Source organism: Flavobacterium sp. YJ01 (assembly GCF_029320955.1).
Classification (GTDB): domain Bacteria; phylum Bacteroidota; class Bacteroidia; order Flavobacteriales; family Flavobacteriaceae; genus Flavobacterium.
The window spans coordinates 4,671,390-4,786,732 of record NZ_CP119757.1 but is presented as its reverse complement, the minus strand read 5'-3'; the positions used below and the strand labels follow the sequence as shown (position 1 = coordinate 4,786,732).

Below are 115,343 nucleotides of genomic sequence, written 5' to 3'. Positions count from 1 at the left end.
CCAGAGTTGTAAGCAGCTTCGTTCCTTAACATTGCATTTTCGTAACCGTGAACAGGACGTGTAAAGAATTTAGGCGTATTATAACCTGCCAAACTGCTATATTGAATAGTCATCGGGTTTCCTTTACTACCTTTTCTAGTTGTAATAAGCACAACTCCGTTACTTGCTCTAGATCCGTAGATGGCAGCACTACCAGCATCTTTTAAAACCGAAACACTTTCTATGTCTGCTGGATTTAAAGCATTAATATCTCCTCCAACAATTCCGTCAATTACGATTAACGGACTATTATTTCCTAATGTACTGATACCTCTAATATTAAGATTCAGTCCAGCACCAGGTTCAGAGTTTGTCTGCTGAATAGTTAAACTAGGAGCTTTTCCTTGCAAAGCCAAAGTAGTATTTACATTTGGTCTACCGTTAAAAGCATCATTATTAACTTGATCTATCGCTCCTACGACTTTCTTTCTTTTCTGTGTACCATAACCTACAACTACAACCTCATCTAAAGCTGATACATCTAAGTCCATGGCTACATTAATAACACTTTTATTATTCACTTTAATATCGACTGGTTTGTAACCGATCATAGTGAATCTTAAAGTTGTACTACCATTTTGTAATGAAATTGTGTAGTGTCCGTCAAAATCTGCGTTAACCGCATTTCTAGGATCACTAACATCCATCACAGTTGCACCTGGGAGAGACAGGTTGTCTGAAAGAGAAGTTATAACCCCGGAAACCTGAGTTTTTTGGTTCTGCGCGGCAAGATGGTTATACCCGCAGCAAAGCAAAGCAATTGTGAGAAAAAAATGCACACGGAGCATTTTTTTCATTCTGCAATTCGAATGTTTCATCATGAAATATTTTGGTTAGTTAGCAATAATTGAGTCAATAATAAAAACAAAAGAAGGTTTGGAGAGGAACCTGCTGAAGTAGTAAAACAGCAAATAAAGTTTTTAGATTGATTAAAAGTTCCGGCAATTTTTAATCGTTAAAAAACTAAAGCGGCTATAATAACTTATTAACTCATAGCAAACATACTAAAACGTTTTAGTAAAAAAAATTTTTTTTTACTAAATATAATTTTAATGTTAATTTTTAAAGATATTCACTTATTTAAGAGATTGTATTGAATATAATTCAAATAAAAACAACGAAAACGTTATAAAACAGCTTTAAAATCAACAGACTTAAATTAAAGTTAAAATCAATTTGCAAGGAATATCAAGATTTTAACACTTAAAAAAGACAAAAGACATTGCTAAAAAGATGAAAGACGATATACAGCCGACGAAAGGAAAAAATAAAGAAGAAAGAAGCAAGATTTAAGACTTATAAAAATTAAGAAAAACAAGCTAGATTGAAGGTAAAAGTCAAACGAATTTTTATTGTCATCAGAAAGAAAAATTCGAGAATTAAAAACTTATTTATATAAAAAAACTAACCTGAAATCAATCTAAAAGATGAAATCAGGTTAGTTTTTAAATTTTAAAAATCTCTTTATTATTTCTGCTTCGCTAATGAAGACTCACGAATAATCAGTTCTGTCTTTAAAACGATTTTCTGATGCGTTTCAGAAACGTCTTTTTTCTTTAAAAGCGGCAACATTACTTCCATCAATTTTGTACAGATTTCTACCAAAGGTTGCGCAACAGATGTTATGGTTGGATCGTAAATTTTAAACATATCATTGTCGTCAAAAGCGATCAATCCTAAATCTTTAATCAAGTTTTGATTGGTTTCTTTCAAAACCTCTAATCCGCTTTGTGCAAGATAGTTGGTAGAAAAGAAAACGGCATCTAAATCTTTATTTTCTTCGAAGAACTTTTTAATGTACTCTTTAGCCTTTCCTTTTATAATTTCATTAAAAGGAATTTGAAGAACATGCGGCTCTAAACCATTTGCTTCCACCGCTTTTTCATATCCGTGCAAACGTCCATACATCTGACTTTGATCAGAAGCCGTACTTACAAAACAAATATTTTTAAACTTGTTATCCACTAAATGTTGTGTTGCATCATAAGAAGCTTGTTCATTATCAATTACAACACTGTTGCAATCTAATCCTTCATAAAATCTATCTAATAAAATGACAGGAATATTGTCTTTAATAAGATTTTCAATAGTATCCTTTATTCCTGGAGACGGAACGATAATAAATCCGTCAACTTGGCGAAAATTAAATAATGTAATAAGTTCATTGGCTTTTTCGTCATCATTTTCGTTGCTGCAGAAAATAACTTTATAGCCTTTTTCATAAGCAATATCTTCAAAAATGCGGGCAAGCTGAGAGAAGAAATTATTCGATATATCTTCAACCATAAAAACCAACAACTTTGACTTTCCTGTTCTAAGACTTTGTGCTATTTGATTTGGCCTGTAATTAATTAGCTTGGCATAATCTAAAACCTTTTTTGTCAATTCTTTAGAAATGTGTTTTTCTTTTGCCTTACCATTTAACACAAAAGATACCGTTGTTACAGATATCTTCAATTCCTCGGCAATATTTCTAATAGAAACAGGTTTTTTCTTCATTTTTAGATTCTTTTTATTTTAAATCCACAATTTTGTTCAAATATAGTAAAGTATTGTTTATTAGAAATAAGGAAGCTCAGTCTTAATTCGTTCCCAGAAAACTTCATTATATAAATAACTAGAACCTAAAATACTCGTCTGCTCAGTGTTTTCAACAATTGAAATATTCAATTCTATATTTTTCTTTTTGAGATTTTCCTGCACTTTTGTTAAAAACAAACGATGCGATTTAGCAATATTTCCGCCAATAATAAGCAGATCAGCTTCAAAATCTATTATAAACGGAGCTAAAAATTCGCTTAAATTATTTGCAAAATCATCAAAAATTTTAGCAGTTGAGAAGTTCTCAATTCCAGCAATTTCTTTTACTCCATCTGTCAATTTATTCCCAGTATTTTTCTCGTATTCTTTTAAAAACCATCTTGTTGAAAAATAACTGTCCGCAATATTATCCTTAAAAGGTTTATCCCACAAACAACCATTATGAGGCACATTATTTCCTTGCGTAAGCGGTAATTTATTATCTAAAAAAGCAGCTCCAAAACCAGTTCCTAAAGTGATTGCAATAACTTTATTTTCAGTAGATGAATTCTCTCTAAGAGATCCTCCAACTCCGAAACAACTCGCATCGTTAAGAAATCTAAAACTAACATTTTTAGTATTCAAATATTTTATAAGTTCTTGAGAAACAGAAACATTATACAACGATTCGTATTTATCATTTCCTTCAAACATGGCAATTCCGCTTTCATATTGAAAAGGTCCCGGCATAGAAAATGCAATTCCAATTTTATCATTTGAGAAATAACCAGAAGTTTTCTCCACAGCTTCAATTGTCTGATTAATTACTTCTGCCCATTTTTTTATGATAGCTTCTTTAGAAGCTTTACTATCTACGGCACCACTAAAATATGTTTGAGGAATTATTACAAAGTCATTACCATCTACGGCGGCACTGCTTATATGGCTTCCGCCAATATCTACACCTATTGTTATTGACATTTCTACTATTTTTTAAATTATTTCTATAATTAATCGCTTAATTATTTTTAATTGTTTAATCTATTCAATTGCAAACGTGGCGTCTTTTTAAAGCTTTATAAATAACATTTCAAACCTAAAAAGAAAGTTTTTTAGCATTTGATACTTTATTGTCAAAAAACAATACTATTTCCATGAACTCATTCGGTTGAACTAAAGAAAAACTCTCCTTTTTAATTTAAAACAAGAGAATGAAGTCATTTACTTTTTAAGCGCTTTTGCAATTATTTTTTCTAAAATTGGCTCCATAACAGCGTATCCAGCTTCATTTGGATGAACACCGTCTGTACACAATTCTGCTTTTAAACCCATTTCATCATTGACCATAGCCGAATAATAATCTACATAAAAGAGTTTATTTTTTTCTGCGTATGATTTAATGATTTTGTTTAATGCAATTACTTTTGGAGCAGGCTGCATTCCTTTTCTCCATTGAAAATCTAATGCTGGTAAAATCGAACAAACAATAACTTTTATACCGTTTTGTTTTGCCAATTCGCACATCGAAAATATATTGCCAGAAGTAGCGTCAACGGAATATGGACCTGTGTTTTCTGCAATATCATTTATTCCTGCCAAAATAACAACAACAGCTGGTTTTAGCGCAATTACATCTTGCCTGAAACGAAGAAGCATTTGCGGTGTAGTCTGCCCGCTGATTCCTCTATTGATATATTTTTTAGAATTGAAAAAATCTGGTCTTTTGTTTATCCAACCTTCAGTTATAGAATTCCCCATAAAAACCACACGGCTATGATCTTTAGAACTTAAAATAGGAACTTTGGCATTTTCTTCTTTATATCGAGTAAGATTTGGCCAATCTTGACTGTAAGTTATCTGCAAAGCGAAAAAAAATAGTAAAGAGTAATAAAGTAAAGTTTTGGTTTTCATGCGCAATTACAACTTGGTTAAATTGAAAATTATCTTTTACTAATTATTCTATTTTATCTTAATTAAATCCGAATGTCATTAAATATTTAGTTATTATTTTTTTGATTAATAATTATGTATTTAAATTTATTTGATTTATTCAAAATAGAAAGAAAGAATCGCAAATATACTAAAACGTTTTAGTATACCAAATAAAGTGTATTTTTTTTTCAACTTTAATTTGAGATAAATTAAAAACCAAAAAGCCTTAAACAATAAACTGTTTAAGGCTTTCCACAAAAGAAATATAAGTTTTACACTTTTATTTCACCATTAAATTTTCGATTTTAGAATTCGAAATATCCGGATTTGCTCCTGGAGATTCTGCTACCAAAGCTCCTACTGCGCAAGCAAAATCGATGGCATTTTGAGGTTCGTTCCCATTTAATAAAGAAGTAATTAAAGCCGCTAAAAAAGAATCTCCCGCCCCCACGGTATCAGCGACTTTAATTGGATATCCTTCATTTTCATAGATTTTACCTTTCCAAAGTAATAATGCTCCATGCTTTCCTTTAGTAACGCACATAGCCTCGGCATTGCTTTGTTTTAGAATGAAATGCATATTTTCTTCCAGACTTTCAAAAGGTGAATTTAGAGCAGAGGCAATTTCTAATAACTCTTCATCATTAAACTTAATAAAATTGGCAGACTGCATTAACCGATTCAGAATTTCATAAGAATAATGAGGTTTTCTTAAATTGACGTCAAAAACTTTGTAAACATTTGTCTGCAACAATTCTTCTAAAGCATTTCGAGAAATAGCATCACGGCAAACCAAGCTTCCATAAATTAAAACCTCTGCTTCTTCGACAAGTTTTCTTGCTGTGTTATTAAGCACAATTTTATCCCAAGCTGATGGATAATTAATTTCGTAACTCGCAGATCCACGTTCATTTAGTGTAACTTGAACCAATCCAGTCGGAAAATCTTCTGCTATAACAATACTGTCTGTTTTAAGTCCTAAACTTTTTACCTGATTGATAATTGCTTTTCCGTCTTCATCATTTCCTACACAACTAATCATGGCAACTTCGCATCCAAATGTTTTCATTCGAAGCGCCACATTCAGTGGAGCTCCGCCAATCTTCTTTTCGTTTTCAAAAACATCCCAAAGCACCTCTCCATAAGCTACTGCTTTAAGGCTTTTTCCGTTATTCATTCTAAAATTATTTAATATATTGTTTTTTATTTTTTGCCTTTAATAGCCTGGATTTTGTTTGTAAAGTCCTTGGCTGAAATTAATTTGTTTTAAAGGAATTGGACAATATTCCTCTTTCTGTGCATCAAAATTAGCATCTTGATAATAAGTGCGTTTTGATTTTTCTCCTGCGTAAAAAGTGTTTAAAACTTGGTCTGTAACGCCCCAACGAACCAAATCAAAGAATCGGCTGCCTTCCATTGCCAATTCTAATCTTCGTTCCCATCGCATTGCTTTGCGGGCAAAATCTTGTGTCCAATTGCAATTAACTCCGTCAACATAAGTGCTTATTTTAAAGTTGTTTGCGTACGGAAGTCTGCCTGTACTTTGCGCCGCTCTTTGACGAATTTCATTAATTAAAGGCAAAGCTTCTGCTTGTCTTCCTGCTTCAATCAAAGCTTCGGCACGCATTAAAATCACGTCGGCATAGCGAATTTGAATTCTGTTTTTTGAATTTCCGTAAAACGGATCAATATTGACAAAACAACTACAGCTTGGTGCCACATTTTCTTTTAAAGAAGCAAAATAACCGTATGTTCCCGGAGAACGAACCCAAGATTCAACATAAACATATTCTGGATCGTATTTATAAGGCAAGCCTGGCATGGCAACCGTATGATACAATCTTGGATCTACCGTGTTTGCATTTCTGTTCTTATAATCAAAATCTTGATTGTTGTAAGTATCAAATTGAGGCAAACCATCTGCTCCAGTTTTAAAAGCATTAACTAAGTTCTGACTTGGTTTATGAAAATCGCAACATCCTAAACCTTGAGGAGTTGAAAGCACATCTGAAAAATTCAATCTTCCGTATAAAGTGCCATCATTATCAGAAAACTGAATAGAGAAAATCGATTCTGGTCCATTTTCATAAGTTCCAGGCAAAAAGTTATTGGCAAAATCAGGTTCTAAAGTTGCTTTTCCGATTACTTTTTCTGTAGCCGCAATTACTTCCTGCAAATGCTGTTGATTGATTCCTGTAACTTTAAAATTATCATCTTGCGTATACGCTTGATACAAACGTGTTTTGGCTAAATAAGCGTATGCCGCTTTTTGTGTCGCGCGACCAACTTGCGGTTGAGTTTCTGGCAAAGCATCGGCAGCAGCCTGAAAATCTTCTGCAATTCTATTCCAAAGTTCTTCGTTTGTAAGTGCTACGTTTGAGATAGTTTTGTATTCTTCAACTGGAATATCCTCAGTTATGTAAGGCACATTTCTAAACATAATTTTCAGCATAAAATAAAAATGTGCTCTTAAAAAACGCATTTCCGCAATACGTGTTTTTTTCAACGGAAAATCAGCTTCTGAGATTTGTTCCAAAGCTTTTAAAGCTTTATTGGCTCTCCCAACTCCAACGTAACTGTTGTACCAAAAAGTGTCTAATTCTCCAAAATCAGGTCTGATGTTATTCGAAACTTCAAAAAAGTGAAAAACCTGAATATCATTTGTACCACTTCCGCCTTTGTACGCATCATCAGAACGAACGTTTCCAAAAGGCCACAAACTATAAGGCGAATCGTAATGATCGTTTCCTAATTGCGCATAAGCTGCATTCATAAATCCTTCGATTGTTTCTGGCGTTACAATATCATCTTCTGATAAAACTCCTCGCGGATTATTTTCTAAAAAATCGGAACAGGAAGCGAATAAAACCATCACTAAAAATCCTGATATATATAGTATTTTTTTCATTTTCAATATTTTATTATAAAGTAAAATTAAGACCAGCAGTAAAAGTGGTAGGCTGAGGATAACCAAATCCTGCATTTTCTGGATCAACTCCTGTAAAATTTTTCGAATCTAAAATCAGTAAATTTTGTCCGCTGATGTACACTCTAAAACTTTCCATATTTATTTTCTTTAGAAAATCTTTTGGAAGGTTGTAACCTAATTGCAGAACTCTTAATTTTAGATAACTTCCGTTTTCTACATAATAAGTTGAAAATCTGTTTTCTGCATTTCTATCAACAGTTGTCAAAGCTGGAATTGTAGAATTCGGATTGTCTACAGACCAAGCATTTAACAATCGAGTTCCTTTATTCGATCCTACATCATCAACACTCCAAAAATCCGTTTGATATTTAGTATTATTGATTACGTCGACATTTCCTGTTCCTTCCCAGAAAGTAGTAAAATCGAAGTTTTTATAAGACAGATTTAAATTGATTCCGTATTGAAAACCAGGATTTGGGTTTCCAATCCAAGTACGATCTTTATCTGTAATTTGCCCGTCTCCGTTAAGATCAACGTAACGAATTCTTCCTAAACCTTTTCCTTCCTGAATTGGCGAATTATTAACCTGATCTTGCGTTGTAAACAAACCATCCGTTACATATCCGTACATAGAATTAATCGGTCTTCCTAAAATATTATCATTTAATCCGTCGCCGCCGTAATTGTTTTTAACCTCGTCTGGCAATTGCGTAATCTTGTTTTTATTGGCTGCAATATTTCCTGAAATCTCATATTTCAATCCAAACGATGTTTCATCTTGATATCCTAAAGAAACCTCCCAACCTTTATTTTCCATTGAAGCTCCATTTACCCAACGGTTTCCACCTTCTCCAATAACTCCTAAATAAGCTGGAAGAACCAAAATATCTTCTGTTTTTTTGATGTAATAATCAATCGATCCGCTTAATTTTTGTTTGAAAAAACCAAAGTCTAAACCAACGTTTGTCTGCGTTGTAGTTTCCCATTTTAAATCATCGTTTCCTGATTGCGTTGCGATAAATCCAGATGGAAGCAAGCCGTTTCCATTTCCTGCAATATCATAAGCTGTTCCGTAAGAAGTTGCCCAAGTCGGACTTCCGCCTGCGTAAGTTGCTAAGTAAAGAGAATAAACTGCCGTATTACTGATTTCCTGATTACCCGTTTGTCCCCAACCTGCTCTTAATTTTAAATCAGAAATTGCTGTGATATTGTTTTTAATAAAATTCTCGTTGCTGATTCTCCAACCTCCAGAAACTGCTGGAAAAGTACCAAACTGATTGTTTTTACCAAATCGAGAAGAACCGTCACGGCGAATAGTTGCCGAAAGCAAATAGCGATTATCAAATTCGTAATCTGCTTTTCCGAAATAAGAAAGCAAAGAATATACTGTTGAAGTTCCACTTGTAAAAGATTCTCCAGTTCCTGCATCAGGATACATATAATCTGGCGTTTCGATCAAGAAATCGTTTTTACGTAAAGTCGTTGTGTCGTAAGTGTCTTTATACATTTCGGTTCCAGCCATCAAATTCAAATTGCTTTTTCCAAAATTTAAACTGTAAATTGCTGTGTTTGTCCAAGTCCATTTATCGCTTACAGATTGGTCAATGGTAACAGAAGTTTGATCATTTTGTAAATAACCTGATTTATAGCTTCTTTGTAAAGTGCGTTTTTTGTAAGAGCCGTAATCAATACCGAAACTACTTTTTAGATGTAGATTTTTAACGATTTCTAAATCGGCATAAACATTCCCGAAAAGACGTAAATAATCGTATTTATTATCTTTATTATATTCTAAAAGACGAACAGGATTTTGTCTGTCGTTCATTCCGCCAACTGGTCCTCCCCATCCTATTCCATCAACCGTTCTAATCGGAATAATTGGCAATGCGCGCAACGCAGGATCTAAAACTCCTGGATCTGTAACTTCATTAGTTCTGTTTAAAGTAAAGTTTTCGCCAATTACCAATTTCCCATCAAAGTATTTGTATGAACCATTCATTCTTGCAGAAATTCTTTCAAAATCAGTTGTTTTTACGACACCTTCATTTCCATAATAACCCAATGAGAAAACATAACTTCCTTTGTCTGAAGCATTCGAAACCGATAAATCATAAGAATTGGCAACTCCAGTTTGCGAAACCGCATCATACCAATTGGTATCTGCTGATTTCAACGTTTGTTCTGCATCTAAATATTCTGGAATAATCACTCTATTTAATTGCGCTTTTCCGTTAACATTCGCCCAATCAAACTGATAACGAACATTATTAGTATTTGGATCTAAACCGTCATTAATATTAGCTTGCCATAATGCTTGCCCAAATTGGTTGGCATTCATAACACTCAATTTATTAGAATAGCTTGAAAGCGAAGTGTAAGTGCTGAAATTGATTCGCATTTTACCTTCTTTCCCTTTTTTTGTAGTCACAATAATAACTCCGTTTGAAGCTCTTGAACCATAAATACTCGCAGACGAAGCATCTTTTAAGACCTGAATCGATTCAATATCATTCGGATTTAATTCGTGTAATCCTGATTTAGTTGGCATTCCATCAATTACATAAAGCGGATCTGTATTGTTTAATGTTCCAACTCCACGAATTACAACTTTTGTATTCGCACCACTTGGAGAACCGTCAGAAGAAACTTTTACACCCGCAATTCTTCCTTGCAAAGCTTTAATTGGGTTGGGTTCTGGCTGTTTCATAAGTTCTTTTACACTCACAACGGCTACAGCTCCTGTAATATCGGTTTTCTTTTGTTTAGAATATCCCGTAACAACCACTTCATTCAATTGATTATTATCGACTTTTAAAGTCACGTTGATAGTTGTCTGTCCGTTTACCGCAATAGATTGTGGAGCATATCCTATAAAAGAAACTACAATTGTAGCATTTGAAGCAATGTTTTGGAAAGAAAAATTTCCATCAAAATCGGTAGCTGTACTTATATTTGTTCCCGAAATAGTTACAGTCGCGCCAGGCAACGGCATTCCGTCATCTGACGCAATTACCGTTCCTTTAACTTGATTTTCCTGAGCTGAAAGAATCAAGACTGGAAAAAAGAAAAATAGAAAATAAATGATTTTACTTTTCATAAATTACTGGTTTTGGTTTATATTTAATTGGTTAATTACGAGGTTAGAAATTTCAAATCCTTGGCCTGAAGAAGCTGAAATAGAGTTAAATGGCTGGTTTAGGAAAAAGATTTCGGTCATTACTTTTTCGCCATTGTTGTAAAATATTTCTATTGAAGTTTTATCGAGAACAATTTTAAAATTTGCCTCTTTCTGATTTTTGTCCAATTTTGCTTTATGAACTATCGAAGCAAATTTGTCTGAAAAGTCAATTTTTCCAGCTTTTGTTCGATCAACAAATAAGTAGTTTTCTGTATTATTCAATCCGAAAGTTAGAGACTCTCCAATTGCATTTGAAAGTGTAAAAGTGTAGTTATCTTGTTTTAAATTCTTTAAATCGAAACTGATAACTGCTTGTCTTAAATCTATTTTTCCAGATTCAAAAAGAGCTGTTTTACTTTTTACTTTCAGGCTTTTTTTCTCAATAGATTTAGAAACATATTTTTCTAATTCTTTAACTGGATTACTAATCAGGCTATATTCATTTCCTTTTTTAATTAATTGCATTTCACGCGGCGTTGTCATACTGCTTCTCCATGCGTTTGTTGGCACACTTCCGCCATAATCTAAACTTACCATCCAGCCAATAAACAATCGTCTTCCGTCTGAAGTTGGAATATTATTCCACGTTACACCCGCATAATTATCTTTTCCGTAATCAATCCAAACGGCTTTTTCTCTTTTAATTCTTTGTTCAAAATTGGCATCAACAATAAAATTCGTTCCATCAAAATCACCAACAAAATATTGCGTTCCAGAACCTCCGTTTGCTGCTCCTTGCCCTAAACTTTGCAATAAAACCCATTTCTTTTCATTAGTTCCTTCAACTTTTATTTGAAAGAAATCTGGGCATTCCCACACGCTTTCGTGCGCGCCTAAATCTTTGCCGAAATCCGATAAAAATTTCCAGTTTTTTAAATCTTTAGAACCATAAAAATGATCTCTATCTGAAGCTGCCACAACCATTATCCATTGCTTATGAACTTCATCCCAAGAAACTTTCGGATCGCGAAAATCTCGAATTCCAGGATTTTTTACGACTGGATTTCCTTCATCAAATTTTTTATACGTAAATCCGCCATCAGTAGAATACGCAATGTCTTGCTGCTCTGTATCAAGCTTTCCATCTTTGCCTTTTTCCATATCATGCAAAGTGTAAATGGCCACAATTGGCGCTTTTCCATCTTTTCCAAAACCAGAAGTGTTTTGCGTGTCGACAACGGCGCTTCCAGAAAAAATATATTTTTCTTTATCTGGAAAAATGGCAATTGGCTGTTCTTTCCAAACAATCATATCTTTGCTAATCGCGTGTCCCCAATGCATTGGCCCCCAAACATTTTTTTCTGGATAATGCTGAAAGTACAAATGGTAATAACCATCGGCATAAAACATTCCGTTGGGGTCATTCATCCAGCCTTTTTTGGGCGTAAAATGAAAATTAGGACGGTACATTTCTGCTTCTGAAATAGTTGTAGAGGCGACTGATTTAGTTTGCGCCCTTACAGCAGAAAATTCGAAACTTGCTACAAAAAACAATGCAGTAGTATAAAGAGCAAGCGACTGTAATTGAGTTACTTTCATTTGATTTTTTATTGGTTGATAATTAGAAGTTGTTGTAAAAATTATATTCTTTTTTACTTTTCAGAAAAGAGCATAAAAGGTCGGAAAGCATTACACTTTCAAGTGGTTATTGCGACTTGTTTATGATTTTCTAACGAAAAGAAATTAATTTAATCCTGTGGGTGTAATATTTGAACACATAGAAACATAGATCTATTTTTACATCTTTTAAAAAGATTCTAAAAAGAAACTAGTTTCTAACACATAGCTATGTTTGTTAATGCAAGTGAAACGCCTTTTTAATACTTGAAAACTATGTTTCTATGTGTTTAAAATTCACCCAATTAATTTAGATGTTTGTTTTAATTCCTTTTCAAAACATCTAATTTTTGAATTACTAAATTATTTAATTCGATTTTTTCTTTAGAAGAAACTGAAAGCGATGTAAATGGTTTTTCTAAGAAAAAGATTTCCGTCATTACTTTTTCGCCATTATTATAGAATATTTCAATTGAAGTTTTATCTAAAATAATTTTGAAAGTGGCTTCTCTTTGATTTCCGTTTAAAAAAGCTTTACTAATGGTTGCGGCAAATTTATCTGAGAAATCATTTTTTCCTGCTTTTGAACGATCAACGAATAAGTAATTTTCTTTGTTGTTTAAACCAAATTTTAAAGATTCTCCATCTGAATTGGAAAGCTCAAACGTATAATTTTCGGTTTTTAAATTTTTCAACTCTAAACTTACAATGGCTTGCGTTAAATCTGCTTTTCCATTTTCGACTAAAGTATAATTCTCTTTCCCTTTTAAAGTTTTTGTTCGGATAGTTTCCGTAATATAATAATCAAGTTCTTTTACTGGATTGCTAACCAAATTGTAATAAGTTCCTTTTTTAACTAATTTCAATTCGCGGGCAATTGTCGTACTGCTTCGCCAACTTGTTGTTGGAACTTGCTGTGCGTATTCCCAATTTGACATCCAACCGATAAACAATCTTCTTCCGTCTGCACTTGGAACATTATTCCACGTAACTCCAGCATAATTATCTTTTCCATAATCTGCCCAAACTGCTTTTTCATTTTCTAGTCTTTTAGCAAAATCAGGATCAAGTTTGAATGTTTTTCCGTCAAAATCTCCCACAAAATATTGCACTCCAGAACCTCCGTTTGGTCCGCCCGGATTTAAGTTTTGAATTAAAACCCATTTGGTTTCTTTAGTTCCTTCCACTTTGATTGGAAAGAAATCCGGACATTCCCAAACACCGCCGTGTGCTCCTATCTCTTTTCCAAATTCAGATAAAAATTCCCAGTTTTTTAGATTAGATGATTTGTAAAACTGCGCTCGGTCCTGCGCTGCCAAAACCATAATCCACTGTTTGTGTGTTTCATCCCAAGTTACTTTTGGATCACGAAAATCTCTAATTCCTGGATTTTTTACGACAGGATTTCCTTCCTCAAATTTCTGCCATGTAAAACCGTTATCGTTAGAATAAGCAATATCTTGTTGCTCGACATCTATTTTGCCTTCTTTTTCCTTTGTCATATCGTGCAAAGTATAAATTGCGATAATTGGTGCATTGTTACCAATTTTTAAACCCGATGTATTATTGACATCTACAACAGCACTTCCAGAAAAAATATATTTGTCTTTATCCGGATAAATGGCAATTGGCTGTTCATCCCATTTAATCAAATCTCTACTTGTTGCGTGTCCCCAATGCATTGGTCCCCAAACACTTTTATCTGGATAATATTGATAAAACAAATGATAATATCCGTTGGCGTAAAACATTCCGTTCGGATCATTCATCCATCCTTTTTTTGGTGTAAAATGAAAATTAGGACGGTACATTTTTTCTTCATTTGCATTTGATGGCAAAACCTTGGTTTGTGCCGAAGCTGAAAATGTTGTGCAGCCAGCAATCGACAATACTAAAGCACTATAAAGAGCGAGCGGCAGCTGTTTCGTTGATTTCATTTTTTTTGATATTTTTTTTAGTTAATGTTTCACTTAAAACTTCCAAAGAAATTCCTTTTGTTTCTGGCATTAGAAAAATTACGAATAATAATTGCAAAACCATCATCAAAGTAAAAATCAGGAATACGACTTCTGGACCAATTTCCGAAAATAACATCGGAATTAAGGACGGAATAATCGCCGCCAAAACCCAATGCACCGAGCTTCCAAATGCTTGTCCTGAAGCGCGAATATGATTCGGGAAAATTTCTGAAATGAAAACCCAAATTACAGCTCCCTGACCAATGGCATGAGAAGCAATGAACAAGAAAAGGAAAATAGGAACCGATAATCCGCCCCAATTGTAATAAAAAGCAGCCGAAACTAAACCTAACGAAATAATATATCCAATTGAACCAATGTACATTAACAACTTCCTTCCTAATTTGTCAATTAATGTTACACCGATTAAAGTGAAAATAAGATTTGTAACTCCAATTCCGATACTGCTCAATAAAGCGGTATTTTGTCCTAAACCTGCTTCTTCAAAAATTCTTGGCGCATAATAAAGAAACGCATTAATTCCTGAAAACTGATTGAAAAAAGCAATTAAAAAAGCTAAGATTAAAGGAAAACGGTATTTTTTCATGAAGATATTTTCATGTTTAACCACACCGTTTTCGCGAGAATCGTCCATAAGATCTTCGATATTTGCTGAAGGATCGATTTTGTATAAAACTTTACGAGCTTCTTCGTCTCGGTTTTTAGATAATAGCCATCTCGGACTTTCTGGTATGCTTAGAATAAAAAGTATGTAAATAAAAGACGGAATTGCCTGAACGCCAACCATCCATCTCCAAGCGTTTTCTCCGATATCTTTTAAAAAGTAGTTTGAAATAAAGGCAATTAAAATTCCTAAAACAATATTAAACTGGTATAAAGCCACTAACCTTCCGCGTTTATCAGCAGGAGCAATTTCTGAAACATAAGCGGGAGCCGCAATCGTAGAAGCACCAACTCCTAAACCTCCAATAAATCTAAAAGCAGCAAATACAAAAGGATCATTTGCAAAAGCAGCTCCAATTGCAGAAACAAAATATAAGATACCAATCCAGAATAAGGTCTTTTTACGTCCTATTTTATTGGTTGGAATTCCTCCAAAAATAGCCCCAACAACAGTTCCCCATAATGCCATTGCCATTACGACTGAACCATGAAAAGCATCTGAAGAATGCCAAAGAAGCTGCAATTGTTTATCAGCTCCAGAAATTACTACGGTATCAAAACCGAAAAGAAAACCTGCCAGTGCAGCAGTAATAGACCAAATCAATATCTTATTCATTGTACATGTATTAAAACTTGTTGCTAAGATATCTGCAAAAAAAACAACTTATTTTTAATGATGTTACAATTTATTTCTATAAATATTGATACATTAATATTTCAAACTCAAAACCTTTGTTTACAAGGTTTTACATAACATTAAAAATATTTACGAAAACCTTGTAGTTTCAATTTTGTTACATAAGTTTCAAAAATGTTACCTAAAAAGAAGCCGTTTTAAAAGTCTCTAAAGCGATGCTTTGTATTCTTTTGGAGAAACTCCGAATTTATTCTTAAAAGCTGTCGAAAAATAGTTTGGAGTTGAGAACCCAAGCGAGTACGCAATCTCTGAAATATTCATTTCATTTGACTTTAAAAGTTCTGCTGCTTTTTCTAATTTGACGTTATTAATATGATCGCTGATATTAATTCCGATAATGGCTTTAACTTTTCTGTATAATTGTACTCTAGAAACCCCTAATTTCTCTGCTAATTCTTCAACAGAAAACTTCGGATTTTCGACATTATTCATAATAACGCTATTCATCTTGGTAATAAAAGTCTGTTCTTGATTTCCGAATTTAGATTCTGGTTCTACGCGATAAATATTGTTGGTGTAATAATAACGTAGTTTTTCGCGATTAAATAATAAACTTAAAATAGATTGTTTTAAAATCGAAAGACTGAAAGGTTTTGTTAAATATTGATCTACACCACTTTGCAATCCCTTCAAAACAGATTCTTTATTGCTTTGAGCTGTTAAAATAATAATCGGAATGTGCGAAGAACGAAGGTCTTTTTTAAGTTCTTTGGTAATTTCGTAACCGTCTTTATCTACGAGATTGATGTCGCAAATAATAATATCCGGAATAATTTCTAATGCTTTTTCTACGGCATCACTTCCATCTGAAATATTGACAATGTATTCGTTAGATAATTTTGCTTTTAAAAATGTGACTAAATCAATATTGTCTTCTATAATTAAAAGCGAATGTTTTTCTGAATCTGAAATTGCATTTAAGTCTTTCAATTCAGATTCCAGATCTAAATTATCGGTTATTAAACTCGGAATATTATTTTGATTTTCAACTTTTTGAATAATTTCTTCAGGCTTAAGATGTTCTTTTCCTTTCCATAAAGTAATCACAAATTCGCTTCCTTGTTTCGATTTTAATTCGATATTACCTTTATGCAAAAGCACAAATTCTTTCGATAAATGCAAACCAATTCCAGAACTGTTTTTATTATTGTTTGAAGCTCTAAAAAACGGATTAAAAACATTAGATTGTTCATTTTCAGGAATTCCGATTCCAGAATCTTTAAAGTGAATTTTAACCGAATTGTCTGGAGATTCAACAATCGAAATGGTAATTTTACCATTGTCTGGCGTAAATTTAAAAGCGTTGGATAACAGATTGAAATACACTTTATCCATTAATCCGCTGTCTATAAAAAGTTCCAGATTTTTATTTTTGCCAACTAATTGAAAATCGATATTTCTTCGGATTGCTTCTCCTTTAAAATTAGCCATAACTTCATTCGTGAAATCGTATATCTTTACATTTGAAGCTCTTAAAGTAAATTTCTGCTCTTCAATTTTTCTAAAATCTAATAATTGATTTATAAGTCTCAATAAACGATTCGAGTTTTTATGAATTAGTTTAACCTCATCAATCAGAGCAGTTCCTTTTATTTTATCATTTTCAATTAGAGATTCCACATAACTCATAATCAAAGTTATAGGCGTTTTAAATTCATGCGAAAGTCCCGTAAAAAAACTCAGCTTTGCTTCATTGCTTTTGGATGCAATTGCTGCCATTTCTTGAATTTCGCTGTTTTGATCAATAACCGTTTGATTAATTCTTTCTAATTGTTTTTTCTTTCGAGAAATCGAAATCGTAGAATAAATACTGTAAATCGTTAAACTTAAAATAATTACCAAAAAGAAACTCAGCAAACGAACTAAGTTATTCTGAGAAGCATATTCTTTTTCTTGCACTTTTATAGCGCCTTGCTGCGATTCAATTACCAATTGCTGCTGATCGACTTTATCCATTTGGTTTTCGATAATTTCAGCATTATTATTATCTATAACAATGGTATTCAGAATGTTATTTTTAGAAACAGATTCTTTATTGTAAATTTTCAATGCTAATTTTAATGCTTCATTTCCTCCTGTCGGATACAAAATCGTACCATCCAAAACACCGCTTTTTACCAATTCGATTCCGCCATTTACACTATTTAAAGCATCAACACCAATAAATTTAATTTTATTTTCAAGTCCTAAAGTTTTGGCTGTTTCCCAAGCGCTTAAAGCCATTCTATCATTGTGCGCAAAAACATATTCGATATCAGGATTTTGCTGAAGCACTGCTTTCAAAGGCGCTTTTACAGATTCTTTTTCCCAATCGCCTTGAATGGTTTTGACAATAGTAAATCGCTTATTTTCATTAATAACTTGATTAAAACCAAGTGTTCTTTCGTAAGCAGGCGAAGATCCAGCAGCGCCAGTAATTTCTATAATTTTACCAGAACCTTTGCTATGCGAAATAATATAACGCGCTCCAATTCGTCCAATTTCAATATTATCTGCGCCGAGGTATGCGGTGTAATTTTCACCCTCAATTTTTCTGTCAACAACTAAAACGGGAATTCCTGCTTTTATCGATTTTTCGACAACTGCCGTTAATGGTTTAGATTGAATGGGAGAAACAATAATAACATCAACTTTGTTAGAAATAAATCGTTCTATATCTTCTATTTGTCTATTAACATTATTGTTGGCGTCTTTAATCGTTAAATCGACTTCTGGCCTTAAAGAAGCTTCAATTTTTATGGAATTGTTCATTTGTTTTCGCCAATCGTCGGTGGTCATTGCTTGCGAAAAACCAACTTTAATTTTGTCTCCCTGTTTTTGTTTGCAAGAAACTAAACTTAATGATACTGCAAAAAACAGTACAATATATTTTATAAATTGATACATGAAGTAATGAGGTTTGGTAAATAGTATAAGTTATGAAAATAGCCTTCTGAACCAACAGCTTGTCTTTATAATTAGGAAGGAATTATATTTGGTTCGACAAACTATAAGGATATTATAAAAAGTAAAATTAAACTTTTATTTCATTTACAGAGAATTGAACTTAAATAAAAATTTAAAAACGTTCTGTTTACAAAAAATGATGTTTTATTAACGCAACAATGTTTCATTAAATGGATTTTTTGAATTAAATTGCTTGAAATTTAAATTCCCTAAAAATGAATAGACGTAGATTTCTTAAAGGCTCAACTTTATTAAGCGGACTGGCAGTAATGAGCCCTACAGTCATTTTTTCTAATGATTTGGAATCCATTTCAAAAAAAAGCAAAAAAGCCAAAAATATCATATTTCTTATTAGCGACGGGATGAGTACCGGAACTTTGCAAATGGCCAACTTATACTCGCAAAATATATTGAACAAAAATGGCAATTGGATGGATCTGTATGCTCAAAATAAAGTTTCCAGAGCGCTTATGGATACGGCTTCGGCAAGTTCGGCAGTTACCGATTCGGCGGCTGCCAGTTCATCTTTTGGAGGCGGATATCGTGTTAAAAATGGTGTTTTAAATGTTGGTCCAAACGGAGAAAAATACCTTCCGATTTGGCAGAAATTTAAAAATGCAGGTAAAAAAGCGGGCTGCGTTACAACCGTAACGATCACGCATGCAACTCCCGCGGGATTTTGCGTAAACTCGGATAGTAGAAATGCAGAAAACGAAATTGCAGAAACCTATGCACAATTAGGATTAGACGTTTTGATGGGCGGCGGAGATGAATTTTTCAATCCAGAAAAAAGAAAAGATAAAAAAGATGTTTATAAAATCTATGAAGAAAAAGGGTATCAAATTTTAAAAGATAAATCTGGACTTGAAAACTTAAAGAAAGATACTAAAACTCTTGGTGTATTTTCGACTGGAGCTTTGCCGTATTCTATTGACAGAGCTAATATTGCAGAATTACAGCATACTCCAACTCTTGCCGAAATGAGCAAAGCCGCAATTAATCAGATGAAAGATCATAAAGATGGTTTTGTTCTTTTAATTGAAGGTGGAAAAGTGGATTGGGCTGCGCATGCAAATGATATTGCGGCTTTAATTCACGATCAATTGGCATTTGACGAAGCGGTAAAAACGGCTATTGATTTTGCTGAAAATGATAAAGAAACGCTTGTTATTATTACAACAGATCACGGAAATGCAAATCCGGGACTGATTTACGGTGCAGAAGCGACACAAAAATTTAATAGCATTGCTGATTATAAATACACAAATGAATATATTCTGAATTCGATTCATAGCGATTTTAATCTACAGCAAATTAAAGATTGGATTTTTAAAACCAACAAAATAAGTTTGAGCGATCAAGAAGCGCAGCATTTACTAGATTTTTATTCTGGTTTAGAAAAATTGGAAGACGGTTTATACAATTATAAAAAACTGCCTTTTAAAGCCTATTCTGAAATACAGAAAAAGCATAATAATGTCGGATGGATCAGCATGGATCATTCTGGAGATTATGTAGAATTGGCTGCTTTTGGTCCTGGAAGCGAACTTTTAAAACCTTTCGTAAAAAACACAGATATGCATTATTTAATGCTCGAAGCGGCAATGGCAGTTTAATTTTATTCCATAAAATTAATATTAATCGATTGGGCGCAATCATTTTAAACACATAGAGACATAGTTTTTTTGAAGCTTAAAAAAAGGCGTTTCACTAATTTAAATGCACATAGTAAGCTATGTGTGGAAACTTGTTTCTTTTGATCTCTTTTTTTGACAATAAATTCTATGTTTCTATGTGTTAAATTGTATTTCTTAATTTCACTCAACAGGATAATATTAAACTATAGCATTATTTTCATCAGGATTAAAACTTCCATCATCTGGATATTTGATACTGTTCTTTAATTCTTCTACTCGTTTAGGATCAAATTTAGGAACTTGTAATTCATTGTTTTCTTTCCATTTTTTAACTGTTTCTGAAACCTCAGCCGTTTTTTCGCTTGACGGAGAAATATTTCTTGCTACATAAAGTGTCTGAGATGGATAGGCTAAAGATGTTCCGCTTTTTTCTATAATGTCCATCATTCTTAAAAGAAGATCTTCTTGAACTTCTTGCGAAATTTCAAAAGTAGAAGATTCGATATAAGCTGTAATTTCGACCTTTAAAGCATCATTTGTAATTCCCGTAAAACGCACTATCGGATTTAAATTTAGCACAGAAGGATGCGCATACAATAAAGATCGAAGTTCTACCAACAAATAACGCATTTGATCTGGAGTAGTTTCCATTCTAAAATTAAAAATCGGATTAAAGATAAAACGATCACGATGCGCAAAATTTTCTATTTTACTGGCAGACAATTGACCATTTGGAATTGTTACAATGGTTCGTGCAGAAGTACGAAGCATTGTAGAACGCATTCCGATAGATTCTACTGTTCCTTTTATGTCATCAACTCGGCAATAATCTCCCACTCGCAATGGCTGGTCTGCAATAAGACTTACACTTCCAACAAAGTTTTCTATTGTTTTTTGTGCTCCCAATGCTAATGCGATACCTCCGATTCCAAGTGCTGCAAGTCCAGCCGTAACATCTACTCCAATGATTCCGAGTATGGCAATAATTCCAATAAAAACGATGGCGACTTTTGTGGTACGACTCAAAAACAATATTGCAGAAACCGCCGAAATACGTCCACGTCTGTTCATTCTGCTGCGCGTAAACATAGTTACAAAATCGGTCAATCTCCAAAGCAGAATTAAAAATGCGACAATACTAATAGTAATAATGATAATGCTAAAACGCTGGCGAACTACGATTGAAATTCCCATTCGCTGGGTAAATGCAACAAATAAAAGAACCGTCATATACATTTGAACAGGCAATGAAAATGCTTCTATTACTGCTTCTCCTTTTTCGGTTGCCGCTTTCTTCCATATTTTTTGAAGAAGAAAAACAAGTACAAAAATTAGCAATCTTGAAAGCAAATAAGATGCAACGGTCATAATAACTACGACCAGCCAATGTCCGATTGGAACATTTCCTAATTTTTTTTGTATTAAAACATTAGGCAAAACCCTGTCTAAAAAAGTTTTTTCTCCTTTTAAATCAGCATCCATAATAGACTCGACTGTTTCTGCAGAAAAAAGCCATAAAGCTGGCTGACTGTCATCTGACTGATTTTCCACATAAAGGTGTATCGCAGTTTTATTGGTAGAAATATTTCCAACATGGTCAACTCCAGTCGCTAAATCATCATCTGTTCGGCCCGTTTCTTTATTGCTAATAATTGAAGATGGAGATAGATTTCCTCCTTGATCTAATAACTGCTGAAACGTTTTTACGATTCTGATTCTTTCTGCTGTTTTACGGTACGAACGTTTACTTAAAACCAAATACTGACTTGCACGCAAATAGTTTTGATCGCCAATTGCCTTAATAAATCCGTTGACTGTTCCTTGAGGCGTTCTTCTGCCAAGAGAATCTTCTGGAGTTTTGGCAGGTTCTTCTGCGGTAGTTTTTGCCGAGCCTAATAATTGGGCTTCTGCTGTATTTGAATTTAAGATTAAAATCAGCAACAGCAATAAAGAAGACAGCAAACGCTTAAGACCTAAAATCATGGTTTTATCTATTTTAGTAATTAAACTACTAAAAATAAGAAATCTCGAAGAGAAATAAAAGCTTCGGAGAAGCTAAATATTTATAGTGTAGAATAATATTTGCTCAATATAAAGCTCCAGCGGAGCGAAATACACACTTTGTTAAACTCCATATTTCGCTCCGCTAGAGCTCTTTTGTGCTTGATCATAGAATTTCTATAAATATTCCGCCCCGTTGGGGCTTCTTGAAAATGGATATTATTTTAAATTAGAAGCCCGTCATTACCTAAGTAAATAACGGGCTTCATAAACAGATGGGGGCTGTTTTTAAATTTGATTTATTTCAGCAATGAAAGTATTTTTGCAAACACTTCATTATTCTCGTAAACACCTTGAAAATCTTGCGAATGTGGTCCGTAAGAAAAAATAGGAACCATTGTCGCTGTGTGGTCATTTGTTATAAAATCACCTTCGATTTTACGTTTTTTCACATTTCCCTGCGGAATTGCAAATCCAGAAGTTTCATGGTCTGCGGTTACAATTACCAATGTTCCTTCGTTTTTATCTGCAAATTGTAAAGCTTGCGTAATTGCTGTATCAAAATCTATTGTTTCAGAAACGATTCCGCCAACGTTATTAACGTGTCCGAAACTATCAATTTGTGCGCCTTCTACCATTAAGAAAAAAGGCTTTTTCTTTTTGTTTAAAAACTCTAAACTGTATTTTGTTGCATCGGCTAATAATTCTCCTCTTCCTTCTAAAACCGACGGAACTCTTCCATCAGAAATAAAAACGCCAACTGTATCGCTGTTTGCTTTTTCTAGTTCTTTAATTGAGCTCAATAATTTGAATTTAGAACTTAATGCTGTATTTTTAAAAGTATTCGCTCCGCCTCCAACAAATAGGTTTAATTTGCTCTTCAACAAATCATTAGCAATTATTTCAGTACTTGATCTTTCTTCTGTGTGTGCGTAAAAAGCCGCCGGAGTTGCGCCAGTGATTTCATCTGTTGTAATTACACCAGTTGCATATTTTCTTTTTTGCAAAACCTCCATAATATTCGCAATCGGTTTTCTTAAACTATCTGTTCCGATTGCTCTATTATTTGTTTTCTGACCTGTTGCCAAAGCCGTTCCTGCAGCCGCAGAATCTGTTGTAAAATCATCTGCAGATTGTGTTTTTATAAAACCAATGCTTTTTAATTGTGTTACAGATAAAGCTCCGTTATTAGCCAAAACAGCAGAAGATATTTGCGACAAACCATTTCCATCTCCAATTAAAAGAATAACATTTTTTACAGGAGCTTCTTTCTGATCTGTCTTATAAGTCGGTTTATAGACTTTAGAAGAATTATTCGCCGTTATTAATCTTTTTGGTAAAGCTTGAATATATTGAACACAGTTATAAGGTGAATCTGTATTGATAATATCTACTCCTAATTCTAAAAAGGCTTTCCACGCGCTTTTTGTATCTGGAGCAGCCCAAAAACGAAACGGTTTATTCGTTTCTTTTGCTTTAGAAATAACAGCGCTAACTTTATTATAATCTTCATGCGTTAATCTTCCTAAACCATTCCAAACAGAATATTTTTTAAAATCTGCACTTACCATGGCAACTTTTGACCAATTTTCTTTTGAGATTGATTTACCTAATTCTTGAAAATCAAAGAAAATAAAATCTGGATATTTCACATAAGTTTCGGGATCAGGTCTATTTCCTGATACAATAATTTTAATGTTCTTGTTTTTTGTAATGGATTCGTATTTATTTAAAACAGAAACTAATTTAGTGAGCGTTGAAACTGCTTCGGTTTTAATATCAATCAATAAAAATAATTGGTGTTCTTTTTTGAAGTTCATTTTTAAAGCCGTTTCTAAAGGCTTTAAATACAAATCTTCTAGAGTTCTTGAAGCTAAAATACCTTGCGGATCATGAGAAACGTATAAATTATTATCTTTTAGAAAAATGTCTGCTTCAATAGAATTCGCACCATTTGCATAAGCATTCCAAAAAGGAATAGTTTGATTGTAATCGTTATGAGAATGTATTTTAACCTGTTCTTGAGAAAATAATCGATTTACTGCGCCAATTAAGGACAGGAAAAGACTAATGAACAAAACTGATGTTTTCATTTTGAAAAAATTAATGACTATTTGGGTAAAAAAAAAGGTAGGTTTGAGGCAAAAAAGGTGAATGATCTAAAGAAATAATTCGTTTATTCTGAACGGCAAATCAGATTTGAAAACGAAATACTTATTAGACGAACGTGAATTTTTGGAGAAAAAAATTAAAAAACAGGGGATTTTAAATGTTCTAAAACCTCCCTGTTTTTAACAACTAAGCATAAGAAAACTGCTTAAGCAATAGCAGTTTTCAAACTAACACAATAAAACAACTTACTAATATCCTTTATTCTGAACTAAATATCCTGGTGTATTAGATGCTCCGTCAATTGCAACTTGAGGAATTGGAAACAATCTTTTATTTACATCAGTATCTGATTTTTCAGTCCATTTATCTTCGAAATGGCTAAAACGAATTTGAGTATTTCTTCTTAAACCTTCCCAGTAAAACTCAAAACCATATTCTCTATACAAAATATTTAAATTGATTGCTGGAAGCGCCGCCGGAATTGGAGCACGAGCTGTTCTAGAAGTTCTAACCGTGTTCATGTCTGCCAATGCACCAGCTGTATCTCCTTTTCTTAATTTAGCTTCAGCACGCATCATGAAAATTTCAGCATATCTCAACAAAACCATATCTACGCTACTGTAGTAATTTCCGTCAGGAGAAGTGTGGCTAAATTGGTATTTAGAAACTCTATAACCAGAATAGTGCATACTTCCTTCTTTTGTAAAATCAACTTTAAGTGTCAAGTTAACGTAACCAACATTTTTATCAGGACCATTTCCTTTGATTTGTTTTACTGGATAAATTCTATATCCTGTATCACATTTATAAAATGCTCCATTTGCATCTTTTCTTGCAGCCCATGGAATACCTCTCATAATTCCTCTATCAATTTCAAACTCTTCTGCTTTTACACAGTAGTAGTGATTCTCGTCGTTTAATGGAGAAAAACCTGTAAGATCTTTCAAGTTATCTGGTACTTTTGCATTGTTTTTATAAAATCTTGAATCGGCATTTGCAGGATCTACAGAACCGTAAGCATCAACCCAAGTTTGATAAAAATCTGAAGTAATCGCAGGACCATCTGTTCCATCTGCGTTAATAGATTCAGGTCTTGGAAACATTGATCCAGGAATTGACCAATATGCCCAACGGTTGTTTTCGTCTTTTAAAACTCCACGCTGATCTAAAGCAAAAATTACTTCTTTGTTAGAATTATTGTCATCATCAAATAAGTCAAAATATTCTGGTGACAAAGTAAATTTTCCAGAGTTAATAATATTATCTGTGTATTTAATTACTTTATCCATATCTGCTGGCGTAAATGAAGGCGTTCCGTAAGGATCACGGTATACAGCCGCATTTAGGTTTAATCTTGCTAGAAGTCCCCAAACAGCAGATTGTGTCATTCTTCCTGGTCCTTTATCTTTATTAATTACATCAGCAACAGATAAAAGTTCCTCTTCTATGTAAGTAACAGCGTCTTGACCTCTAAGGATTTCAGAAGTTGCAGCCGATGATTCTTTTTTGAATACAAGTCCCCAACTATCTAATGTCATCATATTCAAGTAAGCTCTAAGCGCTTTCATTTCGTAAAGTGCTCCTTTTGCTTCTGTATTTCCATCTTCTGCAAGTGGCGTTAAAACCTCGATAGCAGATAATGTTCTTGAGATATTTTTAGTTAATTCGTTCCAAGTACTTGTAACCAAATCATTCGTTGGTGTAGTGGTGTGCGCGTGTACTGCTAAATATTTACCTCCATCATACCAATCTGTTCCTCCACGGTAAGGTAAAATACCTTCGTCACTTGCAATTAATTGTAAACCAAAATTATTTGTATGTATCCAAGTTGATTTTAATTGTCCATACGCAGGAGCAATTGCTCCGCTGATCGCGTCTGCTTGTCCGCCTCCGTTTAAGGACTCGTCCAGTACTTTTTCTTCTAAGTCTGTACAGCTCCAGTTCAAGAATAGACCTAATCCAAGAGCAGCTATAATTACTTTATTTTTCATTTTTTGTTTTTTTATTAGAATGCTACATTTAAGCCAAATACAATCGTTCTGCTTCTTGGGTAACTGAAATAGTCAATTCCAAAAGACTGAATATCGCCAACTGAAGTTCCAGTGTTAATCTCAGGATCGTAACCGCTGTATTTTGTAATTACAAATAAGTTTTGTCCAGTAATTGAAAGACGAATGTTATCCATTACATCTGTAAGTCCAATTAATTTTGGGTTTAAATTATATCCTAGAGTAGCATTGTTTAATCTTAAGAAACTTCCATCTTCTAAATATCTTGTAGAAACTGTGTTAGAGTTTGTAGAAGCTTCGTTCAAATATTGAACAGCTCTATCTGTTGTATTGAAAGAATTTGCTAAACTTCCTCTGTTGAATGAAGACATTGCCACGTGGTTGTAGATTTTGTTTCCTCCAGCACCGTTGAAATTTGCTCCGAAATCAAAATTCTTATATCTTAAATTCAAGTAAAAAGCATAGATATAATCTGGTAAAGCGCTTCCTGCCACAATACGGTCATCATCCAAAATTTGTCCGTCTCCGTTTGTATCAGCAAATTGATTTAAACCATTAGCACCGATTCCTGTAAAGTTAAGCATGTAGAAAGAACCAATTGGCTGTCCGTTAAGAACACCGTTAATAGTTGCTCCAGATTGTCCACCACCTTGTGCACCACCAGTAGTTAAGATTTTATAAGGTGAATTTTCTACTTTATTGTTTGTGAAAGAAATGTTTCCACCAATGCTGTATGAGAAATCTTTGCTTTTATCACTGCTGTAATCTAAAGCAACCTCAATACCATTGTTTTTAATTTCCATGTTTGGAATGTTTGTCCAATATTTTGATGTTGGCTGAATAGGATCTGTAGGTGCAACTTCTAATAAAATATTGTCTGAAACTTTATTAAAATAATCTAGCGTACCAGAAATTCTATTGTTGAATAAACTAAAATCTAAACCAATGTTTGCTTGCGTAGAAACTTCCCATTGAATATTCGGGTTAGCCAAACGCGTGTAGATTGAACCATAAGGATATCCGCTCAAATCTGTAGCAGAAGGGTCTAACGGATACGTATCGTTTCCTGTATTACTTTCTGTATAACTTGCTTTTGTAATTTTTGAAGGAATCTCTTGAGAACCTGTTTTTCCCCAGCTTGCTCTTAATTTAAGATTATTTACCGTTTCAGAATCTTGTAAAAAATCTTCTTTTGTAATATTCCAACCTAAAGCTACAGATGGGAAATATCCGTATCTATTGTTTTTACCAAATTTAGAAGAACCGTCAGCACGCATTGTTGCTGTTACAAGATATTTGTTATCATATCCATAGTTTAATCTTCCGAAGAAAGACTGCAATTCGTTTTCGATTGCCGATGAAGATTGTGTTGTACGCTCACTTGCTGTTTCAATCTGATTTTTTGGTTCTACACCATTATCAGGGAATCCAGATAAATTGTAGCTTTTTTGATTCAATTGAATTTTTTGATAAGATTGACCTGCTAATACCGTAAAACTGTGATTTTTAATATTGAAATTATACGTTAAAGTATTCTCGTATAAAGTATTATTATTTGTAGAAACAATATTATTTAAAGAACCTAAAGTTGTATTCGTTTCTGATGAATAAGGCAAAACTTGAATATCTCTTTCTGACATTGAATAATCAACTCCAAGGTTAAATTTATACGTTAAACCTTTAATAAATTCGTAAGATGGCGAAATGTTTGCCAAAATACGGTTGTTGTTTGTAAAATCAGAATAGATTCTTTCGCTAATCAACGGATTTAAAACATCATTACTTAAATTAGTGTTCGGCTGACCGTTTACATAAACAGCATCTGTTGGGTTCATTGTTAGCATATTTCCAACAACTCCTCTTGCATCTGGTCTAGAGTTTTCTAGTTTAGTTCCCGTCAAACTGAAAGTAATGTTAAACTTATCATCTAATGCTTTTTGGCTTAAATTTACACGTCCAGAATAACGTTTTAAATCACTATTTCTTAAAACACCTTCTTGATTATCCATACCAAGAGATGCCGAATAAGTTGATTTCTCAGTTCCTCCGCTCATCGTTAAATTAACGTTTTGAGAAACTCCAGTTCTAGTCAATTCATCTTGCCAATCTGTATTTGCTCCACCGTCTTGTAAAGTTCCGTTTACCGCAACAACTCCTCTTCTAAATTCATCTGCACTAAAAACATCAACTTTATTAGCTAACGAAGAAAAACCAGTTGTCATAGAAAGATTGATTTGAGTTCTTCCTTTTGATCCTTTTTTAGTTGTAATTACTACCACTCCATTTGCAGCTCTAGAACCGTAAATTGCAGAAGCAGATGCATCTTTAAGCACGTCAATACTTTCAATATCTTGCGGATTGATAAAGTTTAAAGGATTTGAAGCCACACCATTACCACTATTATCCAAAGCAAAACCATCTACTACATAAAGAGGTGTTGTTCCAGAACGTAAACTTCCAACTCCACGAATAATGATGTCTTGATTCGCTCCAGGCTCACCACTTGCTGCAGTAACGTTAACTCCGGCTACTTTACCTTGAATCAATTGTCCTGCATTGGTAACAACTCCTTTATTAAAATTTTCACTTTTTACAGAACCAATTGCTCCTGTTACATCCGATCTTTTTTGAGAACCGTATCCAACAACAACAACTTCATTTAATGTACTAACTTCTTCTGCTAGCGAAACGTTTAATTTTTGATTTCCAGAAAAAGGAACTTCTTTAGTTTGAAAACCCACGTACGAAAAAACTAAAACACCTTGATTGATCTGTGCTTTAATTTGAAAATTTCCGTCAAAGTCTGTAGTTACAGCTCCTTTAGGTTCTCCCTTAACATATACAGAGACCCCTGGTACGGGTATTTTTTCAACATCAGAAACCACGACTCCTGACACATTAACCTGCGCATAGGAGTATGACATACATCCGAAGGCAAGAATTAGAAATGCATAAATTTTTTTCATTTAAATTACTTTTTTTGTTTTGCCAAAAGTATTTTAACAGCTCCTCCAAAGGGAGGATTTTTGTTTTTCAAAAGAGGACTTTTATTTCAAATTAGGATAGAATTAACTCAAAAAAAGAGGAATATTGCACATTAACATTGTCCTAACTTTCTACAAATACAGGGCTAACAGAAACCTTAAACCGTGTGCTCTTTAAATTCTTTGAATTCTTTAGGAGTTTTCCCAAAATACTTCTTAAACGAGCGTCCAAAGTATTTTGGATCATTATAACCGCATTCAAAACTGATCTCTGAAATGTTTAATCGTTTTGTTTTTAATAAAACTTCTGCCTTTTGCAAGCGAAGTGACATTAATATATCTGAAGGAGATTGGTTTAAAGTTTCTTTAAATATGCGATAGCATTTTACTCTCGAAATGCCCAATTCTTCACCCAACATCTCAACATTAAAAGAAGGATTTTGAAGTTGTTCTTTTATAATTTCTAAAGCCTTTCGTAAAAGCCTTTCATTTGCAGTTACATGTTCGTTATCTTCTGTTAGAATCTCAAATATTTTCTCCTGAATTTTATGCTCTCTAAGCGGTTCAATATTTTGATTGATTAAACTGTCTATCTTTTTTCTAACGAATGATGCGCTGGCTGGAAGCTGTAAGTGAGTTTCGATACCAATTTCTAATAATTGTTCGTTCAATTCGTAATTGATATCTTCTGATATATATATCATTGGTATTCTAATATGCGAATTATCTCTATTTGATTTTAAAAAATCAATGAGCTTTTTGGAGAATTCTGTCTGATATAAAATCAATGCCGAAATATCGATTTGTTTTAATATAGAATTCAAATTGGAAACAGAACTTTCAAAAATCAAATTGAAATTTTCGCTATCTAAAACCTGACTTGCAGCGGGATTATTGTAGGAATCTCCAAAAACCAAAAGACATTTTTTATCTGAAGCAAATTGATCTGGATAATTAAAATTTTTCCATGAAATAGTTTCCTTATAATGCATATCAGGATTAACAACTTCGATCGGAATACGCAACGTAATCTGGAAATCTTCTTCAGAAAACGGAATTAATTCTCCTTCTAAATCTTGCAGCAAAACTTGCAATGCTTTATAATAAGGACTATAATGTGAGATATTATACCAATTATCTCTTAAGATAACACTATCTGAAATAGCTTTAATTTCGATGCAATCAGATTGGTAAGTTATCGAAATGTTTACTGTACTGTCCTTATCGGAATATTTGCTTAAATCATTAAAAAAGTACTGCATTGCCAATTTTAAACGCAAAATATCTACAGACGCAAAGCAATCTGAATGATCAATTTCACAATTAAAATTTACCTCATTCTGCTGCAACTCTTTCTTCAATTTTTCGACATTATTTCTAAAAACAGGAAACAGACTTGTTGCTGATTTCTTTACAGGTCCAAGATCTTTTACATGTTCGAGATAATTCCATTCTGAAATAAGCTTAACCAATTTTCCAGATTGCACAATTAAATCTCGATGTGTTTCTGTATCTTTTTTGAAGGAACTAGAAATTTTAATGATTTTAGAAATGGGTTCTTGAAACTCCGAAAGCATGAAAGTTTTAAACTTTTCAATTTCAAAATTTTCTTTTTTCAAATTACTATGAAGAATCAGCAGTTTTTCTTTTTGTTCTAGAATTTTCTTGTTCTTTTCATCCAATTCTTCATTAACCGCTTCCATTTCTTTTTTCTGATTTTCAATTACAGCTGTTCTTGCCGCAACCAATTCTTCAAGATATTTTTGCTGTGCCAGAGATGCTTTATTTTTAACGTAAACCACAACGACACACATAAGAAGAATAAAACCTGATAGAAATATGTAAAACAAAATCGATTCGTAAAATGCTTTTCCAATTTGAAGAGAGAAAAAAACAGGTTCAGGTTTCCTGTCTTTTCCTTGTTTAATAAAAAAATTATACTCGCCAGAAGATAAATTCGAATATTCTATTTTATTATTGGCAGGCAAAAGAATCCATTTTTCATCTCTTCCTTCTAATTTGTAATAAATAGCTGCTTTGTTATTTCGAGGAAAAAGAATCGGAATTACTTCAATTTGTAATTTATTGCCACTGAAGCTTTTTTCAATCGATGCTTGAGCATTATCAACGCCATCAATTTTCAGTTTTATTTTTGCTTTCGGACTAATATTATGGATCGTTGCTGGATTAAAATAATTTAAACCTTCAACACCTCCAAAAAACAAATTTCCTCTAGAATCGTGATAATAAGCACCTTCTGAAAATTCTGGCGCCTGCCAACCGTAATCCGGATTATAAGACGTGACCGTATAATGTTTTTTATCAATAGAAGCGATTCCTTTTGTGGTGCTAATCCAAACTTTATTTCCTGTATCAATCAATCCGTAAACCATATGACTTGGCAATCCTTCTGCTTCCGTAATATTTTTAACAATACCGTTTTTTTTATTAAAAACAGTTACGCCACCCAGAGAAGCAATCCAATAATTATCTGATTCATTATCAACAAAAACAGAATAAATGCTGTTGCCCAAAATTCCATCTTTAGTACTAATTCTTTTTAGAGTAGTTGTCTGCAAATTGAAAATAATTACACCACTATTTTCGGTCGAAAGTATTAGATTTTGATTGTCTTTTTTGACGTTTCTAATATGATATTTACTCAATAATTCTTGACCTCTGAATTTTTCAAATTTTCCAGTTTCCAAATTAAACTTAGCCAGACCGCCCCAGCATCCTAGCCATAATTGCTTATTTTGGTCCTCAATTATAGAATAACATCTGTTTATAGAAACACCTTCGCTGTTTGCTGTTTCATAACTAGTGTAACTATTACCAGAAATTCTTAAAATACCTTTGTAAGTTCCTGCCCAAATATTTCCGTCGCTAGAAGTAAATAAACTTCTCACGCGTTCCCAATCAGAATGTGAAATGGCTTTGTCTATTTTAAATTTCTCAAATTTTTGACTTTTATTGTTGTAGCTGTAAAGTCCTCTTGTGTAATATCCTAGCCAGATTTTTCCGTTTTTATCTTTTGTAATGGCTCTAATTGTTTCATCTGGAAGATTCGGTTCTTTTAAAGGATGCGGCACTATTGCATTTATTTTTTCAGAACCTGCAAATGCCATACTCAAACCGCCGTCTTTTTGCCCTAACCAAACATTTCCGAAATCGTCAAGATGAAGTGCTTCTATTTCATTATTTTTAAAAGAATACGGCGCATACAAATCGGCTGTCAGATGTTCAATTTTATTTTCATTTGTAATAATGTACAATCCGTTTTCACGAGTCGCAAACCAGATATTACCAGATTTATCTTTTAAAACATCGTTGATTTTGAGCTGCGGATTTTTTCGAAGCAAGCTATTTTTTAAATTAGTGAAATCTGATTTTCTAACATTATTTGCACTTGTTTCTACAAAAGATTTGTTCCTGTATTCATAATAATCTTTTTCTGTTTCGACTACAATATTTCCCTTTTGAGATAAGTATATATTTTTCGGAGTTGTTTTAAACTTAAACTCTTCAAATTCTTCATTACCAACGTAACAGTTTATATTACCTTCTTTTGTCATAATCCAGATTTTTCCAGATTTGTCTTTTTTCAATTTTGTAATATAATTGCTGGAAATGGTTTTAGGACGATTGAGATTATTTTTAAAAATCTTAAAATTATAACCGTCAAAATAATTCAGTCCGTCCCAAGTTGCAATCCATAAACCGCCGTCTTTGTCACTTTCTATATCGACTACAGAATTATTGGATAATCCTTGATTGGTAGTAAAATTTTCGAATTTTATTTGTTGTCCAAATGAATACAGTGTAAAAAGAAAAAATAATTGTAGTGCCCTAGCCATTGCGTGTAATTTAACTCGCAAGTATACAATCGCAAGGTAACTTAAACATAAATTGTATGTTAAGTTAAAAAGTGATTCAAAAGCAATCTCAGTGACTCAGAAAGCTATTTCAACAAAAAACTAACAATTTTTTGAAATTTTAAAATTTATTAAACAAAACAAAACACATCATAATCTTATCTTAATACGTGTAATACTCTCATTTATTGGGTTATTTCGTATATTTGCGAACTTGATTAAAAAAAGCAAAAGCCAATAATGTTCCAACTTTTTCCTGTAGACCCCAAAACCATTTTTCTACTTTATTTTTGGGGAAATTTTTTTACTTGTATTTTAATTTTTAGTTACTCGTTTTCTTACGCTACAAGCGATAATAAAAAAATATTAAAACTATTCGGTCTAGGCAAATTAATACTTACTATAGCTTGGATTTTAGCGCTTTTGCGAAATATAATCGACGATTTTACTTCTATCAACATTGCCAACTCGATGATTCTTGCAGCTTGCTGTTTTGAATCAATTGCCATGTTAGCACTGATCAAAACAAAAGCAAAGCGTTATTTCAGGCTTCAAATAGCAATTACCACTCTTACCATTATCGTTTTTAATATCGGTACTTTTCTAGAAGCTACGATGAATACGCGTGTTGTAATTGCAGGTATAGGAGTTTTTGCTATTTACTTAATGCCCACCATACTTTATTTTACAGAAAAGAAAAAAAGCTTTTTTAAGACATTTTATGTTCTTTGCTATGGCGGATTTGAAGTTTTAATTCTAATAAGAACTATCTACAGATATTACTATCCTGAGGACAAAGTCATTTCTTACGGAACTTTAGACAGTTTATATAGTATTTGTTTATTTCTGCTGTCTCTTATCGGAATTGTTGGTTTTTTGTTGTTAGTGAAAGAAAAACAAGATCATAAGATTCAGAAACTTCTAGACGATAAAAATCAGTTTTTCTCCATTATTTCTCATGATTTAAGAGGTCCATTAGGATCATCTGTTTCGCTGTCTGAACTTTTTCTAGAAAATATTGAAGATTACAGCCGTGAAGAAATCAGAGAAATTTCAGAAATGCAGCACGAATCCAATAAAAATATTTATAAACTTTTGGAAAATCTGTTAGAATGGTCGCGCGTACAAACGGGAATGATTACTTTTTGTCCAAAAAATGTTTCTTTAAATACCTTGATAAAAGAAAATATCGAACTAAACAAAAATGCGGCCTTAAACAAAAATATAAATCTTGTTTTCGAATCAACAGATTTAATTGAAGCTGAAGTCGATAAAAATATGGTGGGAACTATTTTGCGAAATTTACTAAGTAATGCAATTAAGTTTACTGAGAAAAATGGCGAAATTAAAATCAAACTTTCTCAAAATGAGCATCAAGCAAAAATTTCTATTACAGATAACGGAATTGGAGTTCCAGATTCTATAAAAGAAAATCTATTTAGAATTAATGAAAAAGTAACGCAAAAAGGAACTGAAAACGAAACCGGAAGCGGATTAGGATTATTGCTTTGCAGCGAATTCATCAAAATACATAACGGTAAAATTTGGGTAGAAAGTGAAGCTGGAGAAGGAAGTACTTTTAAATTTACTTTGCCATTGCAAAAAATCTAAAAAAGTAAATTCCAAATCCTAAGTTGGGATTTGGAATTTAAAATTTTGAGTTTTTTTTATTTCACTACAGTTGCCTCCAACTCTATTGTTAAGGTTTCAAAAAGACTTTTTACTTCCAGAACAGTACTCGATTGTTTAATTTCATTCTTTTGAATCCAATTTTGAAAAACATCAAAGTTTTCAAACAATGAATCCGAATCTGTAGTATAAATGTTCAATCGGACAATATTTTTCAATTCATAATTAGAATCGTAAATTACTTTTTCCAGATTTTCTAATGTTTTCAACAAATGAGTTCTCATATCAGCTGTACTCGAAATACCATCATCATCAATAGCCGTTTGTCCAGAAATGTATAAAGTTCCAGTTGCATTACGCACATCGACAGCTTGAACATAATTTCTTGCATCTTGCCATTTCCATGGATTTATTACCTTTTTTTCCATCATTTATATTTTAAAATTACATTGATGCAAAAATCAGAATACTCCAGATTTTGATGGCGTGACAAATATCACAACTTTAAAAAAGACGGCTTAGAGTTTCTCGAGAAACGCCTAAATAAGAAGCTAAATAACTTTTAGGAACGCGTTGTAATAAAGATGGATTTTTTAGAAGCAACTGTTCATATCGTTCACGCGCATTTGAAGTTAGAAATGACAAAATTCGTGTTTGCGAACCAATATGTCCAGCGATTGATTTTTGAAGAAAAAAACGTTCCATTTTCTGTAAATCATTGCAAAGCTTTTCGAAATTTTCTGAAGAAAGGCTGTAAACAACTGTATCTTCAATACATTCTAATGACAACAATGCTTTACTTTGAGTATAAAAAGCCTGAAAATCAGTTTCCCACCAATCTTCCATCGCAAAAGAAACAATATGTTTTTTTGCATCCTGATCTTCATAAACTAATTTTACAAGCCCAGAAAGCACAAAATAAACGTCTTTAACATCATTTCCAGTTTCAATAATAAACTGCCCTTTTTTAAAGGTTTTTAATGCAAAATGAGATATAATAAAAGTAGCTTCCTCATCAGTTAAAGAAACTACTTTTTCGATATGTTTTCTTAAAAATTGCTCTGAATTATCCATAAAAAATTTAAAATCAATAACAAAAATACATCTTGAAAAATAAAAAAATCCAAATCCCAAGAAATTTGGAATTTGGATTTTTACTATTGGATTTTTTAAACTTTTAGTCTAGCACAAAACTTACGCTAACATTTGCCGTAATTTCAATTTCGCCAATTGCTAAAGTTTCATTCGATGCTCCAGCATTATCCATTGCCATAGATTTCATTGCAGCATACATTGGCTGTGGACGATACACTTGAGAATTATCAGAAATTGTAAAAGCTTTACCAACTTTTTGTCCTAAAACAGAAACATATTCTTCAGCTTTTACTTTAGCATCTTTCATCGCTAATTTTCTAGCTTCAGATTCGTATTGCGCTAATTTAGAAGATTCAAAAGAAACTCGATCAATACGATTAATTCCTTGCTGAACCAAACCTTCCATTAATTCATCGTATTTCGACAAATCTTTTACTACGATTTCTACAGTTTGAGTCGCATTATAAGAAGTTTTCTTTTTCTCATAATCATACTGCGGATTTAAAGCAACTTGTTTTGTTCTGAAATCTGCTGTCGGAATATTCATTTTTTTGATGAATTTTAGAACAGCATCCATCTTCTCGTCGTTTTGTTTTTTAACGTCTTTAGCATTATTCCCTTTTGTTTCAACCGTAGCTGAAATACAAACTTGATCAGGTGCTACTTTTACTTTTCCTTCCCCATTTACATTGATTAGAGGTATTTGTTTGGTTTCTTGGCCGTAAGACATAGTCATAAACATGATTGTTAAAAATAATACTAGTTTTTTCATTTTTGTTATATTTTAATATTTAATAAAGGCTTTTCAAAAGTTATGCCAGCATTATATTTTTCCCATTTTTGCCATTCCAAAAAGTATAATTATCGGAATAGCCAGCAAAATAACCATTAAAGTATTATCTGTAAATAACGAAGGTTCTTTTATTAAAGTAATTAAATAGCCGCCTATAGCACCTCCAAAATGCGCTGTGTGTCCAATATTATCATTTTTGGCACGCATTCCATAAATCGAGTATAATAAATACACAATTCCAAAAATATAAGCTGGCATCGGAATGACAAAAAATACGCCAAGCATCATATTAGGCTGCAATAATATCGCCGAATACAAAACTCCCGTAACTGCGCCAGATGCTCCAACAGCACGATAACTATAATCGTTTTTATGAAACATCATGGTGAGAAGATTTCCAAATATCAAACTTCCAAAATAAATTAAAACAAAAGAAAATGTTCCTAGCCAGGATAAAACTACTGGAGCAAAGAAATAAAGTGTTAGCATATTAAATATCAAATGCATCATATCTACATGCAAAAAACCCGAAGAAAGCATCCTGATCTGCTCTCCAGAACGAATACTTCCTACGTGAAATTCGTACTTTCTAAAAAAAGAAAGATCGTTAAAACCTTTGTAACTAATAACAGCGTTGGTAACTATGATTCCTGCTAAAATGATATTCATAAATAGTATTTATTGTGAATTGTAAATATAATCATTCTTAAAGAAAAGTTAGTACGAAAGCAAATTATCAAACGTTAATCATTTTTCATTTATCTTTGTAAAAAAAAGCTGCATGCAATTTCTCGTTTATATTTTAGCCTATCCTTTACTTTGGCTTATTTCCATATTACCTTTTCCTTTATTCTACTTATTCTCAGATTTTGTCTGTTTTTTAATTTACAGAGTTATTGGGTATAGAAAAAAAGTAGTTCGCGAAAATTTAGCACTTGCTTTACCTCATTTAAACGATGCTGAAAGAAAAGACGTAGAAAAGAAATTCTACAGCCATATGTGCGATATGTTTTTAGAAATGATAAAAACCATGAGTATGTCTCCAGCAGAAATGGAAAGACGATTTCATGTTACCAATATTGATCTGGTTCTAGATTATGCGAAAAAAGGAAAAAGTGTAATTCTTGTAGCTTCGCATTATGCTAGTTATGAATGGCTTTTAACTATTAATCCAAAAATTGGGTTTCAAGGAGTTGCTGTTTATAAAAAACTAGCCAATATTTATTTTGATAAATTGGTTCGAAAAATCCGTTCAAAATACAATACAGAAATGATAGAAACCAGAAAAGCAATTCCGACAATGGCTCAAAACCAGCGTAATGGAGTTTTAGCAATGTATGGTTTAGCAAGCGATCAATCTCCTAAATTGGATAGAATTTTTCATTCGATGAAATTTATGGGAGTTGAAGTTCCTGTACACACAGGAGCAGAAATGCTGGCAAAAAAATACGACTTAGCCGTTATTATGGTAAAAGTTAAAAAGATAAAAAGAGGATTTTACGAGGCAACGTTTGTTTCGCTTGCAGATAATCCGAAAGAATTTGCAGATTTTGAAATTACCGAAATGTATTTAAAAGAAGTAGAAAAACAGATTCTTGAAGTTCCAGAATTTTATTTATGGACGCACAAAAGATGGAAACATCGTGTAAAATAATTTCAAAATAACAATCTAAAAAATCCGAAAAACATAAAATTGTTTTTCGGATTTTTTTTTGAATGTGGCGTAATTCGTCAATTTACGCCTTGCATACCCGATTTGATGTGTTTTTGTAATGATTTTTTTGAATGGATTAAAATAGGAAACAATTTAAATTTGATGTTCTCTAATTATCTAAAAAAAACCAAAAAAATCATTAACCATGATCAAAAAATTACTTTTTACAGTTTTGCTCTTATTTCTGTTTTCTGCGATTTCCGCTCAAAGTCCAAAACGAGGTATTGCTTACGGGGCGCATTCTAAAGCAGATATTTTAGCCTTAAAACCTGGCCTTTCTTGGTGGTACAATTGGTCGCCGGAACCAGAAGCTCCTTTAAATGCAGATTATGCATCTCTCGGAGTTGAATTTGTTCCTATGGCATGGGGAAAAATCAACGATGCAGAGGTTCAAACATTCATCAATAAAATAAAACCTGGCGCAAAATATTTACTGGCTTTTAATGAACCAAATTTTAACGATGGCGCAAGATTAACACCGCAAGAAGCTGTGAATGCTTGGGCTAATATCGAAAAAATTGCTGCCACCAAAAATCTGGAAATTATCAGTGCATCACCTGCGTATAATGGGCCAAGCAATTATGGTGGAATTTCGGATCCAATAGTTTGGCATACACAGTTTTTTCAGTTATGCCCAAATTGCAAAGTCGATTATATTGCTTTTCATACTTATGATGCTACAGCAGGTTCTGTTATTGGCGTTACCAGTCTTCTGAAAAAATTTAATAAACCACTTTGGATCACGGAATTTGCAAATAGAGTTATTCAAAGTGCTGCGGACAAAACAGCTTTTATGAAAGATATTCTAACCAATTTTGAAAACGATCCTGATATTTTTCGTTATTCTTGGTTTTCTGGAAGAGTAAATCCGACTTGGACAGATATGTTAGAAGGACAATTACTAAGTGCTACAAGCGGAGTTTTAAGACCAATTGGAACCGAATATATTAACGTTCCTTACACTACAAAAAAAATGACTGTTCCAGGGCGTGTTGTAGCCAATAAACATTATAGAAGAAAAGGAACTGGCTTACAAGCCACTACAGACTCTAATACTGGCCAAAATGTTTGTTATATTAACGAAGGAGATTGGAACGAATTTATGCTAAATGTGGTCGATGCAGGAACTTATAACTTAACTTTTAGAGTTGCTTCTCCAGTTCTTGATGGAAAATTTGATGTTCTTGTAAATGATGTTGTGGTAAAAACAGATGAAACTTTTCCTGCAACAGGAGATTGGCAAACGTACGCTGATAAAGTTGTTAGCGCAGTTACGCTTCCTAAAGGTGAAGTTTATTTGAAAATCAAATTCAAATCGAACGATTTCAATTTTAATTATATTGATGTCGCTTTAGCTAATCTTGGCGTGAAAGATGATGTTTTAGAAAAAGACAGCTTTACAATCTATCCAAATCCGGTAAAAAATCAATCGACTTTGCATATCAAATCGAGTATAACCGAACCTTTAACAATCAAAATTATCGATATGAAAGGTGATGTTTGTTTTTCATCTTCTGATTTCTCTACAAATGAAGATATCAAAATTGGAGAAAAATTGGCAAAAGGAGTTTATATCGTAAATGCTGTTTATGGCAATAATAAAAAATCAATTAAGATTATTAAAAATTAAGATTTATAAGAATAGAAAAAGCCTTTTTCGAAATTTTCAAAAGAGGCTTTTTTTATTTTAAAAACAGAAATTATTAGATTCCTGCAATTACTTTTATTTCATCAATGATTCTAAGTGCTAATTTATCTGCAGCATCTTGTGAAGGCGCTTCAGTATAAATACGAATAATTGGTTCTGTGTTCGATTTTCTCAAATGAACCCATTCTGTAGCAAAATCAATTTTTACACCGTCGATTGTCGAAATATCTTCATTTTTATATTTCTCAGTCATTTGAGTTAAAATTGCATCAACATCAATTTGCGGTGTTAATTCAATTTTATTTTTACTCATGTAATATTCTGGATAAGAAGCTCTCAAAGCAGAAACTGACATTTTTTTATTCGCTAAATGCGTTAAAAATAGAGCAACTCCAACCAAACTGTCTCTTCCGTAATGCAATTCAGGATAGATAATTCCACCGTTACCTTCACCACCAATAATGGCATTATTTTTTTTCATTAATTCTACCACATTCACCTCGCCTACTGCACTTGCTTCATAACTTCCGCCGTGTGTATTTGTTACATCTCTCAAAGCACGAGAAGATGACATGTTAGAAACTGTATTTCCTGGAGTTTTACTCAAAACATAATCTGCGCAAGCTACCAAAGTATATTCTTCACCAAACATTTCGCCATCTTCGCTAATGAAAGCTAAACGGTCAACATCTGGATCAACTACAATTCCTAAATGCGCTTTTTCTTTAACAACCAATTCAGAAATATCTGTTAAATGCTCTTTTAATGGCTCTGGATTGTGAGGGAAATGTCCGTTTGGTTCGCAATATAATTTTACCACTTCAACTCCCATTATTTCAAGTAATTTTGGAATAATAATTCCTCCAGATGAATTTACTCCATCAACAACCACTTTAAATTTTGCATCTTTTACAGCCTGAACATCAACTAAGGGCAAACATAAAACTTCGTCGATATGAATATCCATGTAAGCATCGTTTACTGTAACTTTTCCTAAACTGTCCACATCCGAAAAATCAAAAGCTTCAGCTTCGGCAATTTCAAGAATTTTAGTTCCGTCTGCACCGCTTAAAAATTCTCCTTTTTCATTTAATAATTTTAAAGCATTCCATTGTTTTGGATTATGAGATGCTGTTAAAATAATTCCACCGTCTGCTTGTTCCAAAGGCACGGCAACTTCAACAGTTGGTGTTGTAGAAAGTCCAAGATCGATAACATCGATTCCTAATCCAACCAAAGTATTTACAACCAAGTTATGAATCATTGGTCCAGAAATTCTGGCATCACGACCAATTACAACTTTCAATTTATCTTTATTGGCATTATTTTTTAAGAAAGTTCCGTATGCTGATGCAAATTTCACCGCATCAACAGGAGTCAGATTATCTCCTACTTTTCCTCCGATAGTTCCTCGAATTCCAGAAATAGATTTTATTAGAGTCATTTTTGTGAGTTAGGGTTATTTTTCTACAAATATAAAAAAGTTACCGAGTAACTAAGGTGCTAAGTTTCTAAGATTTTAAATTTAACTTATAAGAAACCACTTTCAAGCAGTTGTTTTTATAACAAAACGATTTAAAAAAGTTTTTATACATTTACTAAATAACTCAGAAACTTAGCCACTAAGTCTCTCAGAAACTTTAACAAAAATGAATTTCTTAGCTCATATATACCTCTCTGGAGAAAATGATTTGATCAAAATCGGGAATTTTATGGCAGATGGAATTCGCGGAAAACAATTTGAACATTTTCCTATCGATGTGCAAAAAGGAATCCAACTGCACCGATTTATTGATACTTACACAGATTCTCACGATATTTTCAGAAAAAGCACAAAACGTCTTCACGATCGATATCATCATTATTCCGGTGTTATTGTAGATATTGTTTACGATCATTTTTTAGCTAAAAATTGGAGCAATTATTCTGATGAAAAGCTAGAAACCTTCATCAGCCGATTCTACAATTCGCTACATGATAATTACGATATTTTAACAGAGAAAACTCAAGATTTAATGCCATATATGATTGGCAGAAACTGGCTTTTGAGTTATCGTACTGTAGACGGAATTCATCAAATTCTAACTCAAATGGATCGAAGATCTAAAAACATTTCTCAAATGCAATACGCTGTAGAAGAGTTAAAAGATTTTTACGATGATTTCGAAGAAGAATTCACTTTATTTTTTGAAGAAATGAAAAAAGAGGCCAAAGTAAAATTGCTGACTCTGTAACCGCTTCATTCCCTATTAATTTTTTATTTATGAAAAAAATCACGCTTTTAGCAGCTCTTTTATACCTATCAGTCAGCAACGCACAACAGAAAACTGCAAATCCAACTGGATTAGTTGTCACAAAAGCAATGGTCGTTTCGGCACGCGAAGAAGCTTCAAAAATTGGAGCAGACATTATGAAAAAAGGCGGAAATGCTTTTGATGCCATGGTAGGAACTGAATTAGCATTGGCAGTTGCTTTTCCATTTGCTGGAAACATTGGCGGCGGCGGATTTATGGTGTATAGAAAAGCAAATGGCGAAGTGGGATCTTTAGATTATAGAGAAAAAGCACCTTTAGCGGCTACAAAAGATATGTTTTTGGACAACGAAGGTAATGTTATAAAAAGTAAAAGTACCGAAACTGCACTTGCAATTGGTGTTCCCGGAACTATTGCAGGCGTTTTTGCTGTTCATAAAAAATACGGCACAATGCCAATTGCTAAAATTCTAGAACCAGTAATTGCTTTAGCCGAAAGAGGTGTTGTAGTAACCAAAAAACAAGAAAAAAGTTTAAACGATTATCATGATAAAATTGTAAAAATCAATGGCGAAAATTCTCCCGCATCTAAAATCTTCAAAGAAAATGATACTATAAAATATACCGCTCTTGCGAAGACTTTAAAAAGAATTCAGAAAAAAGGCAGAAATGAATTCTATAAAGGACAAACTGCAAAAATTTTAGTCAATTATCTTAAATCAAAGGGCGGAATTATTACTTTGCAAGATTTAGCAAAATATGAAGCAAAATGGAGAAAACCGCTTCAATTTACTTATAAAGATTTAAAAATCACTTCGATGTCGCCTCCAAGCAGTGGTGGAATATGTTTGGCACAAATTTTAAAAATGCTAGAACCTTACGATTTAGCCAAAATGGGACATAATTCTGAAGAGGCAATTCAGGTTATTGTTGAGGCAGAAAGAAGAGCTTATGCCGACAGAAGCTATTTTTTAGGAGATCCCGATTTTGTAAAAATTCCATTGAAAGAATTAATGGATGAAAAATATTTACGCGATCGAATGGCGAGTTTTAATCCCGAAAAAGCGACTTTATCTTCTGAAATAAAAGAAGGAAAAGTAAATTATGCAGAAAGTACAGAAACGACGCATTATTCAATTGTAGATCAATTTGGAAATGCTATTGCGGCAACTACAACTTTAAATGACGGTTATGGTTCTAAATATTATTGTGACGAATTGGGTTTCTTTTTAAATAACGAAATGGACGATTTTAGCGCTAAACCAGGTTCTCCAAACATGTTCGGTTTAGTCGGAAATGAAGCCAATAGCATTGCGCCGCAAAAACGTATGCTAAGTTCTATGACGCCAACAATTGTAGAAAAAGACGGAAAGCTATTTATGGTAGTTGGAACTCCAGGCGGTTCGACTATTATAACTTCTGTATTGCAGACAATTTTAAATGTTTACGAATACAATTTAAGCATGCAAGAAGCTGTAAATGCGCCACGTTTTCATCATCAATGGCTTCCAGATTTAATTACTTTCGAACCCAATACTTTTGAAGCCAAAACTATAAATAAGCTAAAAGCGAAAAGTTATTTAATTAATGAAAAACCAACTCCAATTATCGGAAAAGTAGATGCCATTTTGGTTTTGCCCGAAGGTAAATTAGAAGGCGGAGCCGATTTTAGAGGAGATGATACTGCCGTAGGTTTTTAAATCCATAAAGATTTTTGTTTTTTTATCTAAGATTATAGCCTAATTTTGTAAGACCTATAATTTTACAACCGAATGTTAAAAAAATATTTCAGAAGACTAGAAAGTATAATTGCTTTGGCTCAATCGTTAATGACTCCAAAACAGTTTCTATTTTTATCAAGCGTTTTAATTGGAATATCATGTTCGTTTGCTGTAATTATTCTTAAAACCTTCGCCCACAGCGTATTTTCTTTTGCCACTTACATTAACGGAATTCTAAAATTGAGTTTTATTAACAGTATACTTCCAATAATTGGTATTTTACTGACGGTTTTTGTAGTGAAAAAAGTGCTTAACGGAACCATTCAAAAAGGAACTTCACAGATACTTTATGCAGTAGCAAAAAAAGCAAGTATTATTCCGCGAAAACAAATGTATGCCCAAATTGTTACGAGTTCGTTAACTGTTGGTTTGGGTGGTTCTGCTGGTTTAGAAAGTCCGATCGTGATTACCGGAGCTGCATTTGGTTCAAATTTTGCACAAAACTATAAATTACAATACAAAGACAGAACTTTATTAATTGGCTGCGGAGTTGCTGCCGGCATTGCTGCGGCTTTTAACGCGCCAATTGCTGGTGTTCTTTTTGCCATAGAAGTTTTATTGGTCGACGTAAGTATTTCTGCCTTTACTCCAATAATGATTTCTGGAGCAACTGGCGCTTTAGTTTCTGCCATTGTATTGGATGAAAGCATTCTTTTAAGCTTTAAAAAACAAGAAACTTTCGATTATCATAATATTCCTTTTTATGTAACGCTTGGAGTTCTTACAGGGCTTGCGGCGATTTACTATTCCAGAAATTTCCAAAGAGTTGAACATTATTTTTCAAAACAACAAATCAACCCATATAGAAAAGCATTAATCGGTTCTTCGCTTTTAGCTTTGCTTATTTTTATCTTTCCAACTTTGTTTGGTGAAGGATACGAAAGCATTCGAACTTTATCTGAAACCGATCCTGGAAAATTGTTAGACAATACTCTTTTTGCAGATTTCAGAAACAATCAATGGGTTTTATTGCTATTTGTAGGCGCGACGATGATGGTAAAAGTTTTTGCTTCGGGATTAACTCTTGGAAGCGGTGGAAATGGAGGAAACTTTGCTCCTTCTCTATTCTTAGGTTCTTATTTAGGGTATTTCTTTTCTAAATTTATAACACTTATTGGTTTATCAAAATTGCCAATTACCAATTTTACAATGGTCGGAATGGCTGGTATTTTGAGCGGATTATTTCATGCACCATTAACCGCAATATTCTTAATTGCAGAAATTACAGGAGGTTACGGACTTATGATTCCGCTTATGATTGTTTCTTCAATCAGTTTTGCGATTTCAAAACGTTACGAGAAATATTCGCTTGACGTAAAAGGATTAGCCAAAAAAGGACACGCTTTTACAAGCAATAAAGATTCTAATATTTTATCGACTTTAGATATTGACACCATTATTCAATGTGATTATTTAACGGTTCATCCTGAAGAAAATCTAAGCAAACTGGTCGATTTAATTTCTCACTCCAATCAAGTAGTTTTTGCGGTCGTAAACAACGATAAAGATCTAGTTGGTGTTGTGCATTTTAATGATATTCGCGAAATCATTTTCAATTCTTATCGCGTAAAATACACTCTTATTAAAGATGTAATGAAAGCGCCATTGACAACAATTTCTTCATTGGACAGCATGGAAATTGTGATGAAGAAATTTGAAATGTCAAAATCTGCCTTTCTGCCTGTTTTACGAGATGGCAAATATCATGGCTTTATTTCTAAGTCAATTGCGCTTGAAGCTTATAGAACAAAACTTCGTTCTATGACGATTGAATAATCATTAACATCGGATACATTAAAAATTTTTATTATCCGATATTAAGGAGTATCTTTGTAGGATTATGTTTAACATTGACCTAACATACAGAGAAGAATTTCAATCAACCTTTGATCGATTGTACCAAAAAAGGCTGGAACTGCAAAACAGCAGACCATTGCCTAATATTGCTTTGAATAAAATAAGAGAAAGCCTTTCTTTAGAATGGACGTATAACTCCAATAGTATTGAAGGAAATACACTTAGTTTGAGGGAAACTCAAATGATTATTCAAGAAGGAATTACCATTAAAGGCAAATCGCTGCGTGAGCATTTTGAAACACATAATCATGATAAAGCCATTGATTATCTATACTCTATTGTAGATGAAAATTATAAACTAAGAAGTATAGATATTCTCTCCATTCATGGTTTAGTAATGCGTTCTATAGAAGAAGATTTTGCAGGCAGAATTCGTAATGGAGGAGTTCGAATTTCAGGAGCTAATTTTGTGCCTCCGAATGCTAATAAAGTTTCAGATTATTTAGACGAATTAATTGAGTTTATCAATACAAATCCGTTAAGTTTAAACGATATTGAACTCGCGACAATTTTTCATCACAAACTGGTCTGGATCCATCCTTTTTTTGATGGGAATGGGCGCACAGTTCGTTTAAGCATGAATTTATTATTGATAAGATGTGATTTTCCGCCAGCCATTATTCTTAAAAATGACAGAAAAAAATATTACGAAGCGCTTAATCAAGCAAATAATGGCAATTATCAAAAATTAACTCTTTTAATGTGCCAGTCGCTAGAAAGAACACTCAATATTTATCTAGGTGCAATGCCAGGAAGCACTTATGATTATCAATCTATTCAAAATATTGTGAGCGAACCAGATACACCTTACGGTCAAGAATATATTAGTTTATTGGCTAGAACAGGCAAAATTGATGCTTACAAAGAAGGCCGAAACTGGTATACCACCAAAGAGGCCATTGAAAACTATATGGCAACCCGAAAAAGAAAACGTTGATTGACAATCAGCGTTTTTTTGTTACTATTTGTAACATAAAGTTTTGCTATCGAGCACAAAAAGAACAAATCAAAGTGGTAACTTTGCGTTTTGCTCAAAATTATGTTAGAAAAAGACAATACTATTGAAGTTCTTGGTGCAAGAGTTCATAACCTTAAAAATATAGACATTTCTATTCCGCGTGAAAAACTGGTTGTTATTACCGGTTTATCAGGTTCGGGGAAATCTTCTTTGGCATTTGACACGATTTATGCTGAAGGCCAGCGTCGTTATGTTGAAACTTTTTCGGCTTATGCCAGACAATTTCTTGGCGGATTGGAACGCCCAGATGTAGATAAAATTGACGGATTGTCACCCGTTATTGCAATTGAACAAAAAACAACCAGTAAAAGTCCGCGTTCGACTGTTGGAACCATTACTGAGATTTATGACTTCTTAAGACTTTTGTATGCTCGTGGCGCTGATGCATACAGTTACAATACAGGCGAAAAAATGGTTTCGTATTCTGATGAACAAATTAAAGATTTGATTATTCAGGATTATAACGGAAAGCGAATCAATATTTTAGCTCCCGTTATTAAAGCTAGAAAAGGACATTATGCCGAATTATTCCAGCAAATAACGAAACAAGGATTTTTAAAAGTTCGTGTTAACGGAGAAGTTCAGGATTTGGTTTCTGGAATGAAATTAGACCGTTATAAAACCCATGATATTGAAATTGTTGTTGACAGAATGGTCATTGAAGATAATCCTGATACTCAAAAAAGATTATCTGAAAGCATCAATACAGCGATGCATCATGGCGAAGATGTCCTGATGATTTTAGATCAGGATTCGAATGAGGTACGTTATTTCAGTAGAAATTTAATGTGTCCAACAACTGGAATTTCGTATCAAAATCCAGAGCCGAATTTATTTTCTTTCAATTCTCCAAAAGGCGCTTGTCCGCATTGTAATGGTTTGGGAACTGTTCACGAAATTAATGCAAAGAAGATTATTCCGAATCCGAAATTATCGATTAAAAGTGGTGGATTTGCTCCGCTTGGCGAATATAAATCATCTTGGATTTTTAAACAATTAGAAACAATTGGAGAAAAATTCGGATTTAAAATTACAGATCCAATCGAGAAAATTCCTGAAGAAGCCATGACAATGATTTTATATGGTGGAAAAGATAAATTTTCTATCAATTCTAAAGATCTTGGCGTAACCAGAGAATATAAAATTGATTTTGAGGGAATTTCCAATTTCATCAAAAATCAATATGACGAAAGCGCAACAACCAGCATAAAACGTTGGGCAAAAGATTTTATGGACGAAATTCCTTGCCCAGTTTGCGAAGGTTCTCGTCTTAAAAAAGAAGCTTTATTTTTTAGAGTGAATGGAAAAAATATCACCGAATTGTGTGATATGGATATTTCAGATTTAACGGCTTGGTTTCTTGATTTGAATAGTCATTTGACTGATAAACAGCTTTTAATTGCTTCTGAAGTTGTAAAAGAAATCAAAGATCGATTGAACTTCTTGATGAATGTTGGTTTGAATTATTTGGCTTTAAGCCGAAGTTCAAAATCGCTTTCTGGTGGAGAAGCACAGCGTATTCGTTTGGCAACACAAATTGGTTCACAATTGGTTGGGGTTTTATATATTTTAGATGAGCCAAGTATTGGTTTGCATCAAAGAGATAATGAAAAATTAATTCATTCTTTGGAACAATTACGTGATATTGGAAATTCGGTTATTGTTGTTGAACATGACAAAGACATGATTGAAACTGCTGATTATGTGATTGATATTGGTCCGAAAGCTGGAAAATATGGTGGCGAAATTATCAGTATTGGAACTCCAGCAGAAACATTAAAATCAGACACGATTACTGCTCAATATTTGAATGGTAAAATGAAATTAGAAATTCCGAAGAAAAGACGTAAAGGAAATGGCAAATTCTTAAAACTGACTGGAGCAACTGGAAACAACTTAAAAAATGTTTCCATTGAAATTCCTTTAGGGCAATTAACTTGCGTTACAGGAGTTTCAGGAAGTGGGAAATCAACATTAATTAATGAAACGCTTTATCCAATATTAAATGCCTATTATTTTAATGGCGTAAAAAAACCACAACCTTACAAAAAGATTGAAGGTTTAGAACATATTGACAAAGTAATTGATATTGACCAAAGTCCGATTGGAAGAACACCTCGTTCAAATCCAGCGACCTACACAGAAGTTTTTACAGAAATTAGAAATCTATTTACAATGACTTCTGAAAGTATGATTCGTGGTTATAAAGCCGGACGTTTTAGTTTTAACGTAAAAGGCGGAAGATGCGAAACTTGCGAAGGTTCTGGTGTTAGAACTATCGAAATGAACTTTTTACCAGACGTTTATGTTGAATGCGAAACGTGTCAAGGAAAACGTTTCAATAGAGAAACTTTAGAAATCAGATACAAAGGAAAATCTATTTCGGATGTTTTGGATATGACGGTTGACGAAGCGGTTCCGTTTTTTGAAAATATTCCGAAGATTTACAGAAAAATCAAAACGATTCAAGATGTTGGTTTAGGTTATATTACACTTGGACAACAAAGTACAACGCTTTCAGGTGGTGAAGCGCAACGTATTAAACTAGCGGGAGAATTATCTAAAAAAGATACTGGAAATACATTTTATATTCTAGACGAACCAACAACCGGATTGCATTTTGAAGACATTCGCGTTTTGATGGAAGTAATTAACAAATTGGTTGATAAAGGAAATACGATTCTGGTAATTGAACATAATATGGACGTTATCAAACTGGCGGATTACATTATCGATATTGGCCCAGAAGGCGGTAAAGGCGGCGGGCAATTAATCGCAAAAGGAACTCCTGAGCAAGTAGCCGAAAATAAAAAAAGTTATACAGCTAAGTTTTTAAAGAAAGAATTAGAGTAAAAACAGCATCTTTATCAAGGTTTTCCAACATTGACAAAGATGCTTATATTTTTATAATTTAATAGTAATAATTTTATATTTTAGCTCTAAAAAAGCGAAATATGAAAACCACCGTATTATTTATTATAATATCGATATTCTCACTTACCTCCTATTCCCAATCTCAAAAAGACAGTATTAATAAAGTTGTACGTGAGCGAATTAAAAACATAAAAGAAGATCAATCTGATAATCCTTACTACACCAAACAAGAAAAGGAAGACGAATATTTAAGCGAAAATAATACCTTTCAAGCTTTAGCTCTTCCAAGCGAAAACAGTGATTTGGCAAACTTTTTTAAGATTTATCTGGAGAAAAAACTGCTCAAAAAAATTGACTTTACCGCAATTAAAGATTCTTATTTGTATAACAATTTTTCAAACAGAAAATACAATTATACCATTCGTTTAACTTTTGAATTAAGCAAAACTGGTAAAGCAACAAATTGCCGAATCAATACTGGAAACAAAGAATTAGACAAAAAAGTTATTGCGGTTTTCAAAAAATATCCTTTAGAAAAATTAGGGTTGAAAGAAAATGATAAATCTGGTAAAATCAGCGTTCAATTATTCGCAAAAGAAAACAAAGAGATTGTAATAAAAGCTAGCCAATTTGCAGTAACTGATATTCCTCCATTGATAAAAGGATGTGAAGATTCTCCGTTATACGGGCAACTTAACAAATGTCTTTATGATAAATTGTATGAATATTTGCTAAAGAATATTTCACTAAAAACTCTTAATAATCAAGAATTAAGGGGAGAAATTATTTTTAGTCCTCGCTTTACCATTAATAAAGAAGGCAAAATTATAAACGTAAATTCCATTGCACCAAACAAAGTTATAAAAGACGAAATTGATCGAGTTATTCTTTCTTTTAATGAAATAATAAAACCCGGAAAAAGAAATAATACTCCTAAAAATTTTTATTGCGAAACTTATCGAACTATTACAATAGAAAATTTGAAGTGACAGGCTTTCTTAACAGCAAAATAGCGATAAAAGCATTCTCACTTCCTATCATATTTCTAATTTATAGCCAATGCTAAATTTCACTAATACACTGATAATGAAATAAGGAATTCAATTTTATCATTATCCCAATATTACTTTTAGATTATAATTCCTGTTTTTTATAACAATTCTAGAAAAAAGTGTTAATTTAGTGTCCGCTTTTTCTGAAAAATTCAAAGTTTTAAAGAAAGATCTTTCACATAAAACATAATAATAAATTAAAATACCTAAAATGAGATTAGAAGATTTTGATAATGATGAAGATAAAGTAATTCAGGACCGTTTGAAACAAAAAACGTGGAATGAAATTAGAACCAATGACAGCTGGGCGATTTTTAAAATTATGTCTGAGTTTGTAAACGGTTACGAAGCAATGGGGCGTATTGGTCCGTGTGTTTCTATTTTTGGTTCTGCAAGAACAAAACCAGAAGACAAATACTATCAATTGGCTGAAAAAATTGCTTATAAAATCAGTAAAGCAGGTTACGGAGTGATTACAGGAGGTGGTCCCGGAATTATGGAGGCTGGAAATAAAGGCGCGCATTTAGGAGGCGGAACTTCGGTTGGTTTGAATATTGAACTTCCTTTTGAACAGCACTTTAACCCTTATATCGATCACGATAAAAACTTGAATTTCGATTATTTCTTTGTGAGAAAAGTAATGTTCGTTAAATATTCTCAAGGTTTTGTGGTAATGCCAGGTGGTTTTGGAACTTTAGACGAAATGTTTGAAGCGATCACATTAATTCAGACTAAGAAAATTGGAAAATTTCCAATCATTTTGGTTGGAGTTGAATTTTGGTCTGGTCTGATCGAATGGGTAAAAACGGTTTTGGTAGAAAAAATGCACACCGTTAGTCCAGAAGATTTAAATCTTTTTAAAATTGTCGACACCGAAGATGAAGTTGTAGACGTTTTGGATAAATTCTACAAAAAGTACGATTTAAGTCCGAATTTCTAATTTTTGAACCATATAAGTGATATAAATATATTTAAGTCTTACGCTTAAAGCAATGCTTTTAAATGAACTTATATCACTTATATGGTTAAAATTTATCGCAAATACGCAAAAATTGAAAGCTGTTTTTTTAAACAGCTTTTTTTATGTTATTTTTACAAAAATCCGAAGTCCCAATATGTACGTAACTTAAGTATATCAGAACATTTTTAAGCCAATATTTGAAAGCACTTTATAAAATTATTTGCCTCATTATAGTTTTATTTTTTTCGATAAAACTTTCTGCACAACATCAATCTAAGATGGAAGTGGCGGTAAATCTTGAGCTTAAAACTCTGAATATAAAACAGGATCTTACTTTCTACAATACTTCAAATGATTCTCTCAATTCAATTGTTCTTAATGATTGGAATAATGCTTTTGTAGATAAAAATACACCTTTAGCAAGACGTTTTTCAGATGAATTTTACAGAGGATTTCATTTAGCAAAGGCTGTTGATAGAGGAAAAACTACAATTTTAAGCTTGACAGATGATAGTTCTTTAGCTTTGGAATGGGAAAGAACTGAGAAAAATCCAGACTTTATCATTGTTCGCCTGAATCAAAAACTGGCTCCAAACGAAAAAATCGATTTGCATCTTACTTATATTGCTAAAATTCCGAACGATAAATTTACTCATTTCGGTTTTGATCAAAATGGCGGTATGGCTTTAAAAAATTGGTTTATAAGTCCTGCGCGTTATGAAAATGATGACTTTATAAAATACAACAATTTTAATCTAGACGACATTGCAAATGCCATTGCCGATTATGAAGTTGCCATTAAAATTCCAAATCAATATGCTATTACAACCGATTTAAATTCGATTTCTAAAGACGTCAGTAATTCTGATTATAGCGTTTATTCTTTTTCAGGCAAAAACAGATCCGATTTTAGTCTTTATATAGAAAAGCAAAATAGCTTTAGAACTTATGATAATGGTTTAATCGAAGTTTCAACAGATTTAAAAAGTAAAAAAATAAGCGAAATTCAAAAAGCTGTTATTATAGACAGAGTTGTTTCATTTATGGAAGGTTTTATTGGCGAATATCCGCACGATAAAATCACCGTATCGCAGGCGGATTATGAACGAAATCCATTTTACGGATTGAACCAGCTCCCTTCTTTTATTAGTCCGTTTTCAGATGATTTTATTTTTGAAATTCAGTTTTTAAAAACATTTTTAAACAATTATCTCAAAAACAGTCTTCGATTAGATCCAAGAAAAGACAATTGGGTTTATGATGGAATCCAGATTTATGCCATGATGAAATACATGGAAGAGCATCATGAAGACCAAAAAATGCTCGGAAGACTTTCTAACATGAAATTGTTCAGCAGCTATAACATTACTAATCTAACTTTTAATGAGCAATACAGCTATTATTATATGCTTATGGCTCGTAAAAATTTAGATCAGCCGTTGGGAGATCCAAAAAATACGCTAATTAAATTTAACGAACAGATTGCAAGTAAATACCGAGCAGGTTTAAGCTTAAGTTATTTAGACGATTATCTGAATCATGACATTGTTACAGAAAGTGTAAAAGAGTTTTATAACTTGAATAAAATTGGACAATCTAATCGTTATGATTTTGAAAAAATTCTAACTAAAAAAAGTCCTAAAAACATCGATTGGTTTTTTAAAACAATTATAGATTCTCGAGATATAATCGATTATAAATTCAGTCATGTTTCTAGAACTACAGACAGCGTTTCTTTTTCTATTAAAAACAAAACCGGAATTTATGCGCCAATTCCTGTTTATGGAACTAAAAAAAATCAGGTTGTTTTTAAAGAATGGATAGAACCAAAAAACAAAGATTCTGTCTACGAATTACCACGAAAAAATGCAGATAAAATTGTAATTAATTTTGATAATGAAGTTCCAGAATACAATCAGAGAAACAACTGGAAATCACTGAAAAACATTGCTCTGAATCGTCCAATAAAATTTAATTTTGCTAAAGATTTAGAAGATCCTAATTACAATCAGATTTTATACATTCCGACAATCTATTATAATTATTACGACGGACTTACGCCTGGTATTCGATTTCATAACAAAACCATTCTAGACAAGCCGTTTAATTTTGATATTAATCCTGCTTTTTCTTCTAAAACAGGAAGCTTATCAGGATCGTCAGCATTTTCTTGGAATCAGTATTATCGAAACAGCACTTTGTTTAATGTGCGTTATTCTTTAAGTCAAAACTACTTTCATTATGCTCCGGATGCAACTTATTTAAGATTAAATCCGATGGTGCAATTCCGTATTCGCGAAAAAGATTTTAGAGACAACAGAAAACAGCTTATTATGGCGCGTCAGATAATTGTAAATCGTGAAGCGAGCGAATATATTACAGACAATTCAAAACCAAACTATTCTATTTTTAACGCCCGATATTCCAATACAAAAACAGAATTAATCAATCATTTTAATTTTATGACTGATGTTCAGTTTGCGGGAGATTTTGGAAAACTTTCGGGTGAAATTGAATACAGAAGATTATTTCAAAACAACAAAAAGTTAAACTTAAGATTATTCGCAGGAACTTTTCTTTATAATACAACAAATTCAGACTATTTCAGTTTTGGTTTAGACCGCCCGACAGATTATTTATTTGATTATAATCTTTTTGGAAGATCAGAAAGTACAGGCTTTTTCAGTCAGCAATATGTAATTGCCGAAGGCGGATTTAAATCGCAACTGGAACCATCTTACGCAAATCAATGGATGACAACTTTGAATGCAAGTTATGCCGTTTGGAATTGGATTGAACTTTATGGCGATATTGGTTTTATGAAAAACAAACATCAAAGTGAGTTTTTTGCCTACGATACTGGAGTACGTTTAAACTTGGTTCCTGACTACTTTGAACTTTATTTTCCTGTTTATTCTAATAACGGATGGGAAATAACGCAAACAAAATACAATGAAAAAATACGATTTATAATCACTTTCTCACCAAAAACATTAGTTACTCTTTTTACCCGAAAATGGTTTTAATCAAATAAAAATTAAACAAAAACTTGCGAAATTATCAATAAAATTAAATTTTACATAAAAATTACATAAATAAAATACGTAGTTTTTTGATTTTGAATACAAATAATTAAATTATATTTAGTTCAAAGAATTATGATTATTGATTGTTTTTAAGTAATTTCGCGACATAATAACATGACCCTACAAGATTATGATAAAAGAAAAAAACAATACTACACTGACATTTGAAGATTTCAAAACTGAGGTATTGAATGACTATAGAATAGCTGTAACTAGCCGTGAATGTAGTCTTTTAGGTCGAAAAGAGGTATTAACAGGAAAAGCTAAGTTTGGAATTTTCGGTGACGGAAAAGAAGTTCCGCAACTGGCAATGGCAAAAGCTTTTAAAAACGGTGATTTCCGTTCTGGATACTATCGCGATCAAACTTTTATGATGGCTATTGGCGAATTAGATTCAAGACAATTTTTTGCTGGTTTATATGGTCATACCGATTTAGCTTTCGATCCAATGTCAGCGGGTAGACAAATGGGCGGACACTTTGTTACGCACAGTTTAAACGAAGATGGTTCTTGGAAAGACTTAACAAAACAAAGAAACTCAAGTTCAGATATATCTCCAACTGCGGGACAAATGCCAAGATTATTAGGATTGGCTCAAGCTTCTAAAATTTATAGAAACGTTGACGGAATTACAATAAAAGATAAATTTTCTGTAAATGGAAATGAAGTTGCTTGGGGAACTATCGGTAATGCAAGTACTTCTGAAGGTTTATTTTTTGAAACGATAAACGCGGCTGGAGTTTTACAAGTGCCAATGGTAATGAGTGTTTGGGATGATGAATACGGAATTTCTGTTCACGCTAAACACCAAACTACAAAAGAAAATATTTCTGAAATATTAAAAGGATATCAGCGCGATGAAGATTCTAAAGGTTATGAAATCTTTAGAGTAAAAGGTTGGGATTATGCCGAATTAGTTTCGACTTATGAAAGAGCCGGAGCAATTGCACGTGAAGAACATATTCCGGTTTTAATTCACGTAAACGAATTAACACAGCCGCAAGGTCACTCTACTTCTGGTTCTCACGAACGTTACAAAAGTGCAGAAAGACTGGCTTGGGAAAAAGATTTCGATTGTATTCGCCAAATGCGTCTTTGGATGATTGCCATTAATATTGCTTCTCCAGAAGAATTGGCAGAACTTGATTTTCAATTGAAAAAAGAGGTTTTAGAAGCTAAAAAAGATGCATGGAATGCTTTCATAAATCCGATTATTGAGGAACAAAAAAATCTTTTAGCTTTATTAGAACAAATTGCCAAAGCGAGCATTAATCATAAAGATAGAATCAAAAAATTAATTTCTGAATTGGCAGCGATTAAAGCGCCTTTAAAAAAGGAATTATTGGTTTACTCAAGAAAGATTCTTCGTTTTATTGAAGTTCCAAACAGTAAAGTTCTTTTATCAAACTGGATTACCAATTTCATAGCCGAAACTCAAGAAAAATTCAGCAGTAATCTACATTCAGAATCAAATGAAAATGTATTTTCTGTAGAAAAAGTGCTTCCTAAATATGCTGAAAATGCAAAACCAGATTTAGATGGAAGAATGATTCTTCGCGATAACTTTGATGCATTATTTGCAAAATACCCAGAAACTTTAATTTTCGGTGAAGATGTTGGAAACATTGGAGACGTAAATCAAGGTTTGGAAGGAATGCAGGAAAAATACGGAGAACTTCGTGTTGCCGATGTCGGAATTCGTGAAGCAACTATTATCGGTCAAGGTATCGGAATGGCTTTGAGAGGTTTACGTCCGATTGCAGAAATTCAATATTTAGATTATTTATTGTACGCAATTCAGATCATGAGTGATGATTTAGCGACATTACAATATAGAACGGTTGGAAAACAAAAAGCACCATTAATCATCAGAACCCGTGGACACCGTTTAGAAGGTATCTGGCATTCTGGTTCTCCAATGGGAATGATTATCAATGCGATTCGCGGAATTCATGTTTTGGTTCCGAGAGATATGACGCAAGCTGCTGGTTTTTATAACACCTTGTTAGAATGTGACGAACCTGCTTTAGTTATCGAATGTTTGAATGGATATCGCTTAAAAGAAAAAACGCCTTTAAATTTTGGTGAATTTAAAACGCCAATAGGAGTTGTAGAAACTTTAAGAGAAGGTGCAGATATTACTTTAGTTTCTTACGGATCGACTTTAAGATTGGTTCAGCAAGCAGCTAATGAATTGGCAGAAAAAGGAATTGACTGTGAAGTTATTGATGTTCAATCTTTGCTTCCATTTGATATTAATAAAGACATTGTAAAAAGTATTGCCAAAACAAATCGTCTTTTAGTAATTGATGAAGATGTTCCTGGCGGAGCTTCTGCATTTATTTTACAACAGATTTTAGAAGAACAAGATGCTTACAAATATTTAGACAGCAAACCTCAGACTTTAGCAGCAAAAGCACACCGACCTGCCTACGGAACTGATGGCGATTATTTCTCTAAACCTTCAGCAGAAGATATTTACGAGAAAATCTACGAAATGATGAATGAAGTTAATCCTTCTAAATATCCTGCTTTATACCAGTAATTTAGAATGTTTTCGATATTAAAAAAAGCTCCAAAATTTTGGAGCTTTTTTGTTTTTTATTCTTCTAATATCCTTTTAACTACTTTATAATTAAGTATATCCTTGAAAAAAGTAAAAGGAGCTCTGCCAGCAGGTAAAGTATTTATCAATATTTTTTCTCTTGAAACTTTAATTATTGTGACTTTTTGTCCCCAAGAAAATGAAGAAGCATTTGTATGAAATTCTAAAATTCCATCGCCATTACCGCTTAAAATCCAATTATTTTTTTGCAATAACTTTCCGATTTCGTCTGTAGAATAATCTTTTACTAAAACCAAAGCTTTAAATCGACGCTCGATCTCAATTCTTAAAATAAAAAAAATCAATATTACAAATCCCCACGATATAAGAAATGGCCCATCTTTTTCATAATTAGCTATACCAGCATAAATCAAAAACAGAGGCATAAACAACACGAAATAATTACTTATGTAATCAAAATAGCTAATTGGCCATTTCATTTTTTGAATCACATAATCTTTTGTTTTTTTATTCATTATCGAATTAGTTGAAATCTGTATCCCAATTGTTACTTAAAAAAGAATCAAATATCTCTAAGCATAGATTTAGCTCGCTCTAAATCTTCAACAGTATCAATTCCAATTCCAACATGCGTTGTTTCGATCATTTTAATGCGTTTTCCAAACTCTAAATAACGTAACTGTTCCAGTTTCTCAGAAGCTTCTAAAGTCCTCATAGGAAGGCTATAAAAGTCTAATAAAGCTTGTTTTCTAAAAGCATAAATTCCGATGTGCTGAAAATATCTTACTCCAACATTTTTTTCTCTAGCATAGGGAATTACCGATCTCGAAAAATACAATGCAAACTGCGATTGATCTACCACCACTTTTACATTGTTCGGATTATTGATTTCGTCTTCATTTGTAATTTCACGCATTAGCGAAGCCAAATCAACTTTTTTATCAGGATCGTTTTTAAAAACAGATAAAACTTGTGCCAAAGGTTCGGCTTCTGTAAAAGGTTCGTCGCCTTGAACATTTACTACAATATCAACATCTAGATCTGCAATGGCTTCGGCGATTCTATCGCTTCCAGATTCGTGTTCTTTGATGCTCATTATCGCTTTTCCTCCATTAGAAACGATTTCATCAAAAATCAAATCTGAATCGGTTACTACAAAAACATCATCAAATAAATTTGTAGAAACTGCCGCTTCGTAAGTTCTTAAAATTACTGTTTTTCCTCCTAGATCCTGCATTAATTTTGCAGGAAAACGTGTTGAAGCATATCTTGCCGGAATTACCGCTATTATTTTCATTTTTTTTGTCATTGTGAGGAACGAAGCAATCTCATCCTCATTATTAATTTATTCTTTTGTGAATTTCTGTGTAAAACTTTGTGAATCTCTATGAAAGCTATATCTCAAAAATGCACAAAGGTTTCACAAAGATTCGCAAAGTTTTTACATTATTTTTACTGAGGTCATACTCAAAGAACCAGCCAATAATTTATCATTAAAAAGTTCAATTTCATCTGTTTTATCTTTTAAGCCTAAGATATATAACAACGGAAGATAATGTTCTGGAGTTGGAACAGCCAATTGAATCGCTTTATTCATTTTTTCAAAATCTATCAAAGGCTGGAAATTTCCATCTAATAAATAATTATTTACCGTTTCACGTGCTTCTATTGCCCAATCGTAACCGTAATTATCTTTATCGAAATTTCTAAAATCAACCATTCTAAGATTATGAACAATATTTCCGCTTCCGATAATTAAAACGCCTTTATAACGAAGCGCTTGCAGTTTTTGAGCCAATTCAAAATGATATTGTCCCGATTTCGTATAGTCAATACTCAGCTGAATTACCGGAACATCTGCATTTGGATATAAGTGTTTAATAACACTCCACGCACCGTGATCTAGTCCCCAATGCTCGTCTAATTCGACCATAACAGGATCTAAAAGTTTTTGAGTTTCAACAGCCAATTCAGGACTTCCTTTTGCTGGATATTGCACATCAAAAAGCGCCTGCGGAAAACCTCCAAAATCATGAATAGTTCTTGGCATTTCCATAGAAGTCACTTTTGTTCCTTTTGTAAACCAATGCGCCGAAACACACAAAATAGCGTTCGGTTGTGGCAGAGTTTTAGCCAAATTTCGAAAACCAGCCACAAACTGATTTTCTTCAATTGCATTCATAGGACTTCCGTGTCCTAAAAATAGAACTGGCATTTTATCAGTATTCGAAAACGTAGACGAAATCGAATGTAAATCGTTTAGTGTTGTCATTGTAAAACTATTTTTTCGCCACGAATTTCACTAATTCCACTAATTTATTGAAGCTCAAAAATAATTCGTGCAAATTAGTGTAATTCGTGGCAACTTTTATTCCTCAAAACTCTCGTCTTTAAATCCTATCAAATATAACTTATTTTTAGCACGCGTCATAGCGGTGTAAAGCCATCTAATATAGTCGCGATCAATTCCGTCTGGTAAATAAGGCTGTTCCACAAAAACCGTATTCCATTGTCCTCCTTGCGATTTATGGCACGTAATCGCGTATGAGAATTTAACCTGAAGTCCGTTAAAATATTCGTTTTCTTTTACTTTTTGAAATCTCTTATATTTAGTCGGTTCGTCTTCATAATCTTTCATCACTTCTTCGTACAAACGATTTGATTCTTCGTATGTTAAAGATGGAGATTCGCTTTTTAAAGTATCTAGAATCAAAACGGTTTCAAAAGGTTTCTGATCCGGATAATCGACCATTCTAATTTTCACTTTCGCAAATGTAAATCCGTATAATTCTCTAATTCCGAACAATTCCAAAACTTCAATAATATCTCCGTTGGCAATAAATCCTGCTTCGTCGGTTTCTTTTAGCCAGAAATAATTATTCTTTACAACCATTAAAAAATCACCAACCGAAAGTTCACTTTCTTTAAATAAAATTCGGCTTCTAATCTGTTCATTATATTGATTCGCCCTTTTGTTAGAACGAACAATAAATGCAGTGTCTTCAATACTATAATTGCTATAAGCCATATTTATAGCATCTTGAATATCGTAACCGTCTGTTAATCGGACAATATCTTTAAATTTCTTTACATTAAATCTAAACTCTGTAATAAAACTTTCTTTCAATAATTCACGCAATTCTGTGGCGTTATACAAAATTCCAGAACTTTCTTCCTGACGCATTACTTCGTCGAGTTCGATATGTTCAATTTCTTTGCTATAATGAAAACCTAAAGTATCAATATCTAAAGCCGGACTCACATCTAAATTAACTGGCGGAAGCTGAGCCGTATCTCCTAAAAGAATCATTTTACAATTCTGACCAGAATAAACATAATTAATCAAATCGTCTAGAAGCGAACCGCTGTCTAAAGTGCTGTCTGAAATCATAGAAGCTTCATCGACTATAAAAATGGTGTTTTTATGCTTATTGACTTGTTTGGTAAAAGCCACTCCTCCACCCGAAGATTTCTTGGGAAAATAGATTTTTTTATGAATGGTAAAAGCTGGATTATTTGAATAATTAGCAATCACTTTTGCCGCGCGTCCCGTTGGTGCAAGCAAAACGTATTTCTTATTAATATCGCCCAAATTATTTACGATTGTAGAGATTACAGTCGTCTTTCCTGTTCCAGCATATCCTTTTAAAACGAAAATAGTATCGTTTTGAGGTTCGGTTAAAAAAATGGCAATTTTCTGAAAAAAAATATCCTGTTTGAGAGTTGGTACAAATGGAAATCGTTTTTGTAAAATACCGTAAAAAAGTGCAGAATTCATAAGGAGAAATTGAAATACAAAGTTCGCTTATTTAAATGGCAATAACAAAATTCAATTTTAATGGTAAAATCAAATTCAATAGGAAAATTAGAAATAATATCTAAAACTTAAATCTAATCATATTCTTAAATAACTGATAATAAACAAAATGATAATATTCTGCTAACTTTTGTGTAATATTAAATTTTGAAATTGCATATTAATTAAGTCTTTTTCATTGAGATTGAAATTGACATTGTTATTTTTTTTATTTGTAAGTTTGTGGTCGCTTAAATTCTTTCTTGATTTAAAACAGGTAACGAATTGTAAATCAACTATGTCATTACAAAATACTAACATTACTTCTAAAAATTACAAAAAACTTTCGATTCAGGTTTCACTGACGGGATTTTCATATTGCTGTTTTGACACTTTAAATAATGTCATTACTTCATTTAAAGAAATTCAATTTGATAATTCAAATAAAACATCAAAAATTGAAGATTTATTTGCGAATGCCTTTAAGAATAATCCTGAATTAAAAGATGTTTATGATGAAGTAATGGTTATTCATACCAATAATCTTTCGACTTTTGTTCCAACGGCTTTGTTTGATGAAAATTATTTGGGAAGTTATCTGCAATACACCACAAAAGTTTTCGAAACCGATTTTTTTACTTTTGATCAAATATCTAATTATCAGATGAATTCGGTTTATATTCCATATGTGAATATCAACAATTTCCTGATTGACAATGTTGGTTCTTTTGATTACAAACATGCCAATAGCATTTTGGTCGAAAAAATCTTGGACAATTCTCGCAATGATGATGATAAAAAAATGATTGTGAATTTTAATCCAGAAAATTTCGAAATTATTGTTGTGCAAAATCAGAAGTTATTGCTATTCAATTCTTTTGAATACAACACTCCAGAAGATTTTATCTACTATATTTTATTTACCGCCGAACAATTAAGCATGAATCCAGAGAGTTTCAAACTAGAATTGTTAGGAACAATTAAAGAAAATGATCCTTTTTATGCTATTGCATACAAATATGTTCGCCATATTTCTTTTATGGATGTAACCAAATTGCAAGAGAAAAATAGCTTTTCTACAGCTGAAAATCAAAAACATTATATCTTATTTCAATCATGAGAATCATTTCAGGAAAATACAAAGGACGTCGCATTAATCCGCCAAAAAATCTACCTGTAAGACCAACTACTGATATGAGTAAAGAAGCATTATTTAATGTTTTGAACAATCATTTCAATTTTGACAGCTTAAAGGTTCTGGATTTATTTTCGGGAACTGGAAATATAAGTTTTGAATTTGCTTCACGCGGAAGCGCTCCAATAACTTCAGTTGATGGAGATTTTGGATGCGTAAAATTCATCAAACAAGTTTCATCAGAATTTGATTTTGATATCGCGGCAACTAAAAGTGATGTTTTTAAGTTTTTAGACAATACTAAAACTTCTTACGATATTATTTTTGCCGATCCGCCGTACGGATTGGATCAGACGACTTTCGAAAAAATCGTTCTAACTGTTTTTGAAAGAGATTTATTGGAAGAAGACGGAATGATGATTATCGAACATTCTAAATATACCAAACTCGATCATATGAGTAATTTTTCTTTTCAGAAAAGTTACGGCGGTTCATTTTTTAGTTTTTTCGAACTAAATTCAACCGATGATGATGAAGAATTACCACACGATATTTCTAAAAAAGAATCTGAAGAAGACGAAGGTTAGTTAATTCAATTTTCAAATTTTTCAAATTTTTCAAATTTTTCAAATTCCAGCATTAAATTGAAATTTGGAATTTTTGCTTTTTATTTAATTCTGTTTTCATTCTCATTAACGTTTTTTTCTTTAAACTCACTTTCCTTAATTTTTCCAAAAGAATAACGAAGCGTGATAGAAACTTCATTTGCATCAACTAAATATCTTGCTCTCGAGCTTATATTATTGATTGTAAATCGTTCCGTATAAATTGTGTTTTTAAAAATGTCATTATAATTTACAGTGCAAGTCCAGTTTTTACCGAATTTTTTCACCAAAGACGCATCAAAAATAAGTTTTGCATTTCGTTCAAAAACGCCTTCTTTTTGCTTTGTTGCGCCCCAAAACGAAAGTACAAACGTAAAATCTTTTGGCAACTTAAATGTATTATTGGAATAATAATACAAATAGGTTTTGGAAGAATTAAATACTGCCGAATCATCTTCAATTTTGTTTGTTGCAAAAATTAAAGAATTCATATTTGTCCAGAATTTATAAGTGAAAGGCAAAGTAAATTCAATATTATAACCCGATTCTTTTTGGAAATTTTTGTCTGTAAAAGTCAATATGTTATTCTGATTATCAAACACAAAATCTTGATAAGTAGGATTTTTGTTTTGATACAAAGTCAGTTTTACAGATTTATCATGATATTGAAAAGTAGTCGAAATTACATCTATAAAAGTCGGCCCTAAATTGATATTGCTTCCATAAACAAAATACGGATTTATATAAGTCGCAATCATGCTCAACGAAGAATAATTGGGCCTGGAAATACTTTTAGAATAATCAAAGCTCAAACTTTTAGTACTGTCAATTGTAAAAGATAATTGTGCTTTCGGAAAAAGATTGGTATAATTTTTATCAATTAAAGCAGAACTTTCCGTCTCATATTTTCCAACAACATTGGTATTTTCGATTCTAAGTCCGACTGAAAAATCTACTTTTTTAATTTTTCCTGAAAGCTGTGTGTAAGCCGCTAGATTTGCTTCTTTAAAATCATAGTTAAAAGAATTATTTTCATTTTTATCGTAATCAAAAACATCGTAATCAGATTTGGATTTAGCAGAAGAATAAAGTCCGCCATATTCCCAATTCCATTCATTTTTAAACTTTTTTTCTAAATCTATTCGACCAGAAAAAACATCAACATTAAATTTCTGATCCCGATTTTGAGACAATTCCAATTCGGTATCATTGTAATTATTCTGCACTAAACTCCATAAATGCTGATTAAAATTGGAACCTTGAAATCCAAGAAACAACTTAGTATCAATAGCTTTTATTTTTTTCGAATAATTTACAAATGAGTTGATAAAATTCTTTGAACTTGAATTGTCACTAAACGTAAAAACATGATTTTCTACATCTTGATTCTGATTAAAAGTAAAAGTATTAATATCGAAAACATCATTTTGCATTTTCCCATTTACATTAACCGAAAAATAATCTTCTTCATTTATTTTATAAAATAAACCTCCGCCAAAAATATATTGTTTTCGATGTGTCGTTGCCGAAACATCGTAATCTGAGACAATTTCAGCCTGCGGAATCTGATATGCAATGCTGTGATTTTCCCACGGATTTAATTTATTGAAATTAAAATTGGCTTTCCATTCCAGTTTATTCTTTTTAAAGCTCGAATTAAAACCTAGATAATTATTGTAATTCTTTTTAAAAGAAGCAGTTTCAGAAATATCTGTTTTAAAACCCTCTTTTTTACTTAATTTTCTCGTAATCAAAATCACGGCGCGTCCTTCGGCTTCATACTTTGACGATGGATTCTGAATAATTTCAATTGTTTTAATATCTGAAACCGATAGAGCATTCAAATCGTTCATTCCCACTTTTTGATTATCAATATAAATAAGCGGATTTCCTTTGCCTACAACCGAAATACTCTCGCGATCTGCACTTAATTGCACGTTTGGAAGCTTAGAAAGCAAATCAACAGGATTTGGAATTGAATTGTAAACAGAATTAGCAATATCTACTTTTATGTTTCCGTTTGAGTTTGTAAAAGTCTTTTTTTCTTGGGCAATAACGACTTCTTTCAATTGTTCATTTGAAATCGAATCTTTTGGCTTTTCATTTTGTGCATTGGCAACAAATGAAAGACAGAAAAGTAAAAGTGCTACTAGAAGTTTTAATGGCAAATAGATATTCATTTTATAGTCTTTTGGTTTATGGCCTTGCAAAAATGCTTTGAAAAACCTATTGCGAAAGTTAATTGAAGGTTAATGCGGAGTTAACGAGCTTTTTATGCTGTAAAAGCACTATTTTTGATGAAGATTTAAAATCTGTTATGAAACAAAGAATCAATTTATTAATAATATTTTCGGTTGTCGCTCTTATTGTGCTGACGACTGTGCAATGTTATTTGGTAAAAACAGCTTACGATTACAAAGTAGCCGAGTTTCATACGCAGATTAAAAACGAAATTGGAAAAATTTCAAACAATTACAGCGATATTGATTCTGCAATTGTTTCAAGAAAAGAAGCGCTTTACAAAAGTCTTTCGGAAAATTATATTAAAGGAAAGAAAACCAAATTGGATGTAAAAAGCGGTGTTCTTCAAGCGCAATATCAAAATGCTATTACACAAAAAATAAAGCGCAAGTTTGAGAGAGATTTACCCAATTTTAAGATTGATTTTGCTATTGTTTTGAATAAATTTATTCTTTACAAAAGCACACAAAAAGCAGACACCATTTTCTCTGAAAAACCTTTTATTGAAAATAAATTATTTGGAAATCTTATTTCGCTAAATCATGCTTTTTTAGTTAGAAGTTATGTCGGAACAACCAATGGAACTTTTGAAAATCAGGATTATAAATTACTGACTGAAGATTCTATGTACGTTTCGGTGGTAGATTGGGAAATGATTATTTTAGGAAGAATGACTTTTATTCTGATTCTGTCTTTATTATCAATTCTGACATTAATAACACTTTTTGTAATTGCGCTTAAAGCTTTAATCAAACAAAAAAAAGTAAGCGATGTTAAGACCGATTTTATCAATAATATTACACACGAACTTAAAACTCCGTTGGCGACTTTAGGAATTTCGACTAAGATTTTAGAGCAAAAAAATATTCGTGACAATGATGAAAATTTCAATTCGATTGTAAATACTATTTCGCGCCAGAATAATCGTTTACAGAATTTGATTGATCAGGTTATGGCCAATTCTTTGGCAGAAAATGAAATTGAATTGCGAAAAGAAAAGATCGAAACCGAAGATTTTCTGCTTTCGATTGTAAATGATTTTAAAATTACTTTTCCGAAAATCAATCTTAAAACCGATTTTCAAACTGAGAAAACAATTTTGGTTTTAGACCGATTTCATTTAACAACAGCTTTTTTAAATGTTTTGGAAAATGCCGTAAAATATGGTTCAAGCACAATTACCATTAAAACAAAAATAATTGAAAATCAATTCTCAATTACTTTTGAAGATGATGGAATTGGGATTGCAAAAAACAAACAATCTTTTCTTTTCGAGAAATTTTATCGTGTAGAACAAGGAAACTTACATAATACAAAAGGCTTAGGTTTGGGCTTATATTATGTTGACCAAATTGTAAAAGCGCATCAGGGTTCTATTAACGTGATTAGCGATTTAGGAAAAGGATCCCAGTTTACTATTTTATTAAAAGTCTAATTACTTTATTTTGAAAAAATTACTTTTAGCCGAAGACGATTTTGATTTTGCTGCCATTTTAAAACAATATTTAGAACTGCATCAATTTGAGGTTACTTGGGCAGAAAATGGCGAAATCGCTTTAAACTATTTTGAAAACCAAACTTTTGATATTTGCATTTTTGATGTAATGATGCCAAAATTGGACGGATTTTCTTTGGCAGAAAAAATCATCACAATCAATCCAGAAGTTCCTTTTATTTTTCTAACTGCAAGAAAGTTAAAAGAAGATAAATTAATTGGATTAAAATTAGGTGCAGACGATTACATTGCTAAACCTTTTGAAGTTGACGAACTTGTTCTTAGATTACAAAATATTCTAAAAAGAATTGAGCAAAAAAGAACTTTAGAAGGAAATAATATAATCGAAATTGGTTCGTATATTTTTGATAATGAACGTCTGACTCTAAATAACAAAAACCACGTTCAGCAGCTTACAGAAAGAGAAGCGTCTCTTATTGAGTATTTATATCTAAATCATAATCAGTTATTAAAAAGAGATCAGATTTTGATGTCTGTCTGGAAAAAAGATGATTATTTTACAGGAAGAAGTATGGATGTTTTTATCAGCAGACTTAGAAAATACTTTAATTCTGATCCTAAAATCAAGATTGAAAGTGTTCGAAATATTGGCTTAGAATTTAAAATAGAAAAACCTTGATTCGTCAAGGTTTTTCTATTTTTACACGAGTTTTATTTTCCTATAACCCAGCCCAAAGTAAAATTGACAATTGGTACAAATTCGCTATCATATTCATCAAAATTGACTCCTGGTCCAGCATTAAACTCTAGATTAAATCTTCCTTTGTAAGTACGCTGTAAACCCCAAAGTGCACCAAGCGTAAAGGAAGAAGAAGCTTCTCTATAATTATCATTTGTCGAAATAGAACCGAAACTGTAAACAGCGTTTGCTGCTACATAATTCCCTGAATTTCTTGCTGTTCTTTTTCCTTTTTCTGCTCTTTTTTCAAGATTATAATAATGACGAAACTGTTCATTAATATTAGGGAAAATGGCAAAATTAGAATTGTTTGAATTGGCTTGAAATCCAAATCCTAAGCTCGCTTCAGAATACAAAGTGTTTTTAGCATTAAAACCATGCTCATAGACAAATCCTGGCAATAATAAATTTATTTTAAATTGATGTTTTACAACTGATGTCGGAGCTTCATCTTGAGCTTTAGCAACATTTATAAAAAGAACAGAAAGCAATAGAACAAAGTAGTTTTTTGTCATGGTTAGTTATTAAATTGGTTGCGACAAAAATAGTACTAAAAGTATATTTTCCTAATATTATTTTAATTATTTTCTTACATTATAAAAAATAGCAATTTTATCCTGAAAATCTTATAATTTCTAGTAAACAATTGTATAACAATAACTAATATTTTTCAACATACTTTTATTATAGAAATTTTAAATCTAATCATCATGAACCTTAAAAGATTTTTCGGAGCATTATTAACCATTCTCGGAATTGTAGGACTTATTTATACCGCAGTTATTTTTGCTGGCACTTCTGGAGAAACCAGAGATATAAAATCGCTTATTATATACGGAATATTAGGTATTGTCTTTTTTACTTCAGGCATTAGTTTAGTGCGTGCAACAAAAGACGAATCATAGTTTTTTTTTTTGCCACAAAGACGCTAAGTCGGAAAGTTTTTTCATCTAGAAATTTTTTAGCTCAAGGGGAAACAAAAGCTTTGCGACCTAGCGTGTTTGTAGCAAAATTACTCTGAAACAGGATCAAGATTCAGTTCAGTAAAATCCCTTTCTGTTTTAGAAATAATTATCGTTGCAACTGTATTTCCAATCAAGTTTGTAATCGCTCTGGCTTCGCTCATAAATTTATCAACTCCCAGCAAAAAAGCCAAACCTTCTACCGGAATTTTATGCAATGCCGTTAAAGTAGATGCCAAAACTATAAACCCGCTTCCGGTAACGCCCGCTGCTCCTTTCGAAGTAATCATTAAAATTCCGATTACCGTAAGAATTTCGAAGAAACTCAAATGAACATCATATAATTGCGCCAAAAAAATCACCGACATCGATAAATAAATCGAAGTTCCATCAAGATTAAAAGAATAACCCGTGGGAATCACGAGTCCCACAACCGATTTACTGCAGCCCATTCTTTCTAACTTTACCATAATACTAGGCAAAGCTGCTTCAGAAGAGGAAGTCCCTAAAACCAATAAAAGTTCTTCTTTAATGTATTTTAAAATAGAAAGAATACTGATTTTATAATATTTCAGAATACTTCCTAAAATCAGAAATACAAATAAAACCATTGTTAAATACACGCAAAGCATTAATTTTCCTAACGGAATTAAAGTTGCCAAACCAAATTTACCAATAGTATATGCCATTCCGCCAAAAGCGCCAATTGGAGCGAGATACATTACGTACTTTAAACCGAAGAAAACCACTTTAGAAATTCGTTCTAAAACCAAAATTGTCTGTTCTCTTTTCGAATAAAAATTCAATGCAATTCCGCAGATAATTGCGGCTAATAAAACTTGAAGTGTAAAATTGGAAAAGAAAAACTGAAGCCATGAAAAATCTTTTGCGCTTCCGTTTGTATATTGGCTAGCATCTCCTAAAGTTAATCCAGATTTATCTATTTTCCCAGGCTGAAAAAAATAAGCTACTGCTACTCCAATTGCCAAAGCAACGGTAGAAACTACCTCAAAATAGGCTAATGCTTTTACGCCAATTCTTCCAACTTTTTTTAAATTCCCCATTCCAGAAATTCCCAAAACAATTGTCAGAAAAATAATTGGACCAATAAAAAGTTTGATTAAGTCGACAAATCTTTTACCTAAAATTTCCATTTTCATACCATTTTCTGGAGAAAAATGTCCGAGTAAAACACCTGCAATAATTGCAATTAATACCCAAAAAGTAAGATTGGTAATTACAATACGAAAAAGACTTTTTTTAGTTTTTGAAGAAGGATTTGGAGTCGAAATATTCATGAAATTGGGTTAGATAGTTTCACAAATATATAAAAAATGCAGACCTGTAAGCCGGATTCTGTTCTTGTCTTATTTTGCAACAAAACAATACCTTATCATTTATCTAGATCCAGAATTACTTCGGGACTCAATCTACCTACCCTTCGGCAACGAACGAGAAGCCCTTAAATGCCGATATACTTGGTATTTCACCGCATAGAGTTTACCTGGTTTCACTACAGCATTACCTGTACATACTTTCTGCTGCACTTGTCCTAATCCCATCTCGTTTCAAGAACGAGACGAGGCCGACGGGCGTTACCCGCTATGCTTCTCTGTGGTGTCCGGACTTTCCTCCCTCTCGTCCCAAAAGACGAGACGACGATAAGGCGGTCTGCGCTGCAAAAGTAGCGATTTAAGAACTAACAATAATCATTTTAAATTTCTGTTTTTATGACTTTCGTTATAACTTTTTAATTTTAAAATAGTTATCTTTAAAATTATATAATTATTAAATTCAGTTTATCATGAAAAGAATGTATCATTACGCAACTGTTTCAAAGGCTTTAGATCAATTGAATGAAAAAGGATTTACGTGCGATTTTAATCGAAATGCAGAAATGATTAAAAGAAATCCTGACAAATTTGAAATTGTTCATGTGTATCGATACGAGGGTAATTCGGACCCAGCAGATGAGGCGGTTGTATACGGAATTAAATCAACTTCGGGAAAAAAAGGAGTTTATGTGGCTGGCTTCTCGGCAGATTCTGATCAGGAAACAGCAAAATTTTTATTTGATTTAAGCATTAGAGGAAGATAGTTTCGGTTAATTTCCTAAAATCAAAAAAAAGAAAGAGAACAAACAAGGATTAATAATCTATGACATTCCGAGAACGGAATCAAGCCTTTTTCGGAATGTCATATAATTAGAAAATCTTTAATGCATTTTGAATTCAAAAAAGCATTAAAATTTAGTTTTCAAATCCATTCTCCCGTGAAGAACCCTAATAATTTCAATTTCTTGTTTTGAAATAATCCGATAAAATAAAATGTGTTCATTAGATTTATAACCTAATAATTTTTCTGTAACATTATCGTATTTCTTTCCAAGATTAGGATTCTCAGCAACTTCCTGACAAGAATCTAAAAGTAGAAGATAATATTTATCAGCCTGTTTTTCTGACCATTCCTCAAAAGTATAATTCCAAATATCAGCTAAATCTTCAACAGCTTTATTTGTCAAATAATATTTAGCCATTTTTTCTCTTTGCTTTTAAGCTTTTAAGATGTTCATTTGGATCAAAATTTTCGGCACGTCCACTATTAATTCCATCTTGAATTGCCTTTTTCAAAACAATTAATTTGCTTTCTTCTTCTTCCAAAAGTCGCAATCCTGCCCTAACAACTTCACTGGCATTCTTATATCTTCCGTCCGAAAGACTGTTTTCTATGAAGTTTTCAAAATGATTTCCAAGCGATATAGAAGTATTTCTTCCCATATTATTTCTTATAAGATTGTAAAGTTACCAAAAATTGGTAATAATTTCACAGAAGATTATATAAAAAAAGCCCATCTTAAAAGAAGGGCTTTCTAAACAGTAAAATTACAATACTGTTGGTATTTTTAATTTCCAGCCTGGCTGAATTAAATCAGGGTTTGAAATAACATCTTTATTAGCTTCGAAGATTGTTTGCCAAGAAACGCCAAACTCTTTTCCTATTTTCGAAAGTGAATCACCACTCTTAACTGTATATTCTTTTGAAGCACTTTCAGCAACTTTAATATTCATTACAACATCTGCAGATCTGTAATCGGGATCAATCGCACCATAAGAATTCCAAAGCTTCTCTTTATCTTCTGCCGATTTTACTATTCCGTCGATATACAATACATTATCTTGCTCTCTTACTTCCAAATTTGTTGCTCCCAATTCAGAAGCCAAATTTGTCAATTCTTTATATTTATCTTGTAAACTCATAATACTCTTATTTAATAATCAATTTATTGTCGACTTTTTTAGGATGCAATTCCTGAATACTTTGCATTAAAGGTTGCAGTTTATCTCTTTTAATTTCACCCGAAAGTGTCACTACACCTCCAACAACAGTCGCGCTAACACCATCATAAGCATCTACAACTTTGTGTATCGATTTATCTAATTCTGTATCTGGATTAATAACAACAGCTGCAGCCGCAGGTTCTTGATTGGCTCTGGCAAGTTCGCAAGTGTTTACAACAGATTTAACACCTTTTACAGATCGAACACTTTTTTCAATATTTTTCTTAAAAATTTCGTCTTCACAAGTTCCTGTAATTGTAGCAATACCATCATGTACAGTGACCTGAATTTCAGGAGCATCGTTTAATTTTTCGCTAATTGCTTTTTCTATGTCTGCATCTTTGGGAGCGCAGGCGATTAAAGAAACAGCAAGTGCCATTCCTAATAAAATTGACTTCATTTTCATAATACTTTCTTTTAATAATTAACTATTCTAAAATTAAACAGATTAAGTATCAAAACATTATAAGATGTTGTGATGAGATTTATATGTTTTCCAGTAAATACTTTACTGTGCTGAAGTATGTAAAATCGAAATTAGTTCTTCCAATTGAAAAATTTTCATTTTCACAACAGATTCAATTTTAGCATCATTAGAAGCAATAACTAAAACTCCTTCCTTATCTTCTTCATAGCCCGATGGAGCAACGTAAAAATCAGGATTTGAGATTATTGTCTCTTTTTTTCCATCTTTAAACCAACCGTAATTAGCTTCATAAATAATTTTATTTTCAAAAAATATTATTGTTTCTTCACCATAAGTATTCCACAATGAAACTCTAATAAGGTAAAATCCAAAAAGTGAAAAAATTCCGATTCCAACAAAAAAACCAATATGTAGACCTTCCCCAATTGCTACACTGAAAATTGCTCCGCATATTGGCAAAATAAAAAAAGAAAAAGCCAAAACAAACATTACTATTCTAACTAAGAATGGAGATCTTTTTACTTTTAAATTTAAAATGTTATTTTGGTAGTAATATTGTTGCATAATTTTTTCATATTAATAAAGGATATACAATCAAGTAAAAATATAAAAATAATTATGATAGAAAGATTAAATGAACGTTACATTCTCAAACTCAAACCACTCAGAAATTCACTAAAAGATTTATGATTTTCATATTTGTGATTTGGTAATTTTCAGACTATATTTGCTATCGAATAAAAAAGAATATGGAACAATTTGTAGTATCGGCACGTAAATATCGCCCGCAGACGTTTAAGGATGTTGTGGGGCAAAAAGCCATTACCAACACTTTGTTGAATGCTATTGAAACCAATCACTTGGCTTCTGCTCTTTTATTTACAGGACCACGTGGAGTTGGTAAAACGACTTGTGCGCGTATCTTGGCTCGAAAAATTAACCAGCCTGGATATGATGATCCAACTGAAGATTTTGCTTTTAACGTTTTTGAGTTAGATGCTGCTTCAAATAACTCCGTTGACGATATTCGTAGCTTGATTGATCAAGTTAGAATCCCGCCGCAAACTGGTCAATATAAAGTTTATATTATTGACGAGGTCCACATGTTGTCTTCGGCTGCTTTTAATGCTTTTCTTAAAACATTAGAAGAACCGCCAAAACACGCTATTTTCATTTTAGCAACAACAGAAAAACACAAAATTCTACCAACGATTTTATCCCGTTGCCAGATATTCGATTTCAAAAGAATTACCGTAAAAGATACTAAAGAACATTTAGCCGATGTTGCTGAAAGTCAAGGAATCGTTTTTGAGGATGATGCTCTGCACATTATTGCTCAAAAAGCGGATGGTGCAATGCGTGATGCTTTGTCTATTTTTGACCGTGTAGTTTCGTATTGCGGAACAAATTTAACACGTCAAGCCGTAACCGAAAATCTAAACGTTTTAGATTACGAAACTTATATTTCGATTACCGACTTGCTTTTAGAAAATGAAATTCCGAATCTTTTGTTAGCTTACAATGATATTCTTGCAAAAGGCTTTGACGGACATCATTTTATTGCAGGTTTAGCTTCTCACTTTAGAGATTTGTTGGTAAGCAAAACGCCTTCTACGATTGCTTTATTAGAAGTTGGAGAACAAGCGCAACAAATGTATGCCGTTCAATCTCAAAAATGTTCTCAGGAATTTTTATTAAAAGGAATTGACATCGCAAACGACTGTGATTTAAAATACAAATTAAGTCAAAATCAACGTCTTTTAGTTGAATTATGTTTGATGCAATTAGCCTCTATCAACTTTGATGGAGAAAAAAAAAAGCTGAGCAATTCATAATTCCTCCCGTTTATTTTAAAAACGGCGGGTATTCTATTGTTGAAGTTGCTAGTCCGAAGTCTCAAGTCGAAAGTCCAAAATCTAATGTTGCAGTTGAAAATCAAGCAACTCAAACGACAACAGAACCAAAAACAGTAAGTTCTCAGTCAGAACAAATTTCAGAAACTCCAAAAGTTCAGACTCCAGAGCCTCCCAAAACGGAAACAGACGGCACACCAAAAGTTTCTGCTTTTTCGCTTGCTAGTATTCGCAAGAAAAAAGAAATGGAAGCCAGCGGCAAAACATACGTTAAACCTACGACTGTTTTACTAACAGAAGAATTTAACGAAACCGACATGCGTCTTCATTGGAACAAATATGCGGAACGTTTAGGCCAAAAAGGACTTAAGATTATGGAATCGATTCTATTGATTAGTGATCCAGTTTTGAATGGCACAACAATTACTTACGAATTGCCAAATGAAGGTTCCAAATTGGATTTTGAAGCTCAGATAAATGGTTTACTAGGATATTTAAAAGGTCACTTACACAATCATGACATTACAATTGAAGTAATTGTAAACGAAGAGATTAAAGCAGTAAGAGCCTTTAATGACCAAGATCGATACAATCGTTTCTTAGAAATCAATCCAAGCATTGAACTTTTACGTACTACATTTGGACTGGATATAAATCTTTAATCTCTTGTTTTTGCCACAATCCGAATTCTGGTAATTTGCAACAAATTTTTATTTGTTTTGAAGTCCAAAGTGGTAGACTTTTTCAAGCCATTTTTTTCTTAGTTCTTCATTCGAACCTTTAACAATTCCGATATAACTAACTTTTACAGGTTTTACACCACAGAATTCTAAAGTTGATTTCTTCAATTGATTAACGCTTGGTCTTCCAAAAAACAATCTGTAATACCAACTCGGCTGATCTAAAGTAGTAATAATATGTGCCGTTTTGCCTTTTAATAATTTATCCCACCAAACCGAGTTTTGACGGTATTGAAACGCCATTCCAGGCAAAAATAATCGATCTATAAAACCTTTTGTAATTGCTGGAAGTCCGCCCCACCAAACAGGATGAATCCAAACTAAATGTTCCGCATTTTGTATTTTCTCCCAAGCATCTAGAAGATCTGGTTCTAGTTCTGTTCGTTTTTGATAACCGAATTGAAGATTTGGATTGAATTTTAGATTGGCAATTACGATAGTTTCTACTTGAGCATTAGAAGCTAAAGCGCCATTTTCATACGATTCTACAATTCCGAAATTAAAACTTTCGGGATTTGGATGCCCGTTTATAATCAGTATTTTTTTCATATCAATGTTTTTTCAAAAATACTTTTAGTATATTTTATTTTACTAGACAAATGTCCTGAAAAACTTTTTTTGCCACAGATTACACAGATTAAAATGATTTTTTTTTAAATCTAGATTCTACTTAGCAAACCGCTTTTCTAATTCGGCTTAAATGTCTTGGTGTAATTCCTAGATATGAAGCTAAATATTGCAACGGTATTAACTGTATGTATTTTTGATGGTTCTGATACAATTCTTCGTAACGTTCTGCACCAGATAATTTCTGAAAAGAAACCATTCTTTTGTGCAGGTTTACAAATTCTAATTCGGTTAATTTCCTCCCCGTTTCTTGCCAGTTAAAACCGGATTTATAAAGTTTTTCTAAAGCTTTCCGATCCAGAATCTGTAATTCTGTATCGGTTAAAGCTTGGATATTTTCTTCTGCTTTTTCTTCTGTAATGAAACTGGCAAAAGATGCCATAAATTCATTTTCAAAGGCAAAACAATTGGTGATTTCGTCACCTTTATGATTGATAAAAAAGGAACGGAGAATTCCTTTTTTTATAAACACAATTTCATTGCAAACTTGATTTTCAGTCAATAACAATTCTCCTTTTTTCAAAGTTCGAAACGTAATTAAATCATCTAAAAGATTTAATTCGTCAGCAGAAAAATCTTGAATGGACTGAAAAATTGATTTCATAAAAAAAATAGTTTGCCACTAATTACACTAATTACACTAATTACACTAATTTACACTAATTTTTTATATGTAAAACTTAAAAAATAATTCGTGGAAATTCGTGTAATTAGTGGCAAAAAAAGTTTTAAATATTAAATTTTACCGTAATACATCGCTTTTACGATACCATCAGAAAGTCCGATTTTTGGAACATAAATCTGACGTGCTCCACTCCATTTCATTGCATTTAGATAAATACGTGTTGCATGGATGATTACGTCGGCACGGTCAGAGTTTAAACCTAATTCGGCAATTCTTTGCTCGTAAGTCAATGAATTTAAAAATGCATATTGTGAATTGATATAAATGTATGAAAGCGGTTTTTCTTGCTGTTTTCCAGACATTTTAAACAATTTATTAATGTTTCCACCAGATCCGATTAAAGTAACCTCTTCGTAATCTGCAGTGTTTGTTTTAATCCATTTTTCAATTTCATCCCAAACCACATCGTGAACCATATTGTTTAATAAACGTACAGTTCCCGCTTTGAAAGATCTCGAAGTAATCATTTTTCCAGAAGAGAAAAGCGTAAATTCTGTACTTCCACCTCCAACATCTACAAAAAGATAGGTTTCATCAGACTTAATTAAATGGTGCAAATCTGTAGAAGCGATAATTGCCGCTTCTTTTTTACCATCAATAATTTCGATTTTAATGTCGGCTTTTTTCTTAATTAAAGCAACAACTTCTTTTGCATTATACGCTTCGCGCATTGCAGAAGTTGCAAATGCCATATAACGCTCTACTTTATGTACTTTCATCAAAAGATTGAATGCCTTCATGGCATCAACCATTCGATCTATATTTTCTGGTGAAATTTCTCCAACTGTAAAAGCGTCCTGCCCTAAACGAATTGGCACACGAACAAGGGAACTTTTATTAAACTGCGGTTCTTTCCCTTCTTGTTCTACAACATTGGAAATCAGTAGCCTCATGGCATTTGAACCGATATCTATTGCTGCAAACTTCCTAATATTAATCATGCTCACTTTATGATTTGAAATTGGTTTTATTATTAATTTATTTTTTGAGGAACCTCTTCTAGCATTGCCACTTTATTTTGGTAATACTTATAGGTTTCAAATTGTGCTCTAAATGGGGCATGATGATTTTTCGGCTTATATTTATTATCCAATTTATAAGAATGATATCTGACTTTTACATTTCCTTTCCAAGCAATATTGAAGTTATCTATTAATTCTTTTTTAATTTCAAGATCATAAATCGGGCAAGTTACCTCAACTCTTCCGTCAAGATTTCTGGTCATAAAATCGGCAGACGAAATGTAAACTTCTGTTAAACCAGCATTTCCAAATATATAAACTCTAGAATGCTCTAAATAATTATCAACAATACTTATAGCTTCGATATTTTCGCTCATTCCTGGAATTCCTGGAATTAAAGAGCAAATTCCTCTAACTTGAAGCTGAATTTTAACTCCGGCATTGCTTGCTTCGTATAATTTATCGATCATTTTAAAATCAGACAAACTATTCATTTTAAGCTTTATATGCGTTTTTCTTCCCGCTAAGGCATGAAGAATTTCACGATCAATCAGTTTAATGAATTTGGTTCTTGTATAATGAGGCGATACAATTAAATGCTTATATCTGTGCACTCGATAATTGATATCAAAAAATTCAAATATTTTTGAAGTGTCTTTTAAAATTCCTTGATGACAAGTTAGCAGCGTTACATCGGTATAAATTTTTGCCGTTGATTCGTTAAAGTTTCCAGTAGAAATAAATCCGTAACGGCGATTTTTACCTTCTTCCATTCTTTCAATAACACAAATTTTACTGTGCACTTTAAGACCTTTAATTCCAAAAATAAGTTCGATTCCTTCTGTCTGCATTTGTTCAGCATACGAAATATTCGAAGCTTCATCAAAGCGAGCCTGAAGTTCGATTTGAACGACAACTTTTTTACCGTTTTTAGCGGCATTGATCAACGAGCTGATTACTTGCGAATTCTTTGCTAAACGATACAATGTAATTTTGATACTTGTAACTTTTGGATCTAAAGCCGCTTCGCGCAAAAACTTGGTTAGATAAGAAAAAGACTGATAAGGAGCGTGTACTAAATAGTCTTTTTTGCTTATTTTTTCTAAAATGCTTCCCTCCAAACTCAAACCTGGAACTGGCAAAGGCTCATTTGGTTTATACAATAAATCGTAACGACCTAAATTTGGGAAACTCATATAATCACGGCGGTTGTGATATCTACCGCCCGGAATTATACTATCTGTTTCTACGATTTTCATTTTATCTAAAAAGAAATGCAATGTATCATCTTCAATTAAACTATCGTAGATAAAACGAACAGGTTCACCAATTCGGCGATCTTTAACAGATGTAGCGATTTTTTCAAGCATACTTTTACTCAAATCACTATCGATATCCAATTGCGCATCTCGTGTAATTTTGATCATGTGCGCAGATACACTCTTATAATCAAATATATTAAAGATGTTTTTTAGTTTAAAACGAATTACATCATCAATTAAAATTACATATTGTTTTTCATCATCAGAAGGAAGAACAACAAATCGGTTTATATTTTTAGGAATTTCGATTAAAGCGTAACGAACTTCGTCATTTTTTAATTCTAAACGAACTGCCAAATAACCTAAAGTGTCTTTTAGAATCGGAAAAACCGCCAAATCATTCAAAATGATAGTTACCAATTCTGGGCTCAACTTTTGATTATAAAAATCTTTCAAGAAACATTCTTGCTTTGGCGTAATCTGTTTTTCGTTTATTATAAAGATATTTTCGGCTTCTAGTTCTGTTTCGATATTTCCTAGAATACGCAAACTTTCAGATTGCTGTTGAATTACAATATCTGTAATATCTTTAATTAATTGATGAGCAGAAATTCCGCCTAAATATTTTTCTCCAGAAATACCAGATAAACTTAATCTTCTAATGGCGGCATATCGAACCCTAAAAAATTCGTCTAAATTGTTTGAAAAAATTCCAACAAAACGCAATCTGTCTAAAAGCGGAACCGTATTATCTGCGGCTTCCTGAAGTACTCTTGCATTAAACGCTAACCAGCTTTTTTCTCTATCGATATATTTCTGTTCGTACACTGTTATGATTTTAAATCTTTGGGGAAAATAGTTTTATGTGTTTTGCCTTTATTTATCGTATCCCAGCTTTCAGCATCAAATTGTAAGGATACAAAGCCCGAAGTTGGAACATTATCAATAAAAACATCTCCAAATTTATTAACAAAATTTGTAATAGCCTCGTTATGTCCGAAAAGAATAACGCTTTCTAAACTATTATCACACGATTTGATAACTTTTTCGAGCTGTTTCTCATCAAAAGTATACAAATCGTCTTTAAAAACGATACTTTCTATTGGGTAAGAAATATTTTGAGCAAAGATTAAAGCAGTTTCTGAAGCTCTTGCAGCGGTACTGCTCCAAATTATATACGTTTTTGGAAGATACTTTGAAATATGTAATGAAACGTCATGCGCATCTAAAATTCCTCTTTTCATTAAAGGGCGATCGAAATCTTTCAAGGGTGCCTCCCAACTTGATTTAGCATGGCGTATTAAAATGAGATTTTTCATAAGCTGTAAAATTTAAAAAGCTGATTTGGAGATTAATTTTTTATTTAAGTTCTAATTTACAAAAGAAATCTTAAACCTTTTCCATTTTTTATTTCCCTTAACATTAAAATGAAATTTTAACAAGAATGTAATCTTAATAATATGGTAATCTTTAAAAAAATGAATTCTAAAAAAAAATACAATTAGTGTATTTTGTCTAGAAAATAAGTATTTAGTCGAGATTATCTAAATTTGCAAAAAATTAACCAAATATCTGATTATTAGATATTTATAATATTTAAAAACTTCTAATTTTAACTAAAAAAGCAAAAAAAACGTGTTGCATTTTTTGCATTTTTATGTTAAAAAATATTCTTTTTATCGCTTTTTTTTGTAGAAAAAATACATTTCAACGAGTTTTTAGGTTAGTTACAGATAAAAAAATTCAATTAGAAAAACTCTAATATAACTTTGAATCTGTTAAAATTTCATAAATACTTTTAAACAAAATCATAAGTTATGAAAACTAAATCTACTCTTGAAAAAGCAGTAAAATTTGTTACCAATTGTAAGTTTATTTTTTTCTCAAAGAGGAACATCTTTCAAAAAAATATTTTTTTTATACTGTTTTTTTTGACAACGACTTTTTCATTTGCTCAAACTGAAAATGTGGATTCGTACTTAACAAACTTAAAAAGTTCTGGACAAGATTCTAAACTTAGCCATCTCAAACATCTTCTGTATGATATACAATCTGCGATTTATTCTTCTTCTACAGGAATAAAAGTTTATGGCGAAAAACCGACCGCTTTATTTGCTGACATTAATTCGCTTAATAGCCTAAACAGTACAGTTTCACTAAAAAGCGATATCGAAATTGTAACCATTAAAATTGAAAATACTGCAGATTTAAATAAATCAATTGATCTTAATTCTTTCTCTGGTTTTGAAAAATTAAAATATGTTTTCATCATTTCGAAAATTGAAACAAACCCAGCTTTAATCAATAATTTGATTAAAAACAACTCTTCAAAATATGTTCTACTTTATAAAATCTCGATAGGCGGATAATTTAAAAAGCTATTACTATGAAAAAATTCTACTATCCCTATTTAACTGTTTTTTATATCTTTTTAATGCTTTTAATGGGCATTAATGAAGTAAAAGCCCAAGTAATTGTACCTTTTAAAGAACGAACTTCTTCTTATTCTCCGACTAGAACGATTTATAAAATCAAAGGAGATTTTACGATGATTGGAAACACTAATTTGACTTTACAGGATTATGATGTTAGTTATACCAATGGTTCAAATCCAACCATTTATGTTGATGTAGATAATGATTCTCAAACACTTAACTCTTCTTCTGCAACTTTGAATTTACTAGATGATAATGGAGCAAAATTAACCAATTGCGCCAATATTGTTTATGCAGGATTGTACTGGTCAGGACGAATTTCTGATGCGCCAGTTAACCCAAACTCTTTTGTTGTGAATTATAATGGTGTAGACAAAACTTTGGACAAAAGAAAAATTTTGTTTAAAGGTCCAAATGACAGCACTTATGATGAGTTTACTGCAACTGACATCTATTTTCCAACGGATAAAGATCAAAATATGTTTAGCGCTTACGCGGAAGTTACCGATTATGTAAGAGCGAATGGAATTGGAGAATATTTTGCTGCAAATATCGCTGCTGCGGAAGGTACTGACGGTGGGGCAATTGGAAAATATGCGGGATGGGGCCTTGTGGTTATTTACGAAAATTCTTCTATGAAAAACAGAGATATTACCGTTTTTGACGGACATGCCTTTGTACAAAATAATATTACAGCAGATTTTACATTTCCGGTTTCCGGATTTAATTCTGTTGTTTCTGGTCCAGTAGATGTTAAACTTGGGGTAATGGCTGGTGAAGGAGATATCAATTATGATGGTGATTATTTTTCGATACAAAAATTAAACACCAACGACTATTTAAAATTAAGCCGCCCTGGGAATTCTCCAAACAACTTCTTTAACTCCTCAATTAACACAGGCGGAAATGATCGAAATCCTAATTTAGTTAATAATTCGGGGATTGATATTGGTATGTTTAAGCTTCCAAATGAGAATAAAGATATCATTGGAAATAACCAGACTTCGACCACTTTTAAATATGGATCTACCGTTGATAGCTACGCCATTTTTTCTATTGTGATGGCAGTAGATGCCTATGTTCCAGAAATTGAAGGTGTTCTTACGGCAACTACAATTAATGGAAGCCCTGCAGGCGCAGGTCCGTATACTGTTTTGCCTGGTCAGGAACTTGGTTATAAAGTTCAGATAAAAAATAGAGGAACGGAAGCTGTTCAAAACAGCAAACTTGTTATTCCAATTCCTTACAATGCAACATTTGTACTTGGAAGTTTAAATAAAACTATAAATTTCACTCCTGATCCTAGTCCAAATGCATTGACTTACGAACCAACACTTGGCGCAAACGGATCAATTGTTTGGGATTTAGGAACTTTACCATTACCTGCTGATCCTAATACTGTTTTAGGAGAGTTGACATTCTCATTGAAATCTACAGAGAATTGTGCTTTATTAAAAAATTCTAACTGTAGTAATGTTATTCAAGTAAATGGGCATTTAAGCGGAAAAGGAGCCAATTCTACTGTAACGGTAGCTGACCAATCTTTAATTTTAGGCTATACAACATCTGGAAGCTGTATGGGAGCTTCGATAGCTGGTCCGCTTCAAACCACAATAGATTCAGCAAATTATACTAATACAAACTGCCAGGCAACGCCGCCAGTAATTGCATTTACTTTTTGCAATGCTTCATCATCGATTCCTGTAACAGATGTGACGGGTTCATTTCCTACAGGATCTACTTTTTACAATTCGTATCCAGTAGTTGCTGGAACAACAGCTCAGTATACGATTAACAATCCGTTCCCTGCTACTGTTGGAACATCGACTTATTATGCTATTCCACCAGGAGCTACTAGCGGATGTTATTTTGAATTTACAATTACTGTTGAAAGCATTACAACAACGCCAACCGTTACAAGTCCGTTAAATTATTGTATTGGTGATACTCCTGTTGCTTTAACTGCTGTACCTACCAAACCAGAATATACATTATACTATTATGAAACTCTGACTTCAACAGGTCAGCAATCATTAACACCTTCTACAACTGTAGCCGGGCAATATACTTATTATGTTGCCGAAGGAAAGACAAATGCCTGTATAGGTCCAAAAAAAGAAATAGTTGTTAATGTAAATGAAAAACCAACTGTTCTAATAACTAATCCTCTTCCTATTTGTTCTCCTGCTGCTTCATTAGATTTAAGTGCTGCAAGTATTACCGCTGGAAGCACATCAGGATTAACATATACTTATTGGACTGATGCAACGGCAACAGCTCCATACGCGAACTTTGCTGAAGCTGTTCCTGGAACTTATTACATCAAAGGAACTAATGCTTCTAATTGCTTCGATATAAAACCAGTTATAGTTACAAAAAGTACCGTAACTGTAACAGAATTGGTTGCATCGCACGTCGATGTGAAGTGTTTCAATCAATCAACAGGTTCTATTACTGTAGAAAATGCTTCTGGCGGAGTGGCGCCTTATACTTATTCATGGAAAAAAAATGGTACTGCTTACGCTGGAACTTCTCAAACTTTAACAAATCTTGAAGCTGGAAGTTACGAAGTAACTGCAACAGATAGCAATGGCTGTGCAGGAACTTTAACCGTTACTATTTCTCAGCCTTCTGCAGGTTTAACTTTAGCTATATCTTCTAAAACAGATGCGTTGTGCTTTGGTACAAGTACTGGAACTTTAACTGCAGGTTCAGTAACAAATGCAATTGGAACACTAACTTATTCTTGGAAAAACAGTTTAAATACTGAAATTTCAACTTCTGCTAGTGTTTCAGATTTGCCTGCGGGAACGTACACCTTAACCGTAACTGATGATTGTTCCTCTCAATCTAATTCAGTTACAATAGGCGAGCCTGCTGAAGCTTTAACTGCTGTAAAATCACAAGTAGATGTTTCTTGCGGAGGAGCCAGCACAGGATCTGCAACCGTAACTGTTTCTGGAGGAACGGCTGCTTACACTTACCTATGGAATACAACTCCTGTACAAACAACTGCAACTGCAAATAATCTTGCCGCTGGAAATTATAGTGTTAAAATAACAGATGCAAACGGATGTGAAATTAATGAGTCTTTTACAATTTTAGATGGAGATTCTATCAAACCAATCATCGATCTATTACCGCAGACAATAATAATTAATTGTCCAGCTGAACCAGTTTTTGCTCAAGCAACTGCAACTGATAATAGTGGAACCGTTTCTTCATTAACTTATGTAGATGACATTGTTGCTGGAAATTGCGCGGGCTCTTATACAAAAACAAGAACTTGGACTGCAAAAGATGCTTGCGGAAACATTTCACTTCCTGTTTCACAGACCATTATTGTACAAGACAATACAGCTCCAACTTGGACAACTTTAGCTGGATCTTTAGACAAAACTATAGAATGCAGCGATGCAAATGCTTTAGCGGATGCTCAAACATTATTTCCAACTGCTACAGATTCTTGCGATGCAGACGTAACGAATATTGTAAAAGTAAGTGGTGTATTTACGGCTTCTGCAACATGTGCAAATGCAGGAACTTACACCAATACTTGGACTGTTAAAGACGATTGCGGAAATACTTCTGATACTTTTACACAGATAATTACAATTCAAGATACTACTGCTCCAACGTTTACAGGAAATCTTCCACATAATATTACTGTTTCGTGTGATGCTGTTCCAGAAGCCGCAGAAATGACAGCTTCAGATAATTGTAATGGAAATTTGCCAGTAGTATTTTCTGAAATAAAATCGGATATCCAAAATGGCTGTTCTTCTAATTATACTTTAACGCGTACTTGGAAAACTAGTGATTGCGGAGGAAATACGGTTTCTTACACACAAATCATCACAGTGAGAGACACAACTGCTCCAACTGGAACAGCTCCTGCGAATGTAAATAATTTAGCAAGCATTGATTTAATTCCAGTGGGAAGTCCAGCGGATATTAAAGATGCGGCGGATAATTGCAGTTCGACTGTTAATATCACCGTAAGAGATACAAATAACGGCTGTGATGGAAACGTAAACATCGTAACGAGAACATATACATTAACAGATTGTGCTGGAAACAAGACTGAATTAGTTCAGACATTTACCATAAACTGCAAAAAAGTTATTATAGCAAATGATGATACTGCTGGACCAATTACTGGTGTTAATCATCCTACAACAAATGTTTTAAATGTTTTTTCAAACGACACTCTGGATGGCGCACCAGCTACTCCATCGAATGTAATTTTGACAACAGTAACACCAAATGCCTTTTTACAACTAAATCCGAATGGTTCTGTAGATGTATTACCAAATGCACCGGAAGGAACATTAACTTTAGTATATCAAATTTGTGAAGCCAATCAAACTAATAATTGCGATACTGCAACAGTTACTATTACTATTGTGGCTCCAAAAATTACAGTTTCTGCAACTCCAATATGCGTAAACGATGTTCCGTATATTGATTATGTGGTAACAGCTTTAAACTTTACTCCTACAAACGGTGTAAGCATTGTATGGTCAGATAGCAGTAATAATGCTATTACAACGATGAATAATCAACCATTAAGCGGACGTATTTTATGGCCGGGAGCTGTTGTAGATGGTAATGGAAAAGGAATTGATTGGCCAGGATGGGTTTTCGAAAACAACAAATGGGTTCAAGGTGCAGATGGTTTTGAGAAATTGCGTCCAACAGCTAATTTGACATTTTCTCTAAATCCAAGCGAAACCATTACAGTAAATTATCCTCCTTCTGATCCTTATTGTACAGCTCGCCCAACATTTGCAATTATTGCTAATGATGATACTGCCGGTCCTATAAATGGAGTAACGGGAGCAAATAATGCTGTAAATGTTTTAACCAACGATACATTAAACGGTACTGTAGTAAGCATAAACGACGTTACATTAACAACAACTATTCCTGATCCAAAAGGAGCATTAACTTTAAATCCTGACGGTTCAGTTAATGTTGCTCCAAATACACCTGCAGGAACATATTCATTGACTTACCAAATTTGCGAAAAAGCTGATTTTGGAAATTGTGATACTGCCGTAGTTACAGTAACAGTTACTACTCCTGCAGCACCACCGACTCCTGTTGTTGCCAATGACGACACTTACAGTAATATTGGATGCAATACTTTTGGAGTAGTAGGTAATGTTTTAAGCAATGATTTAAAAGGCATAACTCCTGTTACTTTAGAAATAGTAAACTTTACACTTCTTAGCGATAACAATAGCAAAACAGATCCAAATATTACGATTAGCAATTCTGGAAATGTTACGGTATCAAGTTTAACGCCAGCAGGAACTTATACTTACAGCTATAGAATCTGTGACAAATTAAGTTCTGAAAACTGCGACAGCGCTATTGTTACAATTGTTGTAGTTCCTAATGGTACAACGCAATTTAGCAGTACAGCTTGTACAGACGATTCATCGCTTCTTAATTTGACTAGTTTGCTTCCAGAAGGAAGTCCGACAACAGGAACATGGGTAGACAGAAGTAATTCAAATGCACTTCAAGGAAATATATTTAATCCATTTGGATTGGCATTAGGAAATTATGTTTTAGAATACCTAATTGCCGATGAAAAATGTCCTAGAAGCATCATTCTGAATATGGAAGCAAATGATGATTGTAAAGTTTTGGCTTGCGAAAAGGTATATGCTCACAATGCTTTCTCTCCGAATGGTGATACAGTAAATGATACATTCAAAATTGATAATATTGATAATTTAACTTGTTATCCTGAAAATACTGTCGAAATCTATAACCGTTGGGGAATTTTAGTTTTTGAAACTAAAAATTACAACAATGCAACAAATGCGTTTGATGGAATTTCAAGAGGAAGAACAACTGTCAAACAAGCTGACGGATTACCTACTGGAACTTATTTCTATATTATACATTATAAGTCTCTAGACGGCAATAATAACCTTCAAGACAATAAATTAAGCGGTTATTTATATCTATCCAAATAACAACCAACCAAAATACACTGCAAATAAACTTTGCAGTGTATTATCAAATTTCATGTAAAAAACAAGCATACATGAAATACTACATTGATTTTTAATTTTTTAAAAGCCAATAGTAATAATAAAAATAATCCATTTACTATGAGAACAAAATTATTTTTTTTCGTCATTCTGTTAGTTACCTATAGCGGTTATGCACAGCAAGATGCGCAGTTTACGCAATATATGTACAATACAATTAACATAAATCCTGCTTATGCTGGTTCTCGTGGTGCATTAAGCGTTTTTGCATTGCACCGTGATCAATGGGTAGGATTAGATGGAGCACCTAAAACCAATGCAATATCTGTTAATACGCCAATTAATAATAGTAATGTTGGACTTGGTGTATCTTTAGTTAATGATAAAATTGGACCTACAACCGAAAATCAATTTTCTGTAGATCTTTCTTATACTGTTCCAACATCAGAATCATGGAAACTTTCGTTTGGAGTAAAAGGTACTGCAGATATTTTTAATCTTGATATCAACAAACTAGATCCTGAAACAGCTGGAGATAAACAATTTCAAAACTTAAACAACGACTTTTCACCAAACATAGGAGCTGGAATTTACTGGCATTCTAGTAAAGCATACATCGGTTTATCTGTGCCAAATTTCATTCAGACTAATCGTTATGATGATAACGATGTGGCAATTTATAAGGATCAAATAAATTATTATTTAATGGGAGGTTATGTTTTTGATCTTTCTCAGGAAATAAAATTCAAACCAGCAGTTTTAGCTAAAATGGTTGAAGGTGCACCTCTTCAGGTTGATGCATCAGCAAACTTTTTATTCTTCGAAAAACTAACTCTAGGTGTTGCCTACAGATGGGATGCAGCAGTAAGTGCCATGGCTGGATTTCAACTTACTGATGGCTTATATCTTGGATATGGTTATGACAATGAAACAACCAGGCTGAGAAGATATAATTCTGGTTCTCATGAAATCTTCCTTCGTTTCGAACTTTTCAAATACAATAGTAAAATGACAACTCCTCGTTTCTTCTAAAAACATCGCATCATGAAAAACTATACACTACTTCTCTTAACCATTATCAGTGCTTTTTCATTTGGCAGTTATGCGCAAAAAGCGAAAATAGCTTCTGGAGATAAGAAATATGACAGTTATGCTTATGTAGACGCTATTAAAACATATGAAAAAGTAGCCAATAAAGGATACAAATCTGAGGATATGTTTAAAAAGCTAGGGAATTCTTACTATTTTAATTCTGATTTTGCCAATGCCGCAAAATGGTATGGTGAATTGTTTACCATGAATACTTCTGTAGAGCCTGAATATTATTATAGATATGCCCAATCTCTAAAATCAATTGGCGAGAACAATAAAGCGAATTCGCTTCTAGATCAATTTTATGCGAAATCAAAAAATGATGTTAGAGGTAAACTTTATAAAGACAATGTAAATTATCTGGATGAAATTAAAGCCAATTCAGGAAGATATAAAATTGAAGATGCCGGCATAAACAGCAAATACTCAGATTATGGATCTTTTGTCTATAATAACAAAATATATTTTGCATCGGCAAGAGATACCGGAAATTTTACGAAACGCAAGCATCAATGGACAGGTGAATATTTTACTAATATTTACAATGCTGACGTAGATCCTCAAAACGGAAATGCGGGTAAAGTCAAAAAATTTAAATCGGCAATAAACACCAAATTTCACGAAGCATCTCCTGTTTTTACACAAGATGGCAAAACAGTTTATTTTACAAGAAACAATTATATTGATGGTAAAAAAGGGAAAAATGAAAATAGAATTACTTTAATAAAAATTTATAAAGCAACTTTAAATGCTGATAATAAATGGGACAACATTATTGAACTTCCATTTAATAGCGATAATTATAGTAATGGACATCCTGCATTAAGTCCTGACGAAAAAACATTATATTTTTCTTCAGACATGCCCGGATCTTTTGGTCAGTCTGATTTGTATAAAGTTAGTATTAATGCAAATGGCGGATTTGGAACTCCTGAAAATCTTGGAAAAGAAATTAATACCGAAGGAAAAGAAACCTTTCCTTTTGTGACTAAAGAAAATGAAATTTATTTTTCATCAGACGGATATCCTGGTCTTGGAGGTTTAGATGTTTTTGTTGCCAATATTGATAAAGACGGAAAAATTAGCAACGTTCAAAATATCGGAGCAGATGTAAATTCTCCTAAAGATGATTTCGCCTACATTATTGATCCAACTTCAAGAAGAGGTTATTTTACTTCAAATAAAGATGGCGGTCAAGGTTCTGATGATATTTACAAATTCTTAGAAACAAGAAAACTAAAATGTGAGCAACAGCTTGAAGGCGTAATCACAGACGCTGAAACAGGAACTATTCTGCCAGGTACAAAAGTGACTTTATATGATGATCAAATGAACATTAAAAATGAAACTTTTAGTGATGGATCAGGAAAATATACTTTCCCTGTAGAATGCGGAAAAATCTATTTTGTAAGAGCTGAAAAACCAGAATATAATACAAAAGAAGTAACTGTAACTATTTCAAAAACAACTGGTACAACAAGTCTGCCAATTGCGTTAGAAAAATCAAGCTGTAAAGTTACCATTGGAGATGATTTAGGTGTATGTTTTGGCATTAAAATGATCTATTTTGATTTAGACAAATCGAATATTAGAACAGAGGCTGCTTTAGATTTAGAAAAAATATTAGTGGTTTTAAACGAAAATCCAACAATGAAATTAGATATTCGTTCGCACACAGACAGCAGAGCAACACATCAATACAATGCCGCTTTATCTGAAAGAAGAGCAAAATCTACCATTAAATGGCTTATTAAAAACGGTATATCGCCAAACCGATTAACCGGAAAAGGCTATGGTGAAACGCAACTTGTAAATAAATGTTCAGACGGAGTTAAATGTACCGAAGAAGAGCATCAAGCTAATAGACGAAGTGAGTTTATTATAACTGCTTTGTAATTTTTTTAATTACTAACATAACCAACTGAAAAAGCTGTCTATCTAGACAGCTTTTTTTATATAAAAAAATCGTTGTAACTCTACGAATTACAACGATCTCTAAAAAACCAACCAGTTCAAGTTTTTTTTACAACTTAGCAAAAATGTTAGTGTAATATTTTTTACCAGTAGCAGCATCTGTTGTTACAGCTATACCAAAATGCGTATAATCGCCTTCGATATTTGCTTTGTGGCCTGGACTCTCCAGCCAGGCTCTCAAAGCCGCTTCAGGAGTTTTATAGTTGTAGGCAACGTTTTCACCAACTTTTTTGGCTCCTAAAACACTAGTAATATTTTGAGATCTTTCGACAAAATCATTGTGATCTACAACATTATTTTCAATCATATAAGCATTATGCTCTTCACATTTAGAAGATATATGATTCACTCGTTCTAAAGCATTTAAACCAACACTAACGCGGTATTCGTCTATGAGCTTCAATGTTAAAAGTTCTGAGTCGTTGTAAGAGTAATTAGTAACGAGCGCTTCTATCGGATTATTATCCACGCTTCCTTCGGCGGTGTCTGCAGTACATGAGTTCATTGCGATAACAATCGCAATGAACAACATGATGCGCTTAATCTTTTTCATAATCAATAGCATTTTAGCAGTTTAAAGTAAATGTGGGGCAAATCCTTTAAATTTATGTTTGAATAAATATCGTCTGATTTCTTTACCAAACGTATTCAATTTGTCGCTAAACTACAAAATTAATCGATGAAATACATCTCTTTTTTTTAATGAAATATAAAATTCCTACAAATCAAGACGAAAGTCTTTCAATCTTCCATGAAAAGTCAGATTGGCTAGTATAACGAATCCTGTCGTGCAGTCTATTAGCCCTTCCCTGCCAAAATTCTACTTGTAACGGTGTGACAATATATCCTCCCCAATTTTCAGGTCTTGGAATTGATTTTCCTTCAAACTCTGCTTCGATTTTCTTTAAGTTTTCTTCTAAAAAATCTCTTGACGGAATTACTTCACTTTGGTGTGAAACAATTGCACCAAGTTTACTTCCGTCTGGACGTGAATCAAAATAATTGTCTGAAATAATTTCGGAAGTTTTTTGGGCAATTCCTTTAATAATAACCTGACGTTCCATTTCCTGCCAAAAAAAAGACAAACAAACATTTGGATTGTTTTCAATTGCCTTTCCTTTTTCAGAATGATAGTTAGTATAAAATATAAATCCTTCTTCAGAAAATTTCTTCAACAACACAACACGAGATTTCGGAAAACCATCTAAACCAATTGTAGAAACAGTCATAGCATTGACCTCACCACTTCCACCGAAATCTTCTACTTCGTGAAACCATCTATTAAAAAGATTAATGGGATCTTCTGGAATATTAGTTTCTAACAATTCACTTTTCTCGTAAGATCTTCTATAATTACTTAAATCGCTCATAAGTTTTTGTTTTTTTGTTTCAGGTTTCAAGTTTCAGGTTTCAAACCTTTGCCTCTTTGTTCCTTTGTCTCTTTGTCCCTAATTAATCAAAATTCAAAACTTAAACCATCATCTGCTAAAAGCACATTTGGAAAAACTTCTTCTGCTTCTTTTTTAAATGGTTCTAAGCCATCATATCGCGTTGAATAATGCCCAAGTATCAAATGTTTTACATTTGCCTTTAAAGCAATTCTGGCAGCTTCTTTTGCTGTAGAATGCAATGTCTTTTCTGCCAATCTTGCTTCCGATTCTAAAAAAGTCGATTCGTGATATAAAATATCCGTATTTTCAATGATTGGAATTATCGATTCATTATAAACGGTGTCCGAGCAAAAAGCATAACTTTTTGTGGGCGGCGGATCAAAAGTCAATTTTTTGTTTTCAACTACAGTTCCATCATCCAATGTAATATCGCCTCCATTTTTTATTTTCTGATAATAAGCAACATGAACATCATACTGCTGCACTGCCTCTACATTCAGCTTTCTTTCATCTGGTTTTTCTTGAAAATGGTAACCATTGGTATAAACCCTATGTTTTAACGGAATTGTTTTTACAATTACTTTTTTATCTTCAAAAATAACTTCACTTTCTTTTGATTCTAATTCATGGAAAAACAAAGAATAAGTGGTCCACGATTCTGTCAATTTCAATTGAAGCAAAATCAATTCCTTAATTCCTTTTGGACCATAAATATGTAAATCGGTTGTTCTTCCTAAAAGAGAAAATGTAGAGATAGTCCCAATTAACCCAAACAAATGATCTCCGTGAAGATGCGAAATAAAGATGTGATTAATTTTAGAGAATTTAATTTTATTCTTTCGAAGCTGAACCTGAGTTCCTTCACCGCAGTCAATTAAAAACAATCGATTTTTAATTTCTAAAACCTGCGAAGTCGGATTAGTAAGTGTTCTGGGAGTTGCGGCATAACAGCCAAGTATAGTAAGCTTCATTTTAGATTGTTGATTTTAGATTTTAGATTAAGGAAAATATTTTAGAATTGAGAAACCATTTTAGATTCAGGTATAATCTAAAATCTAAAGTCTAAAATCTGAAATCTAAAATCCTAAGTCTCTTTCGATTTCTTCCATTTCGATAATATCGTGCGCTTCTAAAAGTGAAGGAACAACCGCTAATTTATCAGAAATAGCATTAAAATCAAGATCGGTTGCAACGATTACAAACGATTTTTTTGCTTTTTTATGCTGCTTAGAAAGCGGTAAAAAAGCCTTCAAATCTTTTTCTGAGATAGAATCAGCAGATAAATCGATGATAATATTTTGTTTTTCAAAGGTTTTAAATTGTTGCGTTACTTTTTCCAAGAAAGCATTTACATCTCCTTGCGTGTCTTTAATCGTAACGGTATGTCCTTTTTGATCTACTTTCATTTTATAATTTAAGGGGCTTATATAAAAATTGATTTTCTGAGAGCTAAGGTACGAAGTTTTTTTATTTTTTGGTTTCAGGTTTAAAGTTTAAGGTTACAAGTTTGTCAGGCTGAGCGAAGTCGAAGCCACGTTTGCAAAGCACGTTTTGTTTTTAAAAGCACTTCTCCCGAAGCCTCGGGATCGCTCAGTGTGACACCCGTTTCAAAACTGAAAACTGTCACTGCGACGGAATACTAAAAACTACTGAATCTTAGAAGCCAGCAAATAAATAACCGCCATTCTAATCGCAACACCATTCTCCACCTGATTCAAAATCACCGAATGATCTGAATCGGCAACTTCAGAAGTAATCTCTACTCCTCTATTGATTGGTCCTGGGTGCATGATTACGATTTCTTTTCCAAGTGAATCTAAAAGCGGTTTGTCTACTCCGTATTGTTGTGCGTACTCACGTGTTGACGGGAAGAAATTCACATCCATACGCTCGTTTTGAACTCTAAGCATATTCGCAACATCACACCATTCTAATGCTTTGCGTAAATTTGGTTCAACCGTTACACCAAGCGATTCAATATATCTCGGAATCAGCGTTTTTGGTCCGCAAACTTTTACTTCTGCGCCTTGCATCTGCAAAGCATATATGTTTGAAAGCGCTACACGCGAATGCAGAATATCGCCTACAATAACTACTTTTTTTCCGGCAACATCTCCCAGTTTTTCTCTTATGGAATAACTATCTAACAAAGCCTGAGTTGGATGTTCGTGTGCTCCGTCTCCAGCGTTTACGATACTGGCTTTGACATTTTTAGATAAAAAATAAGCCGCTCCAGGATTAGAGTGGCGCATTACAACCATATCCACTTTCATCGAAAGGATATTGTTTACAGTATCAATCAAAGTCTCCCCTTTTTTAACCGAAGATTGAGCTGCAGAAAAACTGATAACATCTGCAGATAAACGTTTCTGCGCTAATTCGAAAGAGAGTTTGGTTCTGGTACTGTTTTCGAAGAAAATATTGGCAATGGTAATATCTCGTAATGAAGGAACTTTTTTAATCGGTCGGTTAATGACTTCTTTAAAATGATCTGCCGTTTCAAAAATCAGGTTAATATCATTCTCGTTGATATATTTTATTCCTAATAAATGATTTACGCTTAATTCTTTCATTGTATGTATTTATATGTTTTGTATAATCGTTTTTTGTTAAATTATTTAATCGTTGGTTATTCCGATTAAACAATTAACCGGTTAACCGATTAAACTTAATTTGTCACTAAGTGAACAACATCTTCACCATCATTTTCTTTCCAGCTTACAATTACTTTTTCGCCATTAATAGCATCTACCTGACGGCCTCTATAATCAGGCTGAATTGGTAAATGGCGACTGAAACGTCTGTCTATTAAAACCAATAATTCAATTTCTGAAGGTCTTCCGAAAGATTGAATGGCAGTTAAGGCAGAACGAATGCTTCTTCCTGTAAACAAAACGTCATCTATAAAAATGACTTTTTTGTCTTCGACTATAAAATTGATTTGCGTTTTATTGGCTTCAAGCGGTTTATCAGTACGACGGAAATCATCTCTAAAAAAAGTGATGTCCAGATAGCCTAAAGTGATTTCAGGAACCTTGTATTCGTTTTCTAATAATTGTTTTAAACGTTCCGCTAAATAAACACCTCTTGGCTGAATTCCAACCAAAATTGTATTAGAGAAATCAAGATGTTTTTCGATTAACTGACAAGCCAAACGATGGAGTATGATAGTAACTTCTTTCGAATTAAGTAATACTTTTTGACTCATAAGTGATTGTAATGTTTGGTTGCGCAAATATACGGAATCTGATTTTATTTGTGAGGTTGTAAATATTTTTTATTAAAATTAGAAATTAGAAAAAATTTAATATTAGTAATTAAAAAGATAAAATCTTATTTTTATAGGTCATTTTTAACTTAAAAAAACTCAACCGTTATTCAGAATAAAAATTTATTACTTATCAAATTTTAGAAACTATCTACAAACTTAAAAAAACAGTCGATTTATGAGAAAGAAAAAAGATTTACCGCTAACAATTCTTAAATCTTTAGAACCATTTGTAAATCTAAAAGGTGATAAATTTGAAGTTGTAGATCCTAAAGAAAACTTACTTAAAGTAATTGATAAAGATCTTGACTCAAAATTTCATTTCACTATTGAAAAGTACCAAAAAGCAAGCAATGGAACTTTTCAATTCTTGATGACTAGAGCTCCAAAAAGCGAACATGATAATGGAAATTATCATGCGTGGGTAGATATTTCAAGTCTAAGTCCTCAATTTGAAGCTTGGTTAAATTTACTAACACAATACGAAAGCACTACTTCATTTTTCGATGATCCAATAGTAGAAGAATTTTATAATGAATTCTATGCTGAATTTGAAATTATCGATGATGAAGATGCAGATAAAAAACCATTTGCAACTAAACAAATTTTATTATTAGACAACTATTTAGAAACGGTCGATAACAAATTATCAGAACTTATAACTAGCAATAATGAAGTAGAAATTAATGACATAAAAGAAAGCATAATTTTATTAAGAGAAAATTTAACCATTAAATCTAAAAAATGGGTTATTAGTAAATTAACTCAAGTTTGGGCAAAAATTGCAAAACAAGGAGTAAGTTTTATTAAAGAATTTCTAACCGAATCTAAAAAAGAATTAATCAAACAGGGCATTAAAGGCTTAATTGAATTTGTAGTTGAAAATGGTCAAAATTTAATACCGTGAGTAAACCCGCTCTGCGAAGTCTCCTGACTTCGTAGCGACAAACAGCAAAATCCAACTAAAATCTAATGGATAAATACCAAGAAACTTTTGAAACGTGGAATAAAATTGCCAATCTCTACGAAAATAAGTTTATGAATTTAAGCTTATACGATGAGACTTACGATTTCTTTTGTGATATTCTAAAACAGGAGCAAATAAACATATTTGAAATTGGTTGCGGGCCAGGAAACATTACAAAATATTTATTATCCAAAAATCCCAAGCTAAAAATTACAGGTATTGACATTGCACCAAAAATGGTTGAATTGGCAAAAGCAAATAATCCTTCTGCCAACTTTAAAGTAATGGATACAAGAGAACTTAGCACATTAAATCAAAAATTTGATGCCATTATGTGCGGCTTTTGCTTGCCTTATTTATCCGAAGAAGATTGTTCTAAACTAATAAATGATTCAGAAAAAATACTTTTAAACGATGGGATTTTATATTTAAGTTTTGTTCAGGGAAAACCTTCCGAATCTGGTTTTATTTCTGGAAGCACTGGAGATCGCACTTATTTTTATTATCATTCTTTAGAAGATATCAGCAATCAACTTTTAATTCATCATTTTGACGTAATTAAAATATTCAATGTAAATTATCCAAAAGCTGAAAATATAGAAATTCATACTATAATAATTGCTAAGAAAAAAGAATAGTCAATTCAAAAATTATCTCCAAATCCTAAAACATTTCCCAAAAATTCTATAACACATTTCCACGATTGTTGAAGTAATTTTAATAATGAATTTAAAAACTCAACATCATGCAAAATAAAATTACAAGATTGTTAATGGTATTCGTTATACTATTTTCATTTACAAGCTGCGAACTAGTAGGAGACATTTTTAAAGCCGGAATGGGATTCGGAATTTTTATCGTAATCTTTATTGTTGCGATTATCATTTGGATTTTCGCTAAAATGTTCGGCAAGAAATAATAGAAAATAAAAAATTAAAAAATCCCAAACTCCAATTTAAAATTTGGCGTTTGGGATTTTTTTTTATCTATGTAGAACAAAGTCCAATCTTTGTCGAGCTTCTTGCGAAGATTTCTCCCTTCGGTCGAAATGACAAACTATGCGTGAAAGATATAGAATAGAAAATCCCAAATTCACAAAAATTGGAATTTGGGATTTTTAATATATTGGAATTTTAAAATTAAAGATTATACATCTTCTTTCTTTGCTCCTGAATCTTTTCATCATCAAGATATTCGTCAAATGTCATGTAACGGTCAATTACTCCGTTTGGTGTCAACTCTACGATTCTGTTACCAACAGTTTGAGCAAACTCGTGGTCATGAGTTGTGAAGATTACAGAACCTTTAAAGTTTTTCAATGAGTTATTGAAAGCCGTAATAGACTCCAAATCTAAGTGGTTTGTTGGTTCGTCTAACATTAAAACGTTAGCACGCTCCATCATCATTCTAGACAACATACAACGTACTTTTTCTCCTCCAGATAAAACTCTAGACGTTTTAAGAGCTTCTTCTCCAGAGAAAATCATTTTCCCTAAGAAACCTCTAATAAATACTTCATCACGCTCTTCTTCCGTTTTAGCGTATTGGCGTAACCAATCTACTAAACTCAAATCGTTTTCAAAGTAATCGTGGTTTTCAGCTGGCAAATAGGCTTGGTTTGTTGTAATTCCCCAATCGAAGTTTCCAGAATCAGCTTTTTGTTCGTTGTTTAAGATTTCATAGAAAGCAGTTGTTGCACGTGAATCTTTTGAGAAAAGAACGATTTTATCGCCTTTCGCCATATTCAAGTTAATATCTTTAAACAAAACTTCTCCATCTACAGACGCAGATAGGTTTTCTACATTCAAAATTTGATCTCCAGCTTCACGATCCTGATCAAAAATAATTGCAGGATAACGACGGCTAGAAGGCTTAATTTCAGAAATATTCAATTTCGAAATCATTTTTTTACGAGAAGTAGCTTGTTTCGATTTCGCCACGTTTGCACTAAAACGACGAATAAATTCTTCCAACTCTTGTTTCTTTTCTTCAGCTTTTTTGTTTTGCTGTGCACGCTGTTTTGCCGCTAATTGGCTAGACTCGTACCAGAACGTATAGTTTCCTGAGTAATGATTGATTTTTCCGAAATCAATATCAGAAATATGTGTACAAACTGCATCTAAAAAGTGACGGTCATGAGATACCACAATTACAGTATTTTCGTAGTTCGCCAAGAAGTTTTCTAACCAAGCGATTGTCTCAAAATCCAAATCGTTGGTAGGCTCATCCATAATCAACACATCAGGATTTCCGAAAAGTGCCTGCGCTAAAAGCACACGAACTTTCATTTTTCCTTCCATATCTGCCATTAATGTATAATGATCCGCTTCTGTAATTCCTAAGTTAGATAACATTGACGCAGCATCAGAATCAGCATTCCATCCGTTCATTTCTTCAAACTGAACCTGAAGCTCTCCAATTCGGTCTGCATTTGCATCGTTGTAATCCAAATAAAGTTCATCCATTTCTTTTTTAACAGCGTACAGAACTTTATTCCCCATTAAAACGGTTTCTAAAACAGTATGTTCGTCGAACATGTTGTGGTTCTGGTTTAAAACCGACATACGTTTTCCTGGTTCTAAATGAATGTGCCCAGAAGTTGGGTCCATATCGCCTGAAATAATTTTTAGGAATGTAGATTTTCCAGCGCCATTGGCTCCAATAACGCCGTAAATATTTCCGTGAGTAAACGTAGTATTTACTTCGTCAAATAAAATTCTTTTACCAAACTGAACTGATAAATTATTGACTGTTAACATGAATGTCTTTTTAATTAATTTGGTGCAAAAGTACGGAAAAAGGTTCAGAGTTGCAAAGGCACAAAGGTTCAAAGTTTTTTATGCTGGTGAAGGGTTCTCGCAAAGGCGCGAAGGCGCAGAGTTTTGTTTCATACAGATGATTTTAGCCAATATTGTCATTTCGACGGAGGAGAAATCTTCGCAAGAAACTCCGTTGCTATTGTGGACAATCTTTGTAGAGCTACTTATGGAGATTTCTCGTTCCTCTAAATGACAAACAGTATCCTGACTTATTGGATAAAAAACTTTGCGACTTCCCGACTTTGCGAGATTAATTAAACTTTACAACTGGCTTTCTTTAGCCAGCGCCACTTCTAAACTTTCAAAATTAGGAAGCACTTTTGAAATCATTCCATCTTTGTTTACAATAAAATGTGTTGGAAAAGAATTCAATTGCAAAGAATCGTTCATATATTCTTTCATGTCTGGAATTACTGAATATGAAAGGGGTTTTCTGGCTAAAAATGTTTTTAATTGTTCTGCTGAATCTTCGGCTAAACTCATAAAAAGAATATCTTTTCTGTCTTTATAATCATCTGCTAACTTATTGACTTGAGGAAATTCTCTAATACATGGAGCACAATGAATATACCAACATTTAATTACAATAATTTTTCCTTTCATAGATTCATTGCTAACTAGATTTCCGTCTAAATCTTTAAATGAAAATGAAGGAAAAGCCAGTCCTTCCATTTTGTAATTTTTGTAAGCATCAAAACCAATCTGATTAATTGTTGCTTTTATACTCGTGTCGGTTTTTGGTAGAATTTTAAATAATTTATATACATAAATACCAGTTTCAGATTTCAATCGAATTGGAATAAAATTTCCGTTTGCTAGCTGATCTAAAAAAGTTTCTTTTGAAATTTCTTTTGAAGAAAAATCCAACGCCTTAAAATCTCTAGAAAGCATTATATTTTTATTCTGATAAGCTGACCATGATTCGTAAGTTTTCTGAATTTGAGTAGGATCAACTTCTGGATTTCCAAATTTATTCTGAGCTGAACTGATAGAAAAAATAAAAAGAAGCGTAATTAGACTGAAGAATTTCTGCATGGAATCTGAAACATTGTATTAGATTTCAAAAGTAATCAAATTTTAGATTTGCTTAACCGTAAAGCTTACTAAACGGTTAAGCATTTTTGCTTCTTAATTTTTTAAAACTGGCAGAAAAGAAATATCCATAACATAATCTTTTGGATTCTCAGGATCAATAAAAACTCTTACAGTATCAGCTTTTACAAATTCTGTAGGATCAAACCAAATGCTTTCACTTTTAAAAACATATAATTCATCGGTTTTCGGATCTTGCCATTGACTTAAAATCTGAAAAGGATTTCGCCCGTTTAATGTTTGATTTGTATTTAACTGAACTTGTGTAAATTTTGCTGAAATCAGTTTTCCTGTTTCACGTAAATTTTGTGCTTTTTTATTTTTACGATAACGAAATAAAACGCCCAAAGAACCAATTAAAAAGAAAACGATTCCGATAAAACCAAGAATTATAACTCCTAGCCATAACGAGAAAAATCCGTTAATTTCAGCATCATTTGGATTTGTCGGATCATAAAAAATCTGAACATTTTCTCCTATATCATAACTCGGTGGATTACTGCTAACGGAAGAAGTATAAGTAATAGTTTGCCCCGATTTTGTTGTAAAAGAAACTACTGGACTATAAGTGGTAGAATCTTTTGATCTTTTAGGAATCATTTCTACAACAGTTCCTTGCGCTGTTTCTGCTTTTTCGAGAAAGGCCTGTTTTTCTACATAAAGATAAATAGCTCCAGCTAATAGACATGCTCCGATAATGGAGAATACATAATTAAAAATTGAAAATGCTTTCATTATTTTGGGTTTGATTAGTTGTTGTAAAAATAATCCTAAAACTTTTATTTCCTAATAATTTGATTTTTTTTAAAGAAAAAAGCCTGACAACGAATTGTCAGGCTCTATAAATGTTCTTGCTTAGATAAAAACCAAATAACAAATTATCTAAGTTCGACACATTTTTTTGAAATAAAATTTAGATTAAAAAATAAATAACCAAACTCAATTTTAACCCACCAAATATTTTATTTCACATAATTTTCAGGATTTTTGTTATTAACTCTTGAAAATATTTTTTTTGCCCTTTTTCAAGAACATAAAAATCTCTTTTGTAAATATCTCTACCAGAAAATTTCTGGCAGAGATACAGAATTCAAATTAATAGAGGCAACATTTTACTAAACACTAATTCAAATTATATTACAATAATTTTTTCAAGCTTGTATAAACAGCTAATTCAACATCTGCGTGGTCTTTTGTATTACAATCTTCCACTAATTTTTTCAAATTATCAGATTTCAAAGTCGATTTATTATCTAAAACCAATAATAATTCTTGTGATGCATCATTTAATTTTTTTGATAATGGCAATAGCGGCTGTACTAAAGGCGCATTGGCACTTAACGATGTCAAATCTTTATGTACAGCGATCCATTTATTAAAAAATCCTGCCACTTTTGCTTTATTATCCGCAGATTTATTTGCTAAATATTGAGTAACTGCCGCGTCAAATGCTAAAGCGTCTTTTGCATCTGGACCACACGCATCTGCAAATAAAGTAAATGGAGAGTACATTTGATATTCTGTTCCGCCTTTGTTACGAGTGTAACCTTTTAAAGGTTCACTTACCAATGAAAACTCTTCAAGTGCTTTGATATCCTGATTGTTTGAAATATTTCTAAGAATTACATCTTTGTTGCGAATATGAGTGATTCCCAATTCTTCTAATCTGAAAGAAACTGTTTCTAAACGTTTGCGCATATTCTCAACATCGACAACATCTTCTGCAGACCAAAGTCTTTCTGCAATTGCCGCAGTTCTTGGCCAAATTCTAGAATCTACTGTCTCAGGAGTAACCAATTCTGTCCACATTGTAGCTTCTCCACCTAAAATTCTTGCTTTTTCTTCTGCATTTAAATTTGCATTTTTCGGCATTGGATCGTTTAAATAATGACTTGCAACTGGGTACATCAAATCGATATAATAGCCGTTTGATAAAACTGTTTTGTAACCTTTTTTAACAGCATCTACTAAAGATTGTCCAGCAGTCATTCCTTCATTTGGACCTCTCCAAGAATGCACAATGGCTTCTTTAGAAAGATCTTTCGTTAGAATTTCTTCCCAACCCATCAATTGTTTTCCGTGTTTCTTTAACATCGGTGCCAATTGCATTGTGAAATAGGTTTGTAATTCGTGGTTGGTTTTTAGATTATGTTTCTTTTTAAATTCTTGAATTTTAGGGTTAGCATCCCAATCTTTTCCTTCGTTTTCATCTCCTCCAATATGGAAATATGCACCTGGAAATAACGGACAAACCTCATCAAAAACTTCACTTAAAATTTGATATGTTTTAGGATTTGAAGGATCTAATGTTGGCGAGAAAATACCAGCATTTCTTTCAACTCCATAGGTACTGATTGCTGTACCTTGAATATTTTTTTCGGATGTTCCTCCTGTCAACGTAATTACTTTACTGCCAATTTCTGGATAAGCTGTTAAAATTGCAGATCCGTGACCTGGAACATCTATTTCTGGAACAATTAAAATACCGCGCTCATCAGCGTATTTTACGATATTTTTAATTTCTTCCTGTGTATAATACATTCCATCCGAAGCTAATTCAATAAACTTTGGATGTTTTTTCATTTCGATTCTCCAACCTTGATCATCAACCAAATGCCAGTGAAAAACATTCATTTTCATTGCCGCCAATGCATCAATATTTCTTTTAATAACATCAACTGGCTGAAAATGTCTTGAAGCATCAATCATTAAACCTCTCCATGTAAATCTTGGAAAATCTGAGATTTTTGAAGCTGGAAAATAAAACGAATTTGAATTGTTTTGAAGCAATTGTAACAAAGTCTCCAAGCCGTGTAAAGCTCCTAAATCGCTTGATGCATTTAAAGTAATTTTGTTTGAAGTAATATCTAAGTGATAACTTTCGTCTTCGTATAAACCAATTTTACCGCTTTTAACACAATTGATTTGTAATTCTGCGTTTGGAACTTCGTTTAATTTGGTAACAAAACCTTGTTCAAAAAATATACCTGCTCTACCATCTAAACGACGCAAAAAGCGAGTTACTCCGCCAAAAATTCTTTGATTCGGATTTCCTGTAATATTGACTTTAAATTTTTTGGTTAAAGCAAAATTACCTTCATTAACAACAACACTCTGAGGCCAAGGCATAAGATTTAGCTGCTCTTTCTGGACTTGAGCACCCGCAGTTATCCCTGCAAATAATAGTACAAATAAATATTTCATTTTTCTTTTTTTTTGGTTGGATAGTTTTTAATAAGTATCCTAAATTTAAATAAAAAAAAGACAAAATTCAGAATGCCTTCTGCATTACCTCACTTTAACCAGTAACCATCTGAATTTTGTCAATTGATTCGCTCAAAATCGAATCTTAAAACTTTAATAATCAAAACGTTTAAAGGCTTCAATTGCTTCATATTCAGCCAAACCTAATTCATCATACAAAATGGCTGTATTTTTGTTTCTGTCTTCTGCCCTAACCCAAAATTCTCGAGAATCATTTCCTTGAAACATTACTCGATCTTTTTGAGATTGATGATGCAAAATAGCATGACGTTTCAATAAAACCTCTGAAGGACTTAGCGGAACTGCCATGTCAATTTCATGAATATCCCATTCGTGCCAAGCACCTCTGTACAGCCATAACCAACAATCTTTCATGTAAGCTTCTGGTTTAAGTTCTTTTAAAGCTGCGAATATGGCATTCAGGCAAACTTCATGTGTTCCGTGCGGATCTGCAAGATCTCCAGCCGCAAAAACTTGATGTGGTTTTATCTGAGCAATAATATTTTTTACAATAGCAATATCTTCTGGTCCTAAAGGATTCTTTTTAACCTGTCCTGTTTCATAAAAAGGAAGATCTAAAAAGTGCGTGTTAGCATCTTTTAAACCAATATATCTAGTTGCTCCGTAAGATTCTCTTCTTCTAATAAGTCCTTTTAATTTTCTAACTTCCAAAGAATCAATTTGATTTTCAGATTTATTGTTTAGAAATTTTATTACTTCTTTAAAATTGATACCAGAATCATTTTTTCCAAGAAAATCACTTGCTACTTCTGCAAATTTTAGTGCTTCATCATCAGAAACGGCAATATTTCCTGAAGTTTGATATACAACATGAACATCATGACCTTGTTTGATTAATTTAGAAAAAGTACCTCCCATAGAAATTACGTCATCATCTGGATGTGGGCTAAAAAGAATCACTCTCTTTTTTGCAGGATTTGCTCTTTCTGGACGATGCGAATCATCTGTGTTTGGTTTTCCTCCTGGCCATCCGGTAATGGTGTGCTGCAAAATATTAAACATATTGATGTTCATATCATAAGCAGATCCTTCTTGTGCCAAAAGATCAGACATTCCATTATTATTGTAATCTCGATCTGTTAGTTTCAGAATAGATTGTTTTGTTTTCTGACATAACCAAACAATAGCTTTGCTTTTCAATTCAGGAGTCCACAAACATTCGCCAACTAACCAAGGTGTTTTAAAACGAGTTAATTCGGTAGCTGCTGACTGATCTAAAACGAAAGTTGCATTTGGATGATTTTGCAAAAATGTAGCGGGAACTTCAGAACTGATATCACCTTGAATAGTTCTTTTAATGATATCTGCTTTGTTTTGTCCCCAAGCCATCAGAACAATACGTTTTGATCTCATAATGGTTGAAACTCCCATTGTAATAGCGCGTTTCGGCACATTATCGATACCATTAAAAGCAGATGATGCATCGACTCTTGTGATATGATCTAACGTAATAATTCTAGTACCTGAATTAATGTGAGAACCAGGTTCGTTAAAACCAACGTGTCCTGTACGTCCAATTCCAAGTAATTGAAAATCAAGACCACCCGCATTTTTAATATTCATTTCGTAATCAATACAATATTGATTGATTTCGTCAATCGCTACAGTACCATCTGGAATATTAATATTTTCAGGTTTGATATCAATGTGATTAAAAAGATGTTCATGCATGAAATAATGATAGCTCTGATTGTTCTCTTTAGTCATTGGATAATATTCATCCAAATTAAAAGTAACAACGTTGCTAAAACTCAGTCCTTCTTCTTTGTGCATTCTCACTAACTCTTCGTACACTTTTATTGGAGAAGAACCTGTTGCTAAACCCAAAACACAAGATTTATTTTTCTCCTGTTTTGACCTAATTAGCTGCGCAATTTCCTGAGCTACAATTACAGAAGCTTCTATGGAACTTTTGAAGATTTCGTTATGAATTTTCTCAAATCTAGTTTCTTCAAATTTTCCCGCGCTTTTGTAACTGATATCAGGTTTTATTTCTAAAGCACTTTTCATTTCTTTTCTTTTTTTGTAGTAATTACCATTTTGGTTTTAAGAATGGTATAAAAAGCTTTCGCACTTTATACCATTACTACTAACCAAACTTAAAATCTTGTGACTTTTATTATTTCGATGGGTATAAAAAAACGTTTTACGGCATGTATTGTAAAAACTGTTTTAGTTCCCGCATAGATTTGTAGTTTTAACTTTTAGAGAAGTAAACTTTTTATGAATAACATCTAATAAAGAGTATTCGTCAAATGAATCTTGAGCTAATTCCCAAATCATAATTCCTCCAGTATTTTGAGCAGCATATTCTACTTTTTGCGCAATGGTTGGTCTTCCGTTATAATAGATTTTACCTAATTCATCCTGTTCAGCAAATTGCTTTCCTGCTGCGACAATTTCACTATATTTAGCGCTTGTCACTTCTGGATTTGTAAAGTTATAACCGTAAAAAGGAACACCCAGAGTCAATTTTTCGCTAGGAACATTTTGAAGTTTATTCCAAAAATCAATTCCTTCCTTAGCAAAAGCAAAAGAACTATGCTGACCTGGTTTGTTTGGTGCCCAAGGACCAGTAGAATCATAAGCCATGATATTGATAAAATCGAAAGCTTCTAAAGCAGCAGCATTTATATTTTGAAAACGAGAATTGTTTGGAAGTGCAGCAGTTAAAAGCTTTTTACGTTCAGCTATGCTCTTTTTTAATTCCAGAACAAAGCCACTGTAACCAACTGTTACAGCATCCCATTCTAAATCTACATCAACGCCATCCAGCTTATGAAGTTCTACGAAATTCATAATATTTTGAATGAAAACTGGTCTATTTTCAGGCTTATCAATCAACCATGACCAATTTGCTGCCTGCTCTTCTGAAATGACACCACCTGCTAAAGAAATGCTTATTACGATTTTGGGATTAACTGATTTTGCATAAGTAACTAGTGCGTCAATATCTCCTGAAAAAACAATATTCCCATTTTTATCAGGGTTTGCAAACGCAACATTCAAATGCGTTAGTTTACAAAACTCAATCGAAGTCATTTTATTAAAATTATCCGTGGATAAATAACCTACAACTCGAGCTGTTTTTTTCTTAACATCATCGTTTTCTGAATCTTTTTGAGATGTACAGCTGTAAACAGAAATAAGTGAACTTATAAAAAAGAGGATGCCTAACAAGGCTTTATTTTTTCTCATAATTTTGATTTTAATAATACCGTATTAGGCATAACTCTAGTTTTTTAGTTTACATCCCACCATACTCTATTCAACCAGTCGTTTGTTCCTCCCATTCTAGATAAAGCTTCTGTGTAGTTAACACCATTCTTCTGCATTTCATCATTTGGATAGTATAAACGTTTTGGCGTAACACCATTAGTTTCAGAATCTGGATTTGTAATTGGCAACAATTGTGGAAAACCTGTTCTTCTCCAGTTTGAATATGCTTCAATACTGTTAAATAAATAAGTAACCCAAAGCTGTGTTGCGATTTGTTCTTTTTCAGAACCTGCAACTAAAGGTTTAGCTGTCAAGTAAGTATTAATAGCTGCTGGAGTTGCTGGTGCTGCACCATAAATTTCTAATTGTTTAATACCTGCTTCAACACCTTTTCTGTAGTAATCTGCCGCTGTACCAGTTACCCATCCTCTGTATGCCGCTTCAGCTAATAATAATTGTGACTCTGAATAGCTAACATGTAAAAATGGAGTAGTTCTTAATTTCAAATAAGGCTGAATTCCAGATATTGCATTTGAACCTCCCTGCATTTCCCATTGAAAAAGTCCTGGAGTATTTCCTATGTACAAATCTTCACCAGGAAGAGGAGCTCCGCCAGCTGCTCCACCAGTTTTTGGAGTTGCAAGCATTGTTAATCTTGGATCTCCATTATTTTTCAAGAAATTAATCATTAAAGTACTAAAGTGGTCACCATTTTCGTTTCCAATAAGTGCATAAGAAAGACCATTTCCTCTAAAATCAAGTGCTCCAGGAGTATCATTAAAAGGATAATCTAAATGTTTCATGATACAGTTGTCAAGATTACTTTCGAAAACTCCATTTTGAAACGCTGCTTTTGCTTGTTTTTCAGCTTCAGCCGGTTTTACTTCTGAGATTCTCATTGCTAAACGCAAACGCATTGTATTAGCAAGTTTCTTCCATTTTGAAACATCTCCGTTATAAAATAAATCTCCTTTTATTGCACCACCACTTGCATTTAATTGTACAAAAGCTTCTTCTAACTCAGCAAAGAATTGATTGTAAATATCTTCCTGCTTATCGTATTTTGGTGTTACAATTCCTTTAGAAAAACCTTGACCAGCTTCTGAATAAGGACAATCACCATATAAATCGGTAATACGCTGTGCAATCATTACTCTCATGATTTTGGCCACGGCATTCATATTTACCATGTCTGCTTTTCCGCTAGTTTTTTCAATAACGTCTACGATACTTTTTAATTCGTTAGCATATCCATTTCTCCATATTGCTGTTGCATAGTCATCATTTTTCTTAAACTTGCTTCCAAATTCTGTTACATTCCACGCTCCTGCATAGTGTTGCACGAACCCTCCAGAATAGATCAAATTGGCTCTCCATTGGTAGTATCCGTCACCAGACATACACAATTGAGTAAATGAAAGCTGTCCTGCGGGATTTGCAGATAACGCAACTGGATCTTTTTCCAGTTCGTCAAAATTGTCTGTACAGCTTACCGTAGCAAAAGTTACAAGTACTGCTAATAATATATTTTTAAATTTCATAGTTTCTATTTTTTAGAATGCAATTTTAAGATTAAAACCATACGATCTTCTAAATGGTAAAGAACCATACTCAAAACCTTGTCCATTACCTGAAGTATACATAGATTCAGGATCAACGTTTGGTAAATCTTTATTAAAAGTCAATAAATTTCTAGCAAATGCCGAGATGTAAATTGAGCTAATTTTTGATCCAGCAAAAACACTTCCTGGAATTGTATATCCTAAACTTACCTCTCTAAGTTTTACATAAGAAGCATCATAAACAAATGGTGCTGGTGTGTTGTTGAAAACAGTGCTCCAATAATCTTGAGGATTTACTGGTCTTGTATTTTGCACATAATTTGGATTTTCTGCCGTACCTGTGTTTACAACTCCTTGTACTACGTAACCAGCAGTAGGAATCCATGTTGACTGGCTAAAGTTTGGATCATTTGCTACAGCTTGTGCTCTTGCTTCATTATAAGCATCTCTTCCTTCTGTTGTAATATCCAAAAGACCTTTTTGAGCTGCAAGTGCATTTGTCATAGAATATACATCCATTCCAAATTTCATATCAATTAAGAATTGAAGTGTAATTCCTTTATAAGAAAAACGGTTTGTTAAACCTGCTGCCCAATCAGGAAGACCTTTTCCTAAAGCAACTTTGTTATCTGTAAATAAAGGCATACCGTTTGCTCCAACAATTTTTTCTCCAGATGGTGTTCTCAAGAAATCTTTACCCATAATAGTTCCATATTGCCCTCCAACTTGTGCCACGATTGCTGCACCAGCCCAACGAGCTTCGGAAATAGTGTAAGTATCAATGTCTGGGTGTAAAGACAAGATTGAGTTTTTATTTCTAGAGAAGTTCAAATCAATTCCCCATTCAAAATCTTGTGTTTTAATTGGTGTACCAGATAAAAATACCTCGATACCTTCGTTACGTAACTTACCAGCATTTACAGAGATAAATTCATATCCAGATGTTGCAGATGAAGGTAAATCAATAGTTTGATCTGAAGTATCTTCACGATAAACTGTAATATCTGCTCTTAATCTGTTTTTGAAGAAAGCCGTTTCAAGACCAAACTCAATTCCAGTTTTAGATTGGTATGTTAAATTTGGATTTGGTGCAGAAGTATTTTTAATGTTTACAACACTTCCTCCGTTGTAAGAAGAATAAGTTGTATAGTTTAATGCATTTTTATAAGCGCCTGGAGCATTTGAAACTTGTGCCCAAGAACCTCTTAATTTACCATAAGAGAACGTATCGCTCTGAAGTCCAAGTGCATCAGAGAATATGAATCCCATCGAAGCTGCTGGATAAAAAGCATCTTTATTAATTACACTAAACCAGTCATTTCTACCAGTAAATTCAGCATATAAATATCCTTTGTAATCAAATTTTGCAGAACCGTAAACAGAGTTAGTTCTTGTTTTTGTTTCTACTGGAGCATTTTCTGTTTGATTAGAGAAATTACTAATATATTCAGTTCCTGGCTCAATAATATTCGTTGCGAATCTAGAATTTTGTTCTCTTCTAAAATCTCTTCTACCAGCACCCAAAATTCCAGAGAAAGTAAAATCTTGCGCTAATTTGATATCACTGAAAGTAGCAATGAAATCTGTGTTCATTTCAGAAACTTTAATTCCTTCTATACCTAAATATCCATTGTCTCTTCCTGGCCAAGTGTTCCCACCTTCCATAAAATCTTTAGAATCAAAAGTATAAGTATCTAAACCGGTTCTAAGAGTTAAACCCATCCATTTTTTTACTTGGTATGTTCCAGTAACATTACCCATAAAACGGTTTTTCTTAGTTGCATTATGATTTTGGTCTACAATCCAATAAGGATTCAATGAGTAAACATTATTGTTCCATTGATACATGTCACCAGTTTCAGGATTTTGAGAATTTTTCAACCATGCCTGATCAATATTTGGGGCCAAACCACTTAAAGCATATCCAACGTTATTTGGAGAATCTCCTAACCCTGGTCTGTTATTCGTATTTTCGACCATGTAGTTTACATTAGCATCTAAAGTAAATTTCTCAGATTTTAATGTCGCATTTAAACTTGCATCATTTCTTTCTAAACCTGTATTAGGAATTACATCATCATTTGTCAAGTTATTGTATCCAAAACGTACAAAAGCATTTTCGCTTCCTGAAGATAAAGAGATACCATTTGTCATTGTAACTCCAGTTCTAAAAAAGTCTTGAATATTGTTTTTAACTCTTGCATAAGGTTTCATAGAACCATCAAATATTATTGATTGCTGTCCTACAGTTTCAGAAAATTTAGGTCCCCATGCACTTGTTGTATAGCTATAAACTTCTGTAGGTCTTGCTGGATCTGGCAAAAGTCCATTAGATCCTGAACCGTACTCTGTTTGATAATCACTATATTTAGCATTTACACGATCAAAGCTTACACCACTATTAAGCTCAACCTTTAATGCTCCTTTGCTACCTTTTTTAGTAGTAATTAAGATTACACCATTTAACGCTCTAGAACCATATAATGCAGCAGCAGCAGCTCCTTTTAGAACTGTTAAACTTTCAATGTTGTTTGGGTTGATACTAGAAATTCCGTCTCCACTATCTCTACCGTCAAACCATTTACTTGTAGCAGCTTGATCATTATTTAATCCTGAATTATCAATTGGCACACCATCAACAATATAAAGAGGCTGATTGCTCTCACCAATACTAGAAATACCTCTAATAATAACACGAGTACTTCCTCCAACACCTGTAGCAGGAATAGATACGTCAACACCGGCAACTTTACCAGAAAGTGCTGTTGCAACATTCGTTGTAATTACCTTGTTTAACTGGTCTCCTTTAACATCCTGAACTGCATAACCTAACTCTTTCTTTTGTCTCTTAATACCAAGTGCCGTTACAACAACTTCATTAAGATTTTGTGCATCTTCCGAAAGAGTAACATTAAATTGTGTACCATCGGTTACAGTTACCGATTGAGATTTAAATCCAATGTACGAAAACAACAAAACATCATTTTTTGACGCTTGAATTGTGTACAATCCATCATAATCACTTTGACTTGCCTTGTTTGTTCCTTTAATGAGAACCGTCACGCCTGGTAAAGGCAAACCTTTCTGGTCTGTCACCAAACCTTTGACAGTTTTTACCTGAGCAAACATAATTTGCGCTGTAAAAACAATCATAAAGATTAAGAAATTTTTTTTCATGTTTATTTTATTTTGTTAGTTATGAGGTAAAATTATTCTTAAGACATTGTTAAAAAAAATAAATTAAACCAACGACAATAAAATTTAAACCAACGACATAAATCATTCAATAATACGCTTTACGAAAACGTTCTATTTAAAAAAATAAACATGAATATCCATTTATAGCGAAATTTTATTCAAAAAAATTGGCAATTTGCCTTTAATTGTTTAAAGTTGCACAATAATAATACTTGTTAAGAAAAACTAAAATCCTTAAACATCTTATAACCAATTGAAAGAAATCAAGAAAGTTAAATTCGACATTAAACTGCGAAATCACATCTGGTTTTGGGGAGTTTATTTTACTTTAAACTTTTTAAGATGGGGTGCTTATTTTAATGATTATCCTTATGCTTTTAAATCGAACCTAATTGAATTTTCACTCGTTATACCTTTAGTATATCTTAATTTATTTGTTTTAGTTCCGAAGTATGTATTGAAACAAAAATATATTACTTATACATTTTTACTGCTTTTAAGTTTATTTGCCATTTATTTGGCTAAAACTGCTCTTACTTATTATATCATATCAGAAAATATATGGCCTGAAGCAAATCGAGAATATCATCCGTTTGAAATTAATCATATTGTAGCAGTTTGTATTGGAGAATTGTATGTTTTGGCAATGGCTTCTTCTGTTTACTTAACGTTAACTTGGCTTCGTGAACGCGAAAGAAACAGATCTTTAAGAGAAAATCAGTTTAAGATTAAACTAAAATATCTAGAAAACCAGATCCAGCCACATTTCTTTTTCAATACTTTAAATAATTTATACGCTTTATCATTAGAATCATCTAAGAAAGTTCCAGATGTAATTATCAAACTTTCAAACTTAATGGAATATGTACTATATGACGTAAAAGGAACTAAGTTTGTGCCTTTGCTGAAAGAAATCGATTATATTCAAAATTATATAGAAATCGAAAAACTTCGTTTTGAAAATGTATATGTGACTATAAATCTGGAATCAAATATCGAAGATGTAGTTGTACCACCGCTTATTTTTATTTCTTTGGTAGAAAACGCCTTTAAACATGGAGGCGTGAACAATAAAAATTTGAAGATTAGAATTAACTGCAAAGTATTAGACAATAAAATGCTTGACTTTGAAATCTTAAATAATTTTGTAATTTCACAAAATGATAATTCAAAAAGAGGAATTGGCTTAGTCAATACAAAAAAGAGATTAAAGCTTATTTATCGAAATAATTTCAGCCTTAAGCAAAAAACCAAACTAAATTTCTACATAACAAGATTACAAATACCTACTCATAATGAAGATTAAATGCGTGTTAATTGATGATGAGCCATTAGCAATCAAAGTCCTGCAAAATTATTTTACCAATTTTACAGATTTTGAAGTAATAGCAACATTCAACAATTCTTTAGAGGCGCTAGATTTTATCAACAGTACTTCTGTCGATGCTGTCTTTTTAGATATTAACATGCCGATGATGACCGGTTTTGAACTAATCAGTCTGATTGAAAACAAAACGAAAGTAATTATAACAACTGCATTTAGAGAATTTGCTGCAGAAAGTTATGATCTTGATGTTTTGGATTATTTAGTAAAACCGATTCCACTTCCTAGATTTATAAAATGCATCAATAAAATCACAACCGAATATAATCTTAAAAACAATATTAAAATTGAAACCGCAAAAGGCGATTCTCATATTTTTATTAAAGTAGATAAAAAAATGATGAAAATTAATATTGAAGAAATTTTGTTTGTTGAAGGAATGAAAGAATACATCAAAGTTGTCACTCCAGACAAAACCTATATTACCCATAAATCTCTTACATCTTTATCAGAAGAATTGCCTGCGGATAAGTTCCTGAGAATACATAAATCTTATGTAATTGCACTAAACAAGGTAAAATCTATTGAAGGAAACCGCGTTCAAATACAATCTTACAACATTCCAATAGGCAGAAACTACAGTAAAGAAGTCAAAAATAAAATACTAGAATAAATATAATTACGAATTACATTTTCTAAGTGGGTTAAAATTAACACTTTGTTGAAAAAATAAAGCCGTTGGTATAAATTTAACATTATTTATACCTTTTTATTTTTTTTTGATAATCCTAACAAATATATTTACGGTCTTCAAAAAACAATAAATAAAAAATTAACCTTATTATTATGAGTTCAGAAAATGTGCAAACCAAATGGGGGCAATTTATCTCGTTGATAATCGTCTTTTTCTTTTGGGGTTTTGTTGGTTCTGCCAACGACATCCTGATTCCAGTATTCAAAAAAGTATTTACTTTATCGCAAGTACAATCACAATTAGTTGCGTGGGCATTTTATGCTGCGTACTTTGTAGGATCGATAATCTTCTTTTTAGTTTCTTTAAAGCTTGACGTACTCCAAAAGTTCGGCTACAAAAGAACACTTTCAGCTGGTTTACTTCTTTCTGCTGTTGGATCATTTTTATTCATTCCAGCTGCAACTATGGAAAGTTTCCCTTTCTTTTTAACCGCTTTGTTTACTGTTGGTTTAGGTTTCTCTATTCAGCAAATTGTAGCAAATCCATTAGCAATTAAAATGGGAAGTCCGAACACTGGGGCGCACCGTTTAACACTTGCTGGAGGTATTAACTCTTTCGGAACAACAATTGGTGCGATTTTATTAGGTATCGCTTTATTCGGAATGGGTGACAATAAAAAAACTGCCCTTTCATTAGAAGACATTAAATTGCCATTTATTATTCTTGGTCTTGCTTTTATCATTGTAGCGGTTTTTATGAATTTTTCTAAAATCGAAGATCCAGAAAAGGAAGAAGAAGCTGTTATTAAAGACAAACACAGTAAATTCAATATCATGGATTACCCACAATTATACCTTGGTATGTTAGGGATTTTCATTTATGTAGGAACAGAAGTAACAATCATCAGTAATTTACCAGCTTTATTACACACTAGCGAATTTGGTAATGTTCTAGAAGATGCAATCGCTCCGTTTATCGCTCTTTATTGGGGAAGTTTAATGATTGGACGCTGGAATGGTGGTGTAAACGTATTTAACACTTCAAACCTAGTAAATACAGCTTTAAAATTCATTGTACCAGCTGCTGCATTCGGAGTAATTATCGGTGCTAATATTTTTGCAGCTCATGACGTTTCTTCATTCTACATTTATCCTCTTTGGATTTTATTATTCATTGCTGTAAGTTTCGTTGGAGGCAAAAATGCTGGAAAAACGTTAATGCTTTTCGGAGCTTCGGGATTATTAATGATGGTTTTAGGTTTAGTTTGGCCAAATCCAGAAATTGCTAAATTCTTCTTTATCTCAGGAGGTTTATTCTTATCTATCATGTGGCCATCTATCTTCGATTTAGCGATTGCTGGTTTAGGAAAAAACACAGGAAAAGCATCTTCTTTCTTAATTATGATGATTCTTGGAGGTGGGGTTATTCCATTGGTTCAAGGAAGTATTTGTGATTTTGATATTTCTCATCCAGGTGGAATCTTCGGAATTACATGGACACACTTCTCTTACATCGTTCCTCTTTTAGGTTTTGCTTATTTAGGATTCTACGGTTTCTATTGCCCAAAAATCCTTAAAAAACAAGGAATCAGCCATGTAGAAAGCGAAGGCGGCGGACATTAAAAATATAACAACAAAAAAGCTCCCATTTTCAATTTAGAAAATGGGAGCTTTTTTTATACCTAAAAATTCATTCCGCAGGAATGTTTGGTCGGTAGAATTCAATTTCAATTACGGTTCATCATCATTCCATAGGAATGTTTGATTAATAGACAATACATTTTTACACAAAATCAGGTGTCCCTACAGGACACAATGCCAAGCAACACCATTTTTTTCTACCAACGAGATATTCCTAAGGAATATTAAAATTAGTTTAGTAAAGTAACTTAGTAACTCAGAATCTTAGAAACTCAAAACCTTTGAACCTTTGTTCCTCTGAACCTCTGCACCTCAAAACCTACTTCGCATTAATAATATTCCGAAGATTCTTCTTAAAAATAGCCTTATTTTGAGCCGTTAACGGATAAACAACATCTTTATCAGCATGTACAATTACTTTATCAATATCAGCCTTTAAAAGCGCTTCTGGGTTTGCAATTTTTAGCGTGCATGCACCGTCAAAAAAACCATCATCTTCTATCGTTTTTTTAGCTTCTATAATTGTTCCATCGCTTAAAACGGCAGAAATCTTCATTTCACTATTCAAAGTTTTCGAATAAAAACCATCCATTACCAAAAGCAATCGATAACTGTTTTTCATTTCAGGACCTTTAAATTCATGTCTTGTTATGTTATAGCGAAGACCTTTTGCCAGCGTTTGAAATTTGACCGAGCAATCCAATTCGTAAGTTGCAACATCTCCAGCATCATTTACCGAAGTTATCACTTTCGCCTGAGCGTTTATAGAAGAATTTACAATCAAAAAAGACAATAAAACAAATAGTACTTTCATAATCAGTTATTTAAGATTCATATAAAAGTAAAAAAAATCGTCCTTTCTCGTTAGAAAAAAGACGATTTTTATTTTATAAGTATCTAAGGATTACTTGTTTCCTTTCTCGAAATCAGCTACGAATTGAGCTAAACCGATATCAGTCAAAGGATGTTTCAACAATCCGTAAATTGCAGAAAGAGGTCCAGTCATAACATCAGCACCAATTTTAGCACAGTTCACAATATGCATTGTGTGACGCACAGAAGCCGCTAAAATTTGAGTTTCGTAACCGTAGTTATCGTAAACTTCTCTAATTTCTTGAATCAAATTCAATCCATCTGTAGAAATATCGTCTAAACGCCCA

85 protein-coding genes and 1 other RNA gene (2 of these 86 cut by a window edge) are annotated in these 115,343 nt (G+C 32.8%); 31 read left to right on the top strand and 55 right to left on the bottom strand.

Translation table 11 applies throughout. The features are described from left to right. From P0R33_RS20825 to P0R33_RS20775, 11 genes are all read right to left on the bottom strand, one after another. Positions 1–857 carry the 5' end (the start) of a TonB-dependent receptor gene (locus tag P0R33_RS20825; RefSeq protein ID WP_276173080.1) on the bottom strand. Its footprint begins 2,248 nt before the window's first position, so 857 of the gene's 3,105 nt are visible here — the first part of the coding sequence; its start codon is at positions 855–857; its stop codon lies off the left edge, out of view. A 649-nt stretch (positions 858–1,506) separates the two neighbouring features. Next, positions 1,507–2,538 (bottom strand): LacI family DNA-binding transcriptional regulator, encoded by a 1,032-nt coding sequence (locus P0R33_RS20820; protein ID WP_276173079.1) that lies wholly within the window; start codon positions 2,536–2,538, stop codon positions 1,507–1,509. A gap of 60 nt (positions 2,539–2,598) precedes the next feature. Then, a complete protein-coding gene (locus P0R33_RS20815; RefSeq protein ID WP_276173078.1) occupies positions 2,599–3,540 on the bottom strand; it encodes an ROK family protein in 942 nt (313 codons plus the stop codon). Between the two features lie 240 nt (positions 3,541–3,780). Then, the gene (locus tag P0R33_RS20810) at positions 3,781–4,470 is read right to left on the bottom strand and encodes an SGNH/GDSL hydrolase family protein (protein WP_276173077.1); all 690 of its coding nucleotides are present in this window, start codon (positions 4,468–4,470) and stop codon (positions 3,781–3,783) included. A gap of 301 nt (positions 4,471–4,771) precedes the next feature. Next, a complete protein-coding gene (locus tag P0R33_RS20805; RefSeq protein ID WP_276173076.1) occupies positions 4,772–5,668 on the bottom strand; it encodes a carbohydrate kinase in 897 nt (298 codons plus the stop codon). Positions 5,669–5,707: 39 nt separating this feature from the next. Next, complete coding sequence (locus P0R33_RS20800; protein WP_276173075.1) at positions 5,708–7,399, bottom strand: RagB/SusD family nutrient uptake outer membrane protein; 1,692 nt, start codon at positions 7,397–7,399, stop codon at positions 5,708–5,710. 13 nt (positions 7,400–7,412) lie between these two features. Continuing rightward, positions 7,413–10,517: a TonB-dependent receptor gene (locus tag P0R33_RS20795; RefSeq protein WP_276173074.1), complete on the bottom strand. Its 3,105-nt coding sequence runs from the start codon at positions 10,515–10,517 to the stop codon at positions 7,413–7,415. A 3-nt stretch (positions 10,518–10,520) separates the two neighbouring features. Beyond that, positions 10,521–12,137: a glycoside hydrolase family 32 protein gene (locus P0R33_RS20790; protein ID WP_276173073.1), complete on the bottom strand. Its 1,617-nt coding sequence runs from the start codon at positions 12,135–12,137 to the stop codon at positions 10,521–10,523. 341 nt (positions 12,138–12,478) lie between these two features. Next, positions 12,479–14,092 (bottom strand): glycoside hydrolase family 32 protein, encoded by a 1,614-nt coding sequence (locus P0R33_RS20785; protein ID WP_276173072.1) that lies wholly within the window; start codon positions 14,090–14,092, stop codon positions 12,479–12,481. Then, entirely contained in the window at positions 14,055–15,413 is a 1,359-nt protein-coding gene (locus P0R33_RS20780) for a sugar porter family MFS transporter (protein ID WP_276173071.1), read from the bottom strand. The genes P0R33_RS20785 and P0R33_RS20780 overlap by 38 nt, the downstream gene beginning before the upstream one ends. Before the next feature lie 228 nt (positions 15,414–15,641). Beyond that, positions 15,642–18,380, bottom strand: a complete 2,739-nt coding sequence (locus P0R33_RS20775) for a substrate-binding domain-containing protein (RefSeq protein WP_276173070.1) — start codon at positions 18,378–18,380, stop codon at positions 15,642–15,644. Between the two features lie 275 nt (positions 18,381–18,655). On the opposite strand from P0R33_RS20775, the gene P0R33_RS20770 reads away from it, so the two are divergent. Beyond that, the gene (locus tag P0R33_RS20770) at positions 18,656–20,056 is read left to right on the top strand and encodes an alkaline phosphatase (protein ID WP_276173069.1); all 1,401 of its coding nucleotides are present in this window, start codon (positions 18,656–18,658) and stop codon (positions 20,054–20,056) included. 219 nt (positions 20,057–20,275) lie between these two features. On the opposite strand, the gene P0R33_RS20765 is transcribed toward P0R33_RS20770, so the two are convergent. The 5 genes from P0R33_RS20765 to P0R33_RS20745 all read right to left on the bottom strand — a co-directional run bounded on the left by P0R33_RS20765 (position 20,276) and on the right by P0R33_RS20745 (position 33,040). Continuing rightward, positions 20,276–22,060 carry a mechanosensitive ion channel family protein gene (locus tag P0R33_RS20765; protein ID WP_276173068.1) on the bottom strand — a complete coding sequence of 595 codons (1,785 nt, stop codon included), beginning with the start codon at positions 22,058–22,060 and terminating at the stop codon, positions 20,276–20,278. Positions 22,061–22,377: 317 nt separating this feature from the next. Continuing rightward, positions 22,378–24,171: an alkaline phosphatase gene (locus tag P0R33_RS20760; RefSeq protein ID WP_276173067.1), complete on the bottom strand. Its 1,794-nt coding sequence runs from the start codon at positions 24,169–24,171 to the stop codon at positions 22,378–22,380. Between the two features lie 267 nt (positions 24,172–24,438). Further along, positions 24,439–26,181, bottom strand: a complete 1,743-nt coding sequence (locus tag P0R33_RS20755) for a RagB/SusD family nutrient uptake outer membrane protein (protein WP_276173066.1) — start codon at positions 26,179–26,181, stop codon at positions 24,439–24,441. A 14-nt stretch (positions 26,182–26,195) separates the two neighbouring features. Next, complete coding sequence (locus tag P0R33_RS20750) at positions 26,196–29,165, bottom strand: TonB-dependent receptor (protein ID WP_276173065.1); 2,970 nt, start codon at positions 29,163–29,165, stop codon at positions 26,196–26,198. 176 nt (positions 29,166–29,341) lie between these two features. Beyond that, complete coding sequence (locus P0R33_RS20745; protein WP_276173064.1) at positions 29,342–33,040, bottom strand: two-component regulator propeller domain-containing protein; 3,699 nt, start codon at positions 33,038–33,040, stop codon at positions 29,342–29,344. Between the two features lie 441 nt (positions 33,041–33,481). Here P0R33_RS20745 and P0R33_RS20740 point away from each other — a divergent pair, with 441 nt between their 5' ends. Beyond that, the gene (locus P0R33_RS20740) at positions 33,482–34,669 is read left to right on the top strand and encodes a HAMP domain-containing sensor histidine kinase (protein WP_276173063.1); all 1,188 of its coding nucleotides are present in this window, start codon (positions 33,482–33,484) and stop codon (positions 34,667–34,669) included. Positions 34,670–34,725: 56 nt separating this feature from the next. On the opposite strand, the gene P0R33_RS20735 is transcribed toward P0R33_RS20740, so the two are convergent. The 4 genes from P0R33_RS20735 to P0R33_RS20720 all read right to left on the bottom strand — a co-directional run bounded on the left by P0R33_RS20735 (position 34,726) and on the right by P0R33_RS20720 (position 37,244). Then, complete coding sequence (locus P0R33_RS20735) at positions 34,726–35,115, bottom strand: RidA family protein (protein WP_276173062.1); 390 nt, start codon at positions 35,113–35,115, stop codon at positions 34,726–34,728. Between the two features lie 76 nt (positions 35,116–35,191). After that, positions 35,192–35,761, bottom strand: coding sequence for a Crp/Fnr family transcriptional regulator (locus tag P0R33_RS20730; RefSeq protein ID WP_276173061.1), 570 nt, complete (start codon positions 35,759–35,761; stop codon positions 35,192–35,194). 103 nt (positions 35,762–35,864) lie between these two features. After that, positions 35,865–36,554: an SIMPL domain-containing protein gene (locus tag P0R33_RS20725; RefSeq protein ID WP_276173060.1), complete on the bottom strand. Its 690-nt coding sequence runs from the start codon at positions 36,552–36,554 to the stop codon at positions 35,865–35,867. Between the two features lie 51 nt (positions 36,555–36,605). After that, positions 36,606–37,244: a rhomboid family intramembrane serine protease gene (locus tag P0R33_RS20720; protein WP_276173059.1), complete on the bottom strand. Its 639-nt coding sequence runs from the start codon at positions 37,242–37,244 to the stop codon at positions 36,606–36,608. 112 nt (positions 37,245–37,356) lie between these two features. On the opposite strand from P0R33_RS20720, the gene P0R33_RS20715 reads away from it, so the two are divergent. Both P0R33_RS20715 and P0R33_RS20710 read left to right on the top strand, forming a co-directional pair. Next, complete coding sequence (locus P0R33_RS20715) at positions 37,357–38,229, top strand: lysophospholipid acyltransferase family protein (RefSeq protein WP_276173058.1); 873 nt, start codon at positions 37,357–37,359, stop codon at positions 38,227–38,229. 205 nt (positions 38,230–38,434) lie between these two features. Next, the gene (locus P0R33_RS20710) at positions 38,435–39,919 is read left to right on the top strand and encodes a glycosyl hydrolase (RefSeq protein ID WP_276173057.1); all 1,485 of its coding nucleotides are present in this window, start codon (positions 38,435–38,437) and stop codon (positions 39,917–39,919) included. A gap of 73 nt (positions 39,920–39,992) precedes the next feature. On the opposite strand, the gene glmM is transcribed toward P0R33_RS20710, so the two are convergent. Beyond that, positions 39,993–41,381, bottom strand: coding sequence for a phosphoglucosamine mutase (glmM, locus tag P0R33_RS20705; RefSeq protein WP_276173056.1), 1,389 nt, complete (start codon positions 41,379–41,381; stop codon positions 39,993–39,995). A 205-nt stretch (positions 41,382–41,586) separates the two neighbouring features. On the opposite strand from glmM, the gene P0R33_RS20700 reads away from it, so the two are divergent. The 9 genes from P0R33_RS20700 to P0R33_RS20660 all read left to right on the top strand — a co-directional run bounded on the left by P0R33_RS20700 (position 41,587) and on the right by P0R33_RS20660 (position 57,363). After that, complete coding sequence (locus P0R33_RS20700; RefSeq protein ID WP_276173055.1) at positions 41,587–42,171, top strand: acyl carrier protein phosphodiesterase; 585 nt, start codon at positions 41,587–41,589, stop codon at positions 42,169–42,171. A gap of 29 nt (positions 42,172–42,200) precedes the next feature. Further along, a complete protein-coding gene (gene ggt, locus P0R33_RS20695) occupies positions 42,201–43,889 on the top strand; it encodes a gamma-glutamyltransferase (protein ID WP_276173054.1) in 1,689 nt (562 codons plus the stop codon). Between the two features lie 72 nt (positions 43,890–43,961). Next, positions 43,962–45,746 carry a chloride channel protein gene (locus P0R33_RS20690; protein ID WP_276173053.1) on the top strand — a complete coding sequence of 595 codons (1,785 nt, stop codon included), beginning with the start codon at positions 43,962–43,964 and terminating at the stop codon, positions 45,744–45,746. A 64-nt stretch (positions 45,747–45,810) separates the two neighbouring features. After that, on the top strand, positions 45,811–46,764 hold the full coding sequence (locus P0R33_RS20685) for a Fic family protein (RefSeq protein ID WP_276173052.1): 954 nt from the start codon (positions 45,811–45,813) through the stop codon (positions 46,762–46,764). A gap of 102 nt (positions 46,765–46,866) precedes the next feature. After that, positions 46,867–49,698, top strand: a complete 2,832-nt coding sequence (gene uvrA, locus P0R33_RS20680) for an excinuclease ABC subunit UvrA (RefSeq protein WP_276173050.1) — start codon at positions 46,867–46,869, stop codon at positions 49,696–49,698. Positions 49,699–49,799: 101 nt separating this feature from the next. Then, complete coding sequence (locus P0R33_RS20675) at positions 49,800–50,708, top strand: hypothetical protein (RefSeq protein ID WP_276173049.1); 909 nt, start codon at positions 49,800–49,802, stop codon at positions 50,706–50,708. 274 nt (positions 50,709–50,982) lie between these two features. Continuing rightward, positions 50,983–51,711, top strand: a complete 729-nt coding sequence (locus P0R33_RS20670) for a TIGR00730 family Rossman fold protein (protein ID WP_229350263.1) — start codon at positions 50,983–50,985, stop codon at positions 51,709–51,711. Positions 51,712–52,010: 299 nt separating this feature from the next. Continuing rightward, positions 52,011–54,758, top strand: coding sequence for an aminopeptidase (locus P0R33_RS20665; RefSeq protein ID WP_276173048.1), 2,748 nt, complete (start codon positions 52,011–52,013; stop codon positions 54,756–54,758). Between the two features lie 190 nt (positions 54,759–54,948). Then, entirely contained in the window at positions 54,949–57,363 is a 2,415-nt protein-coding gene (locus tag P0R33_RS20660; protein ID WP_276173047.1) for an alpha-ketoacid dehydrogenase subunit alpha/beta, read from the top strand. Between the two features lie 56 nt (positions 57,364–57,419). Here the strand turns inward: P0R33_RS20660 and P0R33_RS20655 are convergent, their stop codons facing one another. From P0R33_RS20655 to P0R33_RS20640, 4 genes are all read right to left on the bottom strand, one after another. Continuing rightward, entirely contained in the window at positions 57,420–57,899 is a 480-nt protein-coding gene (locus tag P0R33_RS20655; RefSeq protein WP_276173046.1) for a hypothetical protein, read from the bottom strand. Positions 57,900–57,946: 47 nt separating this feature from the next. Then, entirely contained in the window at positions 57,947–58,681 is a 735-nt protein-coding gene (gene kdsB / locus P0R33_RS20650) for a 3-deoxy-manno-octulosonate cytidylyltransferase (RefSeq protein WP_276173045.1), read from the bottom strand. Between the two features lie 144 nt (positions 58,682–58,825). Then, positions 58,826–59,656 carry a 4,5-DOPA dioxygenase extradiol gene (gene ygiD, locus P0R33_RS20645; protein WP_276173044.1) on the bottom strand — a complete coding sequence of 277 codons (831 nt, stop codon included), beginning with the start codon at positions 59,654–59,656 and terminating at the stop codon, positions 58,826–58,828. A 96-nt stretch (positions 59,657–59,752) separates the two neighbouring features. Beyond that, a complete protein-coding gene (locus tag P0R33_RS20640) occupies positions 59,753–61,162 on the bottom strand; it encodes an AAA family ATPase (protein ID WP_276173043.1) in 1,410 nt (469 codons plus the stop codon). Positions 61,163–61,478: 316 nt separating this feature from the next. Here P0R33_RS20640 and P0R33_RS20635 point away from each other — a divergent pair, with 316 nt between their 5' ends. Then, positions 61,479–62,300, top strand: a complete 822-nt coding sequence (locus P0R33_RS20635; RefSeq protein WP_276173042.1) for a DUF3822 family protein — start codon at positions 61,479–61,481, stop codon at positions 62,298–62,300. Further along, on the top strand, positions 62,297–62,902 hold the full coding sequence (locus P0R33_RS20630; RefSeq protein WP_276173040.1) for an RsmD family RNA methyltransferase: 606 nt from the start codon (positions 62,297–62,299) through the stop codon (positions 62,900–62,902). Before P0R33_RS20635 ends, P0R33_RS20630 begins: the two co-directional genes overlap by 4 nt. An 80-nt stretch (positions 62,903–62,982) precedes the next feature. On the opposite strand, the gene P0R33_RS20625 is transcribed toward P0R33_RS20630, so the two are convergent. Further along, positions 62,983–65,100 (bottom strand): TonB-dependent receptor, encoded by a 2,118-nt coding sequence (locus tag P0R33_RS20625; protein WP_276173039.1) that lies wholly within the window; start codon positions 65,098–65,100, stop codon positions 62,983–62,985. A 137-nt stretch (positions 65,101–65,237) separates the two neighbouring features. Here P0R33_RS20625 and P0R33_RS20620 point away from each other — a divergent pair, with 137 nt between their 5' ends. Beyond that, positions 65,238–66,596 (top strand): HAMP domain-containing sensor histidine kinase, encoded by a 1,359-nt coding sequence (locus P0R33_RS20620; RefSeq protein ID WP_276173038.1) that lies wholly within the window; start codon positions 65,238–65,240, stop codon positions 66,594–66,596. Between the two features lie 10 nt (positions 66,597–66,606). After that, positions 66,607–67,296 carry a response regulator transcription factor gene (locus P0R33_RS20615; protein ID WP_276173037.1) on the top strand — a complete coding sequence of 230 codons (690 nt, stop codon included), beginning with the start codon at positions 66,607–66,609 and terminating at the stop codon, positions 67,294–67,296. A gap of 32 nt (positions 67,297–67,328) precedes the next feature. Here P0R33_RS20615 and P0R33_RS20610 read toward each other — a convergent pair whose 3' ends face one another. Continuing rightward, positions 67,329–67,871 carry a hypothetical protein gene (locus P0R33_RS20610; RefSeq protein ID WP_276173036.1) on the bottom strand — a complete coding sequence of 181 codons (543 nt, stop codon included), beginning with the start codon at positions 67,869–67,871 and terminating at the stop codon, positions 67,329–67,331. Positions 67,872–68,066: 195 nt separating this feature from the next. Here P0R33_RS20610 and P0R33_RS20605 point away from each other — a divergent pair, with 195 nt between their 5' ends. Continuing rightward, a complete protein-coding gene (locus P0R33_RS20605; RefSeq protein ID WP_276173035.1) occupies positions 68,067–68,261 on the top strand; it encodes a hypothetical protein in 195 nt (64 codons plus the stop codon). A 107-nt stretch (positions 68,262–68,368) separates the two neighbouring features. Here the strand turns inward: P0R33_RS20605 and P0R33_RS20600 are convergent, their stop codons facing one another. Beyond that, a complete protein-coding gene (locus P0R33_RS20600; RefSeq protein WP_276173034.1) occupies positions 68,369–69,616 on the bottom strand; it encodes a cation:dicarboxylase symporter family transporter in 1,248 nt (415 codons plus the stop codon). A gap of 31 nt (positions 69,617–69,647) precedes the next feature. After that, an RNA gene (gene rnpB / locus P0R33_RS20595) (RNase P RNA component class A) lies at positions 69,648–69,996 on the bottom strand. Between the two features lie 126 nt (positions 69,997–70,122). Here rnpB and P0R33_RS20590 point away from each other — a divergent pair. Further along, entirely contained in the window at positions 70,123–70,416 is a 294-nt protein-coding gene (locus P0R33_RS20590) for a hypothetical protein (RefSeq protein ID WP_184162184.1), read from the top strand. A gap of 144 nt (positions 70,417–70,560) precedes the next feature. Here P0R33_RS20590 and P0R33_RS20585 read toward each other — a convergent pair whose 3' ends face one another. From P0R33_RS20585 to P0R33_RS20565, 5 genes are all read right to left on the bottom strand, one after another. Continuing rightward, positions 70,561–70,854 carry a type II toxin-antitoxin system RelE/ParE family toxin gene (locus P0R33_RS20585; protein ID WP_276173033.1) on the bottom strand — a complete coding sequence of 98 codons (294 nt, stop codon included), beginning with the start codon at positions 70,852–70,854 and terminating at the stop codon, positions 70,561–70,563. Continuing rightward, a complete protein-coding gene (locus P0R33_RS20580; protein WP_276173032.1) occupies positions 70,847–71,095 on the bottom strand; it encodes a type II toxin-antitoxin system ParD family antitoxin in 249 nt (82 codons plus the stop codon). Before P0R33_RS20580 ends, P0R33_RS20585 begins: the two co-directional genes overlap by 8 nt. Positions 71,096–71,200: 105 nt before the next feature. After that, entirely contained in the window at positions 71,201–71,575 is a 375-nt protein-coding gene (locus P0R33_RS20575) for a LysM peptidoglycan-binding domain-containing protein (RefSeq protein ID WP_276173031.1), read from the bottom strand. A gap of 7 nt (positions 71,576–71,582) precedes the next feature. Beyond that, positions 71,583–72,062 carry a BON domain-containing protein gene (locus P0R33_RS20570; RefSeq protein ID WP_276173030.1) on the bottom strand — a complete coding sequence of 160 codons (480 nt, stop codon included), beginning with the start codon at positions 72,060–72,062 and terminating at the stop codon, positions 71,583–71,585. A 102-nt stretch (positions 72,063–72,164) separates the two neighbouring features. Next, entirely contained in the window at positions 72,165–72,647 is a 483-nt protein-coding gene (locus P0R33_RS20565) for a hypothetical protein (RefSeq protein ID WP_276173029.1), read from the bottom strand. A gap of 185 nt (positions 72,648–72,832) precedes the next feature. On the opposite strand from P0R33_RS20565, the gene dnaX reads away from it, so the two are divergent. Together dnaX and P0R33_RS20555 are read left to right on the top strand one after the other, a co-directional pair. Further along, a complete protein-coding gene (dnaX, locus tag P0R33_RS20560; RefSeq protein ID WP_276173028.1) occupies positions 72,833–73,918 on the top strand; it encodes a DNA polymerase III subunit gamma/tau in 1,086 nt (361 codons plus the stop codon). Between the two features lie 263 nt (positions 73,919–74,181). Continuing rightward, positions 74,182–74,598: a DNA polymerase III subunit gamma/tau gene (locus tag P0R33_RS20555; protein ID WP_276173027.1), complete on the top strand. Its 417-nt coding sequence runs from the start codon at positions 74,182–74,184 to the stop codon at positions 74,596–74,598. A 48-nt stretch (positions 74,599–74,646) separates the two neighbouring features. Here P0R33_RS20555 and P0R33_RS20550 read toward each other — a convergent pair whose 3' ends face one another. The 5 genes from P0R33_RS20550 to P0R33_RS20530 form a co-directional block, all read right to left on the bottom strand. Then, positions 74,647–75,225, bottom strand: a complete 579-nt coding sequence (locus P0R33_RS20550) for an NAD(P)H-dependent oxidoreductase (protein ID WP_276173026.1) — start codon at positions 75,223–75,225, stop codon at positions 74,647–74,649. Between the two features lie 121 nt (positions 75,226–75,346). Next, a complete protein-coding gene (locus P0R33_RS20545; RefSeq protein WP_276173025.1) occupies positions 75,347–75,907 on the bottom strand; it encodes a Crp/Fnr family transcriptional regulator in 561 nt (186 codons plus the stop codon). A 131-nt stretch (positions 75,908–76,038) separates the two neighbouring features. After that, a complete protein-coding gene (locus tag P0R33_RS20540) occupies positions 76,039–76,929 on the bottom strand; it encodes a rod shape-determining protein (protein WP_276173024.1) in 891 nt (296 codons plus the stop codon). A gap of 32 nt (positions 76,930–76,961) precedes the next feature. Further along, a complete protein-coding gene (ppk1, locus tag P0R33_RS20535) occupies positions 76,962–79,040 on the bottom strand; it encodes a polyphosphate kinase 1 (protein ID WP_276173023.1) in 2,079 nt (692 codons plus the stop codon). Between the two features lie 2 nt (positions 79,041–79,042). Beyond that, positions 79,043–79,531 carry a histidine phosphatase family protein gene (locus tag P0R33_RS20530; protein WP_276173022.1) on the bottom strand — a complete coding sequence of 163 codons (489 nt, stop codon included), beginning with the start codon at positions 79,529–79,531 and terminating at the stop codon, positions 79,043–79,045. A 612-nt stretch (positions 79,532–80,143) separates the two neighbouring features. On the opposite strand from P0R33_RS20530, the gene P0R33_RS20525 reads away from it, so the two are divergent. The 4 genes from P0R33_RS20525 (at position 80,144) to P0R33_RS20510 (ending at position 89,646) form a co-directional block, all read left to right on the top strand. Beyond that, complete coding sequence (locus P0R33_RS20525; protein WP_276173021.1) at positions 80,144–80,581, top strand: hypothetical protein; 438 nt, start codon at positions 80,144–80,146, stop codon at positions 80,579–80,581. A gap of 17 nt (positions 80,582–80,598) precedes the next feature. Then, positions 80,599–86,640: a gliding motility-associated C-terminal domain-containing protein gene (locus P0R33_RS20520; RefSeq protein WP_276173020.1), complete on the top strand. Its 6,042-nt coding sequence runs from the start codon at positions 80,599–80,601 to the stop codon at positions 86,638–86,640. 138 nt (positions 86,641–86,778) lie between these two features. Beyond that, positions 86,779–87,690, top strand: a complete 912-nt coding sequence (locus tag P0R33_RS20515; RefSeq protein ID WP_276173019.1) for a type IX secretion system membrane protein PorP/SprF — start codon at positions 86,779–86,781, stop codon at positions 87,688–87,690. A gap of 12 nt (positions 87,691–87,702) precedes the next feature. Beyond that, positions 87,703–89,646 (top strand): OmpA family protein, encoded by a 1,944-nt coding sequence (locus P0R33_RS20510; RefSeq protein WP_276173018.1) that lies wholly within the window; start codon positions 87,703–87,705, stop codon positions 89,644–89,646. A 127-nt stretch (positions 89,647–89,773) separates the two neighbouring features. Here the strand turns inward: P0R33_RS20510 and P0R33_RS20505 are convergent, their stop codons facing one another. The 6 genes from P0R33_RS20505 to pyrR all read right to left on the bottom strand — a co-directional run bounded on the left by P0R33_RS20505 (position 89,774) and on the right by pyrR (position 94,323). After that, a complete protein-coding gene (locus P0R33_RS20505) occupies positions 89,774–90,289 on the bottom strand; it encodes a CAP domain-containing protein (RefSeq protein WP_276173017.1) in 516 nt (171 codons plus the stop codon). A 160-nt stretch (positions 90,290–90,449) separates the two neighbouring features. Next, complete coding sequence (gene pdxH, locus P0R33_RS20500; RefSeq protein ID WP_276173016.1) at positions 90,450–91,094, bottom strand: pyridoxamine 5'-phosphate oxidase; 645 nt, start codon at positions 91,092–91,094, stop codon at positions 90,450–90,452. A gap of 86 nt (positions 91,095–91,180) precedes the next feature. After that, the gene (locus P0R33_RS20495; RefSeq protein ID WP_276173015.1) at positions 91,181–92,086 is read right to left on the bottom strand and encodes a ribonuclease Z; all 906 of its coding nucleotides are present in this window, start codon (positions 92,084–92,086) and stop codon (positions 91,181–91,183) included. 105 nt (positions 92,087–92,191) lie between these two features. Continuing rightward, on the bottom strand, positions 92,192–92,521 hold the full coding sequence (locus P0R33_RS20490) for a ribonuclease Z (RefSeq protein WP_276173014.1): 330 nt from the start codon (positions 92,519–92,521) through the stop codon (positions 92,192–92,194). 240 nt (positions 92,522–92,761) lie between these two features. Further along, positions 92,762–93,688, bottom strand: a complete 927-nt coding sequence (locus P0R33_RS20485) for an aspartate carbamoyltransferase catalytic subunit (RefSeq protein WP_029273654.1) — start codon at positions 93,686–93,688, stop codon at positions 92,762–92,764. A gap of 95 nt (positions 93,689–93,783) precedes the next feature. Continuing rightward, positions 93,784–94,323 carry a bifunctional pyr operon transcriptional regulator/uracil phosphoribosyltransferase PyrR gene (gene pyrR, locus P0R33_RS20480; protein ID WP_109194143.1) on the bottom strand — a complete coding sequence of 180 codons (540 nt, stop codon included), beginning with the start codon at positions 94,321–94,323 and terminating at the stop codon, positions 93,784–93,786. A 238-nt stretch (positions 94,324–94,561) separates the two neighbouring features. Here pyrR and P0R33_RS20475 point away from each other — a divergent pair, with 238 nt between their 5' ends. From P0R33_RS20475 to P0R33_RS20465, 3 genes are all read left to right on the top strand, one after another. After that, a complete protein-coding gene (locus P0R33_RS20475; RefSeq protein WP_276173013.1) occupies positions 94,562–95,290 on the top strand; it encodes a hypothetical protein in 729 nt (242 codons plus the stop codon). 65 nt (positions 95,291–95,355) lie between these two features. Beyond that, positions 95,356–95,988 carry a class I SAM-dependent methyltransferase gene (locus P0R33_RS20470; RefSeq protein ID WP_276173012.1) on the top strand — a complete coding sequence of 211 codons (633 nt, stop codon included), beginning with the start codon at positions 95,356–95,358 and terminating at the stop codon, positions 95,986–95,988. A gap of 107 nt (positions 95,989–96,095) precedes the next feature. Next, positions 96,096–96,269, top strand: coding sequence for a hypothetical protein (locus P0R33_RS20465; RefSeq protein WP_276173011.1), 174 nt, complete (start codon positions 96,096–96,098; stop codon positions 96,267–96,269). A gap of 220 nt (positions 96,270–96,489) precedes the next feature. Here the strand turns inward: P0R33_RS20465 and P0R33_RS20460 are convergent, their stop codons facing one another. The 8 genes from P0R33_RS20460 to P0R33_RS20425 form a co-directional block, all read right to left on the bottom strand. Beyond that, positions 96,490–98,109: an ABC-F family ATP-binding cassette domain-containing protein gene (locus P0R33_RS20460; RefSeq protein WP_276173010.1), complete on the bottom strand. Its 1,620-nt coding sequence runs from the start codon at positions 98,107–98,109 to the stop codon at positions 96,490–96,492. Between the two features lie 321 nt (positions 98,110–98,430). Then, a complete protein-coding gene (locus tag P0R33_RS20455) occupies positions 98,431–99,204 on the bottom strand; it encodes a TlpA disulfide reductase family protein (protein WP_276173009.1) in 774 nt (257 codons plus the stop codon). Between the two features lie 93 nt (positions 99,205–99,297). Next, the gene (locus P0R33_RS20450) at positions 99,298–99,996 is read right to left on the bottom strand and encodes a DUF3592 domain-containing protein (RefSeq protein ID WP_276173008.1); all 699 of its coding nucleotides are present in this window, start codon (positions 99,994–99,996) and stop codon (positions 99,298–99,300) included. 402 nt (positions 99,997–100,398) lie between these two features. Beyond that, positions 100,399–102,465: a family 20 glycosylhydrolase gene (locus P0R33_RS20445; RefSeq protein ID WP_276173007.1), complete on the bottom strand. Its 2,067-nt coding sequence runs from the start codon at positions 102,463–102,465 to the stop codon at positions 100,399–100,401. Positions 102,466–102,618: 153 nt separating this feature from the next. Beyond that, positions 102,619–104,556, bottom strand: a complete 1,938-nt coding sequence (gene nagB / locus P0R33_RS20440; protein WP_276173006.1) for a glucosamine-6-phosphate deaminase — start codon at positions 104,554–104,556, stop codon at positions 102,619–102,621. Between the two features lie 162 nt (positions 104,557–104,718). Further along, positions 104,719–105,744 (bottom strand): glycosyl hydrolase family 18 protein, encoded by a 1,026-nt coding sequence (locus P0R33_RS20435; protein WP_276173005.1) that lies wholly within the window; start codon positions 105,742–105,744, stop codon positions 104,719–104,721. 44 nt (positions 105,745–105,788) lie between these two features. Next, the gene (locus tag P0R33_RS20430) at positions 105,789–107,306 is read right to left on the bottom strand and encodes a SusD/RagB family nutrient-binding outer membrane lipoprotein (protein WP_276173004.1); all 1,518 of its coding nucleotides are present in this window, start codon (positions 107,304–107,306) and stop codon (positions 105,789–105,791) included. 12 nt (positions 107,307–107,318) lie between these two features. After that, positions 107,319–110,504, bottom strand: a complete 3,186-nt coding sequence (locus P0R33_RS20425; protein WP_276173003.1) for a SusC/RagA family TonB-linked outer membrane protein — start codon at positions 110,502–110,504, stop codon at positions 107,319–107,321. 274 nt (positions 110,505–110,778) lie between these two features. Between P0R33_RS20425 and P0R33_RS20420 the strand changes: the two genes are divergently transcribed. From P0R33_RS20420 to P0R33_RS20410, 3 genes are all read left to right on the top strand, one after another. Further along, the gene (locus P0R33_RS20420) at positions 110,779–111,831 is read left to right on the top strand and encodes a histidine kinase (protein WP_276173002.1); all 1,053 of its coding nucleotides are present in this window, start codon (positions 110,779–110,781) and stop codon (positions 111,829–111,831) included. Next, positions 111,821–112,522, top strand: coding sequence for a LytTR family DNA-binding domain-containing protein (locus tag P0R33_RS20415; protein WP_276173001.1), 702 nt, complete (start codon positions 111,821–111,823; stop codon positions 112,520–112,522). The genes P0R33_RS20420 and P0R33_RS20415 overlap by 11 nt, the downstream gene beginning before the upstream one ends. 173 nt (positions 112,523–112,695) lie before the next feature. Beyond that, complete coding sequence (locus P0R33_RS20410; RefSeq protein WP_276173000.1) at positions 112,696–114,165, top strand: MFS transporter; 1,470 nt, start codon at positions 112,696–112,698, stop codon at positions 114,163–114,165. A 337-nt stretch (positions 114,166–114,502) separates the two neighbouring features. On the opposite strand, the gene P0R33_RS20405 is transcribed toward P0R33_RS20410, so the two are convergent. Together P0R33_RS20405 and fsa are read right to left on the bottom strand one after the other, a co-directional pair. Further along, positions 114,503–114,997 carry a hypothetical protein gene (locus P0R33_RS20405; protein WP_276172999.1) on the bottom strand — a complete coding sequence of 165 codons (495 nt, stop codon included), beginning with the start codon at positions 114,995–114,997 and terminating at the stop codon, positions 114,503–114,505. Positions 114,998–115,087: 90 nt separating this feature from the next. Beyond that, a protein-coding gene (gene fsa, locus P0R33_RS20400; RefSeq protein ID WP_057116476.1) for a fructose-6-phosphate aldolase crosses the window boundary here: on the bottom strand, positions 115,088–115,343 show its 3' end. The gene runs 401 nt beyond the window's last position; only the last 256 of its 657 coding nucleotides appear in the window; the start codon falls outside the window, past its right edge; the stop codon is at positions 115,088–115,090.

What these genes read in the sequence shown, in the direction of transcription:
- pdxH (WP_276173016.1), bottom strand. Translation starts at nt 91,094, where the DNA reads ATGAGCGATTTAAGTAATTATAGAAGATCTTACGAGAAAAGTGAATTG.
- P0R33_RS20630 (WP_276173040.1), top strand. Translation starts at nt 62,297, where the DNA reads ATGAGAATCATTTCAGGAAAATACAAAGGACGTCGCATTAATCCGCCA.
- P0R33_RS20435 (WP_276173005.1), bottom strand. Translation starts at nt 105,744, where the DNA reads ATGAGAAAAAATAAAGCCTTGTTAGGCATCCTCTTTTTTATAAGTTCA.
- P0R33_RS20755 (WP_276173066.1), bottom strand. Translation starts at nt 26,181, where the DNA reads ATGAAAAATAAAGTAATTATAGCTGCTCTTGGATTAGGTCTATTCTTG.
- P0R33_RS20610 (WP_276173036.1), bottom strand. Translation starts at nt 67,871, where the DNA reads ATGACAAAAAACTACTTTGTTCTATTGCTTTCTGTTCTTTTTATAAAT.
- P0R33_RS20625 (WP_276173039.1), bottom strand. Translation starts at nt 65,100, where the DNA reads ATGAATATCTATTTGCCATTAAAACTTCTAGTAGCACTTTTACTTTTC.
- P0R33_RS20520 (WP_276173020.1), top strand. Translation starts at nt 80,599, where the DNA reads ATGAAAAAATTCTACTATCCCTATTTAACTGTTTTTTATATCTTTTTA.
- P0R33_RS20510 (WP_276173018.1), top strand. Translation starts at nt 87,703, where the DNA reads ATGAAAAACTATACACTACTTCTCTTAACCATTATCAGTGCTTTTTCA.
- P0R33_RS20515 (WP_276173019.1), top strand. Translation starts at nt 86,779, where the DNA reads ATGAGAACAAAATTATTTTTTTTCGTCATTCTGTTAGTTACCTATAGC.
- P0R33_RS20730 (WP_276173061.1), bottom strand. Translation starts at nt 35,761, where the DNA reads ATGGATAATTCAGAGCAATTTTTAAGAAAACATATCGAAAAAGTAGTT.
- P0R33_RS20815 (WP_276173078.1), bottom strand. Translation starts at nt 3,540, where the DNA reads ATGTCAATAACAATAGGTGTAGATATTGGCGGAAGCCATATAAGCAGT.
- P0R33_RS20790 (WP_276173073.1), bottom strand. Translation starts at nt 12,137, where the DNA reads ATGAAAGTAACTCAATTACAGTCGCTTGCTCTTTATACTACTGCATTG.
- P0R33_RS20735 (WP_276173062.1), bottom strand. Translation starts at nt 35,115, where the DNA reads ATGGAAAAAAAGGTAATAAATCCATGGAAATGGCAAGATGCAAGAAAT.
- P0R33_RS20495 (WP_276173015.1), bottom strand. Translation starts at nt 92,086, where the DNA reads ATGAAGCTTACTATACTTGGCTGTTATGCCGCAACTCCCAGAACACTT.
- P0R33_RS20810 (WP_276173077.1), bottom strand. Translation starts at nt 4,470, where the DNA reads ATGAAAACCAAAACTTTACTTTATTACTCTTTACTATTTTTTTTCGCT.
- P0R33_RS20405 (WP_276172999.1), bottom strand. Translation starts at nt 114,997, where the DNA reads ATGAAAGTACTATTTGTTTTATTGTCTTTTTTGATTGTAAATTCTTCT.
- P0R33_RS20720 (WP_276173059.1), bottom strand. Translation starts at nt 37,244, where the DNA reads ATGAATATCATTTTAGCAGGAATCATAGTTACCAACGCTGTTATTAGT.
- P0R33_RS20550 (WP_276173026.1), bottom strand. Translation starts at nt 75,225, where the DNA reads ATGAAAAAAATACTGATTATAAACGGGCATCCAAATCCCGAAAGTTTT.
- P0R33_RS20455 (WP_276173009.1), bottom strand. Translation starts at nt 99,204, where the DNA reads ATGCAGAAATTCTTCAGTCTAATTACGCTTCTTTTTATTTTTTCTATC.
- uvrA (WP_276173050.1), top strand. Translation starts at nt 46,867, where the DNA reads ATGTTAGAAAAAGACAATACTATTGAAGTTCTTGGTGCAAGAGTTCAT.
- P0R33_RS20690 (WP_276173053.1), top strand. Translation starts at nt 43,962, where the DNA reads ATGTTAAAAAAATATTTCAGAAGACTAGAAAGTATAATTGCTTTGGCT.
- P0R33_RS20505 (WP_276173017.1), bottom strand. Translation starts at nt 90,289, where the DNA reads ATGCTATTGATTATGAAAAAGATTAAGCGCATCATGTTGTTCATTGCG.
- ygiD (WP_276173044.1), bottom strand. Translation starts at nt 59,656, where the DNA reads ATGACAACACTAAACGATTTACATTCGATTTCGTCTACGTTTTCGAAT.
- P0R33_RS20640 (WP_276173043.1), bottom strand. Translation starts at nt 61,162, where the DNA reads ATGAATTCTGCACTTTTTTACGGTATTTTACAAAAACGATTTCCATTT.
- P0R33_RS20800 (WP_276173075.1), bottom strand. Translation starts at nt 7,399, where the DNA reads ATGAAAAAAATACTATATATATCAGGATTTTTAGTGATGGTTTTATTC.
- P0R33_RS20600 (WP_276173034.1), bottom strand. Translation starts at nt 69,616, where the DNA reads ATGAATATTTCGACTCCAAATCCTTCTTCAAAAACTAAAAAAAGTCTT.
- P0R33_RS20795 (WP_276173074.1), bottom strand. Translation starts at nt 10,517, where the DNA reads ATGAAAAGTAAAATCATTTATTTTCTATTTTTCTTTTTTCCAGTCTTG.
- P0R33_RS20785 (WP_276173072.1), bottom strand. Translation starts at nt 14,092, where the DNA reads ATGAAATCAACGAAACAGCTGCCGCTCGCTCTTTATAGTGCTTTAGTA.
- P0R33_RS20410 (WP_276173000.1), top strand. Translation starts at nt 112,696, where the DNA reads ATGAGTTCAGAAAATGTGCAAACCAAATGGGGGCAATTTATCTCGTTG.
- P0R33_RS20530 (WP_276173022.1), bottom strand. Translation starts at nt 79,531, where the DNA reads ATGAAAAATCTCATTTTAATACGCCATGCTAAATCAAGTTGGGAGGCA.
- P0R33_RS20485 (WP_029273654.1), bottom strand. Translation starts at nt 93,688, where the DNA reads ATGAAAGAATTAAGCGTAAATCATTTATTAGGAATAAAATATATCAAC.
- kdsB (WP_276173045.1), bottom strand. Translation starts at nt 58,681, where the DNA reads ATGAAAATAATAGCGGTAATTCCGGCAAGATATGCTTCAACACGTTTT.
- P0R33_RS20760 (WP_276173067.1), bottom strand. Translation starts at nt 24,171, where the DNA reads ATGAAAACATCAGTTTTGTTCATTAGTCTTTTCCTGTCCTTAATTGGC.
- P0R33_RS20415 (WP_276173001.1), top strand. Translation starts at nt 111,821, where the DNA reads ATGAAGATTAAATGCGTGTTAATTGATGATGAGCCATTAGCAATCAAA.
- P0R33_RS20670 (WP_229350263.1), top strand. Translation starts at nt 50,983, where the DNA reads ATGAGATTAGAAGATTTTGATAATGATGAAGATAAAGTAATTCAGGAC.
- P0R33_RS20770 (WP_276173069.1), top strand. Translation starts at nt 18,656, where the DNA reads ATGAATAGACGTAGATTTCTTAAAGGCTCAACTTTATTAAGCGGACTG.
- P0R33_RS20660 (WP_276173047.1), top strand. Translation starts at nt 54,949, where the DNA reads ATGATAAAAGAAAAAAACAATACTACACTGACATTTGAAGATTTCAAA.
- P0R33_RS20540 (WP_276173024.1), bottom strand. Translation starts at nt 76,929, where the DNA reads ATGATTAATATTAGGAAGTTTGCAGCAATAGATATCGGTTCAAATGCC.
- P0R33_RS20605 (WP_276173035.1), top strand. Translation starts at nt 68,067, where the DNA reads ATGAACCTTAAAAGATTTTTCGGAGCATTATTAACCATTCTCGGAATT.
- P0R33_RS20750 (WP_276173065.1), bottom strand. Translation starts at nt 29,165, where the DNA reads ATGAAAAAAATTTATGCATTTCTAATTCTTGCCTTCGGATGTATGTCA.
- P0R33_RS20470 (WP_276173012.1), top strand. Translation starts at nt 95,356, where the DNA reads ATGGATAAATACCAAGAAACTTTTGAAACGTGGAATAAAATTGCCAAT.
- P0R33_RS20805 (WP_276173076.1), bottom strand. Translation starts at nt 5,668, where the DNA reads ATGAATAACGGAAAAAGCCTTAAAGCAGTAGCTTATGGAGAGGTGCTT.
- P0R33_RS20685 (WP_276173052.1), top strand. Translation starts at nt 45,811, where the DNA reads ATGTTTAACATTGACCTAACATACAGAGAAGAATTTCAATCAACCTTT.
- P0R33_RS20565 (WP_276173029.1), bottom strand. Translation starts at nt 72,647, where the DNA reads ATGCAACAATATTACTACCAAAATAACATTTTAAATTTAAAAGTAAAA.
- P0R33_RS20460 (WP_276173010.1), bottom strand. Translation starts at nt 98,109, where the DNA reads ATGTTAACAGTCAATAATTTATCAGTTCAGTTTGGTAAAAGAATTTTA.
- P0R33_RS20555 (WP_276173027.1), top strand. Translation starts at nt 74,182, where the DNA reads ATGGAAGCCAGCGGCAAAACATACGTTAAACCTACGACTGTTTTACTA.
- P0R33_RS20655 (WP_276173046.1), bottom strand. Translation starts at nt 57,899, where the DNA reads ATGAATAAAAAAACAAAAGATTATGTGATTCAAAAAATGAAATGGCCA.
- P0R33_RS20700 (WP_276173055.1), top strand. Translation starts at nt 41,587, where the DNA reads ATGAATTTCTTAGCTCATATATACCTCTCTGGAGAAAATGATTTGATC.
- P0R33_RS20745 (WP_276173064.1), bottom strand. Translation starts at nt 33,040, where the DNA reads ATGGCTAGGGCACTACAATTATTTTTTCTTTTTACACTGTATTCATTT.
- P0R33_RS20430 (WP_276173004.1), bottom strand. Translation starts at nt 107,306, where the DNA reads ATGAAATTTAAAAATATATTATTAGCAGTACTTGTAACTTTTGCTACG.
- P0R33_RS20475 (WP_276173013.1), top strand. Translation starts at nt 94,562, where the DNA reads ATGAGAAAGAAAAAAGATTTACCGCTAACAATTCTTAAATCTTTAGAA.
- P0R33_RS20775 (WP_276173070.1), bottom strand. Translation starts at nt 18,380, where the DNA reads ATGTATCAATTTATAAAATATATTGTACTGTTTTTTGCAGTATCATTA.
- P0R33_RS20820 (WP_276173079.1), bottom strand. Translation starts at nt 2,538, where the DNA reads ATGAAGAAAAAACCTGTTTCTATTAGAAATATTGCCGAGGAATTGAAG.
- P0R33_RS20425 (WP_276173003.1), bottom strand. Translation starts at nt 110,504, where the DNA reads ATGAAAAAAAATTTCTTAATCTTTATGATTGTTTTTACAGCGCAAATT.
- P0R33_RS20725 (WP_276173060.1), bottom strand. Translation starts at nt 36,554, where the DNA reads ATGAAAAAACTAGTATTATTTTTAACAATCATGTTTATGACTATGTCT.
- P0R33_RS20570 (WP_276173030.1), bottom strand. Translation starts at nt 72,062, where the DNA reads ATGAAAATGAAGTCAATTTTATTAGGAATGGCACTTGCTGTTTCTTTA.
- P0R33_RS20585 (WP_276173033.1), bottom strand. Translation starts at nt 70,854, where the DNA reads ATGGCTAAATATTATTTGACAAATAAAGCTGTTGAAGATTTAGCTGAT.
- P0R33_RS20465 (WP_276173011.1), top strand. Translation starts at nt 96,096, where the DNA reads ATGCAAAATAAAATTACAAGATTGTTAATGGTATTCGTTATACTATTT.
- P0R33_RS20780 (WP_276173071.1), bottom strand. Translation starts at nt 15,413, where the DNA reads ATGAATAAGATATTGATTTGGTCTATTACTGCTGCACTGGCAGGTTTT.
- P0R33_RS20450 (WP_276173008.1), bottom strand. Translation starts at nt 99,996, where the DNA reads ATGAAAGCATTTTCAATTTTTAATTATGTATTCTCCATTATCGGAGCA.
- P0R33_RS20490 (WP_276173014.1), bottom strand. Translation starts at nt 92,521, where the DNA reads ATGAAAGTAGATCAAAAAGGACATACCGTTACGATTAAAGACACGCAA.
- P0R33_RS20545 (WP_276173025.1), bottom strand. Translation starts at nt 75,907, where the DNA reads ATGAAATCAATTTTTCAGTCCATTCAAGATTTTTCTGCTGACGAATTA.
- P0R33_RS20765 (WP_276173068.1), bottom strand. Translation starts at nt 22,060, where the DNA reads ATGATTTTAGGTCTTAAGCGTTTGCTGTCTTCTTTATTGCTGTTGCTG.
- P0R33_RS20635 (WP_276173042.1), top strand. Translation starts at nt 61,479, where the DNA reads ATGTCATTACAAAATACTAACATTACTTCTAAAAATTACAAAAAACTT.
- P0R33_RS20580 (WP_276173032.1), bottom strand. Translation starts at nt 71,095, where the DNA reads ATGGGAAGAAATACTTCTATATCGCTTGGAAATCATTTTGAAAACTTC.
- P0R33_RS20710 (WP_276173057.1), top strand. Translation starts at nt 38,435, where the DNA reads ATGATCAAAAAATTACTTTTTACAGTTTTGCTCTTATTTCTGTTTTCT.
- pyrR (WP_109194143.1), bottom strand. Translation starts at nt 94,323, where the DNA reads ATGAGTCAAAAAGTATTACTTAATTCGAAAGAAGTTACTATCATACTC.
- P0R33_RS20675 (WP_276173049.1), top strand. Translation starts at nt 49,800, where the DNA reads ATGAAAACCACCGTATTATTTATTATAATATCGATATTCTCACTTACC.
- P0R33_RS20575 (WP_276173031.1), bottom strand. Translation starts at nt 71,575, where the DNA reads ATGAGTTTACAAGATAAATATAAAGAATTGACAAATTTGGCTTCTGAA.
- P0R33_RS20590 (WP_184162184.1), top strand. Translation starts at nt 70,123, where the DNA reads ATGAAAAGAATGTATCATTACGCAACTGTTTCAAAGGCTTTAGATCAA.
- P0R33_RS20445 (WP_276173007.1), bottom strand. Translation starts at nt 102,465, where the DNA reads ATGAAATATTTATTTGTACTATTATTTGCAGGGATAACTGCGGGTGCT.
- dnaX (WP_276173028.1), top strand. Translation starts at nt 72,833, where the DNA reads ATGGAACAATTTGTAGTATCGGCACGTAAATATCGCCCGCAGACGTTT.
- P0R33_RS20715 (WP_276173058.1), top strand. Translation starts at nt 37,357, where the DNA reads ATGCAATTTCTCGTTTATATTTTAGCCTATCCTTTACTTTGGCTTATT.
- glmM (WP_276173056.1), bottom strand. Translation starts at nt 41,381, where the DNA reads ATGACTCTAATAAAATCTATTTCTGGAATTCGAGGAACTATCGGAGGA.
- nagB (WP_276173006.1), bottom strand. Translation starts at nt 104,556, where the DNA reads ATGAAAAGTGCTTTAGAAATAAAACCTGATATCAGTTACAAAAGCGCG.
- P0R33_RS20665 (WP_276173048.1), top strand. Translation starts at nt 52,011, where the DNA reads ATGGAAGTGGCGGTAAATCTTGAGCTTAAAACTCTGAATATAAAACAG.
- P0R33_RS20620 (WP_276173038.1), top strand. Translation starts at nt 65,238, where the DNA reads ATGAAACAAAGAATCAATTTATTAATAATATTTTCGGTTGTCGCTCTT.
- ggt (WP_276173054.1), top strand. Translation starts at nt 42,201, where the DNA reads ATGAAAAAAATCACGCTTTTAGCAGCTCTTTTATACCTATCAGTCAGC.